This is a genomic window from Leucobacter salsicius M1-8 (genome assembly GCF_000350525.1).
GTDB classification, from domain to species: Bacteria; Actinomycetota; Actinomycetes; order Actinomycetales; family Microbacteriaceae; genus Leucobacter; species Leucobacter salsicius.
The window spans coordinates 57672-173014 of sequence record NZ_AOCN01000022.1 but is presented as its reverse complement, the minus strand read 5'-3'; the positions used below and the strand labels follow the sequence as shown (position 1 = coordinate 173014).

General features: G+C 64.7%; 89 protein-coding genes (2 of these 89 cut by a window edge). 47 read left to right on the top strand and 42 right to left on the bottom strand.

The features are described 5' to 3' along the window. Nucleotides 1-900 carry the 3' portion of a LysR family transcriptional regulator gene (locus C795_RS0109870; RefSeq protein WP_033349583.1) on the top strand. It extends 21 nt beyond the left edge of the window, so only the last 900 of its 921 coding nucleotides appear in the window; its start codon lies beyond the left edge, outside the window; it ends in the stop codon at nucleotides 898-900. A 17-nt stretch (nucleotides 901-917) separates the two neighbouring features. On the opposite strand, the gene C795_RS0109865 is transcribed toward C795_RS0109870, so the two are convergent. Together C795_RS0109865 and C795_RS0109860 are read right to left on the bottom strand one after the other, a co-directional pair. Beyond that, nucleotides 918-1871 (bottom strand): Ppx/GppA phosphatase family protein, encoded by a 954-nt coding sequence (locus C795_RS0109865; RefSeq protein ID WP_017793595.1) that lies wholly within the window; start codon nucleotides 1869-1871, stop codon nucleotides 918-920. A gap of 38 nt (nucleotides 1872-1909) precedes the next feature. Next, entirely contained in the window at nucleotides 1910-4540 is a 2631-nt protein-coding gene (locus C795_RS0109860) for a DEAD/DEAH box helicase (RefSeq protein WP_017793594.1), read from the bottom strand. 102 nt (nucleotides 4541-4642) lie between these two features. Between C795_RS0109860 and C795_RS0109855 the strand changes: the two genes are divergently transcribed. Further along, on the top strand, nucleotides 4643-5497 hold the full coding sequence (locus C795_RS0109855) for an EamA family transporter (RefSeq protein ID WP_017793593.1): 855 nt from the start codon (nucleotides 4643-4645) through the stop codon (nucleotides 5495-5497). Nucleotides 5498-5581: 84 nt separating this feature from the next. Continuing rightward, nucleotides 5582-7303, top strand: a complete 1722-nt coding sequence (locus C795_RS0109850) for a cation:proton antiporter (RefSeq protein ID WP_026139589.1) — start codon at nucleotides 5582-5584, stop codon at nucleotides 7301-7303. 28 nt (nucleotides 7304-7331) lie between these two features. On the opposite strand, the gene C795_RS0109845 is transcribed toward C795_RS0109850, so the two are convergent. Then, nucleotides 7332-7820: an Lrp/AsnC family transcriptional regulator gene (locus C795_RS0109845; RefSeq protein WP_017793589.1), complete on the bottom strand. Its 489-nt coding sequence runs from the start codon at nucleotides 7818-7820 to the stop codon at nucleotides 7332-7334. Between the two features lie 195 nt (nucleotides 7821-8015). Here C795_RS0109845 and ald point away from each other — a divergent pair, with 195 nt between their 5' ends. The 6 genes from ald to C795_RS0109815 all read left to right on the top strand — a co-directional run bounded on the left by ald (nucleotide 8016) and on the right by C795_RS0109815 (nucleotide 14758). After that, a complete protein-coding gene (gene ald / locus C795_RS0109840) occupies nucleotides 8016-9143 on the top strand; it encodes an alanine dehydrogenase (RefSeq protein WP_017793588.1) in 1128 nt (375 codons plus the stop codon). A gap of 24 nt (nucleotides 9144-9167) precedes the next feature. Further along, a complete protein-coding gene (locus C795_RS0109835) occupies nucleotides 9168-9596 on the top strand; it encodes a hypothetical protein (protein WP_017793587.1) in 429 nt (142 codons plus the stop codon). Between the two features lie 130 nt (nucleotides 9597-9726). Then, nucleotides 9727-11325: a helix-turn-helix domain-containing protein gene (locus C795_RS0109830; RefSeq protein WP_033349510.1), complete on the top strand. Its 1599-nt coding sequence runs from the start codon at nucleotides 9727-9729 to the stop codon at nucleotides 11323-11325. Between the two features lie 168 nt (nucleotides 11326-11493). Next, entirely contained in the window at nucleotides 11494-12954 is a 1461-nt protein-coding gene (locus C795_RS0109825; RefSeq protein ID WP_017793585.1) for an APC family permease, read from the top strand. Beyond that, nucleotides 12951-13598 (top strand): hypothetical protein, encoded by a 648-nt coding sequence (locus C795_RS0109820; RefSeq protein ID WP_017793584.1) that lies wholly within the window; start codon nucleotides 12951-12953, stop codon nucleotides 13596-13598. The genes C795_RS0109825 and C795_RS0109820 overlap by 4 nt, the downstream gene beginning before the upstream one ends. Before the next feature lie 29 nt (nucleotides 13599-13627). Then, entirely contained in the window at nucleotides 13628-14758 is a 1131-nt protein-coding gene (locus tag C795_RS0109815) for a Zn-dependent alcohol dehydrogenase (RefSeq protein ID WP_017793583.1), read from the top strand. A 69-nt stretch (nucleotides 14759-14827) separates the two neighbouring features. On the opposite strand, the gene C795_RS0109810 is transcribed toward C795_RS0109815, so the two are convergent. The 5 genes from C795_RS0109810 to C795_RS0109790 all read right to left on the bottom strand — a co-directional run bounded on the left by C795_RS0109810 (nucleotide 14828) and on the right by C795_RS0109790 (nucleotide 22514). Beyond that, nucleotides 14828-16015 (bottom strand): pyridoxal phosphate-dependent aminotransferase, encoded by a 1188-nt coding sequence (locus C795_RS0109810; protein WP_017793582.1) that lies wholly within the window; start codon nucleotides 16013-16015, stop codon nucleotides 14828-14830. A gap of 102 nt (nucleotides 16016-16117) precedes the next feature. Beyond that, nucleotides 16118-16882 (bottom strand): hypothetical protein, encoded by a 765-nt coding sequence (locus C795_RS17240; RefSeq protein ID WP_157487067.1) that lies wholly within the window; start codon nucleotides 16880-16882, stop codon nucleotides 16118-16120. A 101-nt stretch (nucleotides 16883-16983) separates the two neighbouring features. Further along, nucleotides 16984-17391: a nucleoside deaminase gene (locus tag C795_RS15735; RefSeq protein WP_083879245.1), complete on the bottom strand. Its 408-nt coding sequence runs from the start codon at nucleotides 17389-17391 to the stop codon at nucleotides 16984-16986. Nucleotides 17392-17459: 68 nt separating this feature from the next. Continuing rightward, a complete protein-coding gene (locus tag C795_RS0109795; protein WP_017793579.1) occupies nucleotides 17460-21089 on the bottom strand; it encodes a TM0106 family RecB-like putative nuclease in 3630 nt (1209 codons plus the stop codon). 126 nt (nucleotides 21090-21215) lie between these two features. Beyond that, the gene (locus C795_RS0109790) at nucleotides 21216-22514 is read right to left on the bottom strand and encodes an ATP-binding protein (RefSeq protein ID WP_017793578.1); all 1299 of its coding nucleotides are present in this window, start codon (nucleotides 22512-22514) and stop codon (nucleotides 21216-21218) included. Between the two features lie 331 nt (nucleotides 22515-22845). Here C795_RS0109790 and C795_RS0109785 point away from each other — a divergent pair, with 331 nt between their 5' ends. Beyond that, the gene (locus tag C795_RS0109785) at nucleotides 22846-24414 is read left to right on the top strand and encodes a DEAD/DEAH box helicase (protein ID WP_017793577.1); all 1569 of its coding nucleotides are present in this window, start codon (nucleotides 22846-22848) and stop codon (nucleotides 24412-24414) included. A 36-nt stretch (nucleotides 24415-24450) separates the two neighbouring features. Here the strand turns inward: C795_RS0109785 and C795_RS16635 are convergent, their stop codons facing one another. From C795_RS16635 to C795_RS0109755, 6 genes are all read right to left on the bottom strand, one after another. Next, entirely contained in the window at nucleotides 24451-25338 is an 888-nt protein-coding gene (locus C795_RS16635; RefSeq protein ID WP_017793576.1) for an HNH endonuclease family protein, read from the bottom strand. Nucleotides 25339-25507: 169 nt separating this feature from the next. After that, nucleotides 25508-26329 (bottom strand): hypothetical protein, encoded by an 822-nt coding sequence (locus C795_RS17235; RefSeq protein ID WP_157487066.1) that lies wholly within the window; start codon nucleotides 26327-26329, stop codon nucleotides 25508-25510. Further along, a complete protein-coding gene (locus C795_RS0109770; protein ID WP_017793574.1) occupies nucleotides 26319-29939 on the bottom strand; it encodes a hypothetical protein in 3621 nt (1206 codons plus the stop codon). The genes C795_RS17235 and C795_RS0109770 overlap by 11 nt, the downstream gene beginning before the upstream one ends. Beyond that, a complete protein-coding gene (locus tag C795_RS0109765; RefSeq protein WP_157487065.1) occupies nucleotides 29936-32068 on the bottom strand; it encodes a hypothetical protein in 2133 nt (710 codons plus the stop codon). The genes C795_RS0109770 and C795_RS0109765 overlap by 4 nt, the downstream gene beginning before the upstream one ends. Before the next feature lie 20 nt (nucleotides 32069-32088). Then, complete coding sequence (locus tag C795_RS0109760; protein ID WP_017793572.1) at nucleotides 32089-35547, bottom strand: tubulin-like doman-containing protein; 3459 nt, start codon at nucleotides 35545-35547, stop codon at nucleotides 32089-32091. A gap of 86 nt (nucleotides 35548-35633) precedes the next feature. Next, complete coding sequence (locus tag C795_RS0109755; RefSeq protein ID WP_017793571.1) at nucleotides 35634-37766, bottom strand: vWA domain-containing protein; 2133 nt, start codon at nucleotides 37764-37766, stop codon at nucleotides 35634-35636. 400 nt (nucleotides 37767-38166) lie between these two features. On the opposite strand from C795_RS0109755, the gene C795_RS0109750 reads away from it, so the two are divergent. Both C795_RS0109750 and C795_RS15725 read left to right on the top strand, forming a co-directional pair. Further along, complete coding sequence (locus C795_RS0109750; RefSeq protein WP_033349507.1) at nucleotides 38167-39393, top strand: MFS transporter; 1227 nt, start codon at nucleotides 38167-38169, stop codon at nucleotides 39391-39393. Nucleotides 39394-39462: 69 nt separating this feature from the next. Next, the gene (locus tag C795_RS15725; RefSeq protein WP_017793569.1) at nucleotides 39463-40380 is read left to right on the top strand and encodes a DUF4349 domain-containing protein; all 918 of its coding nucleotides are present in this window, start codon (nucleotides 39463-39465) and stop codon (nucleotides 40378-40380) included. On the opposite strand, the gene C795_RS0109740 is transcribed toward C795_RS15725, so the two are convergent. Together C795_RS0109740 and C795_RS0109735 are read right to left on the bottom strand one after the other, a co-directional pair. Further along, nucleotides 40307-41641 carry a flavin monoamine oxidase family protein gene (locus C795_RS0109740; protein ID WP_026139586.1) on the bottom strand — a complete coding sequence of 445 codons (1335 nt, stop codon included), beginning with the start codon at nucleotides 41639-41641 and terminating at the stop codon, nucleotides 40307-40309. The two genes, C795_RS15725 and C795_RS0109740, sit on opposite strands and share 74 nt — an antisense overlap. After that, on the bottom strand, nucleotides 41634-43154 hold the full coding sequence (locus C795_RS0109735) for an APC family permease (RefSeq protein WP_017793567.1): 1521 nt from the start codon (nucleotides 43152-43154) through the stop codon (nucleotides 41634-41636). Before C795_RS0109735 ends, C795_RS0109740 begins: the two co-directional genes overlap by 8 nt. Nucleotides 43155-43441: 287 nt before the next feature. On the opposite strand from C795_RS0109735, the gene C795_RS0109730 reads away from it, so the two are divergent. Then, on the top strand, nucleotides 43442-44797 hold the full coding sequence (locus C795_RS0109730) for an NAD-dependent succinate-semialdehyde dehydrogenase (protein WP_017793566.1): 1356 nt from the start codon (nucleotides 43442-43444) through the stop codon (nucleotides 44795-44797). Between the two features lie 91 nt (nucleotides 44798-44888). On the opposite strand, the gene C795_RS0109725 is transcribed toward C795_RS0109730, so the two are convergent. After that, complete coding sequence (locus C795_RS0109725) at nucleotides 44889-46790, bottom strand: FAD-dependent monooxygenase (RefSeq protein WP_017793565.1); 1902 nt, start codon at nucleotides 46788-46790, stop codon at nucleotides 44889-44891. A gap of 128 nt (nucleotides 46791-46918) precedes the next feature. On the opposite strand from C795_RS0109725, the gene C795_RS0109720 reads away from it, so the two are divergent. The 3 genes from C795_RS0109720 to C795_RS17230 all read left to right on the top strand — a co-directional run bounded on the left by C795_RS0109720 (nucleotide 46919) and on the right by C795_RS17230 (nucleotide 50102). Then, nucleotides 46919-47644, top strand: coding sequence for an IclR family transcriptional regulator (locus C795_RS0109720; RefSeq protein ID WP_017793564.1), 726 nt, complete (start codon nucleotides 46919-46921; stop codon nucleotides 47642-47644). 326 nt (nucleotides 47645-47970) lie between these two features. After that, nucleotides 47971-49764 carry a thiamine pyrophosphate-binding protein gene (locus C795_RS0109715; RefSeq protein ID WP_017793563.1) on the top strand — a complete coding sequence of 598 codons (1794 nt, stop codon included), beginning with the start codon at nucleotides 47971-47973 and terminating at the stop codon, nucleotides 49762-49764. Between the two features lie 164 nt (nucleotides 49765-49928). Further along, on the top strand, nucleotides 49929-50102 hold the full coding sequence (locus C795_RS17230; protein ID WP_017793562.1) for a hypothetical protein: 174 nt from the start codon (nucleotides 49929-49931) through the stop codon (nucleotides 50100-50102). A 16-nt stretch (nucleotides 50103-50118) separates the two neighbouring features. Here the strand turns inward: C795_RS17230 and C795_RS0109705 are convergent, their stop codons facing one another. Next, nucleotides 50119-50736, bottom strand: a complete 618-nt coding sequence (locus C795_RS0109705; protein WP_017793561.1) for a TetR/AcrR family transcriptional regulator — start codon at nucleotides 50734-50736, stop codon at nucleotides 50119-50121. A 128-nt stretch (nucleotides 50737-50864) separates the two neighbouring features. Here C795_RS0109705 and C795_RS0109700 point away from each other — a divergent pair, with 128 nt between their 5' ends. The 8 genes from C795_RS0109700 (at nucleotide 50865) to C795_RS0109665 (ending at nucleotide 59999) form a co-directional block, all read left to right on the top strand. After that, a complete protein-coding gene (locus C795_RS0109700) occupies nucleotides 50865-51911 on the top strand; it encodes a phosphotransferase enzyme family protein (protein WP_017793560.1) in 1047 nt (348 codons plus the stop codon). A gap of 34 nt (nucleotides 51912-51945) precedes the next feature. Further along, nucleotides 51946-53229, top strand: coding sequence for an aspartate aminotransferase family protein (locus tag C795_RS0109695; protein WP_017793559.1), 1284 nt, complete (start codon nucleotides 51946-51948; stop codon nucleotides 53227-53229). 68 nt (nucleotides 53230-53297) lie between these two features. Continuing rightward, entirely contained in the window at nucleotides 53298-54260 is a 963-nt protein-coding gene (locus C795_RS0109690; protein ID WP_017793558.1) for an AraC-like ligand-binding domain-containing protein, read from the top strand. A 213-nt stretch (nucleotides 54261-54473) separates the two neighbouring features. Then, the gene (locus C795_RS0109685) at nucleotides 54474-55337 is read left to right on the top strand and encodes a MoaF C-terminal domain-containing protein (protein WP_017793557.1); all 864 of its coding nucleotides are present in this window, start codon (nucleotides 54474-54476) and stop codon (nucleotides 55335-55337) included. A gap of 40 nt (nucleotides 55338-55377) precedes the next feature. After that, a complete protein-coding gene (locus C795_RS0109680) occupies nucleotides 55378-56565 on the top strand; it encodes an ABC transporter substrate-binding protein (protein WP_017793556.1) in 1188 nt (395 codons plus the stop codon). A gap of 125 nt (nucleotides 56566-56690) precedes the next feature. After that, a complete protein-coding gene (locus C795_RS0109675; protein ID WP_017793555.1) occupies nucleotides 56691-57566 on the top strand; it encodes a branched-chain amino acid ABC transporter permease in 876 nt (291 codons plus the stop codon). Beyond that, entirely contained in the window at nucleotides 57553-59307 is a 1755-nt protein-coding gene (locus C795_RS0109670; RefSeq protein WP_017793554.1) for a branched-chain amino acid ABC transporter ATP-binding protein/permease, read from the top strand. The genes C795_RS0109675 and C795_RS0109670 overlap by 14 nt, the downstream gene beginning before the upstream one ends. Continuing rightward, entirely contained in the window at nucleotides 59304-59999 is a 696-nt protein-coding gene (locus C795_RS0109665; protein WP_017793553.1) for an ABC transporter ATP-binding protein, read from the top strand. Before C795_RS0109670 ends, C795_RS0109665 begins: the two co-directional genes overlap by 4 nt. 230 nt (nucleotides 60000-60229) lie before the next feature. Here the strand turns inward: C795_RS0109665 and C795_RS0109660 are convergent, their stop codons facing one another. After that, on the bottom strand, nucleotides 60230-61072 hold the full coding sequence (locus C795_RS0109660; RefSeq protein WP_017793552.1) for an SDR family NAD(P)-dependent oxidoreductase: 843 nt from the start codon (nucleotides 61070-61072) through the stop codon (nucleotides 60230-60232). Nucleotides 61073-61302: 230 nt separating this feature from the next. Here C795_RS0109660 and C795_RS0109655 point away from each other — a divergent pair, with 230 nt between their 5' ends. The 3 genes from C795_RS0109655 to C795_RS0109645 all read left to right on the top strand — a co-directional run bounded on the left by C795_RS0109655 (nucleotide 61303) and on the right by C795_RS0109645 (nucleotide 65360). Further along, the gene (locus tag C795_RS0109655) at nucleotides 61303-62919 is read left to right on the top strand and encodes an amidohydrolase (protein ID WP_017793551.1); all 1617 of its coding nucleotides are present in this window, start codon (nucleotides 61303-61305) and stop codon (nucleotides 62917-62919) included. Nucleotides 62920-62930: 11 nt separating this feature from the next. Next, a complete protein-coding gene (locus tag C795_RS0109650; RefSeq protein ID WP_017793550.1) occupies nucleotides 62931-63239 on the top strand; it encodes an EthD family reductase in 309 nt (102 codons plus the stop codon). Nucleotides 63240-63311: 72 nt separating this feature from the next. After that, nucleotides 63312-65360, top strand: coding sequence for a primary-amine oxidase (locus C795_RS0109645; protein ID WP_017793549.1), 2049 nt, complete (start codon nucleotides 63312-63314; stop codon nucleotides 65358-65360). A 100-nt stretch (nucleotides 65361-65460) separates the two neighbouring features. On the opposite strand, the gene C795_RS0109640 is transcribed toward C795_RS0109645, so the two are convergent. From C795_RS0109640 to C795_RS0109620, 5 genes are read right to left on the bottom strand one after another with little or no spacing between them, the layout of a single operon-like run. Then, nucleotides 65461-67767: an arylsulfatase gene (locus C795_RS0109640; RefSeq protein WP_017793548.1), complete on the bottom strand. Its 2307-nt coding sequence runs from the start codon at nucleotides 67765-67767 to the stop codon at nucleotides 65461-65463. A 1-nt stretch (nucleotide 67768) separates the two neighbouring features. Further along, nucleotides 67769-68572 carry an ABC transporter ATP-binding protein gene (locus tag C795_RS0109635; RefSeq protein ID WP_017793547.1) on the bottom strand — a complete coding sequence of 268 codons (804 nt, stop codon included), beginning with the start codon at nucleotides 68570-68572 and terminating at the stop codon, nucleotides 67769-67771. Then, entirely contained in the window at nucleotides 68569-69405 is an 837-nt protein-coding gene (locus C795_RS0109630) for an ABC transporter permease (RefSeq protein ID WP_017793546.1), read from the bottom strand. Before C795_RS0109630 ends, C795_RS0109635 begins: the two co-directional genes overlap by 4 nt. After that, entirely contained in the window at nucleotides 69405-70184 is a 780-nt protein-coding gene (locus C795_RS0109625; protein WP_017793545.1) for an ABC transporter permease, read from the bottom strand. Before C795_RS0109625 ends, C795_RS0109630 begins: the two co-directional genes overlap by 1 nt. A 2-nt stretch (nucleotides 70185-70186) precedes the next feature. Next, nucleotides 70187-71191 (bottom strand): ABC transporter substrate-binding protein, encoded by a 1005-nt coding sequence (locus C795_RS0109620; protein ID WP_017793544.1) that lies wholly within the window; start codon nucleotides 71189-71191, stop codon nucleotides 70187-70189. A 199-nt stretch (nucleotides 71192-71390) separates the two neighbouring features. On the opposite strand from C795_RS0109620, the gene C795_RS0109615 reads away from it, so the two are divergent. Beyond that, nucleotides 71391-72008, top strand: a complete 618-nt coding sequence (locus C795_RS0109615; protein WP_017793543.1) for a TetR/AcrR family transcriptional regulator — start codon at nucleotides 71391-71393, stop codon at nucleotides 72006-72008. A gap of 110 nt (nucleotides 72009-72118) precedes the next feature. On the opposite strand, the gene C795_RS0109610 is transcribed toward C795_RS0109615, so the two are convergent. Continuing rightward, entirely contained in the window at nucleotides 72119-73708 is a 1590-nt protein-coding gene (locus C795_RS0109610) for a GMC family oxidoreductase (protein WP_017793542.1), read from the bottom strand. A gap of 264 nt (nucleotides 73709-73972) precedes the next feature. Between C795_RS0109610 and C795_RS0109605 the strand changes: the two genes are divergently transcribed. After that, on the top strand, nucleotides 73973-74569 hold the full coding sequence (locus tag C795_RS0109605; RefSeq protein WP_017793541.1) for a TetR/AcrR family transcriptional regulator: 597 nt from the start codon (nucleotides 73973-73975) through the stop codon (nucleotides 74567-74569). 43 nt (nucleotides 74570-74612) lie between these two features. On the opposite strand, the gene C795_RS0109600 is transcribed toward C795_RS0109605, so the two are convergent. The 3 genes from C795_RS0109600 to C795_RS0109590 form a co-directional block, all read right to left on the bottom strand. After that, nucleotides 74613-75701 carry a phosphotriesterase family protein gene (locus tag C795_RS0109600; protein WP_017793540.1) on the bottom strand — a complete coding sequence of 363 codons (1089 nt, stop codon included), beginning with the start codon at nucleotides 75699-75701 and terminating at the stop codon, nucleotides 74613-74615. Then, nucleotides 75698-76795, bottom strand: a complete 1098-nt coding sequence (locus tag C795_RS0109595; RefSeq protein WP_157487063.1) for a phosphotriesterase family protein — start codon at nucleotides 76793-76795, stop codon at nucleotides 75698-75700. Before C795_RS0109595 ends, C795_RS0109600 begins: the two co-directional genes overlap by 4 nt. Nucleotides 76796-76875: 80 nt before the next feature. Further along, complete coding sequence (locus tag C795_RS0109590; RefSeq protein WP_017793538.1) at nucleotides 76876-77850, bottom strand: methyltransferase; 975 nt, start codon at nucleotides 77848-77850, stop codon at nucleotides 76876-76878. Between the two features lie 167 nt (nucleotides 77851-78017). Between C795_RS0109590 and C795_RS0109585 the strand changes: the two genes are divergently transcribed. After that, nucleotides 78018-78740: an alpha/beta fold hydrolase gene (locus tag C795_RS0109585; RefSeq protein ID WP_017793537.1), complete on the top strand. Its 723-nt coding sequence runs from the start codon at nucleotides 78018-78020 to the stop codon at nucleotides 78738-78740. A 114-nt stretch (nucleotides 78741-78854) separates the two neighbouring features. Here C795_RS0109585 and C795_RS0109580 read toward each other — a convergent pair whose 3' ends face one another. Continuing rightward, a complete protein-coding gene (locus C795_RS0109580; RefSeq protein ID WP_017793536.1) occupies nucleotides 78855-79853 on the bottom strand; it encodes an aldo/keto reductase in 999 nt (332 codons plus the stop codon). Nucleotides 79854-80000: 147 nt separating this feature from the next. Between C795_RS0109580 and C795_RS0109575 the strand changes: the two genes are divergently transcribed. Further along, nucleotides 80001-80738 carry an SDR family NAD(P)-dependent oxidoreductase gene (locus tag C795_RS0109575; RefSeq protein WP_017793535.1) on the top strand — a complete coding sequence of 246 codons (738 nt, stop codon included), beginning with the start codon at nucleotides 80001-80003 and terminating at the stop codon, nucleotides 80736-80738. Nucleotides 80739-81098: 360 nt separating this feature from the next. Here C795_RS0109575 and C795_RS0109570 read toward each other — a convergent pair whose 3' ends face one another. After that, a complete protein-coding gene (locus C795_RS0109570; protein ID WP_017793534.1) occupies nucleotides 81099-82520 on the bottom strand; it encodes an amidohydrolase family protein in 1422 nt (473 codons plus the stop codon). Between the two features lie 176 nt (nucleotides 82521-82696). Between C795_RS0109570 and C795_RS0109565 the strand changes: the two genes are divergently transcribed. From C795_RS0109565 to C795_RS17860, 8 genes are all read left to right on the top strand, one after another. Beyond that, nucleotides 82697-83815, top strand: a complete 1119-nt coding sequence (locus C795_RS0109565) for a zinc-binding dehydrogenase (RefSeq protein ID WP_017793533.1) — start codon at nucleotides 82697-82699, stop codon at nucleotides 83813-83815. A 44-nt stretch (nucleotides 83816-83859) separates the two neighbouring features. Next, nucleotides 83860-84828: an aldo/keto reductase gene (locus C795_RS0109560; RefSeq protein ID WP_017793532.1), complete on the top strand. Its 969-nt coding sequence runs from the start codon at nucleotides 83860-83862 to the stop codon at nucleotides 84826-84828. Nucleotides 84829-84830: 2 nt separating this feature from the next. Further along, nucleotides 84831-85898: an alpha/beta hydrolase gene (locus C795_RS0109555; protein ID WP_017793531.1), complete on the top strand. Its 1068-nt coding sequence runs from the start codon at nucleotides 84831-84833 to the stop codon at nucleotides 85896-85898. After that, nucleotides 85891-86919 (top strand): alpha/beta hydrolase, encoded by a 1029-nt coding sequence (locus tag C795_RS0109550; RefSeq protein ID WP_017793530.1) that lies wholly within the window; start codon nucleotides 85891-85893, stop codon nucleotides 86917-86919. Before C795_RS0109555 ends, C795_RS0109550 begins: the two co-directional genes overlap by 8 nt. Next, on the top strand, nucleotides 86916-88265 hold the full coding sequence (locus tag C795_RS0109545) for a multidrug effflux MFS transporter (RefSeq protein WP_232225470.1): 1350 nt from the start codon (nucleotides 86916-86918) through the stop codon (nucleotides 88263-88265). Before C795_RS0109550 ends, C795_RS0109545 begins: the two co-directional genes overlap by 4 nt. Before the next feature lie 67 nt (nucleotides 88266-88332). Then, nucleotides 88333-89745: an aldehyde dehydrogenase family protein gene (locus C795_RS0109540; RefSeq protein ID WP_017793528.1), complete on the top strand. Its 1413-nt coding sequence runs from the start codon at nucleotides 88333-88335 to the stop codon at nucleotides 89743-89745. 79 nt (nucleotides 89746-89824) lie between these two features. Then, a complete protein-coding gene (locus C795_RS0109535; protein ID WP_017793527.1) occupies nucleotides 89825-90175 on the top strand; it encodes a nuclear transport factor 2 family protein in 351 nt (116 codons plus the stop codon). Nucleotides 90176-90461: 286 nt separating this feature from the next. After that, entirely contained in the window at nucleotides 90462-91562 is a 1101-nt protein-coding gene (locus C795_RS17860) for a type IV toxin-antitoxin system AbiEi family antitoxin domain-containing protein (protein WP_083879205.1), read from the top strand. A 164-nt stretch (nucleotides 91563-91726) separates the two neighbouring features. On the opposite strand, the gene C795_RS0109520 is transcribed toward C795_RS17860, so the two are convergent. From C795_RS0109520 to C795_RS0109505, 4 genes are all read right to left on the bottom strand, one after another. After that, on the bottom strand, nucleotides 91727-92566 hold the full coding sequence (locus C795_RS0109520) for an ATP-binding cassette domain-containing protein (RefSeq protein WP_017793525.1): 840 nt from the start codon (nucleotides 92564-92566) through the stop codon (nucleotides 91727-91729). Then, nucleotides 92563-94392, bottom strand: a complete 1830-nt coding sequence (locus tag C795_RS0109515; protein WP_017793524.1) for a dipeptide/oligopeptide/nickel ABC transporter permease/ATP-binding protein — start codon at nucleotides 94390-94392, stop codon at nucleotides 92563-92565. Before C795_RS0109515 ends, C795_RS0109520 begins: the two co-directional genes overlap by 4 nt. Then, nucleotides 94389-95330: an ABC transporter permease gene (locus C795_RS0109510; RefSeq protein ID WP_017793523.1), complete on the bottom strand. Its 942-nt coding sequence runs from the start codon at nucleotides 95328-95330 to the stop codon at nucleotides 94389-94391. Before C795_RS0109510 ends, C795_RS0109515 begins: the two co-directional genes overlap by 4 nt. Nucleotides 95331-95403: 73 nt before the next feature. Next, nucleotides 95404-96942, bottom strand: coding sequence for an ABC transporter substrate-binding protein (locus C795_RS0109505; RefSeq protein ID WP_017793522.1), 1539 nt, complete (start codon nucleotides 96940-96942; stop codon nucleotides 95404-95406). Between the two features lie 252 nt (nucleotides 96943-97194). On the opposite strand from C795_RS0109505, the gene C795_RS0109500 reads away from it, so the two are divergent. The 6 genes from C795_RS0109500 to hpaD all read left to right on the top strand — a co-directional run bounded on the left by C795_RS0109500 (nucleotide 97195) and on the right by hpaD (nucleotide 103833). After that, the gene (locus C795_RS0109500; RefSeq protein ID WP_017793521.1) at nucleotides 97195-97980 is read left to right on the top strand and encodes a fumarylacetoacetate hydrolase family protein; all 786 of its coding nucleotides are present in this window, start codon (nucleotides 97195-97197) and stop codon (nucleotides 97978-97980) included. Then, nucleotides 97965-98786: an HpcH/HpaI aldolase family protein gene (locus C795_RS0109495; protein ID WP_017793520.1), complete on the top strand. Its 822-nt coding sequence runs from the start codon at nucleotides 97965-97967 to the stop codon at nucleotides 98784-98786. Before C795_RS0109500 ends, C795_RS0109495 begins: the two co-directional genes overlap by 16 nt. A gap of 122 nt (nucleotides 98787-98908) precedes the next feature. Continuing rightward, a complete protein-coding gene (locus C795_RS0109490; protein ID WP_017793519.1) occupies nucleotides 98909-100426 on the top strand; it encodes a fumarylacetoacetate hydrolase family protein in 1518 nt (505 codons plus the stop codon). A 2-nt stretch (nucleotides 100427-100428) separates the two neighbouring features. After that, the gene (locus tag C795_RS0109485; RefSeq protein WP_017793518.1) at nucleotides 100429-101097 is read left to right on the top strand and encodes a GntR family transcriptional regulator; all 669 of its coding nucleotides are present in this window, start codon (nucleotides 100429-100431) and stop codon (nucleotides 101095-101097) included. 50 nt (nucleotides 101098-101147) lie between these two features. Further along, entirely contained in the window at nucleotides 101148-102650 is a 1503-nt protein-coding gene (hpaE, locus tag C795_RS0109480; protein WP_017793517.1) for a 5-carboxymethyl-2-hydroxymuconate semialdehyde dehydrogenase, read from the top strand. A gap of 40 nt (nucleotides 102651-102690) precedes the next feature. Beyond that, nucleotides 102691-103833, top strand: a complete 1143-nt coding sequence (gene hpaD / locus C795_RS0109475; protein ID WP_017793516.1) for a 3,4-dihydroxyphenylacetate 2,3-dioxygenase — start codon at nucleotides 102691-102693, stop codon at nucleotides 103831-103833. A 156-nt stretch (nucleotides 103834-103989) separates the two neighbouring features. Here the strand turns inward: hpaD and C795_RS0109470 are convergent, their stop codons facing one another. The 5 genes from C795_RS0109470 to C795_RS0109450 form a co-directional block, all read right to left on the bottom strand. After that, nucleotides 103990-105633: a dipeptide ABC transporter ATP-binding protein gene (locus C795_RS0109470; RefSeq protein WP_017793515.1), complete on the bottom strand. Its 1644-nt coding sequence runs from the start codon at nucleotides 105631-105633 to the stop codon at nucleotides 103990-103992. Continuing rightward, nucleotides 105630-106499, bottom strand: a complete 870-nt coding sequence (locus C795_RS0109465) for an ABC transporter permease (protein WP_017793514.1) — start codon at nucleotides 106497-106499, stop codon at nucleotides 105630-105632. The genes C795_RS0109470 and C795_RS0109465 overlap by 4 nt, the downstream gene beginning before the upstream one ends. After that, nucleotides 106496-107452 carry an ABC transporter permease gene (locus C795_RS0109460; RefSeq protein ID WP_017793513.1) on the bottom strand — a complete coding sequence of 319 codons (957 nt, stop codon included), beginning with the start codon at nucleotides 107450-107452 and terminating at the stop codon, nucleotides 106496-106498. Before C795_RS0109460 ends, C795_RS0109465 begins: the two co-directional genes overlap by 4 nt. Before the next feature lie 61 nt (nucleotides 107453-107513). Beyond that, on the bottom strand, nucleotides 107514-109166 hold the full coding sequence (locus C795_RS0109455; protein WP_017793512.1) for an ABC transporter substrate-binding protein: 1653 nt from the start codon (nucleotides 109164-109166) through the stop codon (nucleotides 107514-107516). Between the two features lie 12 nt (nucleotides 109167-109178). Continuing rightward, a complete protein-coding gene (locus tag C795_RS0109450; RefSeq protein ID WP_017793511.1) occupies nucleotides 109179-110840 on the bottom strand; it encodes an amidohydrolase in 1662 nt (553 codons plus the stop codon). A 179-nt stretch (nucleotides 110841-111019) separates the two neighbouring features. Between C795_RS0109450 and C795_RS0109445 the strand changes: the two genes are divergently transcribed. Beyond that, on the top strand, nucleotides 111020-111727 hold the full coding sequence (locus C795_RS0109445; protein ID WP_198008457.1) for a TetR/AcrR family transcriptional regulator: 708 nt from the start codon (nucleotides 111020-111022) through the stop codon (nucleotides 111725-111727). A gap of 6 nt (nucleotides 111728-111733) precedes the next feature. Here C795_RS0109445 and C795_RS0109440 read toward each other — a convergent pair whose 3' ends face one another. Beyond that, on the bottom strand, nucleotides 111734-112342 hold the full coding sequence (locus C795_RS0109440; protein ID WP_017793509.1) for a TetR/AcrR family transcriptional regulator: 609 nt from the start codon (nucleotides 112340-112342) through the stop codon (nucleotides 111734-111736). Between the two features lie 311 nt (nucleotides 112343-112653). Here C795_RS0109440 and C795_RS0109435 point away from each other — a divergent pair, with 311 nt between their 5' ends. Beyond that, entirely contained in the window at nucleotides 112654-113853 is a 1200-nt protein-coding gene (locus C795_RS0109435; protein ID WP_026139509.1) for an IS110 family RNA-guided transposase, read from the top strand. Here the strand turns inward: C795_RS0109435 and C795_RS16310 are convergent. Both C795_RS16310 and C795_RS17570 read right to left on the bottom strand, forming a co-directional pair. Then, entirely contained in the window at nucleotides 113821-115143 is a 1323-nt protein-coding gene (locus tag C795_RS16310) for an APC family permease (RefSeq protein WP_232225469.1), read from the bottom strand. The two genes, C795_RS0109435 and C795_RS16310, sit on opposite strands and share 33 nt — an antisense overlap. Next, a protein-coding gene (locus C795_RS17570; protein ID WP_232225468.1) for a hypothetical protein crosses the window boundary here: on the bottom strand, nucleotides 115137-115343 show its 3' portion. 15 nt of this gene lie beyond the right edge of the window; the window shows 207 of its 222 coding nt (coding positions 16-222); the start codon falls outside the window, past its right edge; the stop codon is at nucleotides 115137-115139. The genes C795_RS16310 and C795_RS17570 overlap by 7 nt, the downstream gene beginning before the upstream one ends.

Here is a 115343-nt window from a genome sequence, read left to right as displayed (position 1 = left end):
GAGGCACTCAGCGCGGTGCGAGACGAGGGTTCGGTGACCCGCGCCGCCCGCGCGCTGGGGTGGAGCCAGCCCACGGTCGACTACCACCTGAAGAATCTCGAGCGCCTGGTGGGCGCTCCTGTACTGCAGCGCTCGACCCGGGGTAGCACGCTCACCCAGGTGGGGGCGCTGCTGCTCGACCGGGGCGACCAGATCCTCACCCTCACCGAGCGCGCGCTGCAGGATGCGCGCGAGCTCACCGAGCACGGACGGGTGCGGCTGCGTTTTGGCACGTTTCCCACCGCCGCGGCCAAGCTGCTGCCGCAGATCGTGTCCCGAGTCGCGGCGCAGGGCATCGAGGTCGATGCGCACCTCGAGGAGTCGGTGCCGCTTGTCGCCGACCTCAACCTGCGCAAGCTCGATGCCGCCCTGGTCTACACGGTGGTCGGCTACGACCTGCCGTTTCGGCCCGGCACCGCCACTACCGAGGTGCTGCGTGACCCGCTCATGCTCGCGCTCCCCGAGGGAAATGCGCTTGCCTCACGCGACGTCATCGACCTCGAGACGCTCGTCACGCTTGCCGACGAACGCTGGCTGTTCGGCTCCACCCAGGGCGATCCGATGGACACGGTGCTCATCGACACGTTTGCGGCGGCCGGCCACACCCTCAACGTCGCCATCCGCACGGACGACGTGCAGGTGATGCTCGGCATGGTCGCGGCGGGCATGGTCATCGGGCTCTTCCCGAAGCTCGCCATCGGCTCGCATCACCCGGGCGTCGAGCTGCGCCCCATCGATGCCCCCGAGTTCGCGCGCTCGATCGTGCTCGCGGCTCCCGGCGAGGGCCCCAAGCTGCAACCGGGCCCCGCGGCCCGGCAGCTCGCGGCCGCCGTACGCGCGGCGATCGAGGAGCTCGGGTAAGGGCCGATCCGGATCAGCTACGCGTTGACGGGATCGGCGCCGCGCCCATCAAGCGCGTCGATGTAACGCAGCACGATGCCCTCGCGCAGGGCCCACGGTGAGATCGTGAGCGTCGATACGTCGAACACCTTCATAGCCGTGCGCAGCACGACGGCTCCGGCCATGATCTGGTAGCCGCGCTCGGGCGTGATTCCCGGCAGATACTCCCGCACCGATCCTGGCATATCTCGCAGCGAGGGCTCCCACTCGCGCAGGCCCGTGTAGTGCAGTGGGGCGAGGTCGCCGGTCACCGGATCAGCCGGGCCACCCACGAGGCGGGCAAGCGACCGGATCGTCTTGGAGGTGCCCACGACGCGCTTGGGGCGTGGCCGCCCCGCGAACAGCTCATCGCGCACACGCGTGAACTCGGTGCGGGCGTGCTCACGCAGCACGGACACGGCCTCGCGCGACGGTGGATCCTCTGCGAGGTACTGAATCGTCGACCGGCCGGCTCCGAGCGGCAAGGACACCTGGACATCCGGGTACTCGTCGGAGCCCTGCGCGATCTCGAACGATCCGCCGCCGATGTCGAACAGTAGGATCTCGCCCGCCGACCACCCGAGCCAGCGGCGCACCGCCAGCATCGTGATCCGGGCCTCGTCTTCGCCCGACAGTACATCGGGGACGATGCCCCCGGCCTCAGCGATGCGCCGGAGCACGTCCTCACCGTTTGTGGCCTCGCGCACCGCGCTGGTGGCGGTGCAAATCAGATCATCGACCCCGATCTCATTCGCGGTCACCACCGCCTCGCGCACCGCCTCGATGATGAGCTGCACGCCCTCTTCGAGAATCTCGCCACTGGGGCCCAGGTAGCGCATCAAGCGCACTACCGAACGCTGCGAGTGATACGGCACGGGGCTTGCGCCCGCGTGCGCATCAACGATCAGCAGGTGAACAGTGTTTGACCCAACGTCGATGACTCCGAGGCGCATGCGTTGAGTCTAGTGGTTGCGGGGAGTTCCTCGACCCGTCACTCCCCCACGAACGGGCCGACTCGCTTGACGCGCACCGCGGGCTCGCCCTCCAACTCCGACTCAGCCAGGTCGACGATGCCCTCGATTGCCCAGTCGCGGTCACCCGCGGGGTCGAGCAGCACCTGGCGAAAGCTCCAGCTGCCGTCAGCCTCGCTCTCCCGGTCGAGCTCGAGCAGCCCGGCGGCGCGGGCATCTGCGGTGATCAGCATGTCGTCGTACTCCGTGAAGTAGCCGGCGAGCGCGTCTCGCCACTTCTGCTCACCGAAGCCGTGCGCGCCGTCAAGCTCCGCCAGCACCCCGTACTGTTCGAGGGCCGCGGCCTGCACCCGGCGGAACAATGCGTTGCGCAGCATCACCATAAAGGCGCGTTCGTTGCGCAGCACCGAACGCGTCGGCGGCGCGATCGACTCGCCCCGCTCGGCGGCCTGAGCGACCCGCGCCGCGTGCTCGGCCGCGGCCTCTGGGTTGGCGAGCTCTTCCCATTCGTCGACGAGACTCGAATCCACCTGGCGCACGAGCTCGCCGAGCCAGTCGATGAGTTCCTCAAGCTCGGGGGTCTTCGCCTGCTCGGGAATGGTGCGCTCGAGCGCACGGAATGCATCGCTGAGGTAGCGCAGCACGCCGCCCTCAGCACGACCCAGCTGGTAGAAGGAGACGATGTCGCGAAACCCGAAGGCACGCTCGATCATGTCGCGCACGACGGTCTTGGGCTTGAGCTCGTAATCGCGCGCCCAGGGCACCTCCTTCGTGTACTCATGAAACGCCTCGTCAAGCAGCTCTTTAAGGGGCTGCGGGTAGGTAATCTCCTCGAGCAGCTCCATGCGCTCCTCGTACTCGATACCCTCGGCCTTCATCGCCCCGATCGCCTCGCCCCGGGCCTTGTGTTCCTGGGCGCGCAGGATCGCGCGCGGGTTCTCGAGCGTCGCCTCAATAATGGAGATGACGTCGAGCGCGTAGGTACTCGACTCAGGGTCGAGCAGCTCGATGGCGGCGAGCGCGAACGGCGACAGCGGCTGGTTCAACGCAAAGTTTGCCTGCAGGTCGACCGTCAGCCGCAAGAGCTTCTGCCCGCGGTCGTCAATGTGAATCTCAACGATGTTGCCGTTGCGCAACGTGCGGAAGATCTCGATGGCGGTGCGGGCGTGCGCGAACTGGTTCGCCTTCGGCTCGTGGCTGTCGAAGATCAGCATCTGCATCGTATTGAGGGCCTCGCCCTCCCACTCCTCACCGCGTCCGATCACGCCGAGCACCATCGAGTGGGTGACGCGCATGCGGCTGACTAGCGGCTCGGGTTCTGAGGCGACCAACTTGTCGAGCGTCTGCGCGCTCCACGCGACGAAGCCCTGGGGCGCCGACTTCTTGCGCACCGGCTTCGCCTTCTTGCCGCCCTTTGCGGTTGCCGCTTTGGCTGCCGCCTTCGCCTCGGCCTTCGCGTTCTCAATCTCGTGCTCGGGGGCGAGCGCGATCACGTCGCCCTCGGTGTCGAAGCCGGCGCGGCCCGCACGGCCCGCGATCTGGTGAAATTCACGGGCGCTCAGGCGACGCATCTTCTCGCCATCGAATTTCGTGAGCGCGGTGATCACCACGGTCCGGATCGGCACGTTGATGCCGACGCCCAGGGTGTCCGTGCCACAAATCACCTTGAGCAGTCCGCGCTGGGCGAGCTGCTCGACGAGGCGGCGGTAGCGCGGCAGCATACCGGCGTGGTGCACGCCGATGCCCGAGCGCACGAGGCGAGACAAAGTGGTGCCGAAGCCTGTCGAGAAGCGGAAGTCACCGAGCGCCTCAGCAATCTCGTCACGGCCCGCGCGGTCAACAATCTTGATGCTCGCAAGTGCCTGAGCCTGCTCAACCGCGTGCGACTGGTTGAAGTGCACGAGGTAGGCGGGAGTCTGGCGGTCCGCCACGAGCTCCTCGACGACCTCGTGGGCCGGGGACACCGCATAGCTGAAGTGCAGAGGCACCGGGCGTTCCACGCCTGTGACGAGCGCGGTGTCGCGGCCCGTCGCGTCGCTCAGGTCGGCCGCGAGATCGGTGACGTCACCGAGGGTCGCCGACATGAGCAGAAACTGCGCGTCGTGCATCAGCAGCAGCGGCACCTGCCAGGCCCAGCCGCGTTCGGAGTCGGCGTAGTAGTGAAACTCGTCCATAATGACCTGCGTGATGCCGCCGGTCTCGGGGTTGTCGACGTTCTTGTCTCGAATCGCGAGATTCGCGAGGATCTCGGCGGTGCAGCACAGCACCGGCGCGTCGGCGTTGATCGCAGAGTCCCCCGTGACCATGCCGACGTTCTCGGCTCCAAATACGTTGACCAGTTCAAAAAACTTTTCGCTCACGAGCGCCTTGATGGGTGCGGTGTACACCGTGCGGCGCCCCTCGGTCAGCGCCGCAAAGTGGGCGCCGAGCGCCACGAGCGATTTGCCCGTGCCTGTGGGGGTCGCCAGCACGACGTTGCTGCCGAGCGTCATGCCGAGGATGGCCTCCTCCTGCGCGGGGTAGAGCTGCAGCCCGCGCTCTTCCGACACCCACTCCTCGAACGCGGCAAACGCGTCATCAGGGCTCACACCATCGCTCCCCGCGGCACGCGCATCTGCCCGCAGTTTTTCGACCGTCGTCGCAAGGCTCATCGTTTCTCGTTCCTGTCACGCTCGGCCAACCCTGCTCTAAGGGTAGCGACCGGCGGGGGCGCGCGGCTCACCTCCTGCGCGCCGGGTAGTGTTTTGACTCATATGAGTTCCTTTTCACTGCAGCGCGTACCCGCCAGCGTGCTCGCGATCGCCGCCATTTTTAGCGTGCAATTTGGCAACGCCGTGGTCGGCGGCATGTTCGAGTCGGTGGGACCGCTCGGAGCAGCGACCGCCCGGCTCTCATTTGCCGCCCTCATCTTGCTCGCACTCGTGCGGCCGCGGGTGCGCGGCTGGTCTCGGCGCACCTGGCTCACTGTCACCGCGCTGGGCCTTGCGCTGGCTGGCATGAACACCTGCATCTACCTCGCCTTTGACGAGATTCCGCTCGGCATCGCGGTGACCATCGAGCTCCTCGGTCCGCTCGCGGTCGCGGCCTTCGGCTCGCGCCGCCTGCTCGATCTCGGCTGGGTCGCGCTCGCGCTCGCCGGAGTGCTACTCCTCGGAGTGGCTCCCGGGTCAGATCTCGCACTTCGCGGCGTGCTGTTCGCCGCGGCCGCCGCCGCATTCTGGGCGCTGTACATTGTGAGCTCGTCGAGGCTCGGATCCGGCACCCGCGGCATCGACCCGCTCGCGGTCGCGATGTGCATCGCGGCCGTTGCCGGGCTGCCGCTGGGAGCCGCGCAGGCGACCGCGGCCTTCGTCGAGCGCCCCGAGCTCGTGCTCGTCTTCATCGGGGCAGCATTGCTTACGTCGGTGATTCCGTACGCCCTCGAGTTCGTTGCGCTGCGGCGCATGCCCGTGCGCGTGTTTGGGGTGCTGTCGAGCCTCGGGCCCGCCGTCGCGGCCCTCGCCGGCTTCGTCGTGCTCGCGCAGCACCTGTCTGCGGTTCAGGTCGCGGCGATCGCGCTCGTGGTCGCGGCCTGCGCCGGCGTCGTCGCCTTCGCGCGACGCCGGTAGTGTTCCTCGGTTCCCACGCCGATCGCGGCGTCACCCCCATAAACTAGAACCTCCTAACGCCGACCCGAAAGTGACGTGGCCGCCATGGAATACGGACTCCTGCTCGTGATCGGTGTCGTCGTGCTGGTCGGCACTTCCATCCTCGGCAGCCGCATTGGCATTGCAGCGCCGCTGCTGCTCGTGGTCGTGGGCATCGTCGCGGGCTATCTCCCGTTCGTGCCGCTCGTGGAGGTCACTCCCGAGCTGATCCTGCTCGGGGTCCTTCCCCCGCTGCTGTATGCGGCGGCGGTCAACGTGCCGCTTATTGATTTTCGTCGCAACCTCAAGCCCGTCGTGGGCCTGTCGGTGGTGCTCGTAATTATTTCGGCGGTCGTCGTGGGCGTTGTGCTGCACATGATCGTGCCCGATATTCCGCTACCCGCCGCCATTGCTTTGGGAGCGGTCGTGAGTCCCACCGATGCCGTGGCCGCAACCTCAATCGGCAAGCGGCTCGGCATGCCCGACCGGGTCGTCGCGATCCTCGAGGGCGAAAGCCTCGTCAACGACGCTACCTCGCTCGTGCTCCTCAAGACCGCCATCGCCGCGGTGGCAGGCAGCTTTCTGTTTTGGGAGGCCGCCGGATCGTTCGCGTACTCGGTCACCGTCGCGCTGATCGTCGGTGGCTTGATGGGCGTCGTCACAGTGTGGATCCGGTCGAAGCTCAACAACCCTGTCTACGACACGATGGTGTCGTTCGTCGTGCCCTTCGTCGCCTTCATTCCCGCCGAGGAGCTCGGTGCCTCGGGAGTGCTCGCGGTCGTCGTCACCGGCCTCTACACCGGCCACCACGCCGCGCGCAGGTTTAACGCCACGGCCCGCATGAACGAGCGCCTCAATTGGCGCACGGTGCAGTTCGTGCTCGAGAACGGCGTCTTTCTACTCATGGGGTTGCAGCTCCACGGCCTCGTCGAGCAGGTACACGACAGCAATTTTGTGCTCGCCCACGTCCCCTTCATCGCGCTCGCGGTGGTCGGGGTGCTCATCGTATGCCGTGCGCTCTTTATGGTGCCGCTGATTTGGTCGATGCGAGGTACGGTGCGGTCCTATCAGCGCCGCAAGCGCAGCTTCACGCGCGCGGTTGATCGATCTTCGACCGTGCCCAGTGCGCGCAAGCAGCGTCGCCGCGACCTCCTCGAACAGCGCATGCACGCGGACATCGCTCACGAACGCGATCAGCAGCTCGGGTGGCGTGAGGGCGCGGTACTCAGCTGGAGCGGCATGCGCGGTGTGGTTACCCTCGCCGCGGCGCAATCGATTCCGATCACGATTCCGTACCGCCCGCAGCTCATCATGGTCGCGTTCGCGGTCGCAGTACTCACGCTGCTGCTGCACGGGCTGACACTGCCCGCGCTGATTCACCGGCTCTGGCCTCGCGGCGCCGGTGCTGGGGCCAGCGCAGCCGAGCTCGCGGCGCTCAGCGGCGATCTAATCGAAGCAGCCAACGGCGCGATCGACGATGCGCTCGCGAATGAAACGCCGGATCGCGATGTCTCCGATCGGGTAGCCGAGCGGGCGCGTGCCAGCGCCAAGAACGCCCTCGCCCCCATCGCATTCGCGCTGCCCGAGACCGACGCGCTCGCGCTCGCGCCCCACCTTGAGTCGCCGGCCCATGCCTATCTCAAGCTCGCGCGCACCGCGCTGGAGGCGCAGCGAGCGGCCCTCCTAGAGGAGCGGGCCATCGGGCGCTACAGCTCGCATGCGCTGCGCGCGGCGGAGCTCGCACTGGACGCGCACGAGGCGCGGCTGGCTCCACCTCCGGGCCACTAGACCGTTCAGCAGTGCTGCCGTTGCTTCGCTAAGCCGCGCTCACCGGGTTCTGGTGGTGGCTGAATACGATGCTCGTGCGCGTCGAAGACACCGCCGGATGTGCCGACAAGTGCTCCGTCACAAAATCACGCACGTGGTCGGAGTCACGCGCGGCCAGGTGAATGATGAAGTCCTCGACACCGCCGAGGAAGAACAGCTGAGTCACCTCGGGCAGCGCCTTGAGCTGGTCGCTCATCTCAGTAATGAGCTGCCGTGCACCCGAGCGCACGGTTACGCTGATGAGCACCTGCAAGTCGAGGCCGATCATGCGTGGGTCGACCGTCGCGGTGAATCCCGTGATGACCCGGCGGCTCACGAGGCTGCGCACCCGCGCAATGCAGGTCGAGGCAGCCACGCCGACGCGCTCAGCGAGCTCGGCATTCGTAATGCGACCGTTGGCCTGCAGTTCAGCGAGGATCTTGCGGTCTACGTCGTCAAGCTCGACTTCGTGCCGCAGAATCTTCATTCCATCCGCCATGTGTGTGACCTCTCCGGGGTTCAATTTTCCATCAGACAACGAATTCCGAAGAGAATTCACCATTTCGCTACCGATATCGAATATACTGCACTATAAGCTGGCGCCACGGCCATGAACGACGCTACCACGCAACGTTCACCACGCAGTGCGAGCTAATAAGACCCAATCCAATCGCTGAATTCTTTGGAGCACATCATGCGCGTCGGTATTCCCACCGAAATCAAGAACAATGAGAACCGCGTCGCCATCACGGAGGCCGGCGTATTCGAGCTGACCCGTCGTGGCCACGAGGTCCTGGTACAGGCTGGCGCCGGCCTCGGCTCGGCTATCACCGATGCTGAGTACGCCGCTGCAGGCGCAAAGGTCATTGAGGGCGCGGACCAGATCTGGGCCGAGTCGGACATGATCCTGAAGGTCAAGGAGCCCATCGCTTCGGAGTACGCGAAGATGCGCAAGGGCCAGGTGCTCTTCACCTACCTGCACCTCGCTGCTGACCGCACCCTGACCGACGCAGTGCTCGCTTCGGGCACCACCGCGATCGCGTACGAGACCGTTCAGCTCCCCAGCCGCGGCCTCCCCCTCCTCGCCCCCATGTCCGAGGTCGCTGGTCGCCTCTCGGTTCAGGTTGGCGCTTACTCGCTGATGAAGGCAAACGGCGGTCGTGGCATTCTCCTCGGTGGCGTTACCGCTACCCGTCGCGGCAAGGTCGTCGTCATCGGCGGCGGCGCAGCAGGCGAGCAGGCTGCACGCATCGCGTTCGGCATGGGCGCTGAGGTTACGGTCATCGACATCGCTGTGCCCCGCCTCAAGCAGCTTGAGGACGAGTTCAACGGTCGTATCCAGACCCGCACCTCGAACGCACACAACATCACCGAGGCTCTCAAGGAAGCCGATCTCGTGATCGGCTCGGTCCTGATCCCCGGTAAGAAGGCACCCAAGCTCGTCACCGACGAGATGGTTTCTCAGATGAAGGTTGGCTCGGTTCTCGTCGACATCGCGATCGACCAGGGCGGCTGCTTCGAGAACTCACGCCCCACCACGCACGACGATCCCACCTACCAGGTGCACAACTCGATCTACTACTGCGTGGCGAACATGCCCGGTGCGGTCCCCGAGACCTCAACCGCTGCACTCACCAACTCGACGCTCCCCTACGTGGTTGCGCTCGCAGACAAGGGCTGGGTCAAGGCACTGAACGACGACGCGTCGCTCGCTAAGGGCCTCAACGCACACGACGGCGTGGTCACCTACAAGGGTGTCGCCGACGCATTCGACGGCGTTCCGTTCTCGTCGGTTGAGGACGTGCTCGCAGCACAGGCATAATTTGCCAGAGTACGCTTAGGTCTTATGGATCTTAAGTTCTCATTCGGAGGGGCGTCACCTGACCATCACGGTCACGGTGACGCCCCTTCGGGCTTTTCACTGCCCCTCACCCCCGCTACCAACGCGAGCGATTTGTTGGTCGTCATCACACGCGACTCTGAAGGGGTGCGCGGTGAGGTACGCACGGGTGCTGGTGTCGTCTATACGAGCTCAGACGTCGCCTGCGCTGACGACGAGGCGCTGCCCCGCGCCACGCGCTCGGCGGTTGCGCGCTCGGTCGCGGCGCTCGAGGGGCCCCTCGCCGAACAGGTCTCGGCCATCGTGCTCGAGCTCGGTGAGCATGCCCCCGCGGTGATCACGGCACTGGATCTCGACGCCGAAGCGCCCGCGGTGACCGAGGCGCTCAAGACCCGCGTTGGCGTCGCGGTGGGCGTTCCGATCCGGGTCTCCTAGCTCTTTTTGGGCCCGCTCCCCCTCGCGGCTCGCGGCCAGATTTACAGGCGCGGTGCCATTCGCTTATGTATGTTCATTGGCGAATGACACCGCGCTTTTTCTGTCGGCCCGGTGGGCCTAGCATGGGGTGGTGTCACTCAGCCTGCGCAAACTCCTCCAGAACCCGTCGCTCCGCCTGCGTCTCGTCGTTGGGGCGGAGGACGGCGCCCCCGACGATCAGGCATTCGACCGCGAGTTCGAATGGCTCCACGCCACCGACATCATCGATCCCACCCCGTTCCTCGGCCCGGCCGAGGTAATCCTGACGCTGGGGTGGCAGTTTCCGGTCGTCAACCCCGCAGACGCTGTCGTCGAAATTGCGCGGGTCTCCCCTGACCGCCTCGAGCGCATCTACGACGACTATGCGGCTCTCGTTGCGGCGCACGGTGTCATCGGCATCGGTTTTGGCAGTGACATGGTGCACCGCGGTGTGCCCGTCGAGTTGGCGCGCGCCTGCCTGCGGCACGGGCTCATCCTCTTTGAAGTTCCCTACGAGATCTCCTTCATGGACCTGCTGCAGGAGGCAGCTCGGGTGCTCCAGCGCGATCAGACCGAACGATACGGCAGGTCGCTGCGGGCGCAGAAGGCCATCGCCAATGCCGCGACCCGGCGCGACGGCCTCAATGCGACGCTGAATGAAACGGCGCGTCAGCTCGGCTGCGGCGTCGCACTGTACGACCCTGTCGGCCGCCCGGTCACCGTCATCGCCTCACCCGACGGTCGACGGGTGGCGGAGACCGAGCTCACTGAGATCGTGCGCGGCGCCCTTGCGGGTGGCCAACGATTCAGGTCGGTGCAGGTGTCCGTCGAAACGGAGGCGGTGCTGCAGCTCCTCGGTGAGTCAGACAACCCGAGCGGCATGCTCGTGCTCACGCTCAGCAAGGCGTTTGACGACGTGTCACGCAACGTGCTCTCGAGCGTGCTCGCCCTCGTGAGCGTCTCGCTCGAACAAAACCAGGCGCTCGAACGCGTGCACACGACCCTCCGGGACGCGCTCCTGCAACTCGTGCTTTCCGGAAACGTGGCCGTCACCTCGCACATTGCGTCGAGTGTGTGGCGGCCTCTCCCCTCCCCGCCGCTCGTGACAATCATCGGGATCCCCCAGCATTTCGATGCCGCACGGGTGATGCCCGCCCTCGAATCAATGCAGGCTCAGGAGGACTTGCCGTTCTTCTTCGCCCAGTACCACGGGGACGCCGCGATTCTGTGCAACGAGCGCGACGCCTCCCAAATCATCGAGCAGCTGCGCCCGTTCGAGCTCGCGCTCGGGCAGTCCCGGTGCGACCGCTGGGAGGGTCTTGAACTCGCCCTCGAGGAGGCGAAAAAGGCCGCCGAGTTTGGGCTGCGTCGCCAGGAGACCACGGTGGTCTCATTCCTCGATGTGTGGCGCGAGGGCATCTCCGACCTCATCGACTCCTCGGATGCCGTGCACGTCGCGCGGCGTCTGCTTGGCCCCCTCAAGAACTACGACGCCGAAAACGACGGGCAGCTCACGCACACGCTTCGCGTCTGGCTGCAACACCATGGCAGGCCCCTGCCGTCCTCACGCGAACTGGATGTCCATCGCCACACGCTCACCCACCGGCTTCAGCAGATCTCGCAGCTCACCGGGCGCGACCTCGACGACTTTCAGGTCAGGGCCGAGTTTGCCCTGGCGTTCCGCTACTCCCTAGATTTACAAAACGTCTAAATTGAGGCGAACAAGTGGACACTTCGCTCACTTTTCATTGATCCACATTCCGACGAAACGTTTATTTGCCCGCCACTCTGTGCCCGATTGGCCAATGCGCCACGCCGGGGCAACAGAGCACACTGGTGAGCGGTCCACACTTCATGTCGTGTGCAAAGGAGCTCAACCATGACAAAACTCAAGAGGAGCCTTGGCTTTGGAGCCGCATACGCGGCCTCCACCGGCCTCGTCGTTTCCGGCACCGCCATGGTGTCACTCGGCAACGGCTTTGGAACCGGTGGCCTCGCATTCGCGATCCCAGCGTTCATCGGTCTCATCATCATCACCATGGTCGCCATCTCATACGGAGAGCTCGCGGCGATGATGCCCGGTGGCGGCATGGTCGGCGAGTACACGATGCCCGCCCTCGGTCGCCTGATGGCAATTATCGCCGTGCTCGGCGGCTACCTGGTGTTGGTCTCCGCTGACGGCGGCACGCAGCTGCTCGTGGCGGGCGACTCGTTCGAGTCGCTGACCGGGTTCCCGGCACCGCTGTTCTCGTTCATCCTGCTCGGGGTACTGCTCACGCTCAACATCTCAGGCGTCGACATTTTTGCCCGGTTCCAGATCCCCGTGGTCTTTGGCATGATGAGCATTCTCGCCATCATGGGCCTCGCTGGCGTCTTCGGCTTCGCCACCGGCGAGCGCGTCGACAACCCGCTCCTCGCCACCGACTGGAGCACTCTCGCCTCGATGGGTGCCGTGGCCATTTGGCTCTACATTGGCATGGAGTTCGTGGCTCCCCTCGCGGAAGAAATCAAGAAGCCCTGGAAGATTATTCCGATGGCCATGATCATCGGCGTCTGCACTATCTTCCTCGTCGACGTGCTCTTCGGCTGGGGCGCTACCCGCTACGCCGATCTCGCCGAGATGGCCGCGTCCTCGATCCCGCATGTCGTCGGCGCCACCGCGATCTTCGGCGCGACCGGCGGCCTCATCATGACGGTCGTCACGATTCTCGCCTCGTTCTCCACCGGCAACTCGTACCTCGCGGCCATCCCCCGCATGCTCTACGGCCTCTCGAACGAGGGACTCCTGCCGAAGTGGCTCTCGAAGGTCAGCCGCCGCAGCCGTGTGCCGTGGGCGGGCATGCTCGTCACGGCCGGTTGCATGGCTTCGGTTCTGCTCTACTCGACCTTCGCCCAGGGCGGCATCGACATGATCCTGAACCTGATCAGTATTGCCTGCACCACCTGGCTCCTCAGCTACATCATTGCCCAGGTCGACGTCGTTGTGCTGCGTCGCCGCTACCCGGCTGCCCGCCGTCCGTTCAAGACGCCGCTCTACCCGATTCCGCAGATCTTCGGTATTGCTTCATGTGTCTACCTCATCGTGTTCATCGTGCCGGAGATGTCTCAGCGCCTCGTGATCTGGGGCAGCGCAGGCATCGTCATCGCCGCCATCGCGATCTTCGCGATCATCTGGCTCAAGCTCAATCGCCTGCCGCTGTTCACCCCGACCGACCTCGTTGACACGCAAGCGAACATCGTGATCCGGTCGGAAGATCTCGGGGATGACCAGGCTGAAGGCGGAGATGACGGTCTCGACGGCCGATTCCATTCGGAGGAGCTCGAGGGGTCGAACAAGTGACCCGCGCAATCTCAAGGACGGGTTCCTTCGGCGGCGCACCCCTCACGCCCAAACCGAAACGCTCGCGCCGCGATCCCCTCGCTCGAGAGGGTGTCATCGTCAACCGTGCACGCGCCGCCCTCAAGTTCACGGCACAGCAGTTTGGTACGGTGATCGATTCGGACCAGACGAGCGTCACCGTGCGCACCGAGGATGGGCTGCGCCTCACACTCAGCTACGACGGGGGAAACTACATCTTCTCCCGGGTGTACAACCTTCGGATCTCTACGACGTTGCCGGCCGACAGCCTGGTGCCGACCGACCTCGAGGTCACGCACCGGGGCAAGGCCGGAATCCGATTCGCGCGCAAGTCGGCGGCCACGGGTGCCTCCGGGTCGCTTGCAGAAGCAACCTCACCCGCGGTGAACGAGCTCAACCAACGCGTGCAGCCTCTGCTGCGGAGTATCGACATCGTGAGCGGCCGGGTAACTGGCCCGAAGCACAAGCGCGAGATCAGCCTCGTGCCCATGGGTGGCTCGTTCGTGTGGGTGCTCATTCCCCCGGTGTTCAAGGCCACAGCATTCCCCTCGGGTGAGCCCGGCCGCATCATCGAGCTGCTGAAAGCGCTGCACGACTGGTGCCCGAGCGGCGCAGCAGCCGCGTAACTCCCCCAACGACTCTGTAAGGAAACTCAATGATCAACGTCAAAGCCGCAGTCTTCATCGGCCCCAACCAGCCCCTCGAGGTGCGAGAGCTTCAGATCCCGGCCGCTCCCGGCCCCAACGAGGTGCTCGTCAAGCTGGCAGCATCGGGCGTCTGCCACTCGGATCTGCACGCCCTCGATGGTGATTGGGAGACCCCCGCACCGCTCGTGCTCGGGCACGAGGGCGCTGGTGTCGTGATCGCTGTCGGTTCCGAGGTCACCGAACTCGAGGTCGACGACCACGTGATCCTGTCGTGGACGCCTTCGTGCCAGAAGTGCGAATTCTGTGTCTCAGGTAACCCGGTGCTGTGCCAGCTCGCCAACGACACTGCCTACCAGCACGTCTTCTTCGACGGGAAGACCCGCCTGAGCGACGGCGACGAGGACGTCAAAAGCTTCCTCGCTGTTGGCTCATTCGGCGACCACGCGATGGTTCCCGCTTCTGCCGCCATCAGGATTCGCAAGGACGCCCCGCTCGCACAAGCAGCCCTCGTCGGCTGTGCCGTGACCACGGGCATCGGCGCCGTCGTCAATACTGCCAAGGTCGAGCCCGGTTCCACCGTGCTCGTCGTGGGCTGCGGCGGTGTGGGCCTCAATGTGGTCCAGGGCGCACGCCTGGCCGGCGCGAAGCAGATCATCGTGGCAGACGTCAGCGCTGAGAAGCTTGAGCTCGGGCTCAAATTTGGTGCGACCCACACCATCAACAGCCGCGAGGTCGACCTGGTGGAGACGGTGCGTGAGCTCACCGGGGGCCGCGGCGTCGACTACGCGTTCGAGGCGATCGGCCTTCCGTTCACGATCGAGGCCTGCTATGAGGCGATCCGCCGTGGCGGTACTGCCGTCGTGGTTGGCCAGGTAGCCGACGGAGTGAAGATCTCGATCGACCCGTTCGTGATGAGCGATCAGGAGAAGAAGCTGATCGGCTCGAACTACGGCTCCAGCCGGCAGTCGATCGATTTTCCCCGCATCATCGACCTCTACATGGAGGGTCGCGTCGACCTCGACTCGATGGTCACTGACCGTATCAAGCTCGACGACGTGAACGAGGCGTTCGCCGAGATGCGTCAGGGCCGCGGTATCCGCAGCGTCATCGAGTACGCAAACTCGCGCCCAGGCGAGTAAAAACGCGCCGAGTGTTCCGCTTATGAGCCAGTCATAGGCGGAACACTCCGCGCATTCTCTGGTGCGGGGCTACGCCTGGAAGCGCAGGATTCGTTCGAGTGCCTCGGCCACGGCCTTTTCCCCCGCTGCGTATGACAGCCGCACCGCGCGGTGCCCGGCGACCGGGTCGAAGTCGACGCCCGGCACGACCGCCACGTCTGCGCCCTCAAGCAGCGCCTTCGCGTAGCCGACCGAGTCGCCGTACTTTGCGAGCTGCGTTTCGCCAAGCTCAGAGTAGAAGTAGAACGCACCGTCTGAGGGTGCGGCATCGCCCCAGTTCAGGCTCGGGGCGGCCTCCAGGATCAGCGCGCGAGCCTTCGCAAAGTCCTCGACGACCGCGTTGCGCTTCGCGTAGGTCTCGGGGGTGAACGCGGTGAGCGCGAGCTCCTGTGCGGGTGCCGGCGGCGACAGCGCGAAGTTAGATGCGAGCGCTTCAAACGCTGCGACCAGTGATTCGGGCAGGATCGCCCAGCCCAGCCGCCATCCGGTCATGCCCCAATACTTCGAGAATGAGTTGATTACGATTGCCTCGCTCGAAAGCTCGCGGGCACTGACGCCGCGCGGATCCGGAGCCCCGGGCTCGGGGAACGTGATGCCGTGGTAGATCTCGTCACTGATGAGCCGGGTGTCGTTGGCGTCGCTCCAGTCGACGAGCGCCTGCAGCTCGGCGCGCGTGAGCATGGTGCCGGTGGGGTTGGCGGGCGAGGCGACGATGAGGCCCGCAAGCGGGCCGCCGTCGGCGACCACGGCGTCGAGCAGCTCGGGCGTGGGCTGGTAACGAGTCTCGGGGCCCGTGGGGATCTCAACGACCTCGACGCCGAGGGCCGCGAGAATGTTGCGGTAGGCGGGGTAGCCGGGGCTCGCGAGGGCGACGCGATCGCCCGGGTCGAACACGGTGAGAAACACGAGCTGGAAGGCGCCCGACGAGCCCGTGGTCACCGCGACGGTGCCCGGATCGACGTCGACGCTGTGCCAGTGGCGGTAGTGCCCCGCGATCGCCTCGCGCAGCGGCCTCGTGCCGAGCGGGCCAGTGTATCCGGCAGGCTTCAGCGTGCCAGGGGCGGGCATCGCGTCGGGCTCGCCCGCGCAGAGCGATACAACGTGGTGTCCGGCCGCGCGACGCCGCGCGATCTCCTCAGTGATACGCATGACCTCGAACGCGGGAATCTGCGAGCGCCGCGATGGCGGGGTGGATGCGGAACCTCCGTTATTCATCATGACTCCACCGTAGCGCCTGGGGCGACGGGGCTACGTCTCCAGGCAAGACCATCTCATGCGCCGAACCTATCCAGAGAAGCCGCCCGATCCCCAGGTGCGGGTTTAGCCCAGCGGAACAATAGTGACGGGTTCACCGAGATCGTAGAACTCCTGCCCGTTGGTGCTGCGCATGCCCATCATTTCGACGGTGGCCTGTGTGCTGAGCGGAACCCAGTCTTCCCCAAACCATACAATCAGTTCACTCACGGGTATTTCGTGCCAGCTGAAGGCTCCTCCGCTCACAATCTTGTATGCTTCAACGGCTTCACCATCACGCAGTTCAACCGTTGCGAAGTCCCCCGCAACTTGCCAGACCGGTTGTGCCTGAATAAGTTGCACAGTCTGTTCGATGTCAGCATACATTCTGGTCAGTTCACCGGCCACGGCAGCGAGTTGTTCTTCGAGCACTTCTGACTCGGCATCACCCTTCACCGGGCCTGATCCCGAATCAATCCACATTTCACCACCCACGTATGCGAGCTTCACGGGACCGGCCGGTGACTGCAGCTCTCCTTGCACGTTGAATTCGGGATCATAAGAAAACTCAACCAAACCAGTGGTTTCGCCTGATATTTCCATTTTCCCGGTGCCATAGCTCGAGAGGGCTTGCCCCACACATTCGCCAAGCGCGCCACCTTCCAGCTGCGCCCCCAACGTCAGCTCAAGCTCCGCACACGCCTCCGGCACCTCCCTCGATTTCGGTGCAACAAACTCCGTCGATGTCTCTTCAGCGCCCTCGGTTTCTGCAGACTGTGCAGGCTGTGGTTGGGGTGCTTCGTCTGCGTTGCAACCGACCAGTCCCAGAGTGGCAGCGGCAATAGCTGCCATGCTGAAAAGCATTGTCCGGCGTGGCTTCATGTGAGTATCTCCCTTGATGAATTCCCCCTCGGGTAATTTGGATGCGCTTGGGCACCAACTTTACTGAAACGTCACGTGTTGAACGAGCGTGACGGGGTGCACCCGAGCCGTTGCCACAACTCCTGATGCCAGGCGGCGAGTTGCGCGCTGCTCGACGCGCACACAATACGGCCGAGCCCGACCCAGGCATGCGCTGCGGCGCACATCGGACAGTGTTCACCCGAGGTGTAAACCGTTGCCGTTCGGCGCTGGTCAGGGCTGAGATGCGATGCCGCCCACCGTGCGATCTCAAATTCGGGGTGCCTCGTGTGGTCGCCTCCCGCTACGCGGTTGCGGTCGGCAAACAGCTCGTGGCCTTGGTCGTCGACGAGCACCGAACCGAACGGCTCGTCGCCGTCTTCCAGCGCTTCTGTTGCCAAGGCAATGCAGCGTCGCAGAAAATGCTGGTCTTGTTCACTCAGTTCGTGTGCTGCGCTCATGCCCACTACCCAATCACGCATTTCCGCTGCTGGGAATGGCACTGACACAACACACCACGGAGTATTCCCTAATGCGCGCGCTCCAATAGCCGCAGGTAGCCCGACAGCGCAGTCAGTCCTTCCACGTTGCCGGGCAATCCAGAGCCCAGCTGCGCCGACGACACCAGGTGTGCCGCCCACTGTGCGCGACTGATTCCTACGTTGAGGCGATTGCGCATCAACAGAAAGTCGAGTCCTCGCGGTACGTCTTCGGGGCTCGAGGCCGCGAGCGTCACGATTGCAAACACCGCTTCCTGTCCCTGGAACTTATCGACGGTGCCCACACGAACATCACCGAGGCCAGCGGCGGCGAGCGCGTCGCTCACACACTCGACCTGCGCGTTGTAGGGGGCGACCACGATGATGTCGTCTTGGGTGATTGACCGGCCCAACCCCGCGCCCTCGTGCAGGGTGCCGGCAAGCGCGAGCCTGGTCACGCGAACCACCTCGTTCGCCTCCTCCTCAGAGCGCGTCGCATTACCCGCGTGCTGAACAGGGTGCCAGCTGAGACCCGCTGGCCCAGCACCGGTGACTTCGCGCGAGGCCGCGCTCGGGTGCGCGCGGAGGCGCCCTTCATACGACAACTCGGACACGACGTCTGCGAGCTCGGCCCGCATACGGCGCGTGTCGGCGAGGAAGTAGCCTAGCTCCGGACTGAGCGTGTCATGCCCACCGATCAGCCAGCCGAGCGCCGACGTGTCTACTGGCTCGGGGTGTGACCCCTGCGACACCTGTGGCAGCTGCTGTGGGTCACCGAGCAGCAGCAGCCGGTCGGCTGCGACTGATGCCGCGATTGTGGGGGCAAGAGAGAATTGCCCGGCTTCGTCGATCACGAGCAGGTCGAGACCGCCCCGTTCAAAGCGCTTGTCATTGCTGAAATCCCACGCTGTGCCCCCGATCACAAACCCCGTCGATGCACGCTCGCTCATAAACCCGAGGTGCCCGTTCTGGACGAGCACGGTGTACTCAGGCTGCGGCGCGTCTTCGGCGAGCTTGCCCCCCTGTGGCACCTTAGCGACGAGCTCGGCAGGCACGCCCGCCCCCACTGCAGCAGCGAGCACATTCTCGACCACCTTGTGTGATTGGGCAACAACGCCGATGCGCCAGCGGCGCTGTTCAATCAGGTTGCGGATCACGCGCGACGCGAGATAGGTCTTGCCAGTGCCGGGAGGCCCCTGCACAGCAAGGGCTGAACTCTGCATGCTGACGAGGCTCGCGATCACGGCGTCAATCGCGCCCTCGTCGGTGTGCTGAACTGGCGCGAGCCCCCCGGCCGCCGCCGGAGGCACTCGACGCAGTAGCTCGAATACAGCATTGTTGAACGGCGCTCCAGTTGAGCGTGCGGCAGCAAGTTCGCGCCCCCACTCCTCGATCGCGCCCTTCTGAGCCCCGGCCGGGGGCGGTGGGCCGGGCACAATAGCGAGCGGCAGTTCGTCGAACGGGTCCACCCCGGCCTGCAGCGTTTCTTCGACAAGCACGCTGCCGTCGTCCAGCCGCTCGAGCACCTTGGCGCGGCGCGCCCCGCGAGCACCGGGCGCAGCCCCGTACTGCGGAAACGGTGCGGGGTAGGCGTACAGCAGAAACACATCGCCGCCGCGCAGCGAACTACCGGGCGCAATCGTGCCGCGCAGCAGCAAGTGGCGGCGGTCGGTGCGCGCCCGCGCTGGCCGATGCCACAGCTCGGACACGCGGCTCTGAGTCGGATCCACGACGAGCACGTCGCGCGTATCTGCCCAGTCCTCGATGGGGTCGACGAGCCGCGCAAAGTGCGCCCACCAGAACGACTTCTGCTCGCGCTGGTGGTAGTCGATCGCGCTGGCCGCGAGCCTGAGCGCCTGCGCCTCATCGTCTTCGCCGGCTGCCGCGGCCAGCTCAGCGAGCCGCAGCAGTTCTTCGCCTGTCGCGCTCGCGGCGAGATCCGGCCCCGCTCCAGTATCGAGGTCGGCGAGCCCCTCGGGCGCATAGGGCACGACGCCGTGCTCGCGAGCAATCGCGAGCAACCAGTCTCGCAGTCGCAGAGTCGAGACGCAGTCGTAGCGGTTGTAGTTGGCGATCGCCTCGAGTCGGCGGTGCCCCTCTGCCTGCACTTCAGCATCGGGCGACGCGAGCTGCGCAGTCGCCTCGGCGTATTCAGTGACTGATTCGGCCCCGTTCACCACTCCGGTCTCGTCGCGCAGTTCGTCGCCCATATAGAGCGGCTCGAGCTTCTTAATGGAGTACGACCGTGAGCCCACGCGCAGGGCGCTGCGTACGATCGGATAGAGGTCGACGAGTACGTGCTCGCGCAGAAGCTGGTCGACCTCGGCTTCGCCCACTCCGTGCCGTGCCGCGATGCTCGTGAGGTGCGCCCGCTCGTACGCTGCATAGTGGTAAATGCGCAGCCCGGGGAATCGAGCCCTGCGTTCTCGCACGAGCGCCAGAAAGTCGAGCAGGGCCTGTTTTTCGGCCTCGAGGTCGTGCGCCCACAACGTCGTGAACGTCTCAGACACATCGACCATGCCAAAGAGGTAGTCGAGACCCCAGCGCGTGCTGCTGCCCCGGCCCTGCTCGCGGTACATCGGGTCGCCCTCAAAATCGAAAAAGAGGTCGCCCGGATTTGGCTCGGGCAGGGCCGCCAGCGCGAGCGGGTCAGACACTTCGACGGGCGGGGCCTGCCCAGATTCGGCGCGCACCTGAACGTCGGCCTGCGCGACTATCCGCTCGAGCACGCGCTCAGAGATGCCGTCGACCTCAACAGCGTCGGTAGCCGCTGATTCCATGCGGCCTTTGAGCGCGGCAACACGGTCGATCGTGTCAAGCCCAGCGGCGATCAGCCGATCGCGGTGCGCGCGCCGCATCCCCGCAATGAGCAGCGGGTCGCGGTACGTCGTGAGCTCTGGCTCGCACACTTCGCAACGGCCACAGGCCCAAACGCCTGGGGCGCCCCAGGCCACCGGCGCGGCCGACGCTACTCGGCCGTCGGATCCCACGGCGGTCGCCCGCTCAAGCAGGATCTCGTGCAATCTCGCCCGCCGCGATCGAAACACGGGCGCGACGTCGGCCACCCTGTGCACCGAGCGTGACCCGTCTCCGAGGATCAGTACAGCCTCAGGCGCGGGATCAATGCCAACTCGTTCAAGCTGTTCGGCGTATGCCGCGAGCTGCATCAGCGCGGTCACCTTGGCCCGGCGAGCAAGTTTTGTGTCTTGCACCTCATACGCACCATCGGGGGTCAAGCGCAGAAAATCTGCGAACCCCACGAATCCAATCGCTGGCATGCCATCAGCCCCAGCTGCCAGCTGTTCTGGGTCAAAGAAGGTTGCCTGGAACACGACCTCGGCGCGAGCCTGCAGCGCCCGCACCGTCTCCTGCTGCCGCTCCATCAGCGCGTCCTCGCGCATCGACTCAGGGCGGTCGATTTCAGCGACCCCGCCCGGCCTACCCGGCACCGCAGGTCCGAGCTCAGCCCGGTACGCCTCGAGCGTGCGCTCCTCGTGCGCGTCGCCCAGCTTCGCCGCACGCGCCAGCATGGCGTCATCGTCTGGCGGCACATCGACATCGCGGCCAACCTTCACGTCAACACGACGCAGGAAGGCGAACTCACACGCACTGGCGGCCGATAGGTCACTCGCGCTCGTGACGAGGCGGGTGCCCCCTTCGGCACGCTGCTGCACAAACACGCGGTGTTCCTCCTAGAGATTTGATCCGGATCATGCCCTGTAGCCGCGACGCGGCGGCTCACAAGGTCGGGCCTACAGCTTCGACCTTAGGACCCACCACCGACACGGCCGCGAACGTACCCCGCGTTACAGCCTCGCGAGGGTCTCAATATCGTCAAGGAACGACGACTGCTGCTCGTCAGACACCGTCGCCCGCGTGTGGCTGAGCGCCTCCAAGTAGTCGGCGGTGGACAGGTCGGTGGGCTGCGCAGACGCGCGCCTCCCTTCGCCGGCCTGCTGTGCACGGAGCGCACGGGCCAGGGCGTCTTGGGAGGCTCGCCGTGCGGCGTACTCAATGTCGGCCGGAGTGAGCCCGGCGCTGCGCCCTACGAGCTCGGTGAAGTCCACCGCTACAGCGACCTCGCTCGGCACGTACCGGCGCCAGATTGCTTCACGAGCCTCCGCGTCGGGCAGCCCGATTGGCAGCACGTAGTCGAATCGGCCGTGCCGCATAAATGCCGCGTCGAGGCCGCGCACGAAGTTCGTGGCACAGATCAGCAGCATGCCCTCACGGTCACGAAAGTCGGCCACAATCTTGAGCAGCTCGTTCGTGACGCCCTGCGTGGGAGTCGGCGGGTCACTGCGCTGCGACGCGATCTCCTCCACCTCGTCGATGAAGACCACCCCATGCTCCAGCTCCCCGATCCGCTCAAACACGCTGCGCAGCGTCGCAGCCATCGAGCTTTTGCCGTCGCCTAACCGCGAAGGAAAGACCTCGACGAACGGCCAGTCGAGCCGCGACGCGACCGCCTTCGCAAACGTGGTTTTTCCCGTGCCGGGAGGCCCAAACAGCATCACCGCTCGTGGCGGCACCACCCCGTAGCGATCGGCGAGATCCGGCTCCGCAAGCGGAGCAACCAGCCGCTCCTCGAGGAGCTGCTTCTCACGGCGCATGCCCGACACGTTCTCCCACAGGTGCCGGGGCAGAATGCGCCCGCCGACATCTTTGAGCAGGTCGAGCTCTCGGCGCTGCACAGGCATCTGACGTTCGAGATAGCGCAGTGCATCTCGCGACTGAAAGCCGTTTGAGGTGAGCAGGTCGAGCCGGCCCCCCTCGGGAATGAGCACGCTCAGAGTACTCAATCCGAGCGGCGCCATTTTGCGCTCGAGTGCGTCGAGCAGCTGCCCCGCCACGTCTTCGGTGCGGGTGCGTTCACTCACGCCGAAAAACACGATCCAGCCCTGTGCGTGCGCAGCACGACCCACCGCGGCCGCGATCACTTCGCCGTCGTGTACCGCGACTACCGCATGGTCCTCGCGGCACGAGGCCGTGACCTCGGCGAGCGAATACACCGGTCGCTCGGCAGAAGCTCGCGCCTCCCACCACAGCTTCACGACTGCGTCGAGGTCATCATCATAAAATTCACGGATCGAGATGCGTCCCATGCACCGATCATGCCATGCACCCCGGACAGTGAGATACTTCCGTGCCAAACACTGACATCGGCCCAAAGCGGTTCTCGTGCAATCGAGCTCTTTCGGGTAAGCTTAGAAGGTTGGCGTTTTTGCGCCACGCGTCGCACTCACCGCACCGCCCGCTTCCGTGGATAGAACCGCATCTGAGCCTGGGCGCCGTTCGGCCCGATCCGCGGCGAACGGATGCGCGATCCCGCGCACTCGACATTTCTGCAGCGACGCGTGATTCAACAGCTTTGGTGCGCCCTCACGGCGTCGCCCAGGTTCGAGACACGGTGCTGCCACAGCAGGAAAGGTCCCAGTGACCGACACAACCAACACTCCCTCGTTTATTGACCTCGGCGTCCCCGAGGCAATCGCCGAGGCACTCGCCAAAAACGGCAAGACCGCACCGTTCCCCATTCAGCGCGACACCCTCGTCGATACCCTCGCGGGCCGCGACGTGCTCGGCCGCGGGCGCACCGGATCCGGCAAGTCGATTGCGTTCGGCATTCCGCTCGTCGCAAACCTGATGCAAGATGCGGCAAAGAAGCGCCGCCCAAGCCGCCCCCGCGGAATCGTGCTCGCCCCCACCCGCGAGCTCGTCACGCAGCTCGCCGAGACCATCAAGATGATCGCTGACCCGGTCGGCATCAAGGTCACCACCATCTTCGGTGGCGTGCCGCAGCGCCGCCAGGAGGCTGCCCTCGAGGCCGGCGTCGACATTGTAGTAGCCGCCCCCGGCCGACTTGACGACCTCATGAAGCAGGGCGTCATCAGCCTCGATGGGGTTGAGATCACGGTACTCGACGAAGCCGATCACATGGCAGACATGGGGTTCCTCCCCGTTGTCACGCGCATCATGAACAAGACCCCCAAGCAGGGCCAGCGGCTTCTCTTCAGCGCGACGCTCGATAACGGGGTCGACAACCTCGTCAAGAAATACCTTCACTCGCCGATTATGCACTCGGTCGACTCGGCCGAGTCGGTCGTGCCGCAGCTCACGCACCACGTGTTCGAGGTTTCGGGCAAGGGCGCGAAGGACTCACTCATCGAGGCCCTCGCCTCGGGCACCGCACGCCGCATCTTCTTCACGCGCATGAAGCACCAGGCGAAGAAGCTTGCGAAGCAGCTCACCGCCGCGGGCATTCCCGCCGTCGAGCTGCAGGGCAACCTGTCGCAGAACGCGCGCGACCGCAACCTCGCCGAGTTCGTAGCGGGCGATTCCAAGGTGCTCGTTGCCACCGATGTCGCGGCCCGGGGCGTGCACGTTGACGGCGTCGACTTGGTCGTTCACATCGATCCACCTGTCGAACACAAGGCCTACCTGCACCGTTCGGGCCGCACCGCCCGCGCTGGCAACGAGGGCGATGTCATCACCATCGTGCTGCCCGAGCAGCGCGGCGAAATGCGCCAGATCATGCGCGCGGCAAAGATCAACGTCACCCCGCAGCAGGTCAACCCGTCAGCAGCAAAGATCGACCCCGCCGTGCTCGCGCTGATCGGCGAGGTCGCTCCCCGCGTCGACCCCCGCGAGACCGAGCGCAAGCGCAACGAAGCCCAGGCAGCACAGCAGCGCGCGGCAGGCCACAGCCCCGCCGGCCAGGGCAAGAGTGAGGGCGCCAACGCGAAGCGCAAGCGGTCGCGTGGCGGTCGCGGCGCAGCGGGCGGTCAGGGCGGCAGCGCCGAGCGCGGCAAGGGTTCAGGCCGCAGCGGACAGGGTCGCGGCGGCGAAGGTCGCGGTCAGCGCAGCAGCGAAGGGCGCGGCGGCCAAAACCGTGGCCAGGGCGGTCAGGGAAGCCACGGAGGCGGACAGGGCGGTGGCCAGCGCCGCCAGGGCCGTCGCGCCCAGGGCGGTGGCACCAGCTACTCGACGTCAACCCCCGAGTAACGGCTCGTGTGGCTGCGCTCATCGCGCAGCCACACGCTACCGCAGCGTACCGTCAGCTTGCCCACCGCTGGCGAAGTCCCCGAACACCGAGGTCTCGTCACACGCGTCAAGCACACTCTCTATTGCCGCTCGATCCTGCATATTGATACCGAGCTTGTACGCGTGCACTACATCTGTGAATCGCTGGACGTAGCGGCATCTGGAGGCCTCATTCGCTGGTAGCCACTCGGACGGGCCTGAATCACTCTTTTGCTGGTTCTGGTCGTCTGTAGTGGCTACCAAGTTGAATGGATCATTGGCGAACGCCAACAGCTGTCCGTCATTCCAGTACTCAGCACCGTGTTTCCAGGCCCAAGACAACGGCACCATGTGATCGACCTGCACCAGGTACGACGTCTGACTTCCAGATACAAATTGCTCCGTCGTGCCGCTGTACCAATCCTCAAGCGTTCCGCCGAGCACTTTACAATTCCCTGTCCGTTCTTTGAACGTTGCATTCACGATGTCGCGTCCTAGGACATCGTTGCGAGTGTCGCAACCGTTCCCGTCGACGTCGTACCATGGCGGCCCGAATAAGTCACGGTCGTAGCTCGCAGCGCTGTGCCCACTCACAATCTGCAGAGATTCTAGTCGCTCACGTATGTCGTCCCCGACCGATGCGTACCCCGCCGGGTCGGGCTGGTCATCAGTTACTTCAAGGGCTGCAGCACCGCCGGGTTCTACTATTGGTTCAGCAGGCTGCTCGATTTCCTGGAGCTCTTCTTCGCTCTCTGACGGAGCCGGAATATCGGAAATCTGGGCGCTTTGGCCTTCGATATCGCTCGACGAGGCAGTGCCGCCGATCGGCTCGGCAGCGCCGAGGAGTATCAACGCGACCCCAACTGCAACCGTCCCCAGTGCAACCAGGATCCAGGTACGCTGCACTCGTATTCGATCGTTCCGTCGACGTCGGCCCCGGAGCAGTTCGTCCCTTAGGCTCGTGTGTTTCATGCACCACTCTCATATTCACATGGCGGGGTAACCACGGGCAATTGTCCTTATGCGTGGAATCATCTCGCAGGCCGCGCCTGGCATTCGGGCAACGTCCCAAAGGCTAGAGCGGGTGCTCGCGCTGGAAGGGCGTGCGCCTTCCAGCAAGCCCGTTCCGGTTGAGTGGATAGTGCTCACGGAACAATCGGAACCCAACACCGTACTCATCGGTGCGCTGTTCAACATAGGCTTCTTGTCGATCAGCAAACTCAAACTCTTTGATGCACAGGAGATACTGGATCTGCGCCCACGAGGCCATACCCTCGAAGATTAGAAGCCGCTTATCGGCACCGTAGCGGGTCTTGATCATCTCAGGATGCCACTGTGAAAACTGCCAAATGTGCGTCAACTCATGCGCGATCGTCGAAACAGCGGCGAGGGCAGGCGCACCGTTTTCGATATGAAGTGAGTAGCCGGCATCAGATCGCTCTGCGAATCCCAACACTCGAGCATCCACGCCAGGGGTCGGCTCAAACGACTCCCCCGTGCGGCGAGCGATTTCACGTGCGTTGACCATGTGCACGTTCATGCTGACTTCGATATTGATGTCGAAGGCAAGTTCTAAGAGTCGGCGCGTCGTGGTAAACAGCTCCACAAACTCTTCCTTCGTGCGTACTACGCTGCGCGAACAACGCACACAGCGTTCCCGCCCGTCTTCGAGTCGATCAAATTCACCCCCCATGAGCTTCGAAAAACAAAAGTCGCAGTAGTTTGCGCCGATCGCTTCAAAAGCAAAGGGTTTGCGGTGCGCACTGGCAAGGCCCTTGCGCGCTTGCCTGAGCGGCCCATCGCCAAAGCCTGATCTACTCAGAAAATCGCGTGTGGCAATCAAGCTCAATGCCTGCCCCTCTGGGGCACCTCCGTAGTTCGTATAGCTACTTCTCATTGGACTCAACTCCTTCGCTTGGCGAAAATTCGTCTGCGCTCTGCTCAACTGGCGAAGCTGCCGTATCCTGATCGCTCGGTTCACTGGCGACAGGGTCCTCTGCGTCCGAGGTGCTCAGCTCATCGACAGCGCTAACACTCAGGCCTTCGTCGAGATCGTGCTCAGGGTCAGAGGATGACCCAGATTCGAGTGAATGCTCAGAGTGCGCCTCGGCGTTCGTAGACACGGTTCCCAGCGCGTCTAGCTCCGTAACGATTTCTGGCGCGCCCCAGTCCTCGCCAACGGCCTCCAAATCAACGTCGTGTGGCGCTCGTTGAGTTGACCCCAGACCCGTCTGCTGATCTGCAGACTCGTCAGCGAATTGCGGATAATCGACAAATGATCCGCTGAAGTCAACCGTTGGTGTTCCGTCTGCCGCAGGAATCGTCGGCGAGATGGCGTCGTGCGTTTCCCCTGTTTCGTCAGCTGGGGCCGTCACCTCATCGGAGTCTTCCGCCCTACGCTTCCGCGGCTTCCTGGTGAACCAGCCCGCCACTCGGCGCCAGATTCTCTGCCACAACGAGGGCTCCTCGATACTGTCATATCCGCCATTGGCTGCGACTTCAGCGACGCGGCGCTCGCGTTCCGCAATGTCGGCTTCCGTCTCACCAGGAAAGGTAAGGGGAATGTCAACTTCGACGGGTTCTGCCGAAGCTGGAGTCGTAACCCAATCCAGATAATCGGTGATCGTTTCAAGGAGCCGACGCCAATGACGCTCGACGGCTACGGTGAGGCCAAGGTCGACCAAACTATCTTCCAGAATATAGATTGCCTCGTCATCTGACGCTACGCCGTGCAGCTCTGGCAGCAACTCTCCGAACGACCGCTCCGAGTCTTCGGTAACCGCCGAAATGAATGGGTGCCCTGCAGGAAACACCGTAACGAAGATCTCGTTTAGAAGGAGCGCAATCGTGCGGCGCACCTCTGGTGAAGCACCGGGGATCGTAAGTCTCAGTGCCTCTTTAGATACGTAGGTCCGAGGTGTGAGGTTGGGCACCGTCACTACTCTTGCCTCGGGTAACCGTGATCGTTGTGGTAGATCGAGGTATCCGCGTGTCTGGGCCTCGAGCGACACCACAAGTCGTTCTACGATGACCTGCGCATCTTCCTCTCGGGGTGCCGAGGCGTCAGCGGCCCGCTGAGTGTGGAGAGTAAAGGTGCGCAACTGACGATATGCGGGGCGCCGAGTAATGTGTTCCGCGGCACGACGCAACACGACTTCTTCCCTGCGGCCCACGGATTCGATCTGCTGAACCTCGTAGTACTTGCCACCAACGGTGAGAAATTGGCCGGGAAGCACCGTCTGCTGCACGTGGTTGTGCATGCAGGAACCGATGAAGTCTCGACCTTCCGCCTCATCTTCCACGAGGTAATAAGCCGCACCCAACTCGGCAATGACCTGATCGAGCTCAGTGCCTTGTTCCAGACGGAAACTTACTTCGCCTCGTTCCTCTCGCAGACCGACTCGCGGAATATTGCGCTTAATCGAGACTTCTCGCACACCAAGATAGGTGTCAATTAGCTCCTTCAAAAGCCTAACGACCGGTGCCTCAAGATACTCGGCGTCAAGTTCCTCGTGGTCAACGGGAACACAGCCCACGAGTTCAAGCTCTCGTAGCAATAGGCTTTCTTCAACATTAAACGCAGAGAGCATCACGAGGAGACGCAACACGGTGTTGCGTCGGGTGCGTGCATAGTCCGGCACGATCGATGGAATCGCTTTGGGGTCGGCCGCGAACAGATCACGGTTTCCGATCATGTAATCCCGCAGCAAGTAGTCCTCGCTGATGAGATTAATAAACCCGTTTTCTGTGGAACGAGTTGCGTACAGCCGGATCGATTCGTACACATTTGACAGTTCGTCCTCGACGATCAGAAATCGATGAGGAGCTCGCTCAAGGCTCAGCGGATTCGATCGAGCATGGAGCGCAGTCTCGAGGCTCCTCTGAGATAGTTCCATTTCAGCAAAAGCGTTAATTTTGCTGAAATACTGCCCAGCAATCCATGACATATCAGTGACAGGAAATTTATCTCCACCGACCCACTCCACCGCTGACACGTGGTACTTCAAAGCCACGGCCGCAATCTCGGTCCCTACACCCAAATACCGTGCTACTCCAGGCACAATTTCAGCTGCGAGATGTGGCCCTTCAGCGGCCCACACCATTTCAGAGCTCGCTCCCAGTACCTGGCTGGTCGCGATCACATCGGTGATGTTAACTTTCAACAAGTGAGAGAGTGCATCGACCAGCCCATCATGGTTGCGATCGATCGCAACGTAGACCGGTGTCACACCGCGTGAAAGTCGTGAAACGACGACGCTCATGCCGAGTTGTCCGGTTGCGAGGAGCCGTGACGGCTCGACTAAAAGTACCGTTTCCACCTCGCGGAAGAATGCATCGTACTCTGCCAACAAAGCATGATTGTGGACGTCAGCGAGCCGCAATACCCCCACGTCAAGGTCATCGCTCTGCCCCGGAGCCAACAGGCCCACGTTCCAAAGATCTGGCACTCCAGTGAGGTTTTCCAGTCCTTGTTCGAACCACGAGGCAACGTCAGCAGCACCTGAATCACGTCCCATAACGACGAGACACTTCCCGCCATTTAACAAGCGAATATAGCTGGGAAGAGCGAGATACTCAGTGAGGTCTGCATAGAACGGCGTGCTGATCAAGGTGCTCGTCCCTCGAAGCACACTGAGTGAGGCATGAACCAGGTTTTCGTCTACATGCAACCCTGCGCGCTTCGCATGATCGAAGTACACCCCAAACAACTGTTCGATATTGTCTTCGGACTGGTTCAGCTCGGAGAGGGCTTGCTGTGTTCCCAGCGAATAGGGATTAGAGAGATCGATTCCCTCCTGAATAACTCGTCGACCAAACCGCTGACGGAAGACCTCCCGCAGAGCTGCGTAGTTGACGACTCTGGTCGACGTGTCATCTTCCCCAGTGAGAGAGTCAGCCGCCTCATCCCGGGTGTACCCTCTCAACGCGTACACAACCTCACCGATCACCAGCGCCGCGAGTGACGGAAATACGATCGCTGCGAATGCAGGCGCAGCGGGCGCTACATTCATAGCAAAAACGAGCGCCGCCGTAATGAACAGCGACACAATAAACATCGCGATGAAGAGCTGTCTCAACAAGCTCAGTCGGGTCTTGACGTTCCAACGACCTGACGCAAAGTCATAGTCATAAAAGTGCTCTACGATTCCGCTTCCGATGAATCGCTCGCCGCTAAACAGCACCGTTGCCAGGTAGCGGTACGCAAATTTTAGAATCAGAAACAGGGCAATGATTGCAACGTTTTCAATTGCGAACAGCCAGCGTGTTTGGTAGATACCGCTCAGGAACGGGATGAGTTGAAAGACCCCAGCAAGAATTCGGTCGAACCAGTCATTGAACAGGTACAGGACTGTCGCGGCAGCAATCGAATAGACAAGGGCCACTGCAGGCAGCGCAAATTGTTGGTGGCGCCGTTCCCTGGGCACGTTGGCGACTTTCACCGCGAGCAGTGCCACGATAATGATCGCTGCCGAGGTTACAGCTTGGATCCCTTCGATCGTGTTCACGCGAGTTCACCACCGTCATGTTCGACTGCTGTCTCATACACGGGCAGTCGCTCAAGCGTAAGTTTGGTCATGAAATCGTAAGGAGCATCTATGAATTCTCCTGAACGGTTAAATGGCATGACTGTTTCTCCCGGTGGAAACCCGAACAGCTGCATCTCGATGTCATCAGCAGTGGGATCGAAGTAGTATGCGCTATCAGCGACAAGGTGCATTTGAACTGGCACACCGATGCCACGCACAATTTCCTTCTCCTCAAGAATCTTTTCCCCCACTCGCTCGCGAAGCACCCGAAGCCGTCGGCGATGTGCCGCCTGAGAAGCACGCTGGCGCTCTGAACTACGCAACCGTTCGGCACCGCGCCGGTAGGTAACAAACTCGGCAAGGAACCCTGCGAACGCATCGGCTCCCGACTTCACTGCATAGACTTCGGCTGTGAGGCCATCGTTAAAAGCGCGCACTCTTGCCTGCAGTCTCATCTTCATCGATGCAAGCACCCCGACGGCGGTAATACCTACCAGGGCGAGCACCAGTATCAAAATGCCGGTGACTTGGGCGATTGAGGAGGATCCGTGGTTCCATGCCTGCAGCAGGTACGGAACGAAGACAATGAGCCACACTCCAACGGTGATGCTGAGCGCAGCCCGAATTGTCACCGTGCGCATTCGCTGCTCAATAAATTTGCGCACTTGCAGGTCGCCCTCGCGAATTACATCCGACATGCGCCGCTGGTCGAGAATGTCAGCGGTGGTCGGCACTACGAGGTCGCCCAAACGTTTCGCAAGCTCATCTTGCATTTCTTCTCGCGCAATGTCACTGAGGGGATTTTCTCCGTCTGGAGCCATCCTCGCAAGCTGCCGGGCGTTGCCCACTCCCCGAGCAACCGCGCGCTTGGGCTTGCGCATAAACAACGCAGCCGTAGCCGACACCGTCCGTACGTCGCTGACCCACCGCGAGTGTTCTTCCCGAGGCTTGTCTCCGGCCAGCCCGTAGCCTGTTGTGGATACCTTGAGTTCATCGCCGCCGAGATCCTCGAAAATTACAGGAGTTTCAACTCCGCGCAGCAAATCTTTCGGCTTGTGTTCTGGATCGAGCGAGGGTGAACGCATGATCCGGTCTAGCCGTTCGCGCACGCTTCCCAGCCGAGACAGGTGCTCGTTGAGCATCTCGCCCAGACCCTCCTTGGCGAGCTCTACGTCGATCCGGTACAGTCGGTCGGCTTGGAATCCGCCCGGAGGCAGCTGGTTAATTGCAGTGGCAAGCGCGCTCAACCAAAACTTCAGCTGATCCTGTTCATATGCAGAGTTCTCGGGTTCGACGAGGTCAAACACCGCGAACCGGCTCATGGGCGGATAATCGTTGCGTTCAACGAATCGTGTCGGTACATGGGAACCGTCAGTGCGCCATGCGCGCCTCAGCTCGGCACGTTCATCCTGGGTAACCGGCGCTCGCGTCGATAGAAAAACCACCTCAGACGGCCTGATCTCGCGCATGTCATAGCGTTGGACGAGGTCTGCATGGATTTGCTGTGCTTCGATTCCGTAGGGAACTTCCCGGAACAGCCGACGCACATGGTGGTGAGATTGACCAATGGTCGTTGCCGCCAGGGCAAACCACTCACTGTCGTCGGGAGACTCCGGCATGCCGTGTAGATCCAAAGAGACGTTATTGGCCTCCATAAAATCTACGAGCAGCTGGCGCGGGTGCCCACTCACTGCTTCACCGGTCTCGCCGTCTTCGTATTGGAGGTAGGGCTCGAAGTATTGAGCCGAGATTTGCGGATACCCGAGCAACATATGTGCGATCCGGATGAGAGCGTATGGCGATTCTTCAAGGCTCAACGACGGGTCGGTGTTTGAAACGAAATCAAATGGATTTTCAGGGTCACGTGCACCCCCGGAAGCTGCGGGAATGTAGTTCCGGGGATGGTCAATAACCACCGCACGCCAGGCCGGCTTTCCTTTAATAAGATCTGGGAGCCCCGGCACCGCTTCGCGCAGGTTTCTTGCTTTGTGCGACTGGTCCCAGTCGCACAAAGCAATTTGCCCAGATTCAATAAAGGGTTCGAAATACACCCGCGCCGGCTCAAAGATGGACTTAGCTGCGTCGCTGAGCAGAATAACGGTGAACACGAATGTACGCCTCGGCTGTTCTAGCCGCGCAGCTTATCGTCTACCGCAACGGCAAGGTCGGCGAGATCAAAGTAGTCGTACTTTTCAGCGAATGCCTTTAGCGGACGAACCACTGTGCGCAACTTTCGCATAAACGACTTACTCGTCTCGGCCTGGTACCCGTCGAGGTTCTTCACGAAGTTCGTAAACTGCGACTGCACGACCGCGTTCACCTTTGCGGCGGCTTCATCGATATCAGTCACGCGGTAAATCTCATCGCGCAGCACATCGAGGAAGTCGCGCACCATCGCGAACAGGAGCGCTTCAACGTATTCTTCAGAGGGCATCGACAGTGCGCTGTAAGCGGCAATATCAAATATCGAGAATGTCGCATCTGCGAACTGAGCGAATTCACTGCGCAGCTGGTCAAGGCGGATTCCGCGAGCGAGCGCCTTACCGAGAGTGCTCTCCTCAAACGACTCGATGCGCATCAGTTCGCGTTCTTTCGCGCTCTTACGTGAGACCGCCGCCAAGATGTCATCTACCGCCACGGGGTTAATCGTTAGCGCATCAACAACTTCATAGAACTGGTCACAAGGGGTGCCGTTCGACACGACAAAGTCCTCGTCACGGCTGTTCGATGACTCGTAGCGGTACACACGATTGCTGCCGGCAGCCGCGTCAGTCCAATCGATCCTCCGGTAGGCGAGACCAAGAACAAGGGCACGGTGAATTCGTTGCAGTTGCTGCGTCTGGTTCGTGTCATCGAGATCCGGCAGCTCAGAAATTGAGTGCCAGCGACGATCTACATGTGGGGTAATGACCTTGGTTTCACCGACCGTCGGCTTAATCCCTGACACCAGGTTGTAGTAAGCGGTGAAATACTCCCCGGCCCCGCGGTGATCCGTCTCTTCGGTCCGCTCGGGCGCAAACTTCGACAAATCGCGCGCGCGAATGCCATAGATCGCGTTGTAGAAGAGGATTTCCTGACTGCTAATCTCACGATCCTGTTCGCCCCCATAATTACCGAGATGCTCCGAGATCAAACTCTTACGTCGGGGATCGGCCTCACCCTCGATGTCAGGGTTATACGCGCAGGCAACAATCGGGTGTCGCTCTTCTCCTAGCGGCTGTTCGATAAACGGTGCCGCAAGCTTCTTCGCCTTCTCGATCTCGTTGACCACGTAGTGCCGTGCATTGTCTTCAGCGGAATCGTGGAACAAGACGCGATACTCGCGCTCAAGCGCTTGGATGATATCCATCTTGATGTGTTCGCCGTAGCTACCCATCACCTGATTCGAGAAGTAACCAAGGATGGTCTGGTTGTAGAGATCTTTAAAGAACCCCTCATCCTTTTCATCCGTGAGCATATGGTAGGCCCGAACACGGTTATAGATGTTTTCAGATAGCTTCGAATCGAGTGAAGAAACTCGCCCCTGATAGGGCATCGACTCATACAGGCTGTCGAGGCACTTCGACGATGCCAACACGTAACGTGTTGTGGAGCCGTTGAGGTCGTCAAACTTTGTGCGCTCTTGCTCAATTCGCGAGTGCAGCCGTTTCAGATTACCGTCGAGCGAAACAAAGAACCGTTCGAAGGACTCCGTGAGGCCGCTCACGTACTCCATGGCGTCGCCCAAAACTGCCTGGTACACGATCTGCTGACCGTACTTTTCAGTGTTCGAGAGGTACTTGTAGAAGTCCTCGACCATCTCTCGCTTTTCTTTGCCGGGCTTCTTCGTGAGTTTTTCCTTGAAGGACAACTTACGTGTGGCAAACATGTCGGCGTCTTCGATTTCTTCGGTCGAAGGATCGTCAAAGTGTTGTTCTTCGAAGTCACGGAAATAGTTGCGGCTCGTCTCAATCTCTGACTCAAGACGCGTCTTTTCGAGCACCAGCATTCGCGCAGTCTGGTACAAGAAGTATCGAGCCGAGACCGGGTGAATAAATGTGCTGGTGATGCGATCACGCAGATAGGTTTCGAGCCGGTGCGAGTCGCGCTGCTGCGTTACCGCGACATTGTCGGCTTTGAACAGGGTGTATCCGAGAACACCCGCCTGCTCTTCTGCATTTCGCTCAACCTTCAACAGGTGGCGCTCGAGGTCATCAAACAGCGCTGCATACGGCACGTTCTCGACCTCACGGTCGAGCCCTTGAATGTTGCCCTTGATCGCGAGGGCCGAGTCTTCGTGGCCTAGGCTTGCGCCTTCATTCTCGACGAAGGACTTGAGGTTACCAATGTACGTCTCCCACTGATTACCGGTAACGCTGATGCGTTCTTCATCAAACGTGAGGCACTGTTCCTTGACCGCCCGCGCAAACGGCTCTTTTGCATCAGCTGCGCTGTCGACAGACTTAATGAACGTCTCGCCGCGATCAAGGTCACGGACCCTGATTCCTTGTTCACGCTGTTTCGTGTGCCCCGCAAGCATGTCCTTGAACGTGTTGTCGAACTGGAGCCACTGGTTCGAGAGTGCCTCGTTTGCCCAACGCAATCCGGTCACATCGCGCAGGTGCTGCCAGGGGTAAACGAGCCGTGAGGCTCCGGCGCCGGCGTAGCGATTGCGGCCGTCATTCTTGATGACCTCTCGCAGCACGTTGTCTTCACGCGAGTTCGACTTCTTCGACATCGGGCCAATTGACTGCGTGTAAATGCAGGTTGCCGCATGGTCGAGGTACGAGGCGAACGAATCGAGACTGCCACCGTCTTTATTGTTCGCGTCGAACAGGAAGCAGAAGTCGTAGGGCATGCCAGTGACTTCCTCAACGCCCTCTGCACCCATGCGCGGAAACTCGAATTTAAGGTTGCGATACTGCTCAGTGAGCGTGTTGTCGCCCTTCATCAGAAACGCATCCAGCTCACGCACCGCCGCGTAGGCATTGACTTGAAGGTTTTGCTGTTCTTCCGACCCAGGGATCACCTTGTAGAAGACGTCTGGCTGGACAAAGAACCCTCGGGTGATGGCCTTAGCCTTGGGGAACTTGGCCTTCAGGTAGTTCGTGAGGTACATCGCAACCGACAAAATAATGCCGGATCCGGTGCCACCCGCGAGCGAGCTCGTGATGATCACCCGTAGCGACTGCTCTTCCTGGTCTTTGTCAATGCGGAACAGTTGCTCGATCGCCTGATGGAGCGCAGTGAGTTTGCCGCCCTTGAGCGTGGTGTCGAATGCGAGCCGTGAGATCGCCCGCACCTGAGCCGCGCCCTCCGTCAACGTCTTACGATTCATCATCTCGTTGACGGGGAACCAGTTGTCACGGGCATTCGTGTTGATCCCGAGATACTCGCCAACAGTATTGCGCGTCGACGTTTGCACCGTGAAGATCTCAGGGCTCTCCTGGCGGATCCGTCCCAGGTCATTGATATCCGTATCAAAGACCACGAAGGCGATGCGGTCAGACTGCCCTGTCTCAGACTCCTTTACCTTCTGGTAAACGCGCTCGACAATCTTTGAACCTGTGCCGCCAAGGCCAAGGATCAAGGTGGGTGCGATGGGCATTTCATGTCCTTTCGGAACGGTTGGCGCCGGAGCGCGATGAAAATGAGATGCGCGATACTGCGCAACAAACAGTGAAGAGAGCGGTACTAGCGTCGTCCGCTGCTGCGGGATTGACTGAGTTGCATGTCGTAGCTTCCCTCAGCCGTCGTCACGATGATGCTGCTACTGCCCCGGAGCGGCCGAACCTTTTCCGTGGTTTTCGTGAGCAGTTCCCCATCGAACGACACGCGTCCTGATCGCGCGAGAGAGGTCCAATTCTTCACTTCGAACCGGCCTCCGCCGACGGCTTTGATTTTGAGAGCGGGGATGCCGCGTACCGATGCCGGGGGCCGGATCGACCCTGTTTCAGCGGTGTATGGGATCAACAGCTTGCCGCGGTTCTTCTCAAAGCGTGCATCAAACTGTGCGCGCTTACCGCCCAGCGCTTTGGGGCGATAGTCCACCAACGGGCGCTGCCGCAACTTCTTTGGCAGACGACGACGGAACACATACCCGAGGCACCAAATAATCAGTAGGAGGAGTAGGAGCATCCACCAGCCGACCTGCCAGAACCAGTTCGAGATCCTGTCCCAAAGCGCCAGATCGTCAGTGACCTCAATGGTCGATTTGAACGTGGACTCATTGAGCTGCTCATCGTACACATGCGAGGCTTCTACGGTGATGGGAAGCGTTCCCGTTACGGCCGCGTACACGTCTCCCCCGGGGGCGCGTGGCACGAGAAAGACTTGCCCCGGCTTATCGCCCACCGCGATCTCAAACTCAATGTCAGGTTCTGACGACGTCGCTGTGAACGAGTCTGCGGTGAACGATGCCCACTCCTCGGCGCCGAACTCTATCGTCTTGCCGTTCTCCTGAATCGCATAGTGCAGCTCAACAGCATCGTCAGGGAGTTTCAGGTCATTTAACGTACTGACGGGAAAAGCTTTCTCGCCCATTTCAAACTTCGTTGGTTTGGCGGGCCGCAAAACCTTGAGATCGATGACCGCTTCTGAGGTCTTGCCCCCCAGGTACTCGGCCTTCACCGAGAATTGTGCATCGCCCCGGGCGAGCGCCACAGTGTCACCAGGCGTCAGCATCTCAGCGGTGATCTCGCCATTCTGCGTGACCTTGGCGGAGTACTGGATGTCGCCAAAGAGTTCTGACTCGATGAAATTGCAGCTAGCATCCATGAATCCGTAATTTACGGTGTAGTCGCCGCCCACAATCTTGTCTGCGTCGACTCGCTCGCCCTCGGAGTCCTGGAGCTCGATGCCGAACGCGGCGTGCGGGGTGTAGAACACGTCAACCGTTTGCGCGCCCTTGATGTCGATGACACTTGAGCCAGACGGTACATCCGCGAAGCTCGCGAGTGTGCCGCGCAGTTCTTTATTGGGTACTGCAGGCACGAGAGAACCACCCACGCTCGCGTCAGAATTCTCTGCCCAGGCAACCTCTACCGCGGAACCCGGCTTGATCGTCTCACCGCCAACGGAAAGTTCACCAATTTTGACGTCCTCGCCCTGTGCGAATACCAGGAGCTGGTCCATATCTACGTCGGGGTTCGTGTGCCCCGGAGTGGACTGCGGCAATACACTGCGTGCGAAGATGCGGTTCGAGAACTCGGTCATTTTGCCGACCAGGTCGGCGGTCTCTGGAGCACGATCGAAATGAACTCCCGCTACGGGGTTATCCGTAAGTTGCGGGGCCTCATGTCCGATCGCGAGGAATGCGACTTGGAGTCGGCTTACTTCGTTCGTGTTCTCGGACGCAAATCGCAGCAAATCAGATTCGACATCTTTCGTTGCGCGATCATTGAACTCCCCGTCCGAGAGGATGACGAGCCATTTGTCCGGTGCTGCGCTGATCGCCAGATCTGCAACCGCGGTTGTGACAGGAGCGTATGGCGTGCCGCCGCCCTGTAGCTGCATTTGATGAATCTTGGCGACGCGGTCGCTCGTTGATTCTTTGCCTTTCATTGACACCAAGGGGCCCGCTGTGGCCCCGTCCCGAAAGTCACTCATGCGGTAGACGTTTAGCGTGTCGTCTCCGCCCATCATCGCGGCAAACACCTCGAGTGAGTACTTCGCGTTCGACCATCGGTCCAGCGACGAGCTCCCGTCATAGAACATGGAGCCCGAATCGTCCAGCACGAGGTTGACCTGTCGCGGCTGCTCAGGTTGAGCATTGATGCCGGTCGAGCACGCGTTAGGATCCGGCTTTTCGAGCTTCACGGCGGGCATTGCCGCAGCCGAAGAAGCCGCCCCAACCGGGGTGATCCCAGATACTGCAATTGTGCACAGAAACAATGCACTCAGCACCTTGCTGCTGAGACTTCTCGCTTTCAGTCCTCGCGAAACCAACTAGACCCCCTTTGTTGTCACCGCAACATCTCATCCAGCGGCCACAACAAGGTCCACCTTTTGAGATCAGTGTATGAATGCGATTGACTCGATGTCAACTCACAGCGAATACACATCCGGCATTAATCTACACAGAGAGCTTTTCAAGGCCCACGACTGCAGAAATTGGCAGCAAAGGGCCCCTCAGCCGAAGAAATTCGTGGCCTCCGCACGCAAAGCCCGGCCGTTTCGTCATCAACCAGAACAACCCTTCCCCTGAGTTCACCACTAGACTCGACTGGTGAGCATCTATGGCGACCTGAGCAAGAATCCAGGAGTTCTTCGAGTCCTTTTTTCGCAGCTCATGGCGCGATTCCCATTTGGGATGCTCTCGATTATTCTGCTGCTGCACATTCAGTTGGCGTACGGCGACTACACGTCGGCCGGTCTCGTGCTCGCGACGCAGAGCGTGGGGCAGGCCATTTCTGGCCCACTCAGCAGCCGGTTCATGGGGCGCTGGGGCATGCGCCCTGTACTCTCCGCGACTTCGATCCTGTGTGCGCTCCTGCTGGCCGTCATCGCCCTCACTCAGCTGCCCTTGATATTCGTGGCGGTCCTCGCGTTCGGTGTTGGCATCGCCACCCCTCCCGTCACCCCCGCAGTGCGCACCATGTACCCCAAGCTCGTTCCGGGAAACCAGCTGTCGGCACTGTTCTCGCTTGACGCTGCCGCTCAGGAGCTCATCTGGGTGCTCGGCCCCGTCGTCGCGGTCTTCGTATCTTCGCAGTTCGGCACCACGGTGGGCCTGCTCGTAGCGGCGGGCATCATGGTCTTCGGTGGCGCCTGGTTCATCATGAGCCCCACGCTGGGCACCCTCACGCTTCCGCCATCGCGGCGCAGGTTTGGTGCCGTGCTGCGCTACCCCACGGTCGTCATCTCCACGGTCATCGGGTTCTTCTTCGTCGCGTCGTTCGCCGCAATCGAGACGGGAGTCGTCGCCGCCTTTCGCGGCCCCACGGGCGAAGATCAGGGCAGCATGGAGTCGGGCATCGTGCTCGCGCTCTTTGCCGGCGGCTCATTGGTGGGCGGCCTGCTCATTGGTCACCGCGACATGCGGCCGTGGTCGTTGGCTTTACGGATGACGATCGTGCTCGCGGGCACGCTCGCTTGCCTTGTCAGCCTGAATATATGGTGGCTCGGCACCGTGCTGTTCCTCGGCGGCATCGGCACCGCTCCCGCGTTCGCAGCAATTTCTAACATCGTCAGTGCTTCGGTGCGCTTCTCAGAGACGGCCGAGGCATTTGGCTGGGTCGGCACGGGGCAGCTTGTTGGCGTCGCCATCGGATCGGCGCTGGGCGGCATTTCGATTGATGCGGCTGGCCCCCACGGCGCGATTATGGTGTCGGCTGCGATGCTCATGTGCGGCACCATCTGCGCGCTCGCTACGATGCGCTGGATCCCAGATCTCAAGGGCCGAATCATCGAGCCTCAGGCTGATACGGGGACGCTGACGATCCCGCTGCCCTAACCGTCCCACCCGGTCACGATTTGGCGACGGATCTGGGCTCCTAGTTGCTCGTCGCCGTATGGTGTGAGCATGCACCGGATCAGCTTCGCTCCACTAGCGGTCGCCGCCGCGCTCGCGCTTAGTCTGCTTTCGGGGTGCGCTGCCGGATCAGGCGACGCCTCGGGATCAGACGGCTCGAGTAGCACCTCGACCGATCTGGGTGAGACGCTCGATAGCGCCAGTTCCGGCGGCGCTGAACCCTTCGCGCAGGAGCCAAAGCCCATGTCTCCCGAGGTCACTGCCGAGCAGCAGGTCGTCAAAACGGGTGAAGTCACACTCCAAGCCAATAATCCTGAGTCGGCCGCAACCGAGGTGACGAAGGTCGTGCAGGGCCTTGGTGGCTCAGTTGAATCGTTGTCGGTGTATCAAGCATCGGCTGATGCCCCCGCTGGGGCAAGCCTGACTGTCCGAATTCCATCCGCCAAGCTCGACGAGGCCTTCAAACAGTTCGGCACCGCTGGTGAGATCGTGTCACAATCCCGCTCAACCCAGGACGTGACCACCGAGTACGTTGACTTAGAAGCTCGCATCAAGGCGCTTGAAACCTCAGTCAAGCGGCTCAACGACCTCATGAGCGGCGCCGCGACAACGTCAGAGCTCATCGAGGCAGAGGCCGCGCTTACCCAGCGCCAACAGGAGCTTGATGGCCTCCGTGCGCAGTTCAAGGCCTTAGACGGACAGGTGACCGAGGCCACGATCTGGGTCTCGATCACTGCCCCGAGTGTGCTCCCTGGCGGCGGGCCTGGCACGTTCTGGGAAGGGCTCATTGCGGGGTTCAATTCTCTGGGTACTGCCGGCGCAGGGGCGCTCGTCGTCCTCGGCATCGCCCTCCCCTGGCTCGTGATTGCGGCGGCCGTTGCCGCCGCAATCACGGCTATCGTGCGGGTGCGTCGTGCCCGAAGAGCACGCGCTGCGCGGCCCGTCGACCAGACTCCAGCGCCGCTGTGACGGTCGCCGGATCGTCTTGCCAGGTGGCTTCCCCGGCAAGTTGTAACACGCCACCGATGGGCGTTGCGAGTATCGTGTGGGCCTCGGGCGGGGTGCCCGGCTTCGCAAACGCGTACGACCCTTGGGCCCACGGGTCATCGCGCCACCGGGTAATCCTGGCGGACTCCGGATCCGGAACAGCGGCCCCATAGATCTCACGCAGTGAGCTCATGACGGACGCGACGATTTCATCGTCGCTCCAGTCCCTAGTGGCGCGGGCCGCGGGGCCAGCGGCGAACGTGAGCAGCGTGGGCGTGCCCACGGCCTGTGTGAGGTCGTACCAGGAGTGCCACCATTGGGCCGCGCTCCCCTGACGCTTGATCGCGTACACACCATCGTCCCAGAACGGGGCGTCGAAGCGCAGAAACACCTTCTCGAACTCGTTCATGGCGAAGCCCTCGAGGGCCCGTGCAACCGGCTCGGGCAGGGCGGGGGCGAACTCAATCTGACCGGACTGCAGCACGCCGACCGGTGCGGTTACAATCACATGGTCCGCGGTAAATACGGTCTCGCCTGCAGCGACCGCGACACCGCCGCCGCTCCAGGCGATGCGGTTCACGGGCGTCTCTAGCCGCACATCGAGCCCCGCGGCCAGTGCCCGCGGCAGCGCGTCATAGCCGTCAGGGAACACGACCTCGTCCCCCTCGATCTGGTCATCGTCGAGGCCGTGCGCATCGAGGTCATCCCACCACGCGCCGTACTGCTCCTCAGCTCGGTGCCGATGGTACTCGAGCACGCGCTCAGCACGATCCTCATCCCAGCTCCGGTTGGCTACGAAGCTCGCGACCGCGGACTGCACGGCATCCGCATATGAGGCCCCCTCGGGCGCGCGCGCGATCGCGCGCTCGAGCTCCGGATCCAGCGCGGCCACATCGGCGATAAAACCGTCGGCTGCTACTGCCGAGAGGCGCTCATTGCCTGGCCCAAAGTAAACCATTGGGCGGCCTCCGGCCTGAAAGCTCCCTACGGTAAATTCGGCTTCCCTCATGCCGAGGGCGCGGGTAGCGTCGTGCAGCGAGCTGTCATCAATGCCGTGAATCCAAGAGGCGCCCACGTCGGTGGTGTGCCCGCCGACGCGTTCGGTGTGCACGCGGCCACCGACGCGGCCTCGTGCCTCCAGCACGACGACCCGCTTCCCGGCCCGGGTGAGGTCGGACGCGGCGGCGAGGCCCGAGACGCCCGCGCCAATAACCAAAACGTCGTAGTCGTTCGGTTTACTCATCGGGCACCAGCACAGGCGTGTCGCGGTTCAGGCTCTCGCCGCGGAAGAACGGGCGCGAGCCGGGACGCAGCCACCACACGGCCATCAGCACGAAGCCAAGCAGAATCGCCCCGACCCCGATCACGAATGCGCCACCAATGCCGAAGATTACGGTGTAGCCGTAGTCGACGTTGATCATGTCGATCGCCGACTGCACGAATGCGTAGCTGAGCATGAGGCCGCCCAGACCGGGCAGGATGCCGCGTAGCCACAGGTTACGAGCACTGTCACGCAGGGTGTCACGGAAGTACCAGACGCAGCCGAACGAGGTGATGGCGTAGTACAGTGCGACGGCGAGCCCCATTGAGGTGAGCGAGTCGGCGAGCATGTCTTCCGACAGGATCGACATACCGACGTAGTACACGATCGACGCGATGCCCATGACCGTGGTCGAGAACCACGGGGTCTTGAACCGGGGGTGCAGCTCGGCGAACTTCGCGGGCAGCGCACGGTAGACGGCCATCGACAGGGTACCGCGTGCGGTGGGAAGAATGGTCGTCTGCGTGGAGGATGCCGCAGAGAGCATCACACCGAGAATCAAAAACCAGCCCCAGGGGCCGAAGAGCGCCCCGCTGAGCACGGTGAAGACGTCGTCAAGGTTGGCCTCGTTGGTAAGCCCGAATCCGGTGTCTCCGAAGCCCGCGAACATCATGACCGCTACCGAGATACCGACGTACAGCACGATGAGAATGACGATGCTCAGCAGCGCAGCCCGGCCCGGCGTCTTACGCGGGTTCTTGGTCTCCTCGTTCAGCGCGAGGCAGCTATCCCATCCCCAGTAGATGAAGAGTGCGAGGAGTACCGCCTGCATGAAGCCCGACCAGGAGGTTAGTTCTGCGGGGTTGAACCAGTTCCAATCAAACGCGATCGAACCCGGGTTCGTTCCATCTGCGACCTGCATCAACGCGAGCACACCAAATGCGAGCATGGCGGCGAGCTGAATGACCATCAGCACCATCTGCATCCGCTCACCGATCTGCACGCCAACGGTGCTGATGAAGGTCATGAGAGCCATAAACAGGACGGAGGTGATGATCACGATGACGCGGTTGTTCGCGAACTCTTCGTTGCCGATCAAGAGCCAGAAATACTGACCGGTAATCTCGCCCACGTTTGCGAGCACCATGACGCCCGCGACGGCCACTGCCCAGCCGCCGATCCACCCGGTCACGGGCCCGAACGCTTTCGCACCCCACACGAACGTGGTGCCACAGTCAGGCATCTCACGGTTCAGCTCCTGGTAGGCCAGCGCCGCGAAGATCATTGGCACGCACGCGACAATGAACACGAGCGGTGCCTGAGCACCGACCGCAACGATGACGTAGCCGAGCGTAGCCGCGAGGGAATACAGCGGCGCGGTCGAGGCGAGCCCGATGACGGTCGAACCGACAACCCCGAGGGCTCCCTGATTGAGACCTTTGCCCACGTGAATGTGGCCCGTCTCTGTTGCGTTGGGCAGAGTAAGTTTCGTCATTGGCACTTCTTTTCCGGCGGCGTCGCCGATTTCGTCTCGTAGCTGTAGGAGGCGGCTTCATTGCGTCCTACACAATGTCATTCTCGCAGACATTGACGTTGACATTTGCCTCTTTAAGCCTCCAGCTGCGGATTTCGTTGCAAACCACGAATGTTGCACAGGAATTCGAAGCTGTGATGTAGCAGATACACGAAAAAATGCGGCGATGCGAGGTAGTGCCCAGGATGCGGGTGTGGGAGACTATGCAGTGTCATCTACCCGATCGACGTTACTAAGGAGTAAGTCAGATGAGCACGTTTGCCGTCATTAACCCGGCCACGGGCGAGACTGTTGCCGAGTACCCCGACGCAACCGCAGCCGACATCGAGGCATCGCTTGCCTCGGCACACAAGGCATACAAGGAGTGGGCTCGCAAGACCAGCGTTGCCGAGCGTGCCGCGCTCGCTAAGCGCGCAGCAGAGCTGTTCGACGAGCGCAAGGACGAGCTCGGCGCCATCATCAACCGCGAGATGGGCAAGCCCCTCGAGCAGGCAATCGGTGAAGCCGAGTTCTCGGGCGCCATCACTGCTGCATTCGCAGACAACGCCGAGAAGTGGCTCGCAGACGAGGTACTCGAGGTCGAAGACGGCCTCAAGACCTTCGTGCGCCACCAGGGCACGGGCGTCATCCTCGGCATTATGCCGTGGAACTACCCCTACTACCAGGTCGCACGCTTCGCAGTGCCTAACCTGATTCTGGGCAACACGATCGTCCTCAAGCACGCAGCACAGTGCCCCGAGTCGGCACTCGCCCTCGAGCAGCTGTTCCTCGACGCAGGCTTCCCCGAGGGTGCCTACGTCAACGTGTTCGCCACGCACGACCAGATCGCCGACATCATTGCCGACGACCGCATCCAGGGCATCTCGCTGACCGGCTCGGAGCGCGCAGGCGCCATTGTTGCCGAGCAGGCAGGCCGCGCACTCAAGAAGTGCGTGCTGGAGCTCGGTGGCTCGGACGTCTTCCTCGTGCTCGACACCAACGATCTCGACCACGCGGTCGAGCACGCAGTTGGCGGCCGCATGGAGAACACCGGCCAGGCATGCAACGGCTCGAAGCGCATCGTCGTCATGGACAAGTACTTCGATGAGTTCGCTGAGAAGTTCAAGGCAGCTATTGCTGGCCAGTCGTACGAGGCGGGCGACTTCGGTCCCATGTCGTCGGAGGCAGCCACCAAGAACCTCACCGCACAGGTGCAGGGCGCCATCGATCAGGGTGCAGACATTGCCGTGGGCAACAACGCCCCCGAGGGCAACGTCTTCACCCCCACGGTGATCACCAACATCACCCCTGAGATGGACGTCTACAGCCAGGAGCTGTTCGGCCCCGTCGCGCAGCTGTACAAGGTATCGAGCGACGAAGAGGCGATTGAACTCGCTAACTCTTCGCCCTACGGCCTCGGCTCGGTTGTGATCTGTGACGACCTCGAGCGTGCCGAGGAAATCGGCAACCAGCTCGACGTCGGCATGGTCTTCATCGGTGGCGCAGGCCTCGAGGGTGCTGACGTGCCCTTCGGTGGCGTCAAGAAGTCGGGCTACGGCCGCGAGCTCGGCAAGGGCGGCATGCTGGAGTTCGCCAACAAGAAGCTTTTCCGCTTCGCTGGCTAAGTTCTAGCTCCGCTTCAACAGCTCAGGCCCCAGGATCTTGAGATCCTGGGGCCTGAGCTGTTTGATCCGGGTCGAAACCCGGCCGCGCAGCCTACGCCTGCGGCAGGAACGAACGCCCCAGCAGCTCGGCGAGCTCCTCGGTGTCGTCGAGACCGAAGATGCCGGCCACGTAGTGGTCGGGGCGCACGACAATCACTGCGCCGTCGCGGCTTACCCCGCGCTCGTCGAAGATGTCATTACCCGGGATCGCGGCGTAGATCTTCTCGTAGTCCGTGAGGCCGAAGGGTCCCGAGGCCGGCAAAAACAGCTTCGACGCACGCGAGATGTCGACGTCGTGGTGCGGCTGCTGGTGCACGGCCTTAACGTCGAACACGCTGTCGAGATCGGCACCCGCGGGTGTGAAACGGCGCACAGGGGCGTCGTCGCGCAGCATCCACTCGGCCCACTGCGCCAGCTTCTCGCCGCTCGCGTCGGCGAACGCGTACACGCGGTAACGGCCGTCGGCTCGGTGGTGGTGACCCAAGTGCACGGTGACGGCGTCGGCAACGCGTACTGTCTCCACGGACTTGAAACGCTTGCCGATCGGGAACCCGGGCGCGAGCGCCTGCTGCGACCCTGCCGCCGTGAGCATTGATTCGGTGTACTCCGTCATGAACCCGGCGGGGAACTCGGCCGTCTGCAGGTAGAAGTCCTCAAGCTCCGAGGGCGAGTCAAACTCCTCGGGCTTCTTCGCCATGAGCGATGACCACTCGTGATCGAAGTCGATGAGGTTCTTCGAGGTCACCCAGCGCTCGTCGGAATAGGTCTCGAGCAGCGATTCCGGGCTGCGGCCCTCGAGCACGTACCCCAGCTTCCAGCCCAGGTTCCAGCCGTCCTGCATCGACACATTCATGCCCTGCCCGGCCTTTGCGCTGTGCGTATGGCACGCATCGCCCATCAGAAAGACGCGCGGCTTGCCATCGGGTGAGGTCGCAGCGTCATCGAAGCGATCCGTGAGCCGGTGAGCAACCTCGTACACGCTGTGCCAGGGCACGTCGCGCACATCGACCGAGTAGGGGTGCATAATCTTGTTCGCCTGCGCGACAACGTCCTCGAGTGGCGTCTTGCGAACTCGACCGCCATCACCCTCGTTGACCTCACCAAGGTCAACGTAAATGCGGCACAGATGGTTACCCTCGCGCGGAATGTGCAGAATGCTGCCCGCCTCGGAGTGAATGATGCACTTCTTGCGAATGTCGGGGAAGTCGGTGACTGCAAGCACGTCCATCACGCCCCAGGCATGCAGAGACGTCGAGCCCGAGAGCGACCCACCGATGGACCGGCGCACGCTGGAGCGCGCGCCGTCGGCACCGACGACGTACTTGGCGCGAACGACACGGGTTTCCCCCGCCGTGGCTGCCTCGGCGGCGGCATTGATGCCGGCGCCGCTGTGTCCGCTGACGTGACGCAGCGTGACCTCGACCGGGTACTCACCCTCGCCCACCTTCAGATCGACGAACTCGTATCCGTAGTCGACCTTGCCGCGTGCGGGTGCTCGGGTCGCGTACTCGGCGAAGTAGTCGATGACGCGCGCCTGGTTGACGATGAGGTGCGGAAACTCGCTGATGCCCTTGGCATCATCGGGGGTGATGGACGAGCGCACGATGGAGTTACGGTCGTTCGGGTCGGGAGTCCAGAATACGGTTTCAGTGATCTGGTAGGCCTCCTGGATGATCTGCGGTGCAAAGCCAAATGCCTGAAAGGTCTCAACACTGCGAGCCTGAATGCCATCGGCCTGACCGAGCACGAGCCGCCCATCGCGCCGTTCAACGATGCGCGTGACGACCCCGGGAAACTGCGCGAGTTGGGCCGCAGCAACGATGCCCGCGGGGCCCGAGCCGACGATCAACACATCAATCTCGTCGGGCAGCTCTTCGGGCCGATCAAGCCCGACGCCCGCGGCGGGAAGCACCCGCGGGTCACCCGAGACATATCCGTGATGGTGAAACTGCACTGTAACTCCTCGTAAGCATCGTTGCCAATTGTTCACATAGTGAATAAGCTTTATGAATATCGCACACTGATCATACGCCTTTTCTAATACCACCTCAATCAACTCGTCGCATGCCCGAGAATGGAACCATGACCTCCACGTACCAGGCCGCCACGCAGGCCCCTCCCGCTGGCTCGCAAACCCTGGCGCGCGGGCTTCGGGCCCTCGAAATCCTGGGCGACGCAAAGCAGCCGATCTCAATTGCCCAGCTCGCGGAGCAGCTTGGGGTGCACCGCTCGAACGCATACCGGCTCCTGCGCACTCTCGAGGAACACCGTTTTGCCCTGCGCGACGACGCGGGCCTGATCCGACTCGGACCGCGCATGGCTGCCCTCGCCCGCGGCGTGGCACCGGGCCTCATGACCTCAGCCACCCCCGAACTCACTCGGCTCGCTCAGCAAACCGGCATGACCGCGTTTCTCACCGTGCTCGACGGCGAAGACATCATCACCCTCACGTCGGTCGAGCCGGTCGGTGTGGCCGCCGCGATTGCCCGGCGCCCCGGCGACCGGCACGCGTGGAACCTCGGAGCCCCGGGTCACGCGATCGAAGCATCACTCGGCCCCGCCGAACGCATCTCCCTGCTGGGGTTGTCAGCATCCACCCCCGAGTCCATCATTGCGGCCGAGTGCGGTTACGCAATCAGCGAGAGCGAAGTCATCGATGGCGTCACCTCGATTGCGGTGCCCCTTCGCGTGGCCGGGGAGGCTCCCGCAGCCATCGCGGTCGTGCACTTCCGAATGCCGGATCAACTGTCCGGGGTTGTGGCCGAGCTGCAGCAAACGGCCGAGCGCGTAGCCCGCAACTACCGCTAGCACCGGGCCACTCGCGCTGGCCCTGGGGACCGCCGGACTGTACTGATCGACCAGCCACTCGACCGTTTCAGCGTTTATTTGTTATGTCGAGAACAAAACCTCTTCACACAACCGATATGCTTTCACTGTCCAGCCCGGTCACCATTCGGCCCGGCCGGCAAGGCGCTCGAAAAAGGGGCGCTGCTGCCGGGTGCGCCATCGTCGCCCCTCCCGGCGAGACATACACGGTCACCCTTCACCTCGCTTATTTCGCGAAAGGCACTGTGATGTCCCTCGATACCTCCACGTCACCCCTTCCCACTTCGGAACCATCTTCGGCTCCAGCGGTGACGCTCACCCGCGCGCTGGCTCGCGCCCTTGCAGTGCACGCCTCGGCAAGCTTCGGCCTGATGGGCAACGGTAACGCCCATCTCATCGAAGACCTCGCCGCCGAGGGCGTCAGCTTCACGGCAGTGCGCCACGAAGCCGGCACCGTCGCAGCGGCCGATGCCTACACTCGCGTGTGCGGCAAGATCGCCATCGCAACCACGACGTACGGTGCCGGGTTCACCAATACCCTCACCGCTCTCGCCGAGGCCGCCCAGGCCCGCACCCCCATGCTCGTCGTCGTCGGCGATGCCCCCAGCACGGGCCTTCGCCCGTGGGACGTCGATCAGGAGATGCTTGCGGCAGCCATGGGCGTGCGCACCCACTCGCTCTCGGTGACCAATATCGAGCGCACGGTCGAGCGCGCTGCCTCGTACGCCGCTCGGCTGCGTCGCCCAGTGGTGCTCGCGATTCCGTATGACATCGTAAGCGCCACGGCGGTACCACCGGTCGCCCCTGCACCCAAGCCCGAGGGCATCGACCTGTCGGATCCCGAAGTGCTCGCGGCTCTCACCGCTTCGGTGGCGCAGCAGGAGCCCGCCCCCTCGGCCGACACCCTCGCCCCGGTCAACGCCGCCCTGGCACACCAGATCGAGTCCGCGGCCCACCTGCTCATGGATGCGGAACGGCCGCTCATTATTGCGGGCCACGGCGCCCACCTCTCGGGGGCGAGTGCGCAATTGGGGGCGCTTGCAGGTTGCCTCGGCGCGCTCACGTCGACGACCGCCCTCGGCCGCGGCATCTTCCCGAACGGCCAGTACGATCTCGGCATCACGGGCGGGTTTGGCCAGGCCGCCGCAATGGAGATCGTGGCGCAGGCCGACGTGGTCGTCGTGGTCGGCGCGAGCCTCAACCAGTTCACCATGCGGTTCGGGGATCTCCTGGGCCCGGGCACCACCGTGATCCGGATCGACACTGAACAGGTCTCAGCGCCGAAGACCAAGCAGCCCATCACGCATCAACTACTGCAGGGCGATGCCCGAGAAATCGTGGCATCGCTGGCGCACGTGATCGAGCGCGATCGGGCACGCGCCCAGTTGGAGCATGAACGGCACGGGGACTGGGCGCTCCCGCGCGGCACGACCCCGTGGCGCGAGACAATCACTGGGCTCGAGCCTGGCGGCGCACTCCGCGTGCGCGACGGCGGCGCCGAGATCTGCGCCGACGGCCGCCTCGACCCGCGCGCCGTGGCCCAGCGCATCGGCGAGATGTTGCCGCAGGACCGACATGTGACCTCCGACGGCGGGCACTTTCTGGGATGGGCCAACATGTATTGGCCGGTCGCGTCGCCCGAGCGTATGGTGATGGTGGGAACGGCGTTCCAGACGATCGGGCTCGGGTTCTCGACCGTAGCCGGTGTTGCGACCGCCGCACCGGGCACCACGACGGTGCTCACCACCGGAGACGGTGGCGGGCTGATGGCGCTTGCAGATCTCGAGACCGCCATCCGCACCTCCGCCAGCAGCGTGATCGTGGTCTGGAATGACGCCGCCTACGGCGCCGAAGTGCACCTGTATGGCGAAATGGGGCTCGATCAGGGCCCCATGCTGATCCCCGATGTCGACTTTGCGGGGGTCGCCTCGGCGCTGGGAGCGCAGGGCGTGCGCGTCTCGCAGCTCTCCGACCTCGACGCGCTTGCCTCGTGGGTGACGAGCGGCGCACGTGGCACGATCCTGCTCGATTGCCGGGTCTCGCGGAGCGTGGTCGCCGAGTATCAGCGCGAGATTCAGCGCGTCAACGGGCTCAACGTCTAGGCCCGCCTATCGTTCACGGTTCGGCCGTTGCCTCAACGCGTGGGGCAACGGCCGTACCTCGTGTTGCCTCACGCGCGAGCGTAGAATGAGCGCACGATCACCCGCGGGAGCAGCAATGACGCAGCCCCCTCGCTCAGGTGATGCGCTGATCGCGGGAGCAACCCATGCAGCAAGATCTCATCATCACCGCGTACCTCGTGATCATGGGCGGGCTCATCGTCACCGTTGAGGTGTTGTTTCTGCGCGACCAGTTTTGGGCTCGTCTCGCCACGAACATATCGATCGTTGCGGTCTTCGCTCTGATCTACTTCTTCGTGCTGCGCCACGCCCTCAAGTAGCTGAGTGCGGCCGCGGTCAGGCGGCGCGCGCCCCCGCGAGGCCCCGTGCCAGGCGAGCGAACGCACGCACGGCACGATCCGGATCCAGTGCCCCGGCGGCCACTTCGGTCGCGGCCTCGCGCAGCGCCCCTACGAGCAACAGCGCGATCACCTCGGCGTCAATGTCGCTTTCCACGTCACCGCGAGCGGCGGCGAGTTCGAACGCGTCACGGATCATCTCGACGCTTGCCCCCGATCCGATGCCGCGCTCGTCCCCCACCGAGATCAATGCGGGGCCAGACACGTTGTAGAAGTGGCCGACGCGTTCGTCGCTGGCGAGCTCGAACATCGCCTGCGCGAGCGCCGAGAGCTGCCCCTCCCACCCAGACTCGACCGAAAGCGCGGCGCGCGTCCGCGCGACGAGGTCGTGGCCGAGCTGCGCATACGCCGCCCGCAGCAGTTCGTCGCGCCCGCCCGGGAAGTAGGCGTACACCGTGCCGCGCGAGATTCCCGAGGCCGCAGACACCTGATCGATAGTGGCACCGGCTACCCCATCTTCACCGATCACGGCCAGCACGGCTGCCACGAGATCGGCGCGGGTCTGCTGCTGGCGGCGCTGTCGCAGGCTCGTGGGGGCGGGGGCTTGCTCGGTCATGCTCACCAGTCTAGGAGCAATAGCTCCCGCTTGTGTACGTGAAATATAATTCCTATACTCTGCGTATAGGTTTATGTTTGCGGTCGTGCTCCCACGCAATCGCACGCCCCCTCGAAAGGATGCCAACGGTGGCTATCGATTCCCCACAAGACTTGCGCGACCCGGCTGATTCAACTGATGCTGTGCTGAGCCTCGCCGACGCTACCGAGCTCGCGCGGGAGGCCCTCGGCCAGTTCGGGTTCGCCCCCACGGCCGAACTCACCCTGCTCAAGCAGCGCGAGAACGTCGTGTTTGCGCTGCGCCACGGCGACAGCGACTATGTGTTGCGCGTGCACCGCCAGGGGTACCACAGCGATGCCGAGCTGGCCTGCGAGCTCGACTTCGTGCGGGCGCTACAGGTCGAGGGCGTCGCGGTGCCCAATTTTGTGGAGGCACCCGACGGGCGCGGGTTTTGCGTGGTCGGTGACAGCCACCAGGCCGGCCGCCACCAGGTTGACCTGCAGCGCCTCATCGCGAACCTCGGAAACTTTGGCGATGAACGCACGGGCGTCGCCGGCACCGCAGCGCTCGAGCCGGGCGAGTTCGAGGCGCTGGGCCGTCTCATCGCTCAGGTCCACGACGCCACGGAGCGCTCGGGCTACGAGATGGTCGTACCCCGCGACGACTGGGATCTCGATGGCCTCGTCGGAGAGACCCCCGCCTGGGGCGACCCATTGCGCCTCACCGAGCTTGCGGGGAGCGACCGCGCCGCCGTTGTTACCGCTATCTCCCGCATCCGCGACGTGCTCGGTGCCTATGGCACACCCACCGGCCGCTTCGGCGCGATCCACGCCGACCTCACTCCCGAGAATGTCCTGCGCACCGACGGCGGGCTCGTGCTCATCGACTTCGACGACTTCGCGGCCGGGTGGCACCTGTTCGATCTCGCCACGGCGCTCTACTTCTACACCCCGCATCCCCGGTACGCCGAGTACCGCGCGGCCCTCTTCGCCGGGTACGAATCGGTACGCCCGCTCGACCCCGCGGACCACACCGCGTTCCCGGCCATGCTGCTCGCGCGCGGCCTGACCTACCTGGGCTGGGCCGCAGATCGCCGCGGCGAGCCCACCGCCGAATGGCACGCCGTCACCGTGCTACCCCACGTGGTGCAGCTCGCCCGCGAACTCGTTCAGTAACCCTCCACACGCTTCGACAGGAACCCGCGCACACATGAACACGACTCCCGCCACCGCCGCCCTCATTGAGCGCCGCAATCGCACGATCGGCCCCTACTCCCCCCTGTTCTACAACGAACCGCTGCAGTTTGTCTCGGCGAAGGGCGTGTGGTTTACCGAGGCTTCGGGCGACCGCTACCTCGATGGCTACAACAACGTGCCGCACGTCGGCCACTGCAACGATCGGGTCGTGCGCGCGCTCGCTGAGCAGGCGGCAACGCTCAACATCCACACGCGGTACCTCAACAACCGCGTCGTCGATTATTCCGAACGCCTTCTCGCCACGTTCAGGCCCGAGCTCGACCGGGTACTGTTTGGCAATTCGGGATCTGAGGCCAACGAACTCGCGATCCGGATCGCACGCCAGCTCACGGGCAGCACCGGCATGATCGTTTCTGATTACAGCTACCACGGCACCACAATCACGCTCGCCGAAATGACCACGGGCCTCACGACACGCGAGCCGCTCGGTGCTCACGTGCGCACACTCCGGATCCCGGATCTCGATACCGACCCGCGCCCCGCGGCGGAGGTCCTCGCCACCACGCTTGCCGAACTTGATGCCGCGATCGCCTCGCTGCAGGAGGCGGGCTTCGGTCTCGCGGCATGCCTGTTCGACCCGCTGTTCTCGACCGAGGGCATGCCGCGCGTGCCCGCGGGCCTCGTCGCCGGCATCGCAGGGCGGGTGCGGCGCGCTGGCGGAATGGTCATCGCCGACGAAGTGCAGAGTGGGTTTGGTCGCACTGGCAGCCACATGTGGGGCCACGACTATGCGGGGCTCGACCCCGATCTCGTCACGATGGGCAAGCCCATGGGCAACGGCCACCCCATGTCGGCGGTGGTCACCAGTGAACGCGTGCTCAACGACTTCGGCTCCCGCAATGAGTACTTCAACACGTTTGCGGGCAACCCGGTCTCCGCCGCGGTGGGCGAGGCTGTGCTCACCGAAATGGCCGAAGAGGGCCTCATGGATCGCGCGAGCCAGCTCGGCGCTGCGGCCCTGGCGCGTTTTCAGGAATTCGCGGGATCCCATGAGTTCGTGCGCGCCGCGAAGGGCACCGGGCTGTTCCTCGGGCTCGACTTTGCCATCGACGGCACTCCCGCTCCCCAGATCGCGAAGCAGGTGGTCGAGTCCATGAAGTCCAAGAAGGTGCTCATCTCACGCATCGGGCGCGACGAGAGTGTCCTTAAGGTGCGACCGCCCCTCGCATTCAGCGGCGCCGAGCTACCGATCCTGCTCGACGCGCTCGAATCTGCACTTCAAGAGGTTTCGGTGTAGTCTCTCGGCATCGGCTGCGATAATTGTCAATGCCACTGATTCCGAAGACGCAATGAGGTGACTGTCGAGTGGAGAAAACACCTGAGACGCCCTCACGCGGGCATGTCACCGCTTCATCTCGGGCTGACAGCCTCGGCAGCTTTAGCTCAATCGCGTCCAACTCATTCGTCCCGTTGCGCATCACGGCCGAGGGCAGCGGTCCATTCGCTGGCAAACTCAGCACCGCCGATGCCGACGATGTGATCTTCACCGAGGTGGTTGCCAAGCCTCACCTGGTCGAACGCACCCCCGAGCTCATCGCAGACGGGGGCAGCGGCTACTACAAGGTGAGCCTGCTGCTTGCGGGGTCGAGCATCCTGGTGCAGGACGGGCGCGAGGTGGTCATGCAGCCGGGCGACCTGTCGGTGTACGACACCTCGCGCCCGTACTCGCTCCTCTTCGGCGAAGATATTCGCAACCTCATCATGATGTTTCCGAAGAACCGCCTCGACCTCCCCGTGCCCGTTACCGAGCAGCTCACGGCCGTCTCCCTCAGCAAAGAACACAGCGGTCTCGCCCCGGTCATCTCGGCATTCTTGTCGCAGTTTCCGGCCCAGCTCGCCCCGCTCCCCGAACGGATTCGCGCCAAGCTCGCGCACACGAGCCTCGACCTGATTGCGACCCTGTTCTCGAGCATCCTCGACTCCGATGCGGCGGGCCGCGACCCGCACCAGTTGTTGCTGCAGCGCATCTACGCCTATATCGACGACAACCTGGCCTCGCCCGAACTCTCCCCGGGCACGATCGCCCACGCACACTACGTGTCCACCCGACACCTGCACTCCCTGTTTCGACAGGTCGACACCACGGTGTCGACCTGGATCCGCGAACGCCGCCTCGAGCGGTGTCGTCAAGATTTACTTGACCCGGTCTTGTCCGACCGCCCGGTGGCAGCCATTGCCATGAGCTGGGGGTTCACCGACGCGGCCCACTTTAGCCGCGTGTTCAAGTCCGCTTACGGGGTCACCCCGAGCGAGCTGCGCTTCAGCTAACGCAGTTTATTCCACGCGCGGTCCGCCTGCTGTGATCGTGCTGTGACCTTCTTTGCCTGTGCGCGCCCGGCCGTTGACTCGTCGTGCACAGCCGCGTTTGAGGCGATCCGTTTGCACTATCCGCTGCGTACAGTGAGGATCAGCGGGCACTGTGGCCTTCGGTCGAGGGTCCGCGCTCGTGTTTTCACGTCACGCAAAGGAGCGGATCCAGTCATGACCAGCGCAGCCCCGGCCCCCACGCAACAGGTGCCCCGGCCATTTCAGGACATCAAGGTCGCACCTGATTCACTCGCCGCCGACGCCAACGAGTGGCGCAGCTACGATGAGTTTGCGGCGGGCATCGACACGTACCGACTGCCCGGTGTCACCCTCGAGGGGACCACACTTGCCGTCGCTCTCGACGATGGCGGCACCATCGCACTGGCATTTGGCACCGATCGAGTGCAGTGGACCGCCACTGGCACGTTCGCAACGGTCGGCGAGCTGAGCGACCCCTACGATGCCGTGCGCGTGCGCGAGGACGTCGTGTTCGTGAATCTGCCCATCGAATCGCGTGAGCGCGAGCAGATCACGGTCGTCTTCTCCGAATCCACGCACCGCGCGCTCGTCACCCGCTCGGTGATCGGAGAGGAAGACGTCGACGGCGAGCCTCGCGTCGGCCAGACCTTCTGGGCTGGCACCACCGACCGAGGCGAGGCCACCGGCGAGGTTCCCGGGCCGTCGCGCTACCTTGTCGGCAAGCGCAACCTCTACCGCTACAGCCCCCATCACCTGTACGAGCACGTATACCTGTCGAGCGAGCGCTACGCCTGGCAGTGCGTGCAGGGCGTGCAGCGCGGCCACGGCGATGTTGACATGTCGACGGTGTGGAAGTTCGCAGACGGCCTCTACCTGTTCTGCTTCCGCGAATTTCGTATCTCCGTGGCGAGTGTCTGGCTGCACGACCTCGGCTACCAGCTGCGCACCACGGGAGTTTTCCTCGGCATTGCGGCGAACGGCCAAGCCGAACACTCGCGCGCCGGCGGCCACATCTACCCGGGCGGCGGGCTTGAGTACCCCGACGTTCAACCTGTTTAACCCAGCTCACTCCACACGTAGGAATGTGAAAGGACACACCATGAAGAAACGAATTCTCAGTGCTGCCGCACTCACCGCGGTCGCGGCGCTCGCGCTCAGCGGCTGCGCTGGCGGTGGCGAAGGAGGCGGTGGCGAAGGTTCCCCCATCAAGCTCGGCTCCGTCAACACGATCAGCGGCCCGGCGACCTTCCCCGAGGCGTCTGCGGCCGCGGCTGCCGTGTTCGACAAGGTCAACGCCGCAGGCGGCATCAACGGTCACATGATCGAGTACAAGGCCACCGACGACAAGGCCGACCCCGCCACCGCGACGGCATCAGCTCGCGAGCTGGTCGGCAGCGACGAGGTCGTCGCACTCGTGGGCAGTGCCTCACTGCTCGACTGCGAGATCAACGCGAAGTATTACGAGCAGGAGGGCATCAGCTCCGTACCCGGCATCGGTGTTGACCCTGGCTGCTTTAGCTCGAGCAACATCGCGCCCGTCAACATCGGCCCGTTCAATGACACCACCCTCACCATGCTCTACGGGTCAGAGGAGCTCGGGCTCGAGAACCTCTGCGTGTTCACGAGCGTCATCGGCTCGACCGGCCCCGCATACCAGGCCGCAATCGACCGCTGGAGCGACATCACCGGCAAGAAGCCCCTGCTCGTGGACGACACCGTGCCCTACGGTGGCGCCGACTACACGCCCTACATCGTGAAGGCCAAGAAGGCCGGCTGCGATGCGATCGTCTCAAACGCGGTCGAGCCCGATGGCATCGGCCAGATCAAGGCCGCCAACCAGCAGGGTTGGGACGACGTCTCCTTCCTGTTCCTCACCTCGACATACAGCGAGAGCTTCGCTGCAGCCGTCGACAACTCGGCCGCGGGCGTATTCGTACCCGCCGAGTTCTACCCCTTCACCGAGGACAGCGACATCAACGCCGACTGGAAGTCGCTGATGTCCGAGAACGACATCACGCTGACTTCGTTCAGCCAGGGCGGCTACCTCGCCGCCACGTTCATGGTCGAGGTGCTGGAGGGCATCGAGGGCGACGTCACACGCGACAGCGTCAACGAGGCCCTCGCGAACATGGCTCCGATCGACAATGACATGATCGCGTACCCCTACGAGTTCTCCAAGGTGGCGGCTCAGGACTTCGAGCCCGGCGGCTGGCCCGTCGTGCTGAAGTCGGGCACGAATGCCTGGGAGAAGTCGGCCGAGGACTGGCTCCTCATCCCCGCGAGCTAATCGCGCTCACGAATTCGATCCGGTGCGGCAGCACATTCCTGCTGCACCGGGTCCCCCGTTTTCTCCCCGAAGATCTGAAGGATCCTCATGAACTACACAACCCCCACCTCGCTCCGGGGGCAGGCGTGAACGGCGGTGCCCTGCTCCAGGGCGCCCTTTCGGGCCTGGCCGCCGGAGGCGTGTACGCGGTGCTCGCGGTCACGCTCACCCTCATGTCGCGTCTCGTGCGCGTCGTTAACTTTGCCCAGGCCGCCACCGGCATGTTCGCCGCGTTTACGGCCGTGTGGCTCGCCGACAAGCTCGGACTCCCCGTGTGGCTCGCGACCATCGCCGGCGTCATCGTTGGCGCCCTGCTGAGCGCGCTGATCGGCTGGATCGCGGCCGTCTGGCTCGCCGAGGCCGACCTTTCCAAGCGCTCGGCCATGACCGTGGCGCCGTTGCTGCTGCTCATGTCGCTGTCGTACATTCTCTTTGGCAACAAGCCGCAGCCCTTCGCCCCACTCCTCAACGGGCCCGCTTTCGAGGTCGCGGGGGTGGTGGTGAGCTGGGTCACGATTATCACGGTCTCGCTCGCAACACTCGTGGCGATCGCTGCGGCCATCGTGTTGCGCAAGACCACCATCGGCACGAAGCTGCGGGCGCTGTCCGACCGCCCGACGACGGCCGAGCTCATCGGCATCGCGTCGCGGCCGCTCTCCATTGGCGTGTGGGCCGTCACCGGCGCCATCAGCGCCGTCACGATTCTCATCATTGCGCCGACCCAGTCGAACGACGCTGTGAGCCTGTCAATGCTCATCATCCCCGCGGCCGCGGCCGCACTCCTGGGCGGATTCAAGCGCCTCGACCTGGCCGTCGTGGGCGGGCTCCTGCTCGGGCTCATCGGCGGCATGGTCGCACAGGTGCCCGAGTTGGCGCTCGTGCGCAGTTTCGTACCGCTCGTGTTCATCGTCGTGCTGCTGCTCTGGTCGCAGCGAAAGGAAGTGTGGGATGCTGCGCGCTAATTCACGTCTCAAGGTGGTACTCCCCCTCGCCATCGCCGTCGCGTCTGTCGCCATCGGATTCGCGCTGAGCATCGGGCTCTCGGGCTACGTCGTCTACCTCGCCATCAGCATGATCACCGCGTCGATCGCAATTCTCGGCCTCGGCATCGTCACCGGTTCTGCGGGCATCATCGCGCTCTGCCAGTTGTCATTTGGCGCTATTGGCGCCTGGGTCGTGACCTGGATGAATGCGAATGAGGCGCCGGGCGGGTTCATCGTCTGGCTCATCGCGGGCGGTGTCGCCGCGAGCATCGCCGGTGTCATCATCGGGCTGCCCGCGCTGAGGCTTCGCGGCGTCAACCTCGCCGTCGTCACCCTCGGGTTTGCCGCTGCACTCGATGTGCTCATCGTGCAGACCCAGTTTCCCGGGCAGAAGGACGGGCTCTCGGTCGCCCGCCCCGAGATGTTTTCGAGCGATCGCGAGTACTTCTTCTTCGCGATAATCGTGCTCGCCGTCTGCGCCTACGGCGTGTTCTTGCTGCAACGCAGCCGCGTGGGCAGCAGCTGGAAGGCCGTCGCATTCTCTGAGCGCGGCACCGCCGCGGTGGGGCAGAGCGTACGCCTCGCAAAGCTTTCGGCGTTTGCCGTGAGCGCCGCGCTCGGTGGCGTCGCAGGCGGACTGCTCGCGGGCCAGGTGGGCATCCCCTACGCTTCGAGCTTCACGCCCATCCAGTCGCTCGCGCTCTACATTCTCGCCGTCATGAGCGGCGCGTACCTCATCGATATGGCCATCTTCGGTGGCATCCTCTGGGTACTCGTCCCCGAGCTCTTGAAGCGCTGGGGCGTGCCTCAGGATTGGGGCTTCGTCGTGTTCGGCGTGCTCGGCATTCAGGCGCTCACGAGTGGTTCGAACCTGGGCGAGGCGATCCGGAGCCTGATCAGCAAGCGATTTGCGCGTCGCACCCTGCCCGCCACCGCGGGCGACGTGTCGACGAGCGTGCTCGACGTGTTCGCGGTGCCCGAGGCTTCAGAGCCGATCCCGGTGGACGCCCCGCCCGTGCTCAAGGTGCAGGGCCTCGGCGTGCAGTTTGGCGCGCTCAAGGCGCTCGATGATGTGTCGTTCGAGGTGAAGCCCCGCTCGATCATGGGGTTGATCGGACCCAACGGCGCGGGCAAGTCCACGTTCGTGGACGCGGTGAGCGGCTTTCTGCCCCAGCACACCGGCACGGTGTCGCTCGACGGCGTGGATATCACGCGGCTCGATCCGGTGGCTCGCGCACGCAAGGGGCTCAGGCGCACGTTCCAGCAGGATCGGGTGCCGCCGCAGCTCACCGTCGAGGCGTACGTGCGCTTTGTCGCACGCAAGCGCCTCGATATTGAGGAGTTGCGTGACGCACTCGCGTTCATGGGGTGCCCGCCACCCGAGGAGAAGCTATCGAACGTCGACGTTGGCACGCGCCGCCTCATCGAAGTCGCAGCCGCGGTGCTCTCGGGCCCCCAGGTGCTGATTCTCGACGAGCCCGCCGCCGGCCTCTCGCACGAGGAGCACATCCAGTTTGGGCACCGACTCACTCGTATCCCGTCACGGTTCGACACCGCGATCGTGATCATTGAGCACGACCTCGACCTGGTGCGCAGCGTCTGCACCGAGCTGACCGTGCTCGATTTCGGCCGTGTGCTCGCGCAGGGCGAGGCCACGCGGGTGTTGGAGGATCCGGCCGTGATCGCGGCCTACATGGGAGATGCGGAGGTCACATCATGAGCGAATTGCAGCTCACCGGGGTTACGGTGCGACGCGGGGCTGGCCCCGTCATCTCAGACGTGGACCTCACGCTGCGGTCGGGCGAGGTGCTCGCGCTGGTCGGCCCGAACGGGGCGGGCAAGACGAGCCTCCTCGAATCGGTCTCGGGGGTCATCGAACACGCTGCGGGCGACATGCTCGTCGACGGGGTCTCGATCGGCAACCGCAACCGGGTGCAGCGTTCCCGGCTCGGCATCGCTCACATCGAGCAGGGGCGCGCGATCTTCCCGTCGCTCACCGTGCGCGAGAACATCATGCTCACCGCGAAGACGCCGCGGGCGCTCGAAGAGGTGCTCGTTTCGTTCCCCGAGCTTGAGAAGCGCATCGACTCGCTGTCGGTGCTGCTGTCGGGGGGCGAGCAGCAGATGGTGGTGCTCGCCCGGGCCTTCGCTTCGAAGCCGCGCTTTCTGCTGATCGACGAGATGTCGCTCGGACTCGCACCCGTCGTGTTCATGCGATTGCTGCCGCTGATTCAGCAGATCGCCGCGTCGGGGGTGGGCGTGCTCCTCGTCGAGCAGTTCACGCATCTCGCGCTCGGCCTCGCTGACGAGGCGATGGTGGTCGCGAGCGGACGAGTGAGCGAACCGCAGGGGCCCGCTGCTCGGCTCGCGGAGGACGCGGAGCTGCTGCGCCGCGCCTACCTCGGCGGGTAGCCCGGGGCGCCGCCGACTGTGGCCCTGGCCCTCCAGCGGCGCCCGGGCCCGCGGGTGGGCTCGACTCGCGTCTCCGAAAAGCACGAGTGCCTACGGTTTGGCCGCGCTAGATGCGTGCGAAACCGTAGGCACTCGTGCTTTGGATAGACATCAGTCGGCAGGCCCGGGTCCAGTCCGGGCCGGATCTGGGAAGGCGGGGTTGGCCCGGGGCCACCCGGCCACCCCGCTGGCTACATCCCCGCGTGCTCGAACGCCAGCGTGGGCAGGTCGACGATGTGGGCGCCACCGTCGGCCACAATGACGGCCCCCGTAATGTACGACGACTGGCTCGACCCCAGGAATCGCACGATCGACGCAATCTCGGCGGGTTCCGCCGGGCGTCCGATCGGCACGTCGGCGGTGACCGCGGCATAGCCCGCCTCGCGGCCCTCGATCTCGGCCGCGTGCGACGCGAATTCGTCCATCTCAGCGTCGGCCATGGGCGTCCGCACCCAGCCGGGGCATACGGCGTTGGTGCGCACCCCGCGCCGCGAGTAGTCGCGGGCGAGGCTGCGCGTGAGCCCGATGAGGGCGTGCTTGCCGACGGTGTATCCCGCGACCGAGGGGCCCGAGTAGAGCCCGGCGAGGGAGGACACGATCACGATCTGGGCCGTGCCGTGCTGCGCGGCGGTGCGCTCAAGCACTGGCAGCGCCTCGCGCGTCAAGACGAACGCGGTCGACAGGTTCGCGCGAATCGCCGCATCCCAGTCGGTGTCACTCGTCTCCCCCACCGACGCGAAGCCGTGCCCACCCGCGTTAGCGACGACCACGTCGATGCGGCCGTACTTCTCGACGACCTGGGCCACGGCAGCACGCGCCGATGCACCGTCGGCCGCGTCGGCGACGATGGGCCATGCCCCGGTGCGGGCGGCGGTTTCCTCAAGCGGCGCGAGGCGCCGACCCAGCACCACCACGCGCGCCCCCTCGGAGGCGTAGCGTTCGGCGATGGCCGCACCAATACCGGTGCCGCCGCCGGTAATCACGACGACGCGGTCGGCAACGTCGTTGCCTTGCTGGTGTTCGTACTGGGTCATGTGGTGTCCTCACTCGCGGGCGACAGGTGCGCCGATATGCACCATCTTTTCGCCCATTCCCCGGCACGGCGGCAACCGGGCGCTCTGAGCCCAGCGGTGTTCACGCAGAGTCAACGCCACCGAGCGAGAATGGGACTGGGACGCGCGACGAACTACTCTGCAGAGTTGGTCAACATGCGTAGAATAACACGAGCGGGGTACACACCCCGGCCCAGCGAACGGAGTCAACGTTGACCACCCACCCCGAGATCATTCTCACGAACGCACGTATCTACACCCTCGATCCGGAGCAGCCCTGGGCCGAGGCGCTCGCGGCCCGATCCGGGCGCATCACCGCAGTCGGAACGTTCGCCGAGGTATCGGCGGGCGCGGGCCCCGGCACCGTGATCCGAGACCTCGATGGCGCGTTCGTGATGCCCGGCCTCGTCGATGTGCACAACCACCACTTCCTCGCGGGCAAGGAAGACTTGTTTGAGCTGCGGGTGCCGATCGGCGCAACGCTCGACGGCATCATCGAGGCCGTCACCGGCTACGCCGCGGGACTCCCCGCAGACGCATGGGTGGTAGGCGGGCCGTGGATGAGTGACCGCCTGGGCGACATCGATACCCCCGAGGCGCTCGCGCGGCTCGACGAGGCTGCGGGCGGGCGCCCCGTCATGCTCATCGACGATTCCCACCACAACCGCTGGGCATCCACCCGCGCCATGCAGCTCGCGGGCGTCGACCACCCCACCGGCGTGCTCTTCGAAGCCGCGGGTCTGCCCGTTGCCGCCGTCGGCGACGCAGCCTCGGCTCTCAGCCCCGACCAGGAGCGCGCCGCCGCCCGCCGCGGCGTCGAGATCCTCAACTCGTTTGGCATTACCGCGTTTCAAGATGCCGGCGTCTCCACCCACATCCTCGAAGCGCTGCGTTCGGTTGACGAGTCGACGGGCTTGAACGCCTGGGTGGTCAGTTCAATGCTCATCAACGACGAGATCTTCGGCTTCTCCGAGATCGGCGAGGACCTCGTGTTCGGCGGCGAGCGCTTTCGCACCGCACATCACCGCCCCGACTTCGTGAAGATCTTCCTCGACGGGGTGCCGCCCACGCGCACCGGCGCGTTTCTCGAACCGTATCTGCCCGATGACGTCCACGGTGATCACTTTCACGGCTCGACCCTGCTGGCCCACGAAGAGCTGGTGGACTGGCTGCGTCGCACGGCGCAGGCTGGACTCTCGGCCAAGATCCACTGCACGGGTGATGCGTCAGTGCACGAGGTGCTCAACGCGGTCGAGGTGATTCGCGGCGAGGGCTTCACCGCCCCGCGGTACCAGGTCGCCCACGGCCAGTTCGTGCACCCCGACGACATCGCACGCTTCGGTCCGCTCGGCGTCGCGGCAGACATCTCACCCTTCATCTGGGTGCCCGGCCCCATCGTCGAAGCGATCCGCGAGGTGCTGCCGCGCGAGCGCGCCGATCAGATGCAGCCCAACCGCGCACTCATCGACGCGGGTGCGATCGTGGCGGGCGGCTCGGACTGGCCCGTTTCCCCCTCCCCCAACGCGTGGGAGGGCATCCACGGCCTCGTCACCCGCGAGGATCCGAGCGGCCAGTACCCGGGCACCCTGTGGCCTGAGCAGGCCATCACCCTCGAAGAAGCCATCGCGGCGTTCACCATTCGCGGCGCCGAGGCGATCGGCCTGGCCGACGAAACCGGCTCGCTCAAGGCAGGCAAGTCCGCCGACTTTGTCGTGCTCGACCGCGACCCGTTCGCACACCCCGCAAACGAACTCGTGCAAACCCAAGTCGACGAGACCTGGTTTGCGGGCCGCTGCGTGTTCACCCGCAATGATTCACCTGAGGCATAAGGAAGGCCAGCATGCACAAGCTCATCGTGCTCTACCCCGAGCCCACCGATCGCACCGTGTTCGAGGCGTACTACCGCGAGACGCACCTCCCGCTGTGCGCGAAGCTGCCCGGCGTGCAAGGCATTTCGTTCTCGATCGGGATCGGGGCGCCCGGCGCTGCCCCGTTCTTTGCGGTGTTTGAGGCGACGTTTGCCGACGAGGCGGCGCTTGGCGCCGCGATGTCGTCGCCCGAGGGCCAGGCCGTCGAGGCTGATGTGCCGAACTATGCGACGGGCGGGGCGACCGTGGTCACGTTCCCCGTGGAGCGGCTGCCGCTGTAGCGTTCGACGACACAATCACCTACCGTGAGGAACACACCGCACGGTCACACTTCGAGGGGCAAGGGAGCCACCATGTCATCCGATCGCACTAGTCATACCCACGGCCAACGGGTCACCGAGCCGACCTTCGTGGCGCACCCGCTCGATCCGCTGATCGCCAGCGAGATCGCGCGCGCCCGGGAGCTCCTCGTCGGTGCAGGCCACATGGGCGAAGCTGTGCGCGTGGCTCAGCTGCTGCCGCTCGATCCCAGTAAGGAATGGCTCGCCCAGTGGGCGCCCGAGGACCCGATCGAACGCCGCCTCGAGATCGTGCTGCTCGACACGTCCGACGGCACCTCCCGGGTCGCCGTGGTCGCCGTGCACGGAGCTGGGGAGGTCGAGAGCATCCGCGACATCGACACCGCGGTCGAGGGCCAACCGCAGTACATCTTCGAGGAGTACGACCGGGCCGCGAGCATCGCGAAGGCCTCCGAGGGCTGGCAGGCCGCCATGCACCGCCGCGGGCTCGCCGACCGCATGGAGCTCGCGTTCTGCGCACCCCTGGCGCCCGGCTTCTTTGGCCGCGCAGACGAGGCCAACAAACGCGTCGTGCGTTCCCTCACCTTCTTGCGCGACGACCCGAGCGATAGCCCGTGGGCGCACCCGGTCGAGGGGCTAATTGTGCACATCGACCTCTCGAGCGGCACCGTAATCCGAGTCGAGGACGAGGGCGACGTGCCAGTGCCCAAAGGCCACGGAAACTACTCAGCCGCGGCCCAGGGCCCCGCCCGCACGAGCCTCAAACCCATCGAGATCACACAGCCCGAGGGCCCGAGTTTCGAGGTCGACGGATCGCTTGTGACGTGGGAGAACTGGAGCTTTCGTGTCGGGTTCAACCAGCGCGAGGGGCTCGTGCTCAACCAGGTCAGCTTTCGCGATGGCGATGAGGAGCGCGAGGTGCTGCACCGCGCCAGCGTCCCCGAGATGGTCGTGCCCTACGGCGATACTGCCCCGGGCCGATTCTGGATCAGCTACTTCGACGCGGGCGAGTACCTGCTCGGCAAGAATGCCAACACGCTCAGCCTCGGCTGCGACTGCCTCGGGGTGATCCACTACTTCGATGGCTTCGTGCCCGACGATCACGGCCACCCCGTCAAGATTCCGCAGGTCGTCTGCATGCACGAGGAGGACTACGGGATCCTGTGGAAGCACACGGATCTCGACGGTCACACCGAGGTGCGCCGGTCGCGCCGCCTCGTGGTCTCGTACTTCTCGACCATCGGCAACTACGATTACGGATTCTTCTGGTACTTCTATCTCGATGGCACGATCCAGCTCGAGGCGAAGGCCACGGGAATCGTGTTTGCGAGCGCGGGGATGCCCGGATCGGCCAACCCTCACGCGCCCGAGATCGCTCCCGGCATCTTCGCGCCGGTGCACCAACACCTCTTCTGCGCGCGCCTCGACACCGCGCTCGACGGCGAGGCGAACACGCTGCACGAGGTCGAGGTCGCCGGGATTCCGATCGGACCCGAGAACCCGCACGGCAACGCCTTCACCTGGAACTCGCGCCAGCTCACGAGCGAGTCCGAGGCGCGGCGCCGGGCCAACCCCGCGGCCGGCCGTGTCTGGGAGGTGCGCAGCGCTGAACGCACGAACAGGCTCGGCCACCCCACCGCGTTCCGCCTACTGCCCCAGGGCCAGCCCACGCTCATGGCGCAGCCCGAATCGACCGTGCACAGCCGCGCCGAGTTTGCGACCGAGCATCTGTGGGCCACACAGTACGCGGCACACGAGCGGTTTCCCGCCGGCGACTTTCCGAACGCCAACCCGGGCGGCGCGGGGCTGCCGGCCTGGACACAAGCGAACCGCTCACTCGACGGCGAGGACATCGTGCTCTGGCACGTGTTTGGCCCGACCCACGTGCCGCGCCCCGAGGACTGGCCCATCATGCCCGTCGACTACTCGGGGTTCCTGTTCAAGCCCCACGGATTCCTCGACGAGAACCCCGCGATGAACCTGCCCGACGGTGCTGTGTCGCGCGACGGCATGACGGGCGCGTGCTGCGCGGGCGGCGGCTGTGGCTGCTGCGCGGGCGACGCCTGCCGCTGCGGCAACCCCGGCTGCGCCTGCGGTAAGTAGCCCTCACGCAACGCCCAAATGCAAAGTGGGTGGCCACTCCTTTCGGAGTAGCCACCCACTTCAGTTTGCGCACCGCCTGCGCCCTGCAAGCGTGCTCAGGCTAGTCGGCGATGGCCGCGACGGCTTCGCCGATCCGGCGCAGCACCGTGTGATCATGTTGCGATCTGGCGCCGGGCACGTAACACAGGCGTGCGATCTCGCCGCCCGTGAACCGGTAGCTGCGATGCGCCTCGTGCAGCTCCCAATCGACCGGGCCGCCGTAGTCGTACCCGACGCTAATCCCGGTGAACGGGGCCATGCCGAGCAGCATGGGCACCTGCGCAATCTCGGCGACGGTCACGCCATCGATCTCGAGCCGCAACCGCCACCGCAGCTCGGGCAACTCGTCGACCCGCAGCACCCACTTGTGCAACCCGTGCTCGAGCTGGGCCCCGCGGGCGCGATGCATGTCGCCGTATGCGTTGTACGAGAGCAGCGGGGCGCCGTCGTCGAGAGCGACGAGGTACCCGCCCCCCTGGTCGCCGTGGGCCACGATCACACCGGCGGCGTGTCCCTCCGTGAAGATCTCGGCCTCGACCGTGAATGATTTCAGCACCGTCAGCTGCGCAGCGCGGTAGCGCTCGAGCGGCGGGCGAAACGGGACGAGCGTGACGGGGTCGGCCAGCATGCCCTCGGTTTCGGGCCGGTTTGCGTGCAGCGAGCCGTCGTCATCGAGCGGGAACACCGTGTTCTGCCAGGCCGCAGTGCGCCACTTCTCGGCGAGCTCGGCTATACGCGCGGGGTGTTCGCGCGCGAGGTCGCGGGTCTCTGTGGGGTCGCTTGCCAGGTGGTACAGCTCCCAGTCTCCGCCCGCGGCCCCCTCTGCTTTCGTGGGGGGCACCGCAGACAGCGCCTTCCACTCCCCCTCGACCAAGGCCCGTCGCCCAATCACTTCGAAGTACTGCGCCTCGCGCCCCTCGGCCTCGGGATCACCGAGCACGTCGACGACGCTGCGACCATCGGGCAGTTGGGTGGGGCGCCCCGCCAACTCTGCCAGCGGCGTCACGCCCGCAAGGTCCAGGAGGGTCGGGGTGAGGTCCGAGACGAACACAAATTGGTCGCGCAAACCGCGCCCGCTCACGGGGGCCGCCGGCCATGACACGATGAGCGGCGCGTGCACGCCACCCTCGTAGGTCGTCGACTTGAAAGAGCGGAAGGGGGTGTTCGAGACGCGCGCCCAGCCCGTGGGGTACTGGCTGAACAGCTTCGGGCCGCCGATGTCCGCGACGTCGCGGGGCACATCGCGCACCCAATCTGCGGGGAGCTCCCCGCTCGTGCCGAACTGGGCAAAGTAGCTGCGGGTGCCGCTCGGGCCGCCCTCGGCGGTGCCGCCATTGTCGCTCGCGAGCACGATGATGGTGTTGTCGAGTTCACCGAGCCGGTCGAGCCGCGCGGTCAGCTTGCCGACGCTGTCATCGATCGACTGGACCGCGGCCGCGTAGACCTCCATGTGCCGGGCGAACAGCGCGCGATCGGCGTCGCTGAGCCCCGCCCATTCGGGGATCTTGTCTCCGTCCGCGATGGCGTCGGCCGGGAGCTCCGCGTGATCCGGCACAATGCCGAGCTCGCGCTGGCGCGCGAACCGCGCCTCGCGCATCGCGTTCCAGCCGGCCTCGTAGCGGCCGCGGTGCCGCTCGATGTCGGCCTCCTTGGCCTGAATCGGCCCGTGCACGGAGGTGTGAGCGTAGTAGAGCAGAAACGGCTTGGTCGCATCGTTCACCCGAAGCTCGTCAATCATCGCGATCGCTTCGCCAGTGAGCTCATCGGTGAGGAAGTAGCCATCGGCGAACTCCTGTACGTCGACGACCGAGTTGTCACGTACGAGGCGGTGCGGGTGGTGCAGTGACGTGAAGCCATCCATGCTGCCGAAGTAGCGATCGAAGCCGCGCTGCAGCGGCCAGCTCGACTTGTCGGCCGCGTCGTGCAGCCGCGATTCGCCGGTGAGGTGCCACTTGCCGACCATGAAGGTTGCGTAGCCCCCTGCCCGCAGCGACTCGGCGAGCGTCGCCGAGTCGCGCGGCAGCTCGCACGTGAACCCGGGGTACCCCGGGTCAGTGTGTGCGACGAACCCGAAGCCCGCTCGGTGCGGGTTGAGCCCGGTCAGGAGCGCGGCCCGCGCGGGCGAGCACATGGGCGCCGTGCGGTAGTTCGTGAATACCCAGCCGTCGCCCGCGATCCGGTCGATATGCGGGGTGGGGATCTCACTACCAAACGGCCCGAGGTCACTGAACCCCAGGTCGTCCACGAGCATGACGACGACGTTGGGTGCCTCGGCGTGAGCCCGCTGGGCTTCGGGCCACCAAGGCGTGGAATCAGAGGTGAACTCGCGCGCGATCCCCCCGAACCCCTCATACCCCCGCGTGGTCACGCTAACCGGCCTTTCTGATGAGCCCGAGGATCTCGGTACGCAGCTCGGCGAACTCGGGCATGACACGGGTGCGCAGCTGGTCGCGCGGGGCACCGAAGTCGATGTCGATGATCTCGGTGACGCGGGCGGGCCGTTCACCCAGTACAACAACGGTGTCTGACAGGTACACGGCCTCATCGATGTCGTGTGTGACGATCACGATCGTCATGCCGAACTCTTCGCGAATCTTGAGGCAGAGGTCCTCGAGTTCGAATCGCGTCTGCGCATCGACAGAGGCAAACGGCTCGTCCATCACGAGCACCTCGGGGCGGTAAGCGATGGCGCGAGCAATGGCGACGCGCTGCTGCATGCCGCCCGAGAGCTGCCACGGGTACTTCGTTTCGGCCCCCGAGAGCCCAACGGCGGCAAGCGCCGAGGCGATCCGCTCCTCGCGCTCCGCCACGGGGAGGCGCAGGTGCTTCAGTGGGAGGCGCACGTTCTTCTCGACCGTGAGCCACGGCATGAGCGAGCGCGTGTACTCCTGGAAAACGAGCGCCATCTCCTCGGGCGGGCCGTCAATCAGGTTGCCGTCAATGCGCGCCGCACCCGACGTCACTGACTGCAGGCCCGTGAGGCATTTGAGGAGCGTCGTCTTGCCGATGCCCGAGGGGCCCACGATGCAGGCGATCTCGCCGACGCGGACGTCGAAGGTGAGGTCGGCGATGACCGGGACGGCGCCCTTCTTCGTCTCGTAGGTCTTGGCGAGGCCCTGCACGCTCAGGCGCACGGGCGCGTCCACGAGGTGCGCGGGGGTGGAACGGGTCATGATTTCTTCTCCTGCTGTTGCGAGGCGATGTACCAGCGCAGCACGCGGCGCCGGAAGAGTACGAAGAGGGCGGTGGTTGCATAGCCGAGCACCCCAAGGGTGAGCACGCCGGCCCACATGTCATCGATGGCGAACGACTGCTGCGCGAGCAGGGTCATGGCGCCGAGGCCGTTGGACGAACCGAGCATCTCGCTCGCGATCATCACGACGAACGCGGTGATGAGGCTGACCTGCATGCCCGACAGGATGCGGGGGCTGGCTGCGGGCAGTGTGATCGAGAACAGTCGATCGACGCCACCGATGCGGTACACGCGGCTGACCATTTCGAGGGTCGGCTCCGACCCTCGGATGCCGTCCATCGTCGAGATCAGTACGGGAAACACGGAGGCGATCGTGATCGACAGGATGCGGGTCTCGTTGCCGAACCCGATGAGTGACACGAAGATCGGCACGAGGGCGACGGGCGGGATCGCACGGAAGAAGTGGATCGTCGGCTCGACGAGCCACGACAGCGGCCGGATGAGGCCGAGGGCGGCTCCCAGGAACACGCCAATCACGCAGGCGAGCACGAACGAGAGCAGCAGGTTGCCGGCTGAGAGCCCCACGTTCGTCCAGAACACCGGCGTTGCTGCCAGTTGGCCCAGGCGAGCGAGGATGCGCTGCAGCGGCGGGAAGAACGTATTGGTGGACCCGGCTGAGGCGACCCACCAAGCGGCGAGTAGCAATACCGGCACTGCGGCTTCGACGCTGATGAGCGCCCAGCGAGGCAGGCTACTGCGGCGCTGCTTGCGGGCAACGCGCGTGCGCACCTGAATGGAGGAGGTAAACGCCATTAGAGGGCCGCCTTTCGGTATTGCGGGTGCCAGTGCAGCAGACGCTGCTCACCCCACTGGCTCAGCCCCTGGATGATGAGCCCCAGGATGCCAAGAATCAGCACGTAGGCAAACAGGTCGTTCTGGTTTCCCGAGATCTGGGCCAGCTGGAGGCTCTGGCCGAGGCCCGGGCCGCCGCCCAAGAGGCCCGCCACGACCGCCACAATGAGCGAGGTCGGGGCCGCCACCCGGATCGCGGTGCCGATGTACGGCAGGGAGCTCGGCAGCACGATGTTCATGAGAATCTCGCCGCGTACCATTCCGTAGGATCGTCCGGTCGCACTGGCGACCGGGTCCGTGTCGAAGACGCCGGCCGAGGTCTGCACTGCGATCGCCACGAAACAGCCGAAGAACACCAGGAAGATTCCCATGTTCATCGTCGGCCCAAGCACAAGGGCAACGATCGGCAGGATCACGATGGGAGGGATGGGCTTGAGGAACTCGAGGGGCACGCGGGTGGCGTGCATCGCGAGTGGGGAGACACCGATGCCGACGCCAACCACGACACCGACGACGGCGGCGAGAATGAGTCCAGTCATCGCCATGACCACGGTGTCGCCGGTGGCCTGCCACATTTCAGAGGTGCCCAGCAGCGTGACCAGCGAGGAGATCGCTTCACCCGCGGTCGGCAACGGCGACTCGGCGAGGGGCCCCACCGACGCCGCGACCTGCCAGATCCCCAGCGTGGCCGCGGCGCCGACAAGGCCTACGCCGGTTCGAAGGAGTCGTGATTCAGTCATGGCTAGTTGGAGAGGATGACGCCGTCGAGCTTGACGGACTCTGCCAGGAACCCGAGCTTGACCATCTTCTCGTTCGGGCGCTCGAGGTCTTCCAGGTTGACGACGGTGGGCCAGACTGGCACCTTCACCTCGTCGACGGTGAGGGTCGACTTCGTGTAGTCAAGACCGGCCTGGATGGCGACCTCGGGGTTTTCCGTGGCGTACTCGTTCGACTTCACGATGGCACGCTGGAACGCCGCGATCGCGTCACCCTTCTTTTCGATGGTGCTCACACCCGCGGTCCACAGGCCCGTGGCGCCGGTTTCAAAGAACGCGATGGAGGGGGCCGAGAGCTGTACGGCTCCCACTTCGAGCGCCTCCGATGTGAAGGGGCTTACGAGCGCCGCCGCGTCTACGGTGCCGCTCTTCAGCCCGGCCACAGCCGAGGTGAAGTCGAGGACGACCCAGTTGACACCCGTCGCGGGGTCGATGCCTTCCTTCTTCAGGGCCTCGGCGATCACCACCTCAAGCTGCGCCTTGCGGGCGGGGACCGCAATGGTTTTGCCCTCGAGCTGGTCGATCGAGGTGATGCCGCTTTGCGAGCTGGCGAAGAAACCGGTGTCATCGAATGCCGCGGGGTCTTCCGCGCTCACCGAGACCTCGGGGTAGCCGTCAGCGGCACCGATCACTTTGAGCGGCACGCCCTGGCTAAGCGCATTGAGCAGCGGGATGCTGGGCGAGTAGGCGATGTCGACCTGGCCGCTCTGGGCAGCGGCAAGGCCGGCGGGTGGGTTTGCGACGATAGAGGTCTTGATCTCAAGACCCTCATCCTCGAAGAAGCCCTGCTCGATTCCGGTGAGCAGCGACCCGTCAGAGGTAAGGCCGATGGTCGCGACCGAGAGCGTCGTGAGTCCTCCCCCGTCACCGTTCGAGGTCTCGCCACCGGATCCTGATGAACAGGCGCTGAGCACAAGCGCCGCGGCGGGGATCAGCGCGAGCGCTGCGATTAGGCGGTTAGTTTTCTTCATGAGCGACTCCTTCGTCGTCGTATGCATTCAGTACCAGGTGAAGATTTGCGTCACCGTCCGGTGATTAACAAGGTTAATCTCCAACTGGTGATCAAAGATAACATGCCGATAACGTTTCGTCACCAACTGGTGACGAAACGCCGGAAAGTCTCGATTCTGGTAGTCCAATCCCTAGGATTGAGGGAGCAAGGGAGCCCATATGCCAAAAATTGTCGACCACGAAGAGCGCCGTGCGCATATTGCCGACGCCGTTACGCAGATCATTGTGCGCGACGGCTTCGACCGCGTCACGATGCGCGGTATCGCAGCCGAGGCCGGGTACGCCCACGGCGCGATCGCCCGATACTTTCCAGACAAACAAAGCCTGTTGACCGCCGCATTTTTGCAGGTCTTCAATGCCTCACACGAGCGCATCATCACGCGCGTAGGCAGTCTCCGTGGCCTCGCTGCGCTGCGCATTTTGTCACGCGAGCTGCTTCCCTTTGAAGACATCGGGGCCGACAAATCTCGCCTGGTCCTGTCATTCTGGGACCGTGCGGCACAGGACGCTGGGCTCTGGGACGTGCACGATGCCAACATCACGCGCCGCCGCGGCCTCATTCGCCGCTTCATCGAGGAGGCGCGGGCCGATGGCGAACTCCACTCGGGCGTTGACACTGAGGAGGCAGTCAACCGAGTGTCCGTGTACAACGCCGGGTGGCAAATGCTTGCGGTTCTCGTCCCCGACGCCGCATCAGACGATGACCTATCCAGCAGTCTGGACGCAATGATCGCCGGGCTCGGCACCGAGCGCTCTCGCATGCAGGCCACGGGTTAGGCAGCCCCCACGAAAGCGCGTGTCTCGTGAATCCCACTCGCTAATCGCGGAAGTGCGAGGTGACCGCGTAGCGCAGTCACCTCGCACTTTCCATGAACCCTCGCGATCGGCTAGCGCTCCCCCGCAAGCACAAGCTTCGCGCCCAGCTCTCCAATGAGCACGGCCGGCGCGTTTGTATTACCTGTGGTCACGCGCGGCATCACCGAAGCGTCGATCACTCGGAGCCCGTCGACGCCGTGCACCGCGAGCCTCGGCGAGACCACTGCGAGGTCGTCGACGCCCATCTTGCAGGTGCCGACCTGGTGGTGGTACGTCGCCACAGTGTCGCGCACGTACTCGACCAGGTCGTCACCATCGCCGACTTCCGGTCCGGGGTAGACCTCGGTCGCGCCCCACTGCCCTGCCAGGGCCGGCTGCTGGCCGATGCGGCGACACTGCTGCACCGACGCCACGAGCGAGGCAACGTCGTCATCATGACCCAGCGCATCGATATCGACGAGCAGCGGGTCGGTGGCGGCGGGCCCCGACAGCTTGATTGAGCCGCGCGCCTGCGGCGTCACGAGCCCGGCCATGAGCGAGAAGCCATCGCCTGAGCGCGGCTCGAGTGATTCCCCGTACATCGGCACCGAGAAATTGATCGGCTGGGTATCGGGCCGATCCAGCTCCTCCCGACTCTTCCAAAACAGGTGCGTCTGGGTGACGGAGGCGCCGGGCAGCGGCGGGCCCACGGGAGTCTCGGTTTCGAAGATCACGGGCGCAAGCACGTGGTCGTGCAGATTCTTGCCCACCCCGGGCAAGTCGACGCGCGAGGCGATGCCGTGCTCGGCGAGCTCATCGGCGGGGCCGATGCCGGATCGCAGCAGCACACGCGGTGAGTCAATGGCGCCCGCCGCGAGAATCACCTCGTCCGCGAGCAGCTCACGCAGCTCGCCGTCCTGCTCGTATCGCACGCCGATGACCCGCGGGCGATCGGCGTCGCCCGCCACCGATCCGGCACCAGCGTGCGCGGCCTCGTCGGCAAAGATCAGCTCGTGCACATGGCAGCCGACCTCCACCCGCACGCGATCGCGCACGGGCTTGAGGTACGCCATGTACGTGTTGAAGCGCGCGCCGTCCCGCACGTTGACCTGCTGCTGCGAGACACCCTCGATCTCGGCACCGTTGTAGTCGAGGTTGTGCGCGAGCCCCTCTTCCACGGCAGCATCGATGATTGCCTGCTGAATCGGGGCGAGCTCGTACTCGCTCGTAACGTCGAGCAGGCCGTCCTCGCCGTGCAGCTCGGGGTCGCCCGCACCGTGGAAGTTCTCGATCGCGCGGTAGACGGGCAGCACGTCATCCCAGGCCCAGCCGTCGTTACCAAGGGCAGCCCAGTGGTCGAAGTCCTGCGGCACGCAGCGCACCCAAATCATGGCGTTGAGCGAGTGAGAACCGCCAAGCACCTTGCCGCGGGGCAGGTGGAGCCGACGGTCAGCGGCGCCACGCTGGGGCACCGTGTAGTAGTCCCAGTCGTCTGCGCTGTGCCACAGCTCCCCCATGCGGCTCGGGTCGTGAATCGCGGGGTTCGTGTCCTCGCCGCCCCCCTCGAGCACCGTCACCTGCACGCCCGCGTCAGCGAGGCGTCGGGCCACTACCGAGCCGGCAGAGCCAGCCCCCACCACAATGACGCTACGAGGTGCCTGTTCAAATTCTGAGACCGCCATGGTCGTTCCTTTCCTTGCGCGGCTCCATCGCCGCCCGCTCCACTGAGCGTTTCAGGTTGAGCGGCGTTTGACGAGCCCGGGCGCGCAGGAGTGCTCTCACAGTCAAGACGTTTACCGCACGGGTCAACCGGCCAGGTTCTCGCGGGACCCTTTCGGCGCGCCAGGTTTTTCGTCTACAATGGAGGATAAAACACGCCGCTGGCGCGTGCCCTCTGGGCCGCACCCACCGCGGCATGCCAGTGACGCCAAGCCAGCAAGGACGCCATGCCAAAAATCATCGACCACGATCAGCGGCGCAAGGAAATCGTCGACGTCACCTGGCAGCTCATCGTCGAGGGCGGGATCGAAGCCGCCACGATGCGCGAGATCGCCACCCGTGCCGGCTTTGCCAACGGGGCACTCAAGCACTATTTCTCGGGCAAGGACGCGATCGTCGAGGGCGCATACGAGCGTTCGCTCACGAGCCTCGGAGCCCGAGTGGAAGCGCACGTCGAGGGGAAGCGCGGGATTGAGGCGCTCGAGATGTTTATGCGCTTCACGCTGCCGGTCGAGCAGGAGGATGCGACGGCAGCGCGGGTGCTGTTGTCGTTCTGGGAGCGCTGCGCCTTCAGCCCCGAGGTTCGAGGCGGCTACGACGCACACCTCGACAGCTGGAAGGCGGGGTGCCTGCGCTACCTCGCAGAGGGCCGCGAGGACGGCGACATTGTCACCTCCACCCCGGACTCCCAGCTCGCCGACGAGGTCATCATGATGAATATCGGCGCCACCGTGATCCGCGTGGTGAGCCCCGAACGGATCCACGTTCCCGGGCTGGAAGCCCAAGTCACCGACTTCATCGCGCGGCTGCGCCGCCGCGACTAGCGGGGCCGGGAGGCGAGCGGGGCGGGGCGGCGAGCGGGGCCGGCTATCCCCGCTTCGGCGCCCGAAACGCGAGCACTCGTGCCGGGTTGTCGATCATCATCGCGTCAAGCGCCGCCTCGCTCACCCCGAACTCGGCGAGCGTCGGCAGAAAGTGCTCCTCAATATAGCCGTACCCGTGCCCGCCGTAACGGCGCAGCTGCACCCTTTGACACACATCGCCTCCGAGCACGAGTTGGGCGCCCCAGCCGTCGGCGACCAGCTCCGCGAAGCCGCGCGCGACTCCGCGGTCGGTGAACGGAAATAGGGTGCCCCACGGGCTCCCCGTCGTGCCGAGAAAATCGGCCTCAACGGTGACGCCCCGAGCGAGCAGCCTACGGGCAAGCGACATGTCGTCGGCGATCGTACCCGCGTGGCCGAACACCACCGAGCGGGGGTCTCCCCCCTCCTCTTCGATCGCGTCGAGCACGCGTAGCTTCGCCTCGCCGAAGCCGCCCATGTGCAGTGTGATGGGCGCTCCGGTCAGTGCTGAAGCGCGACCGGCGGCCCGCACGCTGCGCATCTCCTCGGGGTGCACGGGGTCGCCTTCGGCCCCCACCTCACCGATAATTCCCGCGCGCACTCGCTGGCCCGGGCCCACCGAAACGCCCGTCACCACGTCGCGCACGATGATCTCGGTGAGCGCCTCGAGCGAGGTGGTCGCAAAGTCGACCGGGTGCAGATCCTTCTGGTACCAACCGGCACCCATCACCACGTTCAGCCCGGCCGCGCGGCTGAGCTGCGAGAGCCCACGCGGGTCGCGGCCCACGCCGCGCGGCGTCACCTCGACCATCGTGCCACCGCCCTGCTTCACAAAATCGCCGACCTCACCGAGCATTTCGTCAAAGTCACCGAGCACGTCGTTGTCCGCAGCCGGCATCCCCTGGCGCACGGCGGCGAGGTTCTCGAGCGCGAGCGGGCGCTCGGCCGCTTTGTCCCATTCCCCGGGACGCGGGCCGGCGGAGTGCAGCGGCCGGGGGATGTCGAGAAAGATGTGTTCGTGCATGAGCGTGCGCCCAAGCAGCTCGGGGCGTACGAGCCCCAGCACGGTCTGCACGAGCCCCTCGCGATTGGGAACAAACAGGTCGTCATTCATCGGGCGGGCTCCTCGACCGCGGCGGGGTGGCGCGCAATGATCCGGGCCGCGTTGCCCCCTGCGATCGCGCGTAGCGTCTCCTCGTTCGCCCCCAGCATCCGCAGGTAGGGCACGAATTGCTGCGGCAGGAAATGCAGCCCGTTGCCGCCATGGCTCGCGAGCCGATGTTTGTTCCGGATCCCGCTACTGACGATCACGCGCGCCCCGGCCCCTTGCTCGACCAGTCCCAGAATGGAAACGGCGACATCGTGATCGGACACGACGGTGGAGGTGTTGGGGATCCGGCCCAGATCGTCAAAGCAGATCGCGGTGCCGAGGTCCTCGAGCTTGCTCACCCGTGCCGCGTCGACGCCCGCTCCAGGGTGTCCGTTTGACTGCCGCGCCCCGATGAGCGCAGCGGCCCCCGTCACGATCACCCGGGAACGGTCGAGCCCCGCGCGGTCAACCGCGGCGAGCCCGGCGTGCAATTCTCCGAGGCGCTCGGCTGGCGCAAGCACCAGTGCCGCACCGTGGGTGCGGGCGGCGTGAGCTGCCGCCTCGACCGCTGCCGCTGCCGCGGCATCGCGGGGCAAGTCCACGAAGCCGACGATTCCCGCGGGGTGATCCGCGCACGCCAGCTCTGCCGAGATGGCTGCGGCAAATTCTTCCGGCGCGAGGCGAGAACCGAGATCCGGATCGCGCCGCACAGCACGCCCCCGACCGTTCGTGCCGCGCACGATCGAAACGCCGCTGGCCGCGCTGAGCGCACCGAGCTGATCGGGCGTGGCCTGCGAACCCAGCCCGGCCAGCGCCGTCACCGCGATAGCGGGAGATGCCGCTGCCGACCGCGTCACACAGAGTGCGGCCAGCGCATCGAGCGCCACCTCCGCATCGATGGGATCGAGCGTCTCGTCGTCTCGATTCGGAGCCCCCATGAGCAACTTACCCAGGGAACCCATCGTGACCAAAGCTCGTTCAAACGCGGCCTCCGTTGCGGGCAGGCCTGCGTTGCCAGGCCTGCGTGGCGGCGCACACAGCAGGGTTTCCGCAGCGAGAACAAGGTCAAGCGTTGCAGGGTCGACCGGGCCACTCACCGTCATCATTTTGGGGGTCAAATTCGCTCCTCACAGGGTTCGGGCCAGCGATCACGCAGCGGTGGTGCGTGATCGCCGGCCCGGGGCGGTGGGCTCGGCGGTTAGACCGCGGTGGCGACGAGCACGCGGGGGCTGCCGGGAAGCGCGACGAGGCGATCAAACTTCCAGCCCGAAGCGGCGAGCCACTCGGTGACCTGCTCGATGGGGTACACGAGCGTGCCATCGATGTTGAAGTACTCGCCCGCGTGCAGCGCGTCGATCGAGCGCTGCGTAGCATCCTGGTCCAGGAAGAAGTCGAGCAGCATTAGGGTGGCGCCGTCAGCGGCGGCGTCGCGGGCAGCCTGCAGGATCGACTCGTTCTGCTCGGCCGAGAAGCGATGGAGCACGTGGGGGAGCAGGAGCAGGTCGTGCTCTCCCCCGGGTTTGGTGGTCTCAGTATCGCCCTCTTCTACCGTGATGCGCCCCTCGACGCCTGCGGCCTGCGCGGCCTCGACGATGCCGTCGGTAAAGCCGGGGGCGTACACGAACCGGGTGGTGAGCTCGGGGTTCTGCGCCATGGCGACCACGGAGAATCCCGCCGCCAGGCCGCCAAAGTCGAGCGCATTGCGGTAGCCCGAGAAATCGAAGGCCTCACCGAACTGCTCGGCATGCAGCGCGTTGTACGTCATTACGCCGTTCATGAACTCGCCCCACCCTGCCTCGTCGAGGTCCAGCGTGCCGGCCTCATCGGTGTCGACCGTGTGGTCGTAGCCGAGCCACTGCTTGTAGCTGATGTCGCCGAGGAACCCAATGAATGGGGTCAGGTCGATCTCACCCTGTCCCGAGAGGTACTTCGCGGAGTCTGCGGCGAGGGAGTACTGACCCGCGGTGCGCTCAAGCAGGCCCAGCGAGCTCATGGAGTCAGCGAGCGTGCGCACCTGGCGCTCCGAACGCTTCGTTTTCTGAGCGATCTCGGCCACGTTTTTCTCACCGTCGGCCAGCGCCTTGAACAGGCCGATGCGACTGGCAGCGTCGAGCTGCTTAGCGCTCATGAAACCAATGGCGATATCAACGATGCGTTCGGGTGTAGCGGTCATGAGGATTCCTTGCGTGTCAGGTCCTGCCGACGGGCGGGACAGCGGTGTCCAAGAGTTGGTCTGCGGGAAACTCTACAAGCGTAGACAGATAATGTCCAGCGAGTAACTGGCTTATTTTCTACTAGCATAGAAAAACAAACCGCTTCATCGTCGAAAGGTACCGCTCCATGCCCCTCGCAACGCACCACCTCGGAACCGAACAGTCCATGCTCCCCCCAATCGTGCTCATCCACGGCTTTGCCTCGAGCGCCGCCGAAGACTTCATCAACACGGGCTGGGGCGAGGCGCTCGCCGCAGCCGGACGTACGGCAATTGCCGTCGACCTCCCCGGCCACGGCGACAGCCCGGCGATCGCGAGTGCCGCTAACGCCACCGCGTCCGCCGTGATCGCAGCCATCCTGAGTGCCGCGGCGGCCGAGTTCCCCGCGGGCGAACTCGACGTCATCGGCTACTCCCTGGGCGGACGCCTGGGCTGGGAGCTGCCCGGCGCAGACGCGCGCGTGCGGCGCGTGGTGCTCGGAGGCACGAGCCCCTTCGAACCATTCGCCGCGGTTGACCCCGCAGAGCTTTCGGCAGCACTGAGCGGTGCAGCCCCCGGCAATCCGCTCGTCGGCATAATGGCCGGCATGATTTCGGCGCCCGGCCGCGATACCGCCTCGCTCGCGCAGCTGATCCCCGGACTTGCCTCGGAGCCCTTCACCCCCGCAACCGGCGGCCCCGAGGTGCCCACACTGCTCGTGGCGGGCTCCGAGGACCACATGACTCAGGGCATCGAATCTCTCGTGGAGGCACTACCACAGGCCACACTCACCCGAGTGCCCGGCGACCACCGCGGCGCCCTGGACAGCCCGGAGTTTCGAGCAGCGGCGCTCGAGTTCCTCGCCCAATAGATCCGGATCATCACCCCGGGCCACGGCCCGGGGCAACCACACTGTGGGCACGTGCCGCGACTCAACAACAGCCGCCGCACGTGCCCACTGCTCTCCACACTCAGAGACGCACCCCTAAGCAGCCGGCGACTCCCACAGGCCGTCCGCCCGCACCTCGCGGTCGAGCCACAGCTCGGCGGTGGCCTCGCGGATCGCATCGGCCCCGTCGGACTCGAGCAGAGTAATCGCACCCAGGTTGTCGTTCAGCTGCGCCTCACTCGAGGCACCGAACAACACGTTTGCGGTCGCCGGGTTGGCGAGGCAAAATGCGAGCCCCAGCTGCGCGGGGGTGGCGCCGAAGGACTCTGCGATGCGCAGCACTTCGGGGTAGGCTCCTACGATGCGCTCGCGGATCCCACCGACGTCGGCACCGATCTTGCGCTTCGGGTTGAGCTTGCCGACGAGGATGCCGCCCTCGAATGCGTCCGAGGCCTGCAGCGCCAACGTGCCCTCACCAAACCAGCGGCCATAGTAATTTCCCTCGGCCATACTCCGTCGCACGAGACCGTACTTGAGCTGCGCAAAGCTGGGCGGCGTGAGCCCCTCAACCCGGGCGGTGTCGAGCGCGAGCTGCAGCGCCTCGGCTGGCCAGTTGTTGACCCCCCAGCTGGCGAAGCTGCCGCGCGCAATCTCGGCCTGCACGTCTCGCACCACCTGGGCGATGTCGATGTCGCCAAAGAAGTCTCCGACAACGACCGTGTCGAACGATTCGGGCCCACCAGCACCCGCACCGATGCGCGCAAGCGACTCGTCCATTTGTGCCGCAAACCCTGTGGCCGGATACTCCCAGAGCCACAGCTTGCCGCAGAGCTGATAGTCGGAGCGCGCCAGGCTCAGCTCGCGCAGCGTCTCACCAAAGAGCAGGTCGGTGCGCGATGCCTCCGCGTGCGGACCCATGTTGTAGTAGGCGACATCAAAGAACGCGGCCCCCGCCTCGACCGCGCGCGACATGAGCGCGCGACGCCCGCCAGCGTCCATGCGGTCCCAGATGTTCCACGATCCGAGTGCGAATACCGGAACTTCAGGGCCGCCCGGGCCAAGTGTTCGCGTGGGTACCTTGCCGTCAAACTCCACAACCGCCTCCTTGCAGCACGCGGGGTACGAGTTCGCACTCCCGTTATTTTCTACGATCGTATAATATAAACACGGTGGCCGCCATCACACCCCTGGCAGCGGTCGGCAATCCTTGGCAATTCTTGACAACCTCGACAAAGGAGTCCCATGTCTTCACCCACCCCTCGCACAGTGCTCATCACGGGCGGCGCCGGCGGTATTGGCCAGGGCATCGCCCGCGCCTTCATCGCAGCGGGCGATCACGTTGTGCTCGCGGATCGCGACGCGGACGCCGTGACTTCCGCCGCCTCAGAGCTGGGGGCGACCCCGCTCCCCCTCGACATCACTGATGCCGCCGCGGTCGCTAGTGCGTTCTCATCGCTCTCCGAGCCAAGCGGCGTCGACGTGCTCGTCAACAACGCGGGCATCCTCTCGGTGCACGGTGCCGTCACCGAGCTCACCCCCGAGGCGTACCGCTCAATCCTCGACGTCAATGTGGTCGGCACCTTCACCGTGACCCAGGCCTTCGCGCGGCACCGGATCGCCGCGGGCGGGGGCGGGGCCATCGTCAACATCTCGTCGATCGGTGGCCGCCAGCCCACCCCCGGGATGGGTGCCTACGAGTCGAGCAAGGCGGCCGTCGACTCCGTCACCCGCTGGTCAGCCATCGAGCTTGCCGCCCACGGTATCCGTGTCAACGCGGTCGCCCCGGGACCCGTGCTTACCCCGATGCTCGAGATGGGCATGCCCGAGGGATCACCCGCACGCGAGGCCTGGTCGAGCCGGATCCCCCTCGGCGACCTCGCCAAGATCTCGGACATCGCCCCGGCCGTCGTGTTTCTCGCGGGCGCCTCGCACATCACGGGGGTGAGCTTGGCCGTCGATGGGGGTCAGCTGCTGACGTAGCGCTTTTGCGGGGCGTGGGCGCGGGGGCGCCGGTCCCCGCCACGTCGCGCGTTGGGCGATTGGGCGATTGGGCGATTGGGGCAGGGTGGCGGCCGTGCGCGCTGCCCGCCCCGGGTCGCAGTGACGAAGGCCTAGGTTTGGCACCAGGCGCTACGAATTGCGCGCCTCGATGGGCGACCATCCCCTAGGCCGTCGTCCCATCCATAGAGGTTCGTCACGCTTCGGTCGCGTCGGGTTCAGGGCGTTGCGCCACCGCCGTTCAGGCCCAGCCGAAGCCAGGCAACCGTAAACACAGGTAGACCGTAAACACAGGTAGACACGGACGCGAATGGGCGCGGGTGGGCGCCAACCCGCCCACGACTACCGCTCAAACACCACCCGACCGTCGAGCACCGTCATGTCCACTGCAACACCGGGCAGGCCGGCCGCGCCCACATCGAAGGGATCCCGCTCAAGCACCACGAGGTCGGCAACCTTGCCCACCTCAACCGTGCCCTTCCAGGCGTCGGCACGATCCTGCGCCGCGGGTACCGCGGTGTAGGCGCGCAGCAGGGCGTGCAGCCGCGCATCCGCGTCGCCCGTGGGACCCGATCCGGATCCCTCCTCACCGCCACCAGAACCAGCCTGCGTCGCAAGAATCCTTGCATCGGCGTCGGCGACACCCACGCGCCAGTCGAACCCGAGCACCGGGGAGTCCGAGGAGAGCACGAGCACGCCCGCATCGATCGCGGCGGCGAGCGGCCAGGCCTGGGCCGCGACCTGCTCGCCCAGCATGCCCGCGAGCCAACCGTTGGTCTGCGCAGCGATGCCCGCCTGCGTATTGAGCCACACGCCCAGTTCGGCCATGCGCTTGAGCTGCGCGGGGGTGACGAGGTCACCGTGAATAATGACGTGCCCGAGGTCTCGGGCCGCGGGTGCCCCGGGCTCCCGCTCGGCCACCGCAATCGCATCGAGTGCGAGGTCGATCGTGAGGTCGCCGGTCGCATGGAGCCCCACTTGCAGGCCGGCGAGATGCGCCTCGCGCACCATCGCCGCTAGCCCCTCGGCCCTTTCTTCGATCGAGTCGCCGTTCACAAGCAGGGTGCCGTGGGTGCCGTCATCGTATGCGTGCGAGGTCCAGGCCTGACGCGAGAGTGGAATGAGATCGCCAAAGATCTTTACTCCGGGAATGGCAAACCACCGGGGGTCGCGCTCCTCGCCCTGCGCCACGCACGACCGGATCCCATCCACGACGACATCCACATCGCTGGGTCCGTCGAGCACGCCGTACAGCGCGAGCAGGGTGACGCGCTGGCTCAGTTTGCCCGCATCAGCGAGCTCTCGGTAAATGTCGATCACTTCGCTGTGGAAGCAACCGGTCTCGCCACTGTCCTCGCCGGGGCCAATCCCGGGCTCGGTGTAGCTCGTGATGCCGAGCTCGGTCAGCAGCTGGCCCGCCTTCCCAATCGCGGCGCGGCGCTCGGCACGGGTCGACACGAGCGCGCCCGTCGGCTGCTCGACCGCCGGGTCACCACCAAAGAAGGTGTGCGGCCAGCGCGCTCCGAGCCAGGATCCATGCAGGTGCGAGTCATTAATACCGGGCAGCACGGCCCGACCGGCAAGGTCAATGACGCGCGTCGTTTCGCCCACCAGGTGATCGACCTCGGCGTCTGAGCCGACGGCAATAATGTGACCAGCGCGCACGGCGACGGAACTGGCCCGACTCGCCGCCGCATCCATGACGAGCACGGCACCTCCACGCATCACCAGATCAGCATTGCCCGTGCTTTCTGCAGCGTCCATTCGCGTCATCGCTCCTCCTGCAGCCATCTTCGGCTGCGTTATGGCCAACGTGCGGCCTTTATTCGGGACACCCAACTTTGGGCTTCCCGTTAAGTTCAACGTATGTAGAATAAAACCACATGATCGGCATGCGAGCAAAGGCGCCATGTCGACGACAGACGAATTTGGAGCACTCGATGACGATTCCCACGTCCACCCGCGCAGCCGTTCTCACCGAGCACGGCGCCCCGCTGACCATGCAAACCCTGCCCCTCCCCGAGGCCATCGAGCCCGGAGCCGCCCTCGTACAGATCACCTGCACCACGCTCTGCGGTACCGACATCGAAATCTGGGCGGGCAAGATGACCTTCCCCGGCATGCTCCCCATGGTGCTCGGCCACGAGATGGTCGGCGAGGTCATCGCGGTCGGCGACGGCACCGTCGATGCGCTCGGCGAGCCGCTGCATGTCGGTGACCGCATCGGCTGGTCGGAGTCGGTCTGCGGCGAGTGCTACGGCTGCACCGTGCTGCGCCAGCCCGTCGCCTGCGCCAAACGCGGCTACGGATTTCTCCAGCGCTCGGACGCCGCCCCGTTCGCGACAGCCGGCCTCGCGGAGTACGCCTACGTCGTGCCTGGTGCGCAGAAACTCAAGCTGCCCGCCGAGGTCAAGGACACCTGGGCCTCGGCCGCAGGCTGCGCGGCCAAGACCGTGCTGCGCGCCTTCGATCGCGCGGGCGGCGTTCGTGCCGGATCGCGCGTCGTCGTGCAGGGGTCGGGCGCTCTGGGCATCTTCGCGACGGCGGTCGCCAGCATTTCGGGCGCGGCCCAGGTCATCACGGTTGGCGCCCCCGCGGCCCGCCTCGAGCTTGCCAAGCGCTTCGGGGCCGACGCGGTCGTCGACATCGCTGCCGGATCTGAAGCGACGATCGCTCGGGTGATGGAACTCACTGGGGGGCACGGCGCCGACCTGGTGCTCGATTTCGCGGGCGCCCCCTCCATCGGCCCGGAGGCCGTCGCGATTGCGGCCCAGCGCGCCACCTTCGCTGTCGTGGGCTCGACCGGCCCCGTCGGCGATGCGTTCCCGCTGTCGGCGATCATGGGCAAGGAACTCACCGTCGTCGGTTCGCTCAACGGGGACGTGTCTGACTATTTCCGTTCGATCGAGTTCTTCAAGTCGTTCGCTGATCGCTTCCCCTGGGATGAGCTGTTCTCGGCCCCCTGCGGGCTCGCCCACGCCTCCGCGCGCATCGCAAACATGCACGAGCTCGGCGAGGTCAAGGCAGTCATCGACCCGCGTATTGACGCCGCCGGTTAGCCAGCTGACTCACCCCAACCATTCCACCCCGTGAGAGGACAACGATGACCCCCACCGCCCAGATCCCCCGCCGCAAGCTCGGCACGAGCGGCCTCGAAACCTCGCTCTTCGCGCTCGGCTCCTGGCACGTCTACGATCGCATGCACTTCGAGGACACCGTGCAGCTGCTGCGCACCGCCGTCGACCGCGGCATCAATCTGTTCGACGTGGGCGTTTACAGCGCCCCCGGCTTCCCGCCTGCGTTCACAGACATCATCTTTTCGGCCGCGGTCCGCGCCGCGCAGATCAAGCGCGACGACTACCTGCTTTCAGCCAAGCTCTGGCTCGAGGGCTTCGACCCCGAGCACGGCTTCCGCCCTCAGCTTGAGGGCGCGCTCTTTCGCGTGGGCAGCGAGCACGCCGACCTCGTCGTGCTCGGCGACCTGCGCCGCGACGACCTCGAGCTGCGCGACCTCGTGCTCAGCCTCGCTGAGCTCCAGCGCGACGGCCTGATTCGCGCCTGGGGCGTCAACAACTGGTCGGCTTCGAACGTGCAGCAGCTCATCGACATCGCCGCTGCCGAGGGCGTCGACGCCCCCTGCATGGCGCAGCTCAAGTACAGCGTCTCGCGACGTTCCATTCCCGACGGTGCCCCGTTCCAGAAGCTCTGGGATCAGGGGCTCGCGATGCAGGCGTCAGATGTGATGGAGGGCGGCTACCTGGCAGGCAAGGTCGCGACCGACCGCGAGGTCGGCCGCGACCCGGGCGGCATTCGCCAGCGCATCATCAATGACGTGCCCGGCTTCGTGCGGGTCGCTGAGCAGCTCGGTGCAACGCCCGCCCAGCTCGCGATCGCGTTCACGCTGACCCACGAGGTGACCGCGAACACCCTCTTCGGTGCGTCAAGCGTGGCCCAGCTTGAGGCGAACCTCGACAGCCTGAAGCTGCTCGAGCGCTCGGGCGCCGCCACCATTCGCGAGCTCGTGACCCCGTTCTGGGCCGACCGCGACGTCGTCAACCCCGAAGGGCCGTAATCGTGACGAACCAGACCCCCCTTGCGGCGGGCAGCCCGCAGCTGGCACCCGTGCCGTTCGATCCCGAGATCGCACCCGTGCTGGAGGCCATGGCGGCCAATCCGCAGCCACCCATGAGCCTCGAGACGCTGCCGCACATGCGCGGCGCGGGCCCGGCTTTTCCGGGTGCCGCCGAGGTAGCCGCGCAGTTCACTGTGTCATACGAGGAGCTCACGATCGCGGGGCCCGCCGGCGCCCCGGAGCTGGAGATTACGGTGTTCACGCCCACCGGTCGCGCCCCCGGTACGGAGACGCCCGCTGAGCAACAGCTCCTTCCCATCCTCGTGAATTTCCACGGCGGCGGCATGATCGTGGGCCACCGCTCGTGGGAGCACGCGCGCGTGGCCGACCTCGTCGCTCGCCACACCGTCATCGGCATCAACGTTGAGTACCGGCTCGCCCCTGAGGATCCCTTCCCCGCGGGCGTCGAGGACAACTACGCCGCCACCAGCTGGGTCGCGCAGCACGCGGCCCAGCTGGGCGGCGATCCGGATCGCCTCATCGTTATGGGCGGCAGCGCCGGTGGCGGGTTCGCGGCCGCGGTGTCACTCATGGCGCGCGACCGCGGCGGCCCGCGCATCGCGGGGCAACTGCTGCTGTGCCCCATGATCGACAACACCAACTCCACGCCGTCGAGCCTGCAGTACGACGGCATCGGCACCTGGCCGCGCGACGCAAACCTGCTCGCGTGGCGGTGCGTGCTCGGCGAGGACCTCGCGTTCTCGGAGCAGGCGCCCGCCTACGCGGCACCGTCGCGCGCCACCGACCTGTCGGGTCTCCCGCCCGCCCTCATCGAGGTCGGCGCGGCCGAGATGTTCCGCGACGAAAACACCGACTACGCCAGCCGCATCTGGGCGACCGGCGGCCAGGCCGAGCTGCACGTCTGGTCGGGCGGGTGTCACGGCTTCGACATGTACGCCCCCGAGAGCGAGATCGCGCGGGCCGCGCTCGCCAGCCGCGACTCTTGGCTGCGCCGCGTCGTCGGCACGGTCGTGACCAGCCCCACGGAAAGCGAGCTCCAGCATGCCTGATCAGGCCATCACCCCGTTCCGCCCCGTGGCCCCCGAGCCGCGGCCGACCCCCGTGCCCTACGACTCCGAGCTCGAAGCGGGCCTCGCCTTCTTCATGGATCTCGTCGAGCGCATCCCGCTGCGGGAGCACACGATTCTCGAGAATCGCGCCCACTTTCTCACCGTCATTCCGCCCATGGAGGCGCAGGCGGCCGGTCGCGCCGTAACCTGGGAACACCGCGTGATCCCGGGGCCCGCGGGCGCTCCCGAGGTCGAGATCACGATCGTGCGGCCCGCGAGCTTTGATCCGGATCAGAAACCGCAGGCCCCGGGCGTGCTCAGCATTCACGGCGGCGGTTACGTGCTCGGCACCAGGTTTTTTGCGACCGGCGACCTGATCGATCTCGCTGAACGCTACGGGGTCGTGGGCGTCGCGGTCGAGTACCGTCTCGCGCCCGAGCACCGGGCCCCGGCCGCTGCCGAGGACTGCTACGCGGCGCTCGTGTGGATGGCCGAGCACGCCGCAGAGCTGGGCATCGACCCAGCGCGCCTCGTGGTCACGGGAGCTTCAGCGGGCGGCGGACTCTCGGCCGCGGTGGCGCTCATGGCCCGAGACCGGGGCGAGGTCCCGCTCGCCGGCCAGCTCGTCGTCTGCCCCATGATCAACGACCGCAACGACACGGTTTCGGCGTGGCAGTACGACGGGATCGGGGCCTGGGACCGCAACAACAACGACACCGGTTGGGACGCATACGTCGGCGCCGACCGCGGCACCGACCGGGTCACCGCCAACCAAGCGCCGATCCATGCGACCGACCTTGCGGGGCTCGCCCCCGCATACTTCGAGGTGGGGGCCGCTGACGTGTTTCGCGACGAGACCGTAGCGTATGCGAGCCGCATCTGGGCGGCGGGCGGATCAGCCGAGCTGCACGTCTGGGCTGGCGGCTATCACGGGTTCAACGGCTTCTCCCCCGACGCTGTCGTGTCACAGGCCGCAAACACTGCGCGCGACAGCCGGTGGCGCCGGATCCTCGCGCTGTGAGCGTCCGTCGCGGGCGCACGCGCCGGGCAGCCGGTGCAGTGCGGCCCGGATCCGGATCCGCGCGCCCCATGGGCCTCCTGCGCATCACGCTCGTGCTCGGGCTGCTCGAGGCCTTCGGGCCGCTATCGATGGACCTGTACTTGCCGCAGCTGCCACAGCTCGCGCGTACGCTCGGCACCACTGACGCGCTCGCGCAGGCGACGATGTCGGTGTGCATGATCGGGCTGGGCGTCGGGCAGCTCATCGCGGGGCCGCTGTCCGATCGGTATGGGTGCAAAAAGCCGCTCGTGACCGGGGTGGTGCTGTTCGCGGTGCTGTCTGCCGCGTGCGCGATGGCGCCCACGATCGAGGTGTTACTGGTGGCCCGATTCTTCCAGGGCCTCGCCGGTGCGGCGGGAGTCGTCATCAGCATGGCCGTCGCGCGCGACCTGTTTGAGGGCGTCGAGCTCTCGCGCATGCTCTCGCTGCTCGCGCTGGTGACCTCGCTTACGCCGATCATTGCGCCCGTGATCGGCGGGCAGCTCGCTCGATTCATGGACTGGCGCGGCATCTTCTTCGTGCTCGCCGGAGTGGGAGCGGTGCTCGTGCCGGTGGCCACGCTCGGGCTCCGAGAAACGCTGCACGACGGGCGGCATTCGGGTGGTGTGGTGCGCACCACCGCCGGTCACATTGGCACAGTCATGCGCGACCCGCTGTTCGTCGCGTTCATGACCGCGTCGTGCCTGGGCGGCGTCGCGTTCTTCTCCTACCTGTCGATGTCGAGCTTCGTGCTGCAGGATCAGTTGGGGCTCACCCCGCAGCTGTTCAGCCTCATTTTCGCGATGAACGCGCTCGCGCAACTCGGTGGCGCGCAGCTGAGCCGGCTGTTCGTGCGGCGCCTCGGCACCGCACGCATGTATATGACCGGGCAGATCGCGGGCGCCATCGCCGCGATCCTGCTGCTCGTCGCTACGCTGCTGGGCGCCCACACGATCGCGTTCATCGCGCTGCTGGCAATCTTTATCGGAGCGGCCGGGCTCGGCGGCCCCAACGGCACGACCCTCGCCCTTGGGGCGCACGGTTCCCGTGCGGGAACGGCCTCGGCTTTGCTCGGCATGGGTATGTTCACGGCCGGGGCCGTGGCCGCGCCCCTCGTCTCGGCCGGGTTTGGAACATCCACGCTCACCATGGCGAGCACGATCGCGGCCGGAGCGACCCTGGCCGCGTGCATCGCGATCTTCGCGATCCGGCGCGTACTGCCGCGCCAGCTCGCCGCGCAGAGTGCCGCGCCAAGCGCAGCGTCGAGCACAGTGTCCAGCGCAGTGCGCACCGAAACGGTCACGCAAACGCAAACGCAGGTCCCCTGAAGACAACCCCCAATCGCCCCGACCGGTTTACGCTGAAGACACTGACCGGTCTCAAAGTGGAGGAACCATGAATACATACGACAGCTTGCTGGCCACAGTTTCGGCGCAGAGCGGCGAGACCCGCGAGGTCTTCGATCCGGCCACGGGCGAGCTCATTGCCGAGGCCCCGGTCAACGACGTCGCGACGCTCGAGGCCGCAATCGACAAGGCCGAGGCGACGCAGCCTTCGTGGGCCGCGCTCTCCGATGAGGAGCGCATCGCGTACCTGCACAAGGCCGCAGACGCGATTGAGGCTGCGGCTGAGCCGCTCGCCGAGCTGCTCTCGCGCGAGCAGGGCAAGCCGCTCAACGGCCCCAACGCCCGCTTCGAGGTGGGCGGATGCGTCGCTTGGACGCGGGCCGCCGCAGACACCCCGCTGCCCGTCGAGGTAATCGTCGACGACGAGTCGGGTTACGCCGAGATGCACTACCGCCCGCTCGGCGTGGTCGGCGCGATCTCGCCGTGGAACTGGCCCATGATGATCTCGATCTGGCAGATTGCGCCGTCGCTGCGCATGGGCAACACCGTCGTCATCAAGCCCGCAGAGACCACCACGCTGTCGGTGCTCGCACTCGTGGCCGTTATGAACGAGGTGCTCCCCGAGGGCGTGCTCAACATCGTGCCCGGCCCCGGCAGCACCGTGGGCGACGCGCTCACGCGTAGCCCCAAGATCTCGAAGATCATGTTCACGGGTTCAACCCCCGTGGGCAAGCGCATCATCGAGGCCTCGGCACCCAACGTCACGCGTCTTACGCTCGAGCTCGGCGGCAATGACGCCGGCATCGTGCTGCCCGACGTCGACCCCGCCGCGATCGCCGAGGACCTGTTCTGGGGCGCATTCATCAACACGGGCCAGACCTGCGCGGCGCTCAAGCGCCTCTACGTGCACGATTCGGTCTACGACGCCGTGGTCTCGGAGCTTGCCAAGGTCGCGGCTGCGGTGCCGATGGGTGTGGGCCTCGAGGAGCAGAACGTGCTCGGCCCGCTGCAGAACCGGCCCCAGTTCGACATCGTCGACCGGCTCGTCGAGTCGGCTAAGGCCTCGGGTGCCCGGGTCGTGCTCGGTGGCGATCCGGATCGCGAAGCCGCAGGCAATTTCTACCCCACCACGCTGGTCGCCGATATCGACCCGCAGCAGGATCTGGTGCTCGAGGAGCAGTTTGGCCCCGCTCTGCCGATCATTCGCTACACGGACGTCGATGAGGCCGTGCGCCTCGCGAATGCACTCGAGGTCGGCCTCGGTGCGTCGGTGTGGTCCGCGGATCGCGACGCCGCCCGCAAGGTCGCGGCCCGCCTCGAGGCTGGCACCGTGTGGATCAACTCGCACGGTGGCCTCCACCCGATGATCCCCTTCGGCGGCGCGAAGCAGTCGGGGTACGGCCGCGAGTTTGGCGTGATGGGCCTCAAATCCGTCGCCGAGCCGCAGGTCATCAGCGGCTAGCACGCACAAAGGCTGCACCCCCTCGTCATCCTGCGCGAGCGGAGCGAGTCGCAGGATCCACACTCGAAAGGAACCCACTATGCAAGATCAGGTACGCGCGGCCGTGCAGAAGTATGTTGACGGATGCAAGGCCGCTGACGCTGCCGTGGTCGCCGACGCGTTCGACGAGAACGCGATCATGTGGGGCTATCTCGGCCCGACCTACGTGACGCAGTCGGGGGCAGATTTTGCCGCCAATGTGATCGCGGCGGCCGAGCCCGCGGGCGCCGACTACGGCTCCGAGATCCACGGCATCGAGGTCACCGGAGAGGTTGCACACGCAATCCTCGACGAGCAGAACTTCCTGGGCGCGAACTTCCGCAACCACTTCGGGCTCGTGCGCCGCGATGGCGTGTGGCGCATCGCGAGCAAGGTGTTCACCACGGTGTAGTGAGTCTCTCGGACTTCGGCCGCGGCCCCCTCTCACTGGGAGCCGCGGCCGTTTCTGGTTTGGGCTCCTGACCTGGCACTCGCCCTGCCCGCACTGATGTCTATCCCGCGTACAAGCGCATATGGTTTGGTCGTTCAGAAAGTGGGACAAACCGTATCCACCCGTACCGCGGATAGGCACCAGTCGCGCCGTCCACAGGGCTTGAATTCACACCTTCGCCGCCGATGTATCCACAAATTCGCGTTTACTGCCCCACTCTGCGCACCGCCGACCGACACTCGTTGGTATGGGTAACAACGATTTCATCCCTGCGGCGCGACGTTTGCTACTCACTGCGGCCGAGGTCCAGGCCGAGGGCGTGTCACGCAGATCGTTCCGCACCCTGGTCGAGCGGGGCGACCTGCGACGCATTCGTCCGGGGTACTATGTCGCGGGCGACCAGTGGCGCGAGCTGAGGATCGATCAACAGCACGTCGTTGCGATACTCGCAGCTCAAACTGCCGCGTCCAGTCCCCCGGTGTTCTCACATCGAAGTGCTGCGACTCTCCTGGGGGCACCGGTATGGTCGTCGTGGCTCGCGAGGTTGGCGATAAGCGCTCAGTCTTCCAAGCTGGCTCCACGAACCCACAATTCCCCCGATCCGCTCGTGCCACATATTTCCGTAACCAGCCCAAACACTGCTCCAACCTCCCGCTCGCTTGTGCGCCATCGTGCACTGTCAGTGCCTGCGGTGTTCCTCCCTCACTCGGCAATCTCGTGCACCACGCTGGCCCGTACCGCTGCGGATCTTGCCCGAAGCGAACCATTTGTAATCGCACTCGCGTGCGTCGATGCGCTCTTGCACCGTGCGTTCGCCGTCGGCAATGAGGTTGATGTCGCTTCGGTGCAACAATGGCGCGCCCAGGTACACGGAACCCTCGAGTCTGCTCCTCGAGCGCCGGGCAACGTCTCACTGCGCGCGATCCTGGCATTCGCAGACCCCGGGGCCAGCTCACCACTTGAGTCAGTGAGCAGACTGCGCATGCTGCAGTTAGGGGTCGAGTTCGAGTCCCAATGGCGCGTGCGGGGCCGCGAAGGTCGGTGGTGGTATGTCGACTTCTGGTTTCCATCAGCTGGAATGTTTGGCGAGTGTGACGGCCGGGTCAAATACACCGATAGGAAAATGCGCGGTGACCGAACTGTCGAAGAGGTGCTCTACGCCGAAAAACGCCGGCAAGAGTGGATCGAGGGATCGACGAGATCGCGAGGCGTGCGCTGGGGAGCCATGGAGCCCTCATCTCGGGAATCATTTGCGCGTATGTGCCGCGATTTCAGTATCCCCTACCTGGGCCGACCGCTTCCAGGTCTCGATGATCGGGTCAATCAGCTTCTCCTCCAGCGGCTCTAAATTGAAGCTGCCCTGCTTCGGCCAGGCCAGGCCAGGCCAGGCCACTATTGACCACGAGTTGCACGAATGTCTACGGTCTGGCCGCTGACCAGAGCGACCAAACCGTAGACATTCGTATCAAAGATAGACATTAGTCACGATGCGAGCAGCAGCCAGCTCCCCGGCTACGCCGAAGCAGCCTGCCGCTCCCGCAGCGCCAGCCACTCGTCACGACGCGCAGCCTGCAAGATCGGGTCGGCCACCGGCGACGCCGCGAGCAGCCGCTGGCTGTACGGATGCTGCGGGCTACGCGTTACCGCGTCGCCATCTCCGACCTCGACCAGGTTGCCGCGGTACATCACGGCCACGCGGTGGCAGATGCTGCGCACCACGCCCAGGTCGTGCGACACGAACAGGTACGACACCCCCGTCTCGCGCTGCAGGTCGATCAGCAGGTCAAGCACCGTGGCCTGCGTCGTGAGGTCGAGCGCGCTCACCGGCTCATCACAGATGATGAGCCGAGGCTTGCGCACGAGCGCCCGCGCGATCGCGATCCGCTGCCGCTGCCCGCCCGAAAACTCGCTCGGGTACCGGTCGATCACACTCGCGGGCATGCTCACGCGCTCGAGCATCTCGCCCACGATCCCGCGCGCCGTGGCTCGGTCGGTCCCAGCGGTCGACAGCGGCTCCGACAGGATCTCGCCCACGGTCATCTTTGGATTAAGTGAGCCGTACGGGTCCTGAAACACGACCTGAATATCCGACGCTAGATCCCGCCGCGCCTGGCCCTTCAGGTGCGTGATATCACGCCCGTCGAACGTGATCTTGCCGCCCGCGACCGGCACGAGGCCGAGCACGGCCTTGCCGAGCGTGGATTTGCCCGATCCGGACTCCCCGACCAGCCCGACGCACTCGCCGGCACCCACCTCGAGCGACACCTCGTGCAGCACACGGTTCGGATTACGCTTCGTGCCGTACTCGACGATCACGTTCTCGGCCCGCAGCAGCGGTTCGTTCGCGGTCATGCGACTTCCTCCTTCGCGCGGGCGTCCGCGATGTTGCGTGCGGCTGCGGCGTCGAGCTCGGCCCGGCTCGCCGCGCCATCGAGCGATGCCGCGATCAGCTCGCGGGTGTAATCGTTCTCGGGGTCCGCGAAGATTGGGCCGACGTCATCAATCTCGACGATCGATCCGGATCGCATCACGACGACGCGGTCGCAGATGTCTGCCACTACGCCGAAGTTGTGGGTGACGATGATGAGCGCCATTTCGTACTCGGTCTGCAGCTCGCGCAGCAGTTCGAGCACCTCGGCCTGCACCGTCACGTCGAGGGCGGTCGTGGGCTCGTCGGCGACGAGCACCGAGGGCTTACCTGCGATCGCACCGGCGATCAGCACGCGCTGTGCCATGCCCCCCGAGAGTTCGTGCGGGTACGACTTCATGACGCGCTCGGGGTCGACGATGCCGACCCGATCCAGCATGGCGAGCGCTCGCTCGCGGGCCTCCGCCTTGGACATGCCGTGCACGGCACGCAGCGGTTCAATCAGCTGGTAGCCGATCGAGTACGAGGGGTCGAGGTTCGACATCGGCTCCTGCGGAATGTAGCCGATTTCGTGACCGAGGAGCTGGGCACGGTCCCGCTTCGACAGGGTCGTCACGTCCTCACCGCCGATCCAGATCGCGTCAGCGGTGTAGTAGCCCGACTTGGGCAACAGGTCGAGCATCGAGAACACCGTCTGCGACTTACCCGATCCGGATTCGCCTACAATTCCCAACACCTCCCCGGGGGCCACGTCGAGCGTAATGCCGTGCACGACCTCGATCGGGCCCGCCGGGGTTTCGTAGTTGACGCGCAGATTCTCGAGCCGCACTGCCGAGTCGACCGCGGCGACCGAGATGGTTCCCGTCGTGGTCGTGGTCGCCCCGATGGGCAGCTTCTGCGCATTCTGCTTTGCGATGTTGCGGCGCTCTCGCGGGGACAGCGCAACCGTCTTGACGCTGATCACGTCGGCGAGGGTCGAACCGAGGATCGCGAGCGCCGCGATCGTGATGCCGAGCGCGAGCGACGGCCAGAGCAGCAGCAGCGGGTCCGTGCGCATGACGCGGAAGCCCTCGTTCATGGCAGCGCCCCAACCGGGGGTGGTGCCGCCGCCGATGCCGAGAAACTGGAGGCCGGCCTGCATGCCCATGGCCATGCCGGCGGTGAGGGCCGACTGGATCACGATGGGGGCGGTGACCTGCTTGATCACGTGGCGCGTCATGATGCGCGCGTCAGAGAGCCCCGACACGCGTGCCGCGTCGATGTAGGCTTCGCCGCGCACCGCAAGCACGGTCGAGCGGGTGAGCCTGAAGTAGCCGGGGGCCATGAAGACACCGACCGTCACCATCAGAATGTTGAAGTCGTTGCCGGTGTTCGCTCCCACGATGAGCAGGATGATCATGCCGGGAATCGACTGGAGCCCGTCGCTCACCCAGGTGGCGACGCGATCGAACTTGCCTCCGTAGTAACCGGCGGCGAGGCCCGACGGGACGCCGATCACCAGCGAAGTGACGATCGCCACGAGCGCACCCCAGAGGGTGATCTGAGCGCCCCAAATAAGGCGGCTGGCGACGTCGCGACCGGTCGTGTCGCCGCCCATCCAGTGCTCAGCGCTGGGTGCGGCCCGGGTGAGGGCAAGGTCGACGAAGTTGGGGTCGTAGGGTGCAATCCAGGGGGCGAGGACCCCCACGAGCACGACGAGCAGCAGCACTCCCAGCGAGATCGCTCCCGCGGGCTTGCGCAGCAGGCGAACGAACAGCGAGCCGCGCTTGACGGCCCGAGAGTCAATGTTGTCGGTGAGTGGTGAGGTCATTTCACACGCGCCTTCGGGTTGATCCAGCCGAGCAACACGTCGAGCAGGAAGTTAATGATGACGACGAAGATCACGGTGATGACGGTGATCCCGAGCAGCATCGGAATATCGCCGTTTTGCGATGAAGACTGTGTCATCGGGCCGATACCGGGCAGCGCGAAGATCTGCTCAACAATGATGGCGCCCGAGAGCAGCCCCACGAACATGAGCGCGAGAATCGTGAGCGAGGCCGGTGCGGCGTTGCGCAGCAGGTGCATCACGATGCGAGGCGCGGGGAGCCCGCGGCTACGCAGTGTGCGCACGTAGTCCTGATTGTCCGCTTGGATGATGGCGTTGCGCAGCTGTTCTGCGATCATCACGACGGCGCCGAGCGCCAGCGCGATGGCGGGGAGGGCGATGGACTGTAGCCAACCGCCCAGGGACTCGGTGGGGGGAACATATCCGACGGCTGGAAACCATCGCAGCTGCACCGCAAAGGTCATGACGAGCACGAGTGCCACCCAGAACCCGGGCAGTGCGAAGAGAATCACCGAGCTCGCTTTCACGAGCTTGTCGATCCAGGTGCCCGGGCGCAGGCCAGCTGCCACCCCGAACACGGCACCGAGCAGGGCCGACAGCAGGATCGCGACGGTCACTACGGAGAGCGTCACGGGGAGCTTCAGGGCAAGCTGACTACCCACGGGCTGAAAGTTCTTCCACGAGTCGCCGAAGTCGCCCCGCAGCAAATTCATGAACCACTCGCCGAACTGCACAAGGATCGGTCGGTCGGTGCCAATCTTCTGGGCAAGTAGCGCCTGCGACTCCGGAGTCGCGGCGCTCCCCAGAAGACCGAGGGTAGGATCGGGGATCGCGGCGTGCGCGAGGAAGAACGTGCCAGTCGCCACGACGAACAGCAGGATCACTCCCGAGAGCAACCGTTTGAGGGTGAAGGTGATCATCAAGACTCCGGTGTCGGATCAGAGGTGGAATGAAGAAGTGGGGATCCCCGAGAGTCGGGGATCCCCACTACTACTAGCTCGCCAGTTCGACCTGGCGCAGCGTCGGGAACATCATGCCCGTAACCGGTGTGACCGTGAAGTCAGCGGTCGAGATGTACATGTTGGTTGACTGCGACCACACCGAGAAGAATGCGTTCTGGGTGACCAGCTCGTTGAGCTTCTCGATCGCTTTGGTCTGCTCGTCGCCCGGCGCCGCGGTATTGACGATCTCGAGCTGCGCGGCAACGTCAGGGAAGGCCTCGATGCCCGGGTTCGGGTTGTACCACTGGGGCTTCGAGATCTGACGTTCGATCGTGGCCATGGGGTTCGAGTCCATCGCAATCACGCCGACAAACATCGGGTACTCGGGGGCGACCGACATGTACTGCATGAAGTCGGTTTCCTTCCAGGTGACCTTGATCTTCAGGTCGGCGAGCGTCTGCTCGACGATGGCCTGCCACGGCTGGAACTGCGGCGACATGGGCATGGTGATGTCAAAACCATCGGCGTATCCGGCTTCTGCGAGCAGTGCCTTCGCCTTGTCCATGTTCGGAGCGTACAGGTCGGTCAGCGACGCGACATAGCCCGGGGTGTCGATGGGGAACACCTGGTTCGTGCCTTCACCCACACCCTGCGCGATCGTGTCGACCATTTCCTGGCCGTTGAACGCGTAGTTGAGCGCCTGGCGCACCTTAAGGTCGCCGATCGGCTTGCCCATTTCGCTCTGCCCGACGCGATCCGCAAACTGCAGCCCCACCCACATGGACAGGCCGCTCGAGACGTTCCAGTCGTAGTCTGGTGCCATGTCGGCAGCCGTCTTGTCGCCATAGATCAGCTGGAACTGGCCGCTTTCCATGCCGTTGAGCATGGCCGTAGCGTCAGACAGCGGGCTGACGGTCAGCGGGTCAAACGGGAAGTCTGCGGCAGCCCAGTGGTCGGCGACCTTGTCGAAGTGGTACTCGGCACCGGGAATCGACGAGTCGCCCAGCGTGTACGGCCCCGAGCCCACGGGGGTCTCCGCGAGCGTGCCCGCGGCGATCGCGTCGGGCGCCATCATGTAGCTGCGACCGAGCGCCATGAAGTACAGGATCGTGTCGTCGCGCTGGGTGAGATTGATCTCGATGGTGTCTTCGTCCGTGGCAGTGAAGCTCTCAACATTGAGGTAGGCCTCCTGCGAACGCACGCCGGCCTTGAGGTAGTCCAGGCTCTTGACTGCTACGTCGGCGTCGAACGCCGTCCCGTCCGAGAACTTCGCGTCCGTGCGCAGGTTCATAGTGATCTTCTTGAAGTCGTCTGACACCTCCCAGTCGGTTGCGAGGGCGGGCTGCGGTTCGCCCTTCTCGTCGATGGCGAGCAGCGGGTCATAGATCGCCGACAGGTAGGGCCCGTCGAATCCGACGTCAGCAAGCGAGGGGTCCCAAGACGTGACGTCTAGGAAGTTTCCGATGCTGAGTGGCTTTGCGCTCGAGGTGGCTTCTTCGCCACCCGCGGCGTTTCCACCTCCGCCCGAGCAGGCGGTCAAAGCGAGCGCGGCCGCGGCGAGTGCCGCGAGGCCCGTAAGTGTTTTCTTCATGTCTTCTTCTCTCGGTTCCAGGACATGGGGGTGTAGGTAGAGGACTCCGTTGTGTCAGTGCCACCATGCGCCGAACGATCGCTGTTCGAGTGCGAGATGGACGGCACTTCCACGTGTCGTCGCGTTTCATTCTACGCATGTTGACAATAAGCACAACTCCGCTTTTCGTAACAAATCGGAAACGAAGAAAGATGACACCCGAGCCCCAAATCGTATACGATCTGATCACGCCCCCATCGAAGTGGAGAACACGTGCTCGAACAATCACAGATCATCGCGATCGCCGACGAACTGGTCCAGGCAGACAAGGATCGCACGATCCTCCCCAAGCTCACCTCCCGCTACCCCGACATGCAGATCGAGGATTCGTACGCGATCCAGAAGGAGTGGTCAGATCGCCGCATCGCGAACGGTGCACGCCTCGTGGGCCACAAGATCGGTCTCACCTCGAAGGTGATGCAGGTCGCGACCGGCATTTCTGAGCCCGACTACGGCGTAATCCATGACGACATGGTGCACGAATCGGGCGCGGTGCTCGAATTCGATCGCTTCTCAAACGTTCGCATCGAGGTCGAGCTCGCCTTCGTGCTCGCCAAGCCCCTCTCGGGCCCCAACGTGACACTGTTCGACGTGCTCGACGCCACCGCCTACGTGGTGCCCGCGCTCGAGATCCTGAACTCGCACCTCGAGCTCGAGGGCCGCACGATTGTCGACACGATCAGCGACAACGCCGCGATGGGCGCCATGGTCGTGGGCGGCCGCCCCATGAAGGTCAACGACGTCGACCTCACCTGGGCCAAGGCGCTGCTCTACCGCAACGAGACCATCGAGGACTCGGGCGTTGCGGGCGCAATCCTCGGCCACCCCGCCCTCGGCGTGGCCTGGCTCGCCAACAAGCTTGCACAGCACGGCCAGTCGCTCGAGGCGGGCGAGATCATCCTCGCGGGCTCGTTCACCAAGCCCATGTGGGTCGAGCGCGGCGACACCGTACACGCCGACTACAACGAGTTCGGGAGCGTCACGTGCCGGTTCATCTAACCCTGCCCCCCACGCTGCGCGACCGGATCCAGGCGAGCGACCGCCCGCTGGTCGGCCTGTGGGCCTGCGCTGGCAGCGCGGTCACCGCCGAGATCGTGGCCGGCAGCGGCTGCGATTGGGTGCTCCTCGACGCCGAACACTCCCCCAACGGCCTCGAGTCGATCCTCGCGCAGTTGCACGCGATGGCTGCCTACCCTGTCGCACCGGTCGTGCGCCCGCCCTTCGGTGACACCGTCACGATCAAGCAGTACCTCGACATCGGCGCACAGAATCTGCTGATTCCCATGGTCGACACCGCTGAGCAGGCCGTGCAGGTCGCGCGCGCGGTGCGCTACCCCGACGGTCAGGGCGGCGGCGTGCGCGGGGTCGGCTCGGCGCTCGCACGCTCGGCCCGCTGGAACCGCGTCGAGGGCTACCTCGGTCGGGCCCGCGACACGATCTCACTCACGGTGCAGATCGAGTCAGCCGAGGCCGTGAGCAATGTCGAGGCGATCGTGGGCACGGAGGGCATCGACGCGATCTTCGTCGGCCCCTCCGATCTCGCGGCCTCGATGGGTTTGCTGGGCCAGCAGAATCACCCCGATGTCATCGCAAACGTGATGCGCGCCATCCAGGCGGGCCGCGACGCGGGCAAGCCCGTGGGCGTCAACACGTTCGTGCACGAGGATGCCGATCGCTATCTGGTCGCCGGCGCCTCGTTCGTCGCGGTCGGCGCCGATGTTGCGATCCTTGCGCGCCAAACGGAGGCGATCGTCGATCGCTTCCTGGGCAGCTCCGGATCAGCCACTCCCCGCGCCAGCTACTAGCTGGCGGCTGGATCCTGCGCCTCTTTTCTCACGGTCACCCCGGGCGACCGGACACAGCGCGCGCGTGACAAACAATTTCAGATCGTATATCATTTGAAATACAACGACGAAGCGAGGTAGCTATGACGTACGGCATCGAGACTCCCGGCAAGATTATTGCGGTCCATCTCAACTATCCTTCCCGCATTCAGCAGCGCGGGCGCACGCCGGAGTTCCCGTCGTACTTCTTCAAGCCAGCGTCCTCGCTCGCCCCCACGGGTGGCACGATCGAGCGCCCCGCCGGCACCGAACTCCTCGCGTTCGAGGGTGAGATCGCTCTCGTTATTGGCGAGCCGGCCCGCTGGGTCTCCCCCGACGAGGGCTGGAAGCACGTCGCCAGCGTCACCGCCGCCAACGACTTCGGCCTCTATGACCTGCGCGCAGCCGACAAGGGCTCAAACGTGCGCAACAAGGGCGGCGACGGCTTTACCCCGATCGGCCCCAAGGCCATTGACACCGCAGGCATCGGCGAGGGCGACTGGCGCGTGCGCACCTGGGTCAACGGCGATATCGTCCAAGACGACACCACCGACACGCTCAAGTTCACGTTCGGGCAGCTCGTCGCAGACCTCTCGCAGCACATGACGCTCGAGACGGGCGATGTGATTCTCACCGGCACCCCCGCGGGGTCTTCCGTAATCGTCCCCGGCGACGTCGTCGAGGTCGAGGTCGATGCCCCGAACGCCCCCGGCGCTCCCACGACCGGCCGCCTCGTGACCACCGTCACGCAGGGCAGCCACGCATTCGGCGATTTTGGCAACAAGCCCCAGGCCACTGACCTGCAGCGCATCGAGGCGTGGGGCAGCGAGGCCGAACACGCAGCGGCGGTTGCAGCCGGCCGCGCCAACCCGCTCGATGAGCCTGCCACGGCCGAAGAGCCCCACCCGCTGAACGACGAGATCCGCGCGCTACTCAAGAACGTCGCGGTCGCCACTGTTTCGGCTTCGTTGCGCAAGCGCGGCTACGTCGATATCTTCATCGATGGTGTCCACCCGAACCACGAGGGCGACCAGATCCTCGGCGTCGCCAAGACGCTGCGCATGATCCCGTTCCGCCCCGACCTCTTCAAGAGCCACGCGGGCGGCTTCAACGCCCAGAAGCGTGCGTTCGACACGGTCAACCCCGGCGAGGTCATCGTCGTCGAGGCGCGAGGCGTGCGCGGCACCGGCACTGTGGGCGACGTGCTCGCTCTGCGCGCTCAGGTGCGCGGCGCGGTCGGAATCGTGACCGACGGCGGCGTGCGCGACTACTCGGCCGTCACCGAGTTCGACATTCCCGTGTTCTCGCAGGGCGCCCACCCGAGCGTGCTCGGCCGCAAGCACGTGCCGTGGGAGACCGACGTCACGATCGCCTGTGGCGGCGCCGCGGTACAGCCGGGCGACGTCATCATGGGCGACCGCGACGGCGTCATCGTGATCCCGCCGTTCCTGCTCGACGAGGTGGCCCGCGAGGCCGCCGCGCAAGAGCAGCAGGACGAGTGGGTCGCCGCCCGCGTCGCCGAGGGCGAGGCCGTCGATGGCCTCTTCCCTATGAACGCCGGGTGGCGCGCTCGCTACGACGCGGACATCGCGGCACAGGCAATTCAGGCAGGCCAGGGCTAATCATGGCCGCCGAGTCCAAGTCGGAACGGGCATACAACCTGATCCGGAGCCGCATCGACAGCGGCCAGTACGTGCCGGGCTATCGGCTCGTGCTGGCCCCGATCGCGGCCGAGCTCGACATGTCGGTCGTGCCGGTACGCGAGGCGATTCGTCGCCTCGAGGCCGAGCAGTTCGTAACGTTCGAACGCAATGTGGGGGCGCAGGTCTCGCTGGTCAAGGAGACCGAGTACCTGCACACGATGCAGACCCTCGCGCTCGTGGAGGGCTCGGCGACGGGGCTTGCCGCCCCGCACATTACGCCGGATCAGATTCGTCGCGCCCGCGCGATCAATCAGACCATGCGAGAGTCACTCACCGCGTTTGACCCGCAGTCATTCACCGCCCTGAACCTTGAGTTTCACAGCGTGCTCTTCGAGACATGCCCCAACCCGCATATTCTCGATCTCGTGCACCGCGGCTGGAACCGCATGAAGGTGCTGCGAAACTCCTCGTTCAGCTTCGTACCAGGCCGCGCGAACGAATCGGTGAATGAACACGACCGCCTGCTTGATCTCATTGAGCAGGGCGCCGAGCCGCTCGAGGTCGAGCTCATGGCCCGCGAGCATCGCATCGCCACGCTCGACGCGGTGCTCGCCCACCAGGCCGAGCAAGACGCGTTCGCGCCACACTAGCCAACAACTTTTCATACTTTCACGATTCATTTTCCAACGAAGGAGACATCATGACCCACATCAAGCCCGAGGGCCTGCCCGAAAAGATCCAGCACTTCATCGACGGCAAGTTCGTCGACTCGATCGGCGGCGCCGAGTTTGAGGTCATCGAGCCCGTATCGAACGAGGTTTACATCATGTCGGCGTCGGCGCAGAAGGAGGACGTCGATCTGGCCGTCGCTTCGGCTAAGCGCGCGTTTGACGAGGGCCCCTGGCCCAAGATGCTGCCCCGGGAGCGCTCGCGCATTCTGCACAAGATCGCCGACATCGTCGAGTCGCGCGACGAGCAGCTCGCGCTCATCGAGAGCTGGGACTCGGGCCTGCCGATCACGCAAGCCAAGGGCCAGGCACGTCGTGCCGCCGAGAACTTCCGCTTCTTCGCCGACCTGATCGTCGCGCAGGAGGACAACACGTTCAAGGTACCCGGCCGCCAAATCAACTACGTCAACCGCAAGCCCATCGGCGTTGCAGGCCTCATCACCCCCTGGAACGTGCCGTTCATGCAGGAGTCGTGGAAGCTCGCTCCGGCCATCGCGACCGGCAACACGGTCGTCATGAAGCCCGCCAGCTACACGCCGCTCTCAGCTGCTCTGTGGCCCGAGATCTTCCGCGAGGCCGGCCTCCCCGAGGGCGTCTTCAACCTGATCCTCGGCTCAGGAGGCGTCGCCGGCGACGCTCTCGTCAAGCACCCCGACGTTCCCCTCATCTCGTTCACGGGCGACAGCTCGACCGGCGCGATGATCTCGACAAACGCCGCTCCCCAGCTCAAGAGCCTGTCGCTCGAGCTCGGCGGCAAGAGCCCTTCGGTCGTCTTCGCCGACGCCGATCTCGAGGAGGCGCTCGACGCCACCGTCTTCAGCGTGTTCAGCCTGAACGGCGAGCGCTGCACCGCGGGCAGCCGCGTGCTCGTGCACCGCGACATCTACGACGACTTTGTCGAGCGCTACGCCGAGCGCGCGAAGAACATCGTGGTGGGCCTGCCCAGCGATCCGGCCACCGAGGTCGGCGCACTCGTGCACCCGAGCCACTTCGAGAAGGTTATGAGCTACGTCGAGATCGGCAAGGGCGAGGGTCGCCTCGTCGCCGGCGGCGGCCGCCCCGAGGGCTTCCCCGAGGGCAACTACGTCGCCCCGACTGTCTTCGCTGACGTCGCACCCGACGCCCGTATCTTCCAGGAGGAGATCTTCGGCCCCGTCGTCGCGATCACCCCCTTCGACACCGACGAAGAGGCACTCGAGCTCGCGAACAACACGAAGTACGGCCTCGCAGCCTACGTCTGGACTTCGAACCTGAAGCGCGCGCACAACTTCGCGCACGGCATCGAGTCGGGCATGGTCTGGCTGAACTCGAACAACGTGCGCGACCTGCGCACCCCGTTCGGTGGCGTCAAGGCCTCGGGTCTCGGCCGCGAGGGCGGCTACCGCTCGGTGGACTTCTACACGACGCAGCAGTCGATCCAGATCACGCTCAACGAGGCCCACTCGCCCCGCTTCGGCGCAGGCTCGGCCAAGTAACTCGACAGACACACGACACCACACGCAAGGAAGCGAAATTATGTCAAAGCTCAACGAAAGCGACAAGCAGTCGTCAGGATTCTGGGTCACCAAGGAGGCCCCCATCTCGGCTCCCAACCCGATCCCCACGGCCACCTCTGAGGCGCCCGACATCCTGCGCTGCGCGTACATGGAGCTCATCGTCACCGACCTCGCCGCATCGCGTGAGTTCTACGTCGACGTGCTCGGCCTGTACGTCACGACCGAGGACGACGAGGCGATCTACCTCCGCTCGACCGAGGAGTTCATCCACCACAATCTCGTGCTGCGCAAGGGGCCGGTCGCAGCCGTCGCCGTGTTCTCGTACCGTGTGCGCACCCCCGAGGACCTCGACAAGGCCGTGGCCTTCTTCGAAGAGCTCGGCTGCGAGGTACGCCGCAACCCGAACGGCTTCGTAAAGGGCATCGGTGACTCGGTGCGCGTCATCGACCCGCTCGGCTTCCCGTACGAGTTCTTCTACCAGACGGAGCACACCGAGCGGATGTCGTGGCGCTACGACCTGCACATCCCCGGCGAGCTCGTGCGTCTCGATCACTTCAACCAGATCACCCCCGATGTGCCCCGCGCCGTGGGCTACATGCAGAACCTGGGCTTCCGCGTCACCGAGGACATTCAGGACAACGAGGGCACCGTCTACGCCGCGTGGATGCGCCGCAAGCCGACCGTGCACGACACCGCCATGACGGGCGGCGACGGCCCGCGCATGCACCACGTCTGCTTCGCGACGCACGAGAAGCACAACATTCTCGCGATCTGCGACAAGCTGGGGGCACTGCGCCGCTCCGACAGCATCGAGCGTGGCCCGGGCCGCCACGGCGTCTCGAACGCGTTCTACCTGTACCTGCGCGATCCCGACGGCCACCGCGTCGAGGTTTACACCCAGGACTACTACACGGGTGACCCCGACAACCCGGTCGTCACCTGGGACGTGCACGACAACCAGCGCCGCGACTGGTGGGGCAACCCCGTCGTTCCTTCTTGGTACACGGACGGCTCGCTCGTGCTCGACCTCGACGGTAACCCGCAGCCCGTCATCGCCCGCGAGCACGACTCCGAGATGGCCGTGACCATCGGTGCCGACGGTTTCTCGTACACGCGTGACGAAGACGGCGAGAAGGGCTTCAAGCTCGGCAACACGCTCTAGGTCTCGGGCGGCTGCTGGCCGCTTCTGATCCGGATCAATCCCCGGGGTGCATGCGCACCCCGGGGATTTTGCTGTGTATGGGCGAGGGTTCTGCCACAAAAAAGAACGCCTCGGAGAAGGGGGTCTCCGAGGCGTTCTAGCGTAACTCTGTTGCCGCTATGCGACCCAGGCGGGCTTGGGCACCGAGTCGATCAGCGTGCGCGTGTACTCGTGCTGCGGATTGGCGAGCAGCGACTCGGTCTCCCCCGCTTCGACGATCTCGCCGCGCCGCATCACGACCGTCTCGTCACACACGCGGCGCACGACACCGAGGTCATGGCTGATGAACAGAATAGTGGGACCGCGTTCCTCACGCACCCGGTCGATGAGGTCGAGCACCTGCGCCTGAACCGACACGTCGAGCGCACTCGTCGCCTCGTCCATGACCAGCAGGTCAGGCTCCACCGCGATCGCGCGGGCGAGTGCTACGCGCTGGCGCTGCCCACCCGAAAGGGTGCGCGGCAGCGCCTGCGCGTGCTCCTCCTGCAGCCCAACTGCTTCCAGCATCTCGATCGCACGGCGCCGCGCGCCATCGCGATCAAGCTTCGTGTGGAGACGCAGCGCGTCCTCGACGGTGCGTCCCGCTGCGATGCGCGGGTCCAGTGACAGGTACGGATCCTGGAACACCATTTGCACGCTGCGTGCCCGCGCGATCCGCTCGGCTCGGTTCTTGGGCGGAGCGACTCGCGAGGCGCCCGCGATGAGGATCTCCCCCGCGTCGGGCTGCTCGAGCCCCACGATCATGCGGGCGAGCGTGGACTTGCCCGATCCGGATTCGCCCACGACCCCGAGCGAACCACCGCGCGGGATCACAAGATCGGCCCCGATCACGGCCTTGACGGATTCGCGGCCGCGCGGGTGATAGGTCTTTGACAGCTCCTTCACGAACACCATGGGCTTCGCGTCGGGGTTCACCGCCAGCGCGTCAGCGGGCGCAATACCGCCCGCTGCTCGAGCAGCCGCAAGCTCCGCGGCTTCCTCGGGCGACACGTCGATGCTCGGCGTGGCCGCAATGAGCTTCTTCGTGTAGTCGGTTGACGGGCTCAGGAAGATGCGCCTGGCCGTGCCCTCTTCCTCGACCTGGCCCGCGCTCATGACGTACACGCGGTCACAGATCGATGCCGCCAGATGCAGGTCGTGCGTGATGAACAGCATGCCCATCTGACGCGCCTCGCGCTGCTCCTGGAGCACCTGGATGATCTCGGCCTGGGTGGTCACGTCGAGCGCGGTGGTCGGCTCATCACAGATGAGCAGCTCAGGCGAGCTCGTGAGCGCGCTCGCGATCATGACGCGCTGCAGCATGCCGCCCGAGAACTCGTGCGGGTGCTGCGACATGTGATCCTCGGGCCGCGGCAGCCGCACCGCGCGCAGCAGCTCGATGGCCTGCTCGCGGGCCTTCGCCGCCGGTACGCCCATGCACAGCCTGAGCGACTCGGTCATGTGGTCGCCGATTGTGCGCATCGGGTTGATGCCCGCGCGGGGATCCTGGAAGATCATCGACGCGCGCGTGCGGCGAATCCCCAGCAGCTCGCTCTTGCTCGCGCCGAGCACTTCCTGACCCGCGATGCGTACCGATCCGTCGACCTCGGCGCGATCGGGCAGCAGGCCGAGCACGGAGCGGGCCGTGAGGGATTTGCCGGATCCGGACTCCCCCACGAGCCCCACGGTTTCGCCCGCGGCCACCTTGATGGTGATGTCGTCTAGAAGTCGCTTGCCCGTGGGCAGGTCGAGTGTAAATGATGAGATATCGAGCAGGGTCATGCTGATGCACCTCCGCCAATGCGGTCTGAGAGTTCTTCACCGATGATGTTGACGACGACCACGACGATCACGACTGCGACGGCAGGCACGACGGCGGGGAGGAAATGCCCGCCCACGAGGCCGGCCTGCGCCTGGTTGATCATCGAACCCCAGTCAGACGCGGGCGCCTGCACGCCCAGTCCCAGGAACGACAGGCCCGCGAGCTCGGCGAGCACGTACCCGAAGTTCAGAGTCGACTGCGCACCCACGATGGGCACGATGTTGGGGAGTACCCGGCGCAGGGCGATCCACGGTCCGCCGAAGCCCTGTACCCGGTAGGCCGAAACATAGGGGCGAGTCTTCTCGGCCGCCACGAGCGACCGGGTGAGACGAGCCACGTACGGGATGTAGGCGAGGCTCATGGCGATGATCGGAGCGGTGAGGCCCTTGCCAAACAGTGCGACGGCCATGATGGCGATCAGCAGCGCGGGGAACGAGAAGATCACGTCGAACACGCGGCTCAGGATCGCGTCGATCCATCCGCCCCGCCAGCCGGCGAGGAGGCCGAGCAGGATGCCAAAGACGGTCGACGAGGCGACCACGAGTAGTGGCCCGAGGAGGGCGGTGCGAGCGCCAAAGATCATGCGGCTCAGCAGGTCACGGCCGAGGCCGTCGGTTCCGAGCCAGTGCGCGGCGCTGGGGCCGGCGTTGAAGGCGAGAAAGTCGACCTCGTCGGGGTCGTAGGGTGCGATCCACGGCGCGAGTGCCGCAGCGAGCACGACGACGAACAGCACTCCGACGCTGATGGTGAACAGGACGCTCGAGCGACGTTTGCGGGGGGCGCGCATAACGCGCACCGCGGTAGTGGGAGTAGTGAGAGAGGTCATCGTGCTTCAGCTCCTGCCGCTGCGCGTGGGTCAATCAAGGGTTCGAAGAGGTCGATGATCGCGTTCACTACGACGAACGCTGCCACGACGAACAGCACGATGGCCTGCACGACCGGGAAGTCGAGACGGTCGACCGACTGCACGAGCAGTGAGCCAAGCCCCGAAATGCCGAACGCGGCCTCGACGATGGTGCTCGCGACGAGCAGTCCTGCGACAAGCACGCCCGAGACCGTCACGATGGGGCTAATGGAGTTGCGGAACACGTGGCGGCGAATCACGGTTGCGCGCGGCAGCCCGCGGCTCGTCGCGACCTCGACGTGCTCCCGGCCGATCTGCTCGACCATGGAGGAGCGGGTCACCTTGCCCACGAGCACGATGAACACGATGCCGAGGGCGAGGGACGGGAGGAAGAGGTGGTAAATCGTGTCCCAAAATCCGTCGCCGGATCCGAAGGTGGGGAACCATCCGAGCGACACCGAGAACACTGCGATCAGCACAATCGAGCCAACGAATGAGGGAATTGCACCCAGGATCGTCAAGAAGATCAGGATCGCGCGGTCCGCGAGCTTGCCGCGGTTGAGGGCGGCTATGACACCCGAGGCCAGCCCGATAATACCGATGATGAGTCCGGCCATCACCACGAGGCCCAAAGTCACGGGGAGCCTGTCACCGATCACGGTAGCCACATCCTGGCGAAACTGTAGTGAGCGGCCCAGGTCACCCTGGAAGATGCCCATAATCCAGTTCCAGTACTGTTCCCAAGGCGGAAGGTCGAGTCCGTACTGCTCCTTCACTGCGGCCACGGCCCCTTCGCTCGGCTTACGTCCGCGCAGCAAGAACCGGACCGGATCACCGGGAACGATAAAGCGCGAGAAAAAGACGAGCAGTGAGGCGAGGAACAGCGTGAGAAAGAGCGCACCGAGCTTCGAGGCAATGCGTCGCGCGTATGTCATCGTCGGATCTCCGAGTTAGGCGAGGGGCCGGGCAGCTTTACCCGGCCCCTCAAAGGGGGGGTTAGCGGGCGCCGAGCTGAGCGGCCCAGGGGAAGTACATGAAGTTGATCGAGGGCGACATACCCGTCACTCGGTCGCTCATGTAGGCCGCATTCGGAATCTCGAACAGCGGCAACCAGGGAAGTTCTTCATTGGTGAGCTGCTGCGCCTGAGCGGTCAGCTTGCTGCGCTCGATCGGATCCATCGTCGACACTGCTTCGGTGATGAGTGCGTCGTACTCTGGGTTTGACCACTCTCCGTAGTTGCTGAACTCACCGGTGCGCAGCACGCTGTACATTTCGAGCGGGTCGGGGCTCGACAGGTACCAGATCGTAAAGAACAGGTCCGAGCCCTCTCGTGCGCTCGGGTCAGCGAAGAGCGTCGTGTACGCGGCGGGGGTCACGGTCTCGATCTTGGCGTCGAGTCCAATCGCCTTGGCGGCCGCAGCCGTAGCCTGGGAGATCACGGCAAACTCTTGGCCGATGGGGGCGGTGACGATCGTGATTTCTTCACCGGCAACACCCGCTTCGTCCACGAGCTTCTTCGCGGCTTCGATGTCGAAGTCGTACTGCTGAATATCGTTGAACGCAGCTTCCTTCGCGGACGGGTCGGCGTCGAGCCACACGGCGTCGGTGGTCAGGACGTCAGAGACGGTACCGACGCCGCTGTAGGCAGCGTCAAGAATGCCCTGACGGTCGATTGCCATGAGCAGGGCCTGGCGGACACGCACGTCACCGAGTGGGCCGTCCAGGTTCGAGACGATGAGGTCGGCCACCGACGTGTTGAGACCAAACAACACTTCGCCCGGGGCCTCGGCTTCGATGCTGCGTACGGCGTCCATCGGCAGCAACCAGCTACCGTCCACCTCACCGGCCTTGATGGCATTGATACGCGCGTTGGCGTCGGTCATGAAGACGAACTTGAAGGTATCGCTCTTGGCGGCGAGATCTTTGTCCCAGTACTCGTCGAAGCGCTTCATCGTGAGCGCTTCGCCCGACTTCCACGAGTCAAATGCGAACGGACCGGTGCAGTTGACACCGCCCGAGGAGTTACCGTAATCAGCTCCGAGCTCGGTCAGGGTTGCGGCTGACTCGACCACACCCGCGACCCCGCCCATTCCAAGGTTGAACTGCGAGTCGGGGATCGTCGTCGTTACGGTGACCTCAAGGTCGCCTGTCTTTTCGATCGATGCCACGTTCTGGTACACGCTGAACCATGACGAACCAACCTCGGGGTCGAGGTGGCGACTCATCGAGGCGACCACATCGTCTGCGGTCATGACGGTCCCGTCATGGAACTTCACGCCATCGCGAATCTGATAAACCCACTTCGTCGGCTCAGGGTTCGTAAACGATTCTGCGAGGCCGGGCGACAGCGAGAAGTCGGGGTTGAGGCGCAGCAGCGACTCACACATGTTTGCGAGCACCTGATTGTCCGAGTAGTCGAACGCGTAGGCGTAGTCGAGGGAGAAGGGCTCAGCGTAGCTCGCCCAGTCAATAGATTCGATGTCCCCCGACGGCGCGGCCGTCTGATCAGTGAGCTTCCATTCAAAGGGTGCACTCGCCTCGGGGGCAGATTGTGCCGAGCAGCCGGTGAGCGCGAGCGCGAGGGCGGCAGTGCCCGCGGCGATCGCTACACCGCTGCGGCGGAGTGTGCGTTTCGTGAAGACAGACATTGTTGTGTGCTCCTATTCGGATTCGGGACGGGTGTAGACGGGCTCCCCCTCGATCCAGGTCGAGGTGACCTGGGCCTGGTGGATCTCGTCTGAGGGGATAGCGAAGGGGTTAGGTTCCACGACGACAAGGTTGGCGAGGTAGCCCTCACGAATGTGACCGGTGTCGTGATCCCGGTGATTCACGTACGCACTACCCGAGGTGTAAGCGGCGAACGCGGTGGCGAGGTCGAGTTGCTGGTGGGTGCCACCAAGCGGTTCAGCGTCGTAGCCCGGCGCGACCCGGGTGACAGCAATGTGTATTGCGGCGAGCGGATCCGCACTCGATACGGGCCAGTCGCTCCCGGCGGCGAGGCGAGTGCCCGCGGCGTGGAGGTCACCAAATGGGTACTGGCGGTTCACCGCGCCCTCCTGCAGGAACGGCAGAGTCAGGGTGTCAAGCTGGTCCTCGTGCGTGGCCCACAGGGCCTGGAGGTTCGCCGTGGCATCCACGTCGACGAATCGCTTCGCATCGGCTTCGGTGACGACCTGCAGGTGAGCGAGGTGGTGCCGTCCATTGCTCGGGCCATTGGCTGCGCGGGCGGCCTCGACTGCGTCGAGCGCGTCGCGCACCGCTTTGTCGCCCAGTGCGTGGAAGTGCACCTGCATGCCGGCAGCGTCGAGGCGCTTCACCGCTTCGAACATGGTGTCGCGATCGAGAAATGAGATGCCGTGATTGCAGGTGTCGTGGCCGTCTGCGTCGCGGTACGGTTCGATCATCGAGGCGGTGTAGTTCTCGGCGACACCATCGACCATGATCTTGACGGTGCCGAGTTCGAAACGATCATTCGAACCGCTTGAGAGGCGCTCTTCGCGCAGTTCAAGGATTCGGTCGAGCTGTTCGATGCCCCGATCGCGTTCCCACCACTGTGCGCCCACGACGTGCACCTTCAGTGTGCCCTCTTCGACGGCGCGCAGGTAGGCCGCGCGGCCGCCCGTGCCGGGGCCGCCGTCGCCGACCCACGCGTCCTGCCAGGCCGTAATTCCGAGAGGCAGGAGTTCATCCTGCGCGCGTAGGAGGCCGCGGTAAGCGAGTTCGGGCGTGGTCTCGGGCCGAACGTCAGCAAACAGGTCGCCTGCACCCTCGTGAAAGGTTCCGGCGGGGAAGCCATCGGCTTCGCGCTCGATACGTCCGTCTTCGGGATCGGGGGTCGTGGCGTCGAGGCCCGCGAGCCGAATCGCGGCGGTGTTTGCCCACCCGCTGTGGTGATCTCGGCTCGAGAGGTACACGGGGCGGTCGGGTAGCACTGCGTCGATGAGCTCCCGCGTCGGGGCGCCTCCCGGGTAGTGGTCCATGGACCAGCCGGCACCTAGGATCCAGGGCTCGTTGGGGTTCGCAGCAGCGTAGGCCGCGATGGCCGCGACCGCTTCCTCGGCGCTCTCGGTTTCGGTGAGGTTGCACTGCAATAGTTCAACGCCTGCGCTGATTGGGTGCGCGTGGGCGTCTTGGAACCCGGGAGAAAGCAGGGCCCCTTCCAACTCGACGCGTCGGGTCTGCTCACCGGCCAAGGCTTCTGCCTCGGCATCGGGTACGAGCGCAGTGATGCGGTCTCCCGTTACAGCGACGGAATAGCCGGTGAGGGGTTCGCCAGAGCCCGTAAATACGGCGCCTCCGGTAAATAGCAGATCGACGGTCATTGTCGGGCCTCTCATCTTCTTTGAATGCGGTGAGCCGAGCGTAACCAGTTTGCAACGCACTTGTCAACCGAGTTGACAAGTGCGTTGCCAAGACGTGATCATTGGTCACAGCGGTTCAACAACCACAGATGCCACACCGGTGTGGCACGATTGAGACCGGTCAAGGAAGGACTGCGTCGATGACTCAAATCAGTAAGCGGGCCGGAGGTAGCTCTGGTCGCCGCTCAGGGAAAGTGCGCCTCGATCAAGAGCTCATCATCGAAGCGGCTCTCGAAGTCGCGCAGGAGACGCGCGGTGCCACCCTTCACGCAAAGGAACTGGGGGTGCGCCTCGGTGCAGACCCCACCTCGATTTATCGGCATTTCCGCAACAAGCAGCACCTCATGGAGGCCCTCCTTGACGAGCTGAATGCGCGCGCTGTGCGAGCCGTTACTGCCCCACCCGAACACTGGCAGGAACGGCTGCGTCAGCTGGCTCAGTTCACGCTCGTGGAGTACCGCACGCACCCCGCGATCGCGGCAGAGGCAATGGTCCTCACGACTCACGGACCCGGCGAGCACGATGCGATCGAGCTCATGCTCGATGCGTTCACCCGTGCAGGGCTGGACGCAGAAGGTGCAGTGCAGCATTACGCGCTGCTCTCCACACACATCCTCTCTGTGGCCTCTGGTATCGCTATCGCGCATGCTGAGTCAGACCCCAAGAGCAGCGATGACGCACCAAGCCCATGGTATGACGGCCCCATTTTGGCCGACCCACGCACGCACCCGCGCATCGCGCAGTGCAGCCTGCAGCTCGCAGCGCTCGAGGACCGGGAGCTGTTTATGCGCGGAGTTGACTCGGTGATCCAGTCAGCCGAGCGCATCGTGACTGCACGCACAGCCTAGGTGCGGCTACTGGGGCTGGGGCAGTGCGACCCCGAGGGCCAACTCGGCATAACTGCGCACTGAGGCGCGACACTCTTCACGCGGGGTCATGTCCCCCACGAGCGGGTACAAGTCGTACGCGTCTTCAAGGGCGACGAGGTTGCGCGCGATGACTCCTGGTGGCGAGGCCAGGGTGAACTCTCCCGTGCCGGCACCGATTTCGATGAGCGCCCGGTAGAGCATGATTTGCCGTTCGGTGAGCCCCCGGTGGGCAGGCCGATACTGGGGATGCTCGGCGAGGATTGCGACACTCTCGTAGACGTGACGCACCTCGTCGGTAATTTCGTCGGGCACACCCGCATGAATCATGGCCGCCACGCGCGCACCGGCAGTGTCGGAGCGGTCGAGGATGCGCTGCCGCTGTTCGTAGAACTGTTCCATAGCGCCCGCGATGGCCGTCATTTGCAGCTCGTCAAGGGTGTCAAAGTAGTGCAGCACGTTTGCCGGGCTCATCGCGGCCTCGGCCGCGACCGCGCGCACGTTGACCGATCGACGCGGGCGCGACCGCGCGACCCGCCAGAATGCCTTGATGATGTCATCACGGCGTTCGAGGCGGCGTCGCGCGGTCGCATTCATGCCCTCAGCCTATTACTCCCGGTGCACTCCTCCGATTACCGAGCCACGAGTTCGTCTTCGAGCGCGCCCCCCGTTACCTTGTTCGTAGCCCTTTCCAGCATCACACTGGAAGGGCGGCGGCCAGTCAGACCCGGCATGGTTATTGCCCCCAGTCATCCATGATCCGGGGGGTGTTGCCACCGGGTCTGACCGGTATTGAGTGATCGCTAATAGGGGCTCGGCCAGGAACTCGTTCCAGGGCCGTCCGTAACGTGGATGCCGGGACTCAATACCAGGAGCTGACCGCCGAAATCTCAACGGACGGAGCAGTCATGATCGAGAACTACGACAACGTCGACGTGTTCGTCGGCATCGACGTCGGCAAAGGCGAACACCACGCCGTCGCCCTCAACCGAGCCGGTAAAAGTCTCTACGACAAACCGCTCCCTAACGATGAAGCCAAAATGCGTGACGTCCTGCAGCACCTCAAACACCATGGCAACGTGCTCGTCGTCGTGGACCAGCCAGCCACCATCGGAGCACTCCCGATCGCGGTCGCTCAAGCCGAAGGGGTGCTCGTCGGCTACCTGCCGGGATTAGCGATGCGTCGCATCGCAGACCTCCACCCCGGCGAAGCAAAAACCGATGCCCGAGACGCCGCAATCATTGCGCAAGCCGCCAGAACTCTGCCCCACGCGCTGCGATCCATCCAGGTCGCTGACGAATCCGTTGCTGAGCTCTCGATGCTGTGCGGGTTTGATGATGACGTCCTCGGGCAGATCACTGCGACGAGTAACCGGGTACGGGGGCTCCTCACTCAGATCCATCCCGCACTCGAACGCGTGATCGGCCCACACCTGGACCATCCTGCGGTCCTTGATCTATTGCAGCGCTACCCATCGCCCGCAGTGATGCAGCAGGCCGGCCCTCAACGGTTAGCTACACGCCTCAGAAGGCTTGCTCCGCGTATGGGACATCGTCTTGCGTCCGAGATCATGGACGCGCTGGCTGCTCAAACGGTCGTGGTGGTTGGCACGAATGCCGCAGCTGTCGTCCTTCCGCGCCTCGCGGAACAACTCGCAGCGCTGCGGCGGCAACGGGCTGAGATAGCGGTCCTGGTTGAAGAGATCGTTGAGGCGCACCCTCTTTCGATCGTCCTGATGAGCATGCCGGGAGTCGGCGTTAGGACGGCCGCCAGGCTCCTCACCGAAGTGGCGGGCAAACACTTCGAGTCCGCTGGCCACTTGGCTTCCTACGCCGGTCTAGCTCCCGTGACCCGAAGATCCGGGTCATCGATCCGCGGCGAACATTCGTCTAGGCGCGGAAACCGGGTGTTGAAACGAGCCCTGTTCCTCTCGGCCTTCGCCGCGCTCAGAGATCCCGTCTCACGCGCCTATTACGACCGGAAGATCGCGCAGGGCAAACGGCACAACCAGGCTCTCATCGCCCTGGCCAGACGACGCTGTGATGTCCTCTTCGCGATGCTCCGAGACGGGTCGCTATATCAAGCTGATCATGCGCTTGCGGCTTGACAAAAGTAATAGGGGCAACCCCCCCGGCGTGACCGTGACGGTCTCCGTGAGCCCTGCGTAGTAGGCGGGCCTGCGGGCTTTGATCACGAGCCCCGCGATAATGCCTCCGACAAACAGGATTGGCGTGGGCAGCAAGAGCAGTTGATTGATGGGTCCCTCGAGACCGGTCACCACTTCGAAGTTTGTGGCGATCAGGAAGAATCCCACGATCAACCCGATGGCCCCGAGAATGGGCGCGACGGTGACCCGCCACACACTGTATCCCCGGCGGTCCTTAAGGAAGTACCACACGACCGCGATCGCGGTAATGGCCTGGGCAAACACGAGCCCCTGCACACCCGTCGCATAGGTCCACAGGGCGAGCCCGAGGAACGGGTCGGCCTGCAGCACGATTGCGACAAGCACGCCAAGGGCTGAGAAGGCACTCAGCGTGAGACTTGCCGCGGCGGGCGACTGGCTACGCTTGCTGGTGCGTCCCAGCGCACGCGGCAGGAGCCCCTCTCGCCCGAGCGAGAACAGGTAGCGCGTGCAGGCGTTGTGGAAGGACAGCACACAGGCGAAGAAGCTGGTGACGATCAGAATCTTCATCACAAACGCGGCCCCGGCTCCCGCCAGGTCACCCGTACCCTCAATCACCATGGTTTCGAAGGCATCACTGCGTGCCAGCTCAACCACGCCTTCAACCCCGAAGGCCACCGTCAAAATCCAGAACGTGAACGCGTAGAAGACGCCCAAAAACGCAATCGAGATGATGGTCGCCCGCGGCACCGTACGATCGGGGTTCTTCGCCTCCTCCGCATAGATTGCCGTGCTTTCGAACCCGAGGTACGCACCAAACCCCATCACGAAGAGTGCACCCGCGCCGCTCGCAAAGAACACATTCTGCGGGTCGAAGGAGGCGAGACTCCATGGCTCGGGCCCACCGTCCGCGATCGCGGCAACGGCGAACACGAGCAAGATCCCAACCTCGAGGGTGAGCAGGATTGCCAGCACTTTGGCCCCAACGTCGATCTTTCGGTACCCCAGAAAGGCCACGATGGCGACGGCGAGCAACGACCAGACGCCCCACGGCAGGTCGAGCCCAAAGAGTTCGGCGAACGTGAACTGCGCGAAGAACCCGATGAATCCGAAGAACGAGACAACAAGCGAGATGTATGCAAACACCGTCACCGTGGAAACCCCGATGCCAAAGGGTTTGCCGAGACCGCGTGACACGTAGGCATAGAACGCCCCCGCGTTCCGCACGCTCTTGGACATCGCAGTAAACCCGAGGGCGAAGAAAATCAGCACGATGGCACAGAATAGGATCGCGCCGGGGGCCCAACCCCTCCCATGCGAAACGAGGTGATCGCGCCGCTCAGAATCACGGTGAGCGGCGCGGCCGCCGAGATCACAAAGAACACGATGTCCCAGGTGCCAAGGCGCCCCTTCGCGAGGGTCGTCGTACCATCTGGGACGGCGTTCCCTCGGTCTGACATTCCGGGCGATGA

Bases quoted from the DNA above. Each gene is read 5' to 3' on its own strand.
- C795_RS0109865 (WP_017793595.1), bottom strand. From the start codon at position 1,871: ATGCGCCTCGGAGTCATCGACGTTGGGTCAAACACTGTTCACCTGCTG.
- C795_RS0109860 (WP_017793594.1), bottom strand. From the start codon at position 4,540: ATGAGCCTTGCGACGACGGTCGAAAAACTGCGGGCAGATGCGCGTGCC.
- C795_RS0109855 (WP_017793593.1), top strand. From the start codon at position 4,643: ATGAGTTCCTTTTCACTGCAGCGCGTACCCGCCAGCGTGCTCGCGATC.
- C795_RS0109850 (WP_026139589.1), top strand. From the start codon at position 5,582: ATGGAATACGGACTCCTGCTCGTGATCGGTGTCGTCGTGCTGGTCGGC.
- C795_RS0109845 (WP_017793589.1), bottom strand. From the start codon at position 7,820: ATGGCGGATGGAATGAAGATTCTGCGGCACGAAGTCGAGCTTGACGAC.
- ald (WP_017793588.1), top strand. From the start codon at position 8,016: ATGCGCGTCGGTATTCCCACCGAAATCAAGAACAATGAGAACCGCGTC.
- C795_RS0109835 (WP_017793587.1), top strand. From the start codon at position 9,168: ATGGATCTTAAGTTCTCATTCGGAGGGGCGTCACCTGACCATCACGGT.
- C795_RS0109825 (WP_017793585.1), top strand. From the start codon at position 11,494: ATGACAAAACTCAAGAGGAGCCTTGGCTTTGGAGCCGCATACGCGGCC.
- C795_RS0109815 (WP_017793583.1), top strand. From the start codon at position 13,628: ATGATCAACGTCAAAGCCGCAGTCTTCATCGGCCCCAACCAGCCCCTC.
- C795_RS0109810 (WP_017793582.1), bottom strand. From the start codon at position 16,015: ATGATGAATAACGGAGGTTCCGCATCCACCCCGCCATCGCGGCGCTCG.
- C795_RS17240 (WP_157487067.1), bottom strand. From the start codon at position 16,882: ATGGCAGCTATTGCCGCTGCCACTCTGGGACTGGTCGGTTGCAACGCA.
- C795_RS15735 (WP_083879245.1), bottom strand. From the start codon at position 17,391: ATGAGCGCAGCACACGAACTGAGTGAACAAGACCAGCATTTTCTGCGA.
- C795_RS0109790 (WP_017793578.1), bottom strand. From the start codon at position 22,514: ATGGGACGCATCTCGATCCGTGAATTTTATGATGATGACCTCGACGCA.
- C795_RS17235 (WP_157487066.1), bottom strand. From the start codon at position 26,329: ATGAGAAGTAGCTATACGAACTACGGAGGTGCCCCAGAGGGGCAGGCA.
- C795_RS0109760 (WP_017793572.1), bottom strand. From the start codon at position 35,547: ATGCCCATCGCACCCACCTTGATCCTTGGCCTTGGCGGCACAGGTTCA.
- C795_RS0109755 (WP_017793571.1), bottom strand. From the start codon at position 37,766: ATGCCCGCCGTGAAGCTCGAAAAGCCGGATCCTAACGCGTGCTCGACC.
- C795_RS15725 (WP_017793569.1), top strand. From the start codon at position 39,463: ATGCACCGGATCAGCTTCGCTCCACTAGCGGTCGCCGCCGCGCTCGCG.
- C795_RS0109740 (WP_026139586.1), bottom strand. From the start codon at position 41,641: ATGAGTAAACCGAACGACTACGACGTTTTGGTTATTGGCGCGGGCGTC.
- C795_RS0109735 (WP_017793567.1), bottom strand. From the start codon at position 43,154: ATGACGAAACTTACTCTGCCCAACGCAACAGAGACGGGCCACATTCAC.
- C795_RS0109730 (WP_017793566.1), top strand. From the start codon at position 43,442: ATGAGCACGTTTGCCGTCATTAACCCGGCCACGGGCGAGACTGTTGCC.
- C795_RS0109720 (WP_017793564.1), top strand. From the start codon at position 46,919: ATGACCTCCACGTACCAGGCCGCCACGCAGGCCCCTCCCGCTGGCTCG.
- C795_RS17230 (WP_017793562.1), top strand. From the start codon at position 49,929: ATGCAGCAAGATCTCATCATCACCGCGTACCTCGTGATCATGGGCGGG.
- C795_RS0109705 (WP_017793561.1), bottom strand. From the start codon at position 50,736: ATGACCGAGCAAGCCCCCGCCCCCACGAGCCTGCGACAGCGCCGCCAG.
- C795_RS0109695 (WP_017793559.1), top strand. From the start codon at position 51,946: ATGAACACGACTCCCGCCACCGCCGCCCTCATTGAGCGCCGCAATCGC.
- C795_RS0109685 (WP_017793557.1), top strand. From the start codon at position 54,474: ATGACCAGCGCAGCCCCGGCCCCCACGCAACAGGTGCCCCGGCCATTT.
- C795_RS0109680 (WP_017793556.1), top strand. From the start codon at position 55,378: ATGAAGAAACGAATTCTCAGTGCTGCCGCACTCACCGCGGTCGCGGCG.
- C795_RS0109670 (WP_017793554.1), top strand. From the start codon at position 57,553: ATGCTGCGCGCTAATTCACGTCTCAAGGTGGTACTCCCCCTCGCCATC.
- C795_RS0109665 (WP_017793553.1), top strand. From the start codon at position 59,304: ATGAGCGAATTGCAGCTCACCGGGGTTACGGTGCGACGCGGGGCTGGC.
- C795_RS0109660 (WP_017793552.1), bottom strand. From the start codon at position 61,072: ATGACCCAGTACGAACACCAGCAAGGCAACGACGTTGCCGACCGCGTC.
- C795_RS0109650 (WP_017793550.1), top strand. From the start codon at position 62,931: ATGCACAAGCTCATCGTGCTCTACCCCGAGCCCACCGATCGCACCGTG.
- C795_RS0109645 (WP_017793549.1), top strand. From the start codon at position 63,312: ATGTCATCCGATCGCACTAGTCATACCCACGGCCAACGGGTCACCGAG.
- C795_RS0109635 (WP_017793547.1), bottom strand. From the start codon at position 68,572: ATGACCCGTTCCACCCCCGCGCACCTCGTGGACGCGCCCGTGCGCCTG.
- C795_RS0109630 (WP_017793546.1), bottom strand. From the start codon at position 69,405: ATGGCGTTTACCTCCTCCATTCAGGTGCGCACGCGCGTTGCCCGCAAG.
- C795_RS0109625 (WP_017793545.1), bottom strand. From the start codon at position 70,184: ATGACTGAATCACGACTCCTTCGAACCGGCGTAGGCCTTGTCGGCGCC.
- C795_RS0109620 (WP_017793544.1), bottom strand. From the start codon at position 71,191: ATGAAGAAAACTAACCGCCTAATCGCAGCGCTCGCGCTGATCCCCGCC.
- C795_RS0109615 (WP_017793543.1), top strand. From the start codon at position 71,391: ATGCCAAAAATTGTCGACCACGAAGAGCGCCGTGCGCATATTGCCGAC.
- C795_RS0109610 (WP_017793542.1), bottom strand. From the start codon at position 73,708: ATGGCGGTCTCAGAATTTGAACAGGCACCTCGTAGCGTCATTGTGGTG.
- C795_RS0109605 (WP_017793541.1), top strand. From the start codon at position 73,973: ATGCCAAAAATCATCGACCACGATCAGCGGCGCAAGGAAATCGTCGAC.
- C795_RS0109600 (WP_017793540.1), bottom strand. From the start codon at position 75,701: ATGAATGACGACCTGTTTGTTCCCAATCGCGAGGGGCTCGTGCAGACC.
- C795_RS0109590 (WP_017793538.1), bottom strand. From the start codon at position 77,850: ATGACCGCTACACCCGAACGCATCGTTGATATCGCCATTGGTTTCATG.
- C795_RS0109585 (WP_017793537.1), top strand. From the start codon at position 78,018: ATGCCCCTCGCAACGCACCACCTCGGAACCGAACAGTCCATGCTCCCC.
- C795_RS0109575 (WP_017793535.1), top strand. From the start codon at position 80,001: ATGTCTTCACCCACCCCTCGCACAGTGCTCATCACGGGCGGCGCCGGC.
- C795_RS0109570 (WP_017793534.1), bottom strand. From the start codon at position 82,520: ATGGACGCTGCAGAAAGCACGGGCAATGCTGATCTGGTGATGCGTGGA.
- C795_RS0109565 (WP_017793533.1), top strand. From the start codon at position 82,697: ATGACGATTCCCACGTCCACCCGCGCAGCCGTTCTCACCGAGCACGGC.
- C795_RS0109560 (WP_017793532.1), top strand. From the start codon at position 83,860: ATGACCCCCACCGCCCAGATCCCCCGCCGCAAGCTCGGCACGAGCGGC.
- C795_RS0109550 (WP_017793530.1), top strand. From the start codon at position 85,891: ATGCCTGATCAGGCCATCACCCCGTTCCGCCCCGTGGCCCCCGAGCCG.
- C795_RS0109540 (WP_017793528.1), top strand. From the start codon at position 88,333: ATGAATACATACGACAGCTTGCTGGCCACAGTTTCGGCGCAGAGCGGC.
- C795_RS0109535 (WP_017793527.1), top strand. From the start codon at position 89,825: ATGCAAGATCAGGTACGCGCGGCCGTGCAGAAGTATGTTGACGGATGC.
- C795_RS17860 (WP_083879205.1), top strand. From the start codon at position 90,462: ATGGGTAACAACGATTTCATCCCTGCGGCGCGACGTTTGCTACTCACT.
- C795_RS0109520 (WP_017793525.1), bottom strand. From the start codon at position 92,566: ATGACCGCGAACGAACCGCTGCTGCGGGCCGAGAACGTGATCGTCGAG.
- C795_RS0109515 (WP_017793524.1), bottom strand. From the start codon at position 94,392: ATGACCTCACCACTCACCGACAACATTGACTCTCGGGCCGTCAAGCGC.
- C795_RS0109510 (WP_017793523.1), bottom strand. From the start codon at position 95,330: ATGATCACCTTCACCCTCAAACGGTTGCTCTCGGGAGTGATCCTGCTG.
- C795_RS0109505 (WP_017793522.1), bottom strand. From the start codon at position 96,942: ATGAAGAAAACACTTACGGGCCTCGCGGCACTCGCCGCGGCCGCGCTC.
- C795_RS0109490 (WP_017793519.1), top strand. From the start codon at position 98,909: ATGACGTACGGCATCGAGACTCCCGGCAAGATTATTGCGGTCCATCTC.
- C795_RS0109485 (WP_017793518.1), top strand. From the start codon at position 100,429: ATGGCCGCCGAGTCCAAGTCGGAACGGGCATACAACCTGATCCGGAGC.
- hpaE (WP_017793517.1), top strand. From the start codon at position 101,148: ATGACCCACATCAAGCCCGAGGGCCTGCCCGAAAAGATCCAGCACTTC.
- hpaD (WP_017793516.1), top strand. From the start codon at position 102,691: ATGTCAAAGCTCAACGAAAGCGACAAGCAGTCGTCAGGATTCTGGGTC.
- C795_RS0109470 (WP_017793515.1), bottom strand. From the start codon at position 105,633: ATGACCCTGCTCGATATCTCATCATTTACACTCGACCTGCCCACGGGC.
- C795_RS0109465 (WP_017793514.1), bottom strand. From the start codon at position 106,499: ATGACCTCTCTCACTACTCCCACTACCGCGGTGCGCGTTATGCGCGCC.
- C795_RS0109460 (WP_017793513.1), bottom strand. From the start codon at position 107,452: ATGACATACGCGCGACGCATTGCCTCGAAGCTCGGTGCGCTCTTTCTC.
- C795_RS0109455 (WP_017793512.1), bottom strand. From the start codon at position 109,166: ATGTCTGTCTTCACGAAACGCACACTCCGCCGCAGCGGTGTAGCGATC.
- C795_RS0109450 (WP_017793511.1), bottom strand. From the start codon at position 110,840: ATGACCGTCGATCTGCTATTTACCGGAGGCGCCGTATTTACGGGCTCT.
- C795_RS0109445 (WP_198008457.1), top strand. From the start codon at position 111,020: ATGACTCAAATCAGTAAGCGGGCCGGAGGTAGCTCTGGTCGCCGCTCA.
- C795_RS0109440 (WP_017793509.1), bottom strand. From the start codon at position 112,342: ATGAATGCGACCGCGCGACGCCGCCTCGAACGCCGTGATGACATCATC.
- C795_RS0109435 (WP_026139509.1), top strand. From the start codon at position 112,654: ATGATCGAGAACTACGACAACGTCGACGTGTTCGTCGGCATCGACGTC.